At 38.8% G+C, this 115,343-nt stretch carries 116 protein-coding genes, 1 tRNA gene and 1 other RNA gene (2 of these 118 cut by a window edge); 59 read left to right on the top strand and 59 right to left on the bottom strand.

Features of this window, described 5'->3' with window-relative positions:
• The 4 genes from QRD02_RS05750 to QRD02_RS05735 all read left to right on the top strand — a co-directional run.
• Window positions 1-233 carry the end of a CdaR family protein gene (locus QRD02_RS05750; protein WP_290253963.1) on the top strand. The gene continues 718 nt to the left of window position 1, outside the view, so 233 of the gene's 951 nt are visible here — the last part of the coding sequence; its start codon lies beyond the left edge, outside the window; the stop codon is at window positions 231-233.
• Between the two features lie 17 nt (window positions 234-250).
• Window positions 251-844: a dephospho-CoA kinase gene (gene coaE, locus QRD02_RS05745; protein WP_290253962.1), complete on the top strand. Its 594-nt coding sequence runs from the start codon at window positions 251-253 to the stop codon at window positions 842-844.
• Between the two features lie 68 nt (window positions 845-912).
• A complete protein-coding gene (locus tag QRD02_RS05740) occupies window positions 913-2,469 on the top strand; it encodes a sensor histidine kinase (RefSeq protein ID WP_290253961.1) in 1,557 nt (518 codons plus the stop codon).
• Between the two features lie 4 nt (window positions 2,470-2,473).
• Window positions 2,474-3,190, top strand: coding sequence for a response regulator transcription factor (locus QRD02_RS05735; protein WP_272855326.1), 717 nt, complete (start codon window positions 2,474-2,476; stop codon window positions 3,188-3,190).
• A gap of 35 nt (window positions 3,191-3,225) precedes the next feature.
• On the opposite strand, the gene miaA is transcribed toward QRD02_RS05735, so the two are convergent.
• The 7 genes from miaA to QRD02_RS05700 form a co-directional block, all read right to left on the bottom strand.
• Window positions 3,226-4,143, bottom strand: coding sequence for a tRNA (adenosine(37)-N6)-dimethylallyltransferase MiaA (gene miaA, locus QRD02_RS05730; RefSeq protein WP_290253960.1), 918 nt, complete (start codon window positions 4,141-4,143; stop codon window positions 3,226-3,228).
• The gene (locus QRD02_RS05725; RefSeq protein WP_290253959.1) at window positions 4,143-5,009 is read right to left on the bottom strand and encodes an ion transporter; all 867 of its coding nucleotides are present in this window, start codon (window positions 5,007-5,009) and stop codon (window positions 4,143-4,145) included. Before QRD02_RS05725 ends, miaA begins: the two co-directional genes overlap by 1 nt.
• Before the next feature lie 39 nt (window positions 5,010-5,048).
• Window positions 5,049-6,428 (bottom strand): exonuclease domain-containing protein, encoded by a 1,380-nt coding sequence (locus QRD02_RS05720; RefSeq protein ID WP_290253958.1) that lies wholly within the window; start codon window positions 6,426-6,428, stop codon window positions 5,049-5,051.
• 93 nt (window positions 6,429-6,521) lie between these two features.
• A complete protein-coding gene (locus tag QRD02_RS05715) occupies window positions 6,522-7,199 on the bottom strand; it encodes a YggS family pyridoxal phosphate-dependent enzyme (RefSeq protein ID WP_290253979.1) in 678 nt (225 codons plus the stop codon).
• A 38-nt stretch (window positions 7,200-7,237) separates the two neighbouring features.
• The gene (locus QRD02_RS05710; RefSeq protein WP_290253957.1) at window positions 7,238-8,476 is read right to left on the bottom strand and encodes a DUF1015 domain-containing protein; all 1,239 of its coding nucleotides are present in this window, start codon (window positions 8,474-8,476) and stop codon (window positions 7,238-7,240) included.
• Between the two features lie 42 nt (window positions 8,477-8,518).
• Window positions 8,519-9,409, bottom strand: a complete 891-nt coding sequence (locus tag QRD02_RS05705; RefSeq protein ID WP_290253956.1) for a 3-hydroxybutyryl-CoA dehydrogenase — start codon at window positions 9,407-9,409, stop codon at window positions 8,519-8,521.
• Window positions 9,410-9,452: 43 nt separating this feature from the next.
• The gene (locus tag QRD02_RS05700; protein ID WP_290253955.1) at window positions 9,453-10,421 is read right to left on the bottom strand and encodes a Gfo/Idh/MocA family protein; all 969 of its coding nucleotides are present in this window, start codon (window positions 10,419-10,421) and stop codon (window positions 9,453-9,455) included.
• A gap of 293 nt (window positions 10,422-10,714) precedes the next feature.
• Here QRD02_RS05700 and QRD02_RS05695 point away from each other — a divergent pair, with 293 nt between their 5' ends.
• Window positions 10,715-11,356: a protein-L-isoaspartate(D-aspartate) O-methyltransferase gene (locus tag QRD02_RS05695; RefSeq protein WP_290253954.1), complete on the top strand. Its 642-nt coding sequence runs from the start codon at window positions 10,715-10,717 to the stop codon at window positions 11,354-11,356.
• Here QRD02_RS05695 and QRD02_RS05690 read toward each other — a convergent pair.
• From QRD02_RS05690 to QRD02_RS05670, 5 genes are all read right to left on the bottom strand, one after another.
• A complete protein-coding gene (locus QRD02_RS05690) occupies window positions 11,353-11,868 on the bottom strand; it encodes a GNAT family N-acetyltransferase (protein WP_290253953.1) in 516 nt (171 codons plus the stop codon). The two genes, QRD02_RS05695 and QRD02_RS05690, sit on opposite strands and share 4 nt — an antisense overlap.
• A gap of 11 nt (window positions 11,869-11,879) precedes the next feature.
• A complete protein-coding gene (locus QRD02_RS05685; RefSeq protein WP_290253952.1) occupies window positions 11,880-12,653 on the bottom strand; it encodes a dienelactone hydrolase family protein in 774 nt (257 codons plus the stop codon).
• 11 nt (window positions 12,654-12,664) lie between these two features.
• Window positions 12,665-15,145, bottom strand: coding sequence for a DUF5686 and carboxypeptidase regulatory-like domain-containing protein (locus QRD02_RS05680; RefSeq protein ID WP_290253951.1), 2,481 nt, complete (start codon window positions 15,143-15,145; stop codon window positions 12,665-12,667).
• A 192-nt stretch (window positions 15,146-15,337) separates the two neighbouring features.
• Window positions 15,338-15,802 (bottom strand): SsrA-binding protein SmpB, encoded by a 465-nt coding sequence (gene smpB / locus QRD02_RS05675; RefSeq protein WP_290253950.1) that lies wholly within the window; start codon window positions 15,800-15,802, stop codon window positions 15,338-15,340.
• Window positions 15,803-15,874: 72 nt separating this feature from the next.
• A complete protein-coding gene (locus QRD02_RS05670) occupies window positions 15,875-16,432 on the bottom strand; it encodes a SixA phosphatase family protein (RefSeq protein WP_290253949.1) in 558 nt (185 codons plus the stop codon).
• A gap of 150 nt (window positions 16,433-16,582) precedes the next feature.
• Here QRD02_RS05670 and QRD02_RS05665 point away from each other — a divergent pair, with 150 nt between their 5' ends.
• Both QRD02_RS05665 and QRD02_RS05660 read left to right on the top strand, forming a co-directional pair.
• A complete protein-coding gene (locus QRD02_RS05665; RefSeq protein ID WP_290253948.1) occupies window positions 16,583-16,768 on the top strand; it encodes a CsbD family protein in 186 nt (61 codons plus the stop codon).
• Between the two features lie 163 nt (window positions 16,769-16,931).
• Window positions 16,932-17,720 carry a T9SS type A sorting domain-containing protein gene (locus QRD02_RS05660; protein WP_290253947.1) on the top strand — a complete coding sequence of 263 codons (789 nt, stop codon included), beginning with the start codon at window positions 16,932-16,934 and terminating at the stop codon, window positions 17,718-17,720.
• A 160-nt stretch (window positions 17,721-17,880) separates the two neighbouring features.
• Here the strand turns inward: QRD02_RS05660 and clpB are convergent, their stop codons facing one another.
• The gene (gene clpB, locus QRD02_RS05655) at window positions 17,881-20,478 is read right to left on the bottom strand and encodes an ATP-dependent chaperone ClpB (RefSeq protein ID WP_290253946.1); all 2,598 of its coding nucleotides are present in this window, start codon (window positions 20,476-20,478) and stop codon (window positions 17,881-17,883) included.
• A gap of 203 nt (window positions 20,479-20,681) precedes the next feature.
• On the opposite strand from clpB, the gene ytxJ reads away from it, so the two are divergent.
• The gene (gene ytxJ / locus QRD02_RS05650; protein ID WP_290253945.1) at window positions 20,682-21,074 is read left to right on the top strand and encodes a bacillithiol system redox-active protein YtxJ; all 393 of its coding nucleotides are present in this window, start codon (window positions 20,682-20,684) and stop codon (window positions 21,072-21,074) included.
• A 4-nt stretch (window positions 21,075-21,078) separates the two neighbouring features.
• Here ytxJ and QRD02_RS05645 read toward each other — a convergent pair whose 3' ends face one another.
• A complete protein-coding gene (locus tag QRD02_RS05645; protein ID WP_290253944.1) occupies window positions 21,079-22,260 on the bottom strand; it encodes a hypothetical protein in 1,182 nt (393 codons plus the stop codon).
• A 171-nt stretch (window positions 22,261-22,431) separates the two neighbouring features.
• The gene (gene fahA, locus QRD02_RS05640; protein ID WP_290253943.1) at window positions 22,432-23,712 is read right to left on the bottom strand and encodes a fumarylacetoacetase; all 1,281 of its coding nucleotides are present in this window, start codon (window positions 23,710-23,712) and stop codon (window positions 22,432-22,434) included.
• A gap of 270 nt (window positions 23,713-23,982) precedes the next feature.
• Here fahA and glyA point away from each other — a divergent pair, with 270 nt between their 5' ends.
• The 5 genes from glyA to QRD02_RS05615 are packed head-to-tail and all read left to right on the top strand — an operon-like array spanning window position 23,983 to window position 27,472.
• On the top strand, window positions 23,983-25,257 hold the full coding sequence (gene glyA / locus QRD02_RS05635) for a serine hydroxymethyltransferase (protein WP_290253942.1): 1,275 nt from the start codon (window positions 23,983-23,985) through the stop codon (window positions 25,255-25,257).
• Window position 25,258: 1 nt separating this feature from the next.
• Window positions 25,259-25,753, top strand: a complete 495-nt coding sequence (locus tag QRD02_RS05630; protein WP_290253941.1) for a GNAT family N-acetyltransferase — start codon at window positions 25,259-25,261, stop codon at window positions 25,751-25,753.
• A gap of 21 nt (window positions 25,754-25,774) precedes the next feature.
• Window positions 25,775-26,470, top strand: coding sequence for an alpha/beta fold hydrolase (locus QRD02_RS05625; protein ID WP_290253940.1), 696 nt, complete (start codon window positions 25,775-25,777; stop codon window positions 26,468-26,470).
• A 5-nt stretch (window positions 26,471-26,475) separates the two neighbouring features.
• The gene (locus QRD02_RS05620) at window positions 26,476-26,955 is read left to right on the top strand and encodes a nucleoside deaminase (RefSeq protein WP_290253939.1); all 480 of its coding nucleotides are present in this window, start codon (window positions 26,476-26,478) and stop codon (window positions 26,953-26,955) included.
• Window positions 26,956-26,992: 37 nt separating this feature from the next.
• Entirely contained in the window at window positions 26,993-27,472 is a 480-nt protein-coding gene (locus QRD02_RS05615) for a lipocalin-like domain-containing protein (RefSeq protein ID WP_290253938.1), read from the top strand.
• Window positions 27,473-27,540: 68 nt separating this feature from the next.
• Here the strand turns inward: QRD02_RS05615 and QRD02_RS05610 are convergent, their stop codons facing one another.
• Window positions 27,541-29,055, bottom strand: coding sequence for a right-handed parallel beta-helix repeat-containing protein (locus tag QRD02_RS05610; RefSeq protein WP_290253937.1), 1,515 nt, complete (start codon window positions 29,053-29,055; stop codon window positions 27,541-27,543).
• Window positions 29,056-29,162: 107 nt separating this feature from the next.
• On the bottom strand, window positions 29,163-30,209 hold the full coding sequence (locus QRD02_RS05605) for a glutaminyl-peptide cyclotransferase (protein WP_290253936.1): 1,047 nt from the start codon (window positions 30,207-30,209) through the stop codon (window positions 29,163-29,165).
• Window positions 30,210-30,295: 86 nt separating this feature from the next.
• On the opposite strand from QRD02_RS05605, the gene ffs reads away from it, so the two are divergent.
• The 5 genes from ffs to fsa all read left to right on the top strand — a co-directional run bounded on the left by ffs (window position 30,296) and on the right by fsa (window position 34,286).
• Window positions 30,296-30,394: signal recognition particle sRNA small type (ffs, locus tag QRD02_RS05600), an RNA gene on the top strand.
• A 172-nt stretch (window positions 30,395-30,566) separates the two neighbouring features.
• Entirely contained in the window at window positions 30,567-31,373 is an 807-nt protein-coding gene (locus QRD02_RS05595; protein ID WP_290253935.1) for an SDR family oxidoreductase, read from the top strand.
• Between the two features lie 98 nt (window positions 31,374-31,471).
• On the top strand, window positions 31,472-32,233 hold the full coding sequence (locus tag QRD02_RS05590; RefSeq protein WP_290253934.1) for a hypothetical protein: 762 nt from the start codon (window positions 31,472-31,474) through the stop codon (window positions 32,231-32,233).
• A gap of 11 nt (window positions 32,234-32,244) precedes the next feature.
• The gene (locus QRD02_RS05585; protein ID WP_290253933.1) at window positions 32,245-33,528 is read left to right on the top strand and encodes a CHAT domain-containing protein; all 1,284 of its coding nucleotides are present in this window, start codon (window positions 32,245-32,247) and stop codon (window positions 33,526-33,528) included.
• 104 nt (window positions 33,529-33,632) lie between these two features.
• The gene (fsa, locus tag QRD02_RS05580; protein WP_290253932.1) at window positions 33,633-34,286 is read left to right on the top strand and encodes a fructose-6-phosphate aldolase; all 654 of its coding nucleotides are present in this window, start codon (window positions 33,633-33,635) and stop codon (window positions 34,284-34,286) included.
• A gap of 83 nt (window positions 34,287-34,369) precedes the next feature.
• On the opposite strand, the gene QRD02_RS05575 is transcribed toward fsa, so the two are convergent.
• Entirely contained in the window at window positions 34,370-35,686 is a 1,317-nt protein-coding gene (locus tag QRD02_RS05575; RefSeq protein WP_290253931.1) for a TlpA family protein disulfide reductase, read from the bottom strand.
• A 216-nt stretch (window positions 35,687-35,902) separates the two neighbouring features.
• Between QRD02_RS05575 and QRD02_RS05570 the strand changes: the two genes are divergently transcribed.
• The gene (locus QRD02_RS05570; RefSeq protein ID WP_290253930.1) at window positions 35,903-37,528 is read left to right on the top strand and encodes an ABC-F family ATP-binding cassette domain-containing protein; all 1,626 of its coding nucleotides are present in this window, start codon (window positions 35,903-35,905) and stop codon (window positions 37,526-37,528) included.
• Window positions 37,529-37,544: 16 nt separating this feature from the next.
• Here QRD02_RS05570 and QRD02_RS05565 read toward each other — a convergent pair whose 3' ends face one another.
• The 3 genes from QRD02_RS05565 to QRD02_RS05555 all read right to left on the bottom strand — a co-directional run bounded on the left by QRD02_RS05565 (window position 37,545) and on the right by QRD02_RS05555 (window position 38,907).
• Window positions 37,545-37,778 carry a DUF2007 domain-containing protein gene (locus tag QRD02_RS05565; protein ID WP_290253929.1) on the bottom strand — a complete coding sequence of 78 codons (234 nt, stop codon included), beginning with the start codon at window positions 37,776-37,778 and terminating at the stop codon, window positions 37,545-37,547.
• A gap of 4 nt (window positions 37,779-37,782) precedes the next feature.
• Entirely contained in the window at window positions 37,783-38,025 is a 243-nt protein-coding gene (locus tag QRD02_RS05560; protein WP_290253928.1) for a putative signal transducing protein, read from the bottom strand.
• A gap of 165 nt (window positions 38,026-38,190) precedes the next feature.
• Window positions 38,191-38,907, bottom strand: a complete 717-nt coding sequence (locus tag QRD02_RS05555; protein ID WP_290253927.1) for a hypothetical protein — start codon at window positions 38,905-38,907, stop codon at window positions 38,191-38,193.
• Between the two features lie 156 nt (window positions 38,908-39,063).
• On the opposite strand from QRD02_RS05555, the gene QRD02_RS05550 reads away from it, so the two are divergent.
• Together QRD02_RS05550 and QRD02_RS05545 are read left to right on the top strand one after the other, a co-directional pair.
• A complete protein-coding gene (locus tag QRD02_RS05550) occupies window positions 39,064-39,642 on the top strand; it encodes a fasciclin domain-containing protein (RefSeq protein WP_290253926.1) in 579 nt (192 codons plus the stop codon).
• A 102-nt stretch (window positions 39,643-39,744) separates the two neighbouring features.
• The gene (locus tag QRD02_RS05545) at window positions 39,745-40,323 is read left to right on the top strand and encodes a fasciclin domain-containing protein (protein ID WP_290253925.1); all 579 of its coding nucleotides are present in this window, start codon (window positions 39,745-39,747) and stop codon (window positions 40,321-40,323) included.
• A 64-nt stretch (window positions 40,324-40,387) separates the two neighbouring features.
• Here QRD02_RS05545 and pheT read toward each other — a convergent pair whose 3' ends face one another.
• From pheT to QRD02_RS05505, 8 genes are all read right to left on the bottom strand, one after another.
• The gene (pheT, locus tag QRD02_RS05540) at window positions 40,388-42,814 is read right to left on the bottom strand and encodes a phenylalanine--tRNA ligase subunit beta (RefSeq protein ID WP_290253924.1); all 2,427 of its coding nucleotides are present in this window, start codon (window positions 42,812-42,814) and stop codon (window positions 40,388-40,390) included.
• A 95-nt stretch (window positions 42,815-42,909) separates the two neighbouring features.
• The gene (locus tag QRD02_RS05535; RefSeq protein ID WP_290253923.1) at window positions 42,910-44,091 is read right to left on the bottom strand and encodes an MFS transporter; all 1,182 of its coding nucleotides are present in this window, start codon (window positions 44,089-44,091) and stop codon (window positions 42,910-42,912) included.
• Window positions 44,092-44,126: 35 nt separating this feature from the next.
• Window positions 44,127-45,500, bottom strand: a complete 1,374-nt coding sequence (locus tag QRD02_RS05530) for a T9SS type A sorting domain-containing protein (protein WP_290253922.1) — start codon at window positions 45,498-45,500, stop codon at window positions 44,127-44,129.
• 9 nt (window positions 45,501-45,509) lie between these two features.
• Window positions 45,510-47,945: a T9SS type A sorting domain-containing protein gene (locus QRD02_RS05525; RefSeq protein ID WP_290253921.1), complete on the bottom strand. Its 2,436-nt coding sequence runs from the start codon at window positions 47,943-47,945 to the stop codon at window positions 45,510-45,512.
• Window positions 47,946-48,005: 60 nt separating this feature from the next.
• Window positions 48,006-49,238 (bottom strand): M48 family metallopeptidase, encoded by a 1,233-nt coding sequence (locus tag QRD02_RS05520; RefSeq protein ID WP_290253920.1) that lies wholly within the window; start codon window positions 49,236-49,238, stop codon window positions 48,006-48,008.
• A 50-nt stretch (window positions 49,239-49,288) separates the two neighbouring features.
• Complete coding sequence (locus tag QRD02_RS05515; protein WP_290253919.1) at window positions 49,289-50,098, bottom strand: TrmH family RNA methyltransferase; 810 nt, start codon at window positions 50,096-50,098, stop codon at window positions 49,289-49,291.
• A gap of 14 nt (window positions 50,099-50,112) precedes the next feature.
• A complete protein-coding gene (locus QRD02_RS05510; protein WP_290253918.1) occupies window positions 50,113-50,763 on the bottom strand; it encodes a hypothetical protein in 651 nt (216 codons plus the stop codon).
• Window positions 50,747-51,427 (bottom strand): carboxypeptidase-like regulatory domain-containing protein, encoded by a 681-nt coding sequence (locus tag QRD02_RS05505; protein ID WP_290253917.1) that lies wholly within the window; start codon window positions 51,425-51,427, stop codon window positions 50,747-50,749. The genes QRD02_RS05510 and QRD02_RS05505 overlap by 17 nt, the downstream gene beginning before the upstream one ends.
• Before the next feature lie 123 nt (window positions 51,428-51,550).
• On the opposite strand from QRD02_RS05505, the gene QRD02_RS05500 reads away from it, so the two are divergent.
• From QRD02_RS05500 to QRD02_RS05490, 3 genes are all read left to right on the top strand, one after another.
• Window positions 51,551-53,479, top strand: a complete 1,929-nt coding sequence (locus tag QRD02_RS05500) for a T9SS type A sorting domain-containing protein (RefSeq protein WP_290253916.1) — start codon at window positions 51,551-51,553, stop codon at window positions 53,477-53,479.
• 4 nt (window positions 53,480-53,483) lie between these two features.
• Complete coding sequence (locus QRD02_RS05495) at window positions 53,484-56,393, top strand: T9SS type A sorting domain-containing protein (protein ID WP_290253915.1); 2,910 nt, start codon at window positions 53,484-53,486, stop codon at window positions 56,391-56,393.
• Window positions 56,394-56,533: 140 nt separating this feature from the next.
• Entirely contained in the window at window positions 56,534-57,382 is an 849-nt protein-coding gene (locus QRD02_RS05490) for a DUF6503 family protein (protein ID WP_290253914.1), read from the top strand.
• Window positions 57,383-57,467: 85 nt separating this feature from the next.
• Here the strand turns inward: QRD02_RS05490 and QRD02_RS05485 are convergent, their stop codons facing one another.
• Window positions 57,468-58,538, bottom strand: coding sequence for a DUF3810 domain-containing protein (locus tag QRD02_RS05485; protein WP_290253913.1), 1,071 nt, complete (start codon window positions 58,536-58,538; stop codon window positions 57,468-57,470).
• 221 nt (window positions 58,539-58,759) lie between these two features.
• Between QRD02_RS05485 and QRD02_RS05480 the strand changes: the two genes are divergently transcribed.
• Window positions 58,760-60,211: an aminoacyl-histidine dipeptidase gene (locus QRD02_RS05480; protein ID WP_290253912.1), complete on the top strand. Its 1,452-nt coding sequence runs from the start codon at window positions 58,760-58,762 to the stop codon at window positions 60,209-60,211.
• A gap of 171 nt (window positions 60,212-60,382) precedes the next feature.
• Here the strand turns inward: QRD02_RS05480 and QRD02_RS05475 are convergent, their stop codons facing one another.
• The 3 genes from QRD02_RS05475 to QRD02_RS05465 are packed head-to-tail and all read right to left on the bottom strand — an operon-like array spanning window position 60,383 to window position 63,067.
• Window positions 60,383-61,489: a peptidylprolyl isomerase gene (locus tag QRD02_RS05475; RefSeq protein ID WP_290253911.1), complete on the bottom strand. Its 1,107-nt coding sequence runs from the start codon at window positions 61,487-61,489 to the stop codon at window positions 60,383-60,385.
• A 17-nt stretch (window positions 61,490-61,506) separates the two neighbouring features.
• Window positions 61,507-62,067, bottom strand: coding sequence for a gliding motility-associated peptidyl-prolyl isomerase GldI (gene gldI / locus QRD02_RS05470; RefSeq protein ID WP_290253910.1), 561 nt, complete (start codon window positions 62,065-62,067; stop codon window positions 61,507-61,509).
• Window positions 62,045-63,067, bottom strand: coding sequence for a DHH family phosphoesterase (locus QRD02_RS05465; RefSeq protein ID WP_290253909.1), 1,023 nt, complete (start codon window positions 63,065-63,067; stop codon window positions 62,045-62,047). The genes gldI and QRD02_RS05465 overlap by 23 nt, the downstream gene beginning before the upstream one ends.
• Before the next feature lie 201 nt (window positions 63,068-63,268).
• Here QRD02_RS05465 and QRD02_RS05460 point away from each other — a divergent pair, with 201 nt between their 5' ends.
• On the top strand, window positions 63,269-63,688 hold the full coding sequence (locus QRD02_RS05460; RefSeq protein WP_290253908.1) for a nucleoside-diphosphate kinase: 420 nt from the start codon (window positions 63,269-63,271) through the stop codon (window positions 63,686-63,688).
• Between the two features lie 70 nt (window positions 63,689-63,758).
• On the opposite strand, the gene QRD02_RS05455 is transcribed toward QRD02_RS05460, so the two are convergent.
• From QRD02_RS05455 to recF, 3 genes are read right to left on the bottom strand one after another with little or no spacing between them, the layout of a single operon-like run.
• The gene (locus QRD02_RS05455) at window positions 63,759-64,055 is read right to left on the bottom strand and encodes a DciA family protein (protein WP_290253907.1); all 297 of its coding nucleotides are present in this window, start codon (window positions 64,053-64,055) and stop codon (window positions 63,759-63,761) included.
• Between the two features lie 16 nt (window positions 64,056-64,071).
• On the bottom strand, window positions 64,072-64,491 hold the full coding sequence (locus QRD02_RS05450) for a lipocalin-like domain-containing protein (protein ID WP_290253906.1): 420 nt from the start codon (window positions 64,489-64,491) through the stop codon (window positions 64,072-64,074).
• A 39-nt stretch (window positions 64,492-64,530) separates the two neighbouring features.
• On the bottom strand, window positions 64,531-65,616 hold the full coding sequence (gene recF / locus QRD02_RS05445) for a DNA replication/repair protein RecF (RefSeq protein ID WP_290253905.1): 1,086 nt from the start codon (window positions 65,614-65,616) through the stop codon (window positions 64,531-64,533).
• Window positions 65,617-65,780: 164 nt separating this feature from the next.
• Here recF and QRD02_RS05440 point away from each other — a divergent pair, with 164 nt between their 5' ends.
• The 7 genes from QRD02_RS05440 (at window position 65,781) to QRD02_RS05410 (ending at window position 72,062) form a co-directional block, all read left to right on the top strand.
• Window positions 65,781-66,548, top strand: a complete 768-nt coding sequence (locus QRD02_RS05440) for a tetratricopeptide repeat protein (RefSeq protein WP_290253904.1) — start codon at window positions 65,781-65,783, stop codon at window positions 66,546-66,548.
• Window positions 66,549-67,046, top strand: a complete 498-nt coding sequence (ribH, locus tag QRD02_RS05435; protein ID WP_290253903.1) for a 6,7-dimethyl-8-ribityllumazine synthase — start codon at window positions 66,549-66,551, stop codon at window positions 67,044-67,046.
• A gap of 243 nt (window positions 67,047-67,289) precedes the next feature.
• Complete coding sequence (locus QRD02_RS05430; protein ID WP_290253902.1) at window positions 67,290-67,571, top strand: riboflavin synthase subunit beta; 282 nt, start codon at window positions 67,290-67,292, stop codon at window positions 67,569-67,571.
• Window positions 67,572-67,576: 5 nt separating this feature from the next.
• A complete protein-coding gene (gene mutL, locus QRD02_RS05425) occupies window positions 67,577-69,421 on the top strand; it encodes a DNA mismatch repair endonuclease MutL (RefSeq protein ID WP_290253901.1) in 1,845 nt (614 codons plus the stop codon).
• A complete protein-coding gene (locus tag QRD02_RS05420) occupies window positions 69,422-70,165 on the top strand; it encodes a rhomboid family intramembrane serine protease (RefSeq protein ID WP_290253900.1) in 744 nt (247 codons plus the stop codon).
• Entirely contained in the window at window positions 70,165-71,040 is an 876-nt protein-coding gene (locus QRD02_RS05415; RefSeq protein WP_290253899.1) for a rhomboid family intramembrane serine protease, read from the top strand. Before QRD02_RS05420 ends, QRD02_RS05415 begins: the two co-directional genes overlap by 1 nt.
• Window positions 71,040-72,062 (top strand): endonuclease/exonuclease/phosphatase family protein, encoded by a 1,023-nt coding sequence (locus QRD02_RS05410; RefSeq protein ID WP_290253898.1) that lies wholly within the window; start codon window positions 71,040-71,042, stop codon window positions 72,060-72,062. Before QRD02_RS05415 ends, QRD02_RS05410 begins: the two co-directional genes overlap by 1 nt.
• A 58-nt stretch (window positions 72,063-72,120) precedes the next feature.
• Here the strand turns inward: QRD02_RS05410 and QRD02_RS05405 are convergent, their stop codons facing one another.
• Window positions 72,121-72,735, bottom strand: coding sequence for a WbqC family protein (locus QRD02_RS05405; protein WP_290253897.1), 615 nt, complete (start codon window positions 72,733-72,735; stop codon window positions 72,121-72,123).
• Between the two features lie 180 nt (window positions 72,736-72,915).
• Between QRD02_RS05405 and udk the strand changes: the two genes are divergently transcribed.
• The 7 genes from udk (at window position 72,916) to QRD02_RS05370 (ending at window position 79,717) form a co-directional block, all read left to right on the top strand.
• On the top strand, window positions 72,916-73,536 hold the full coding sequence (gene udk, locus QRD02_RS05400) for a uridine kinase (RefSeq protein WP_290253896.1): 621 nt from the start codon (window positions 72,916-72,918) through the stop codon (window positions 73,534-73,536).
• Window positions 73,533-73,865 (top strand): FtsB family cell division protein, encoded by a 333-nt coding sequence (locus tag QRD02_RS05395; RefSeq protein WP_290253895.1) that lies wholly within the window; start codon window positions 73,533-73,535, stop codon window positions 73,863-73,865. The genes udk and QRD02_RS05395 overlap by 4 nt, the downstream gene beginning before the upstream one ends.
• Complete coding sequence (locus QRD02_RS05390) at window positions 73,862-75,280, top strand: methylmalonyl-CoA mutase subunit beta (protein ID WP_290253894.1); 1,419 nt, start codon at window positions 73,862-73,864, stop codon at window positions 75,278-75,280. Before QRD02_RS05395 ends, QRD02_RS05390 begins: the two co-directional genes overlap by 4 nt.
• On the top strand, window positions 75,273-77,492 hold the full coding sequence (scpA, locus tag QRD02_RS05385; protein ID WP_290253893.1) for a methylmalonyl-CoA mutase: 2,220 nt from the start codon (window positions 75,273-75,275) through the stop codon (window positions 77,490-77,492). Before QRD02_RS05390 ends, scpA begins: the two co-directional genes overlap by 8 nt.
• A 329-nt stretch (window positions 77,493-77,821) precedes the next feature.
• Window positions 77,822-78,634: a hypothetical protein gene (locus QRD02_RS05380; RefSeq protein WP_290253892.1), complete on the top strand. Its 813-nt coding sequence runs from the start codon at window positions 77,822-77,824 to the stop codon at window positions 78,632-78,634.
• 307 nt (window positions 78,635-78,941) lie between these two features.
• Window positions 78,942-79,400, top strand: a complete 459-nt coding sequence (locus QRD02_RS05375) for a DinB family protein (RefSeq protein WP_290253891.1) — start codon at window positions 78,942-78,944, stop codon at window positions 79,398-79,400.
• A gap of 11 nt (window positions 79,401-79,411) precedes the next feature.
• Entirely contained in the window at window positions 79,412-79,717 is a 306-nt protein-coding gene (locus QRD02_RS05370) for a DUF6122 family protein (protein ID WP_290253890.1), read from the top strand.
• Between the two features lie 45 nt (window positions 79,718-79,762).
• Here QRD02_RS05370 and rlmH read toward each other — a convergent pair whose 3' ends face one another.
• Entirely contained in the window at window positions 79,763-80,236 is a 474-nt protein-coding gene (gene rlmH, locus QRD02_RS05365) for a 23S rRNA (pseudouridine(1915)-N(3))-methyltransferase RlmH (RefSeq protein WP_290253889.1), read from the bottom strand.
• A gap of 105 nt (window positions 80,237-80,341) precedes the next feature.
• Between rlmH and nadC the strand changes: the two genes are divergently transcribed.
• The 4 genes from nadC (at window position 80,342) to priA (ending at window position 85,130) form a co-directional block, all read left to right on the top strand.
• Window positions 80,342-81,202 carry a carboxylating nicotinate-nucleotide diphosphorylase gene (gene nadC, locus QRD02_RS05360; RefSeq protein WP_290253888.1) on the top strand — a complete coding sequence of 287 codons (861 nt, stop codon included), beginning with the start codon at window positions 80,342-80,344 and terminating at the stop codon, window positions 81,200-81,202.
• A complete protein-coding gene (locus QRD02_RS05355) occupies window positions 81,199-82,113 on the top strand; it encodes a YihY/virulence factor BrkB family protein (RefSeq protein WP_290253887.1) in 915 nt (304 codons plus the stop codon). The genes nadC and QRD02_RS05355 overlap by 4 nt, the downstream gene beginning before the upstream one ends.
• A gap of 25 nt (window positions 82,114-82,138) precedes the next feature.
• Window positions 82,139-82,567: a DUF2147 domain-containing protein gene (locus QRD02_RS05350; protein ID WP_290253886.1), complete on the top strand. Its 429-nt coding sequence runs from the start codon at window positions 82,139-82,141 to the stop codon at window positions 82,565-82,567.
• Between the two features lie 112 nt (window positions 82,568-82,679).
• Entirely contained in the window at window positions 82,680-85,130 is a 2,451-nt protein-coding gene (gene priA, locus QRD02_RS05345; RefSeq protein WP_290253978.1) for a replication restart helicase PriA, read from the top strand.
• Here the strand turns inward: priA and QRD02_RS05340 are convergent.
• Window positions 85,127-85,840 (bottom strand): LytR/AlgR family response regulator transcription factor, encoded by a 714-nt coding sequence (locus QRD02_RS05340; protein ID WP_290253885.1) that lies wholly within the window; start codon window positions 85,838-85,840, stop codon window positions 85,127-85,129. The genes priA and QRD02_RS05340 overlap by 4 nt on opposite strands.
• A gap of 212 nt (window positions 85,841-86,052) precedes the next feature.
• Here QRD02_RS05340 and rpsF point away from each other — a divergent pair, with 212 nt between their 5' ends.
• The 4 genes from rpsF to QRD02_RS05320 all read left to right on the top strand — a co-directional run bounded on the left by rpsF (window position 86,053) and on the right by QRD02_RS05320 (window position 87,802).
• Entirely contained in the window at window positions 86,053-86,391 is a 339-nt protein-coding gene (gene rpsF / locus QRD02_RS05335) for a 30S ribosomal protein S6 (RefSeq protein ID WP_290253977.1), read from the top strand.
• A 2-nt stretch (window positions 86,392-86,393) separates the two neighbouring features.
• Window positions 86,394-86,690, top strand: coding sequence for a 30S ribosomal protein S18 (gene rpsR, locus QRD02_RS05330; RefSeq protein ID WP_290253884.1), 297 nt, complete (start codon window positions 86,394-86,396; stop codon window positions 86,688-86,690).
• A gap of 15 nt (window positions 86,691-86,705) precedes the next feature.
• Window positions 86,706-87,239, top strand: a complete 534-nt coding sequence (gene rplI, locus QRD02_RS05325) for a 50S ribosomal protein L9 (RefSeq protein ID WP_290253883.1) — start codon at window positions 86,706-86,708, stop codon at window positions 87,237-87,239.
• A gap of 89 nt (window positions 87,240-87,328) precedes the next feature.
• Window positions 87,329-87,802, top strand: a complete 474-nt coding sequence (locus QRD02_RS05320) for a DUF6495 family protein (RefSeq protein WP_290253882.1) — start codon at window positions 87,329-87,331, stop codon at window positions 87,800-87,802.
• Window positions 87,803-87,878: 76 nt separating this feature from the next.
• Here the strand turns inward: QRD02_RS05320 and QRD02_RS05315 are convergent, their stop codons facing one another.
• Window positions 87,879-89,120: an ABC transporter permease gene (locus tag QRD02_RS05315; RefSeq protein WP_290253881.1), complete on the bottom strand. Its 1,242-nt coding sequence runs from the start codon at window positions 89,118-89,120 to the stop codon at window positions 87,879-87,881.
• A gap of 166 nt (window positions 89,121-89,286) precedes the next feature.
• Here QRD02_RS05315 and hisS point away from each other — a divergent pair, with 166 nt between their 5' ends.
• Window positions 89,287-90,654 carry a histidine--tRNA ligase gene (hisS, locus tag QRD02_RS05310; protein ID WP_290253976.1) on the top strand — a complete coding sequence of 456 codons (1,368 nt, stop codon included), beginning with the start codon at window positions 89,287-89,289 and terminating at the stop codon, window positions 90,652-90,654.
• Between the two features lie 18 nt (window positions 90,655-90,672).
• On the opposite strand, the gene QRD02_RS05305 is transcribed toward hisS, so the two are convergent.
• From QRD02_RS05305 to QRD02_RS05295, 3 genes are all read right to left on the bottom strand, one after another.
• Complete coding sequence (locus tag QRD02_RS05305; RefSeq protein ID WP_290253880.1) at window positions 90,673-90,816, bottom strand: hypothetical protein; 144 nt, start codon at window positions 90,814-90,816, stop codon at window positions 90,673-90,675.
• The gene (locus QRD02_RS05300) at window positions 90,813-91,418 is read right to left on the bottom strand and encodes a hypothetical protein (RefSeq protein ID WP_290253879.1); all 606 of its coding nucleotides are present in this window, start codon (window positions 91,416-91,418) and stop codon (window positions 90,813-90,815) included. Before QRD02_RS05300 ends, QRD02_RS05305 begins: the two co-directional genes overlap by 4 nt.
• Before the next feature lie 251 nt (window positions 91,419-91,669).
• Window positions 91,670-91,743 (bottom strand) — tRNA-Met (locus QRD02_RS05295).
• A 193-nt stretch (window positions 91,744-91,936) separates the two neighbouring features.
• Here QRD02_RS05295 and QRD02_RS05290 point away from each other — a divergent pair.
• A complete protein-coding gene (locus QRD02_RS05290; RefSeq protein ID WP_290253878.1) occupies window positions 91,937-92,323 on the top strand; it encodes an START-like domain-containing protein in 387 nt (128 codons plus the stop codon).
• Between the two features lie 55 nt (window positions 92,324-92,378).
• Window positions 92,379-93,224 carry an aminotransferase class IV gene (locus QRD02_RS05285; protein WP_290253877.1) on the top strand — a complete coding sequence of 282 codons (846 nt, stop codon included), beginning with the start codon at window positions 92,379-92,381 and terminating at the stop codon, window positions 93,222-93,224.
• On the opposite strand, the gene QRD02_RS05280 is transcribed toward QRD02_RS05285, so the two are convergent.
• The 5 genes from QRD02_RS05280 to QRD02_RS05260 all read right to left on the bottom strand — a co-directional run bounded on the left by QRD02_RS05280 (window position 93,221) and on the right by QRD02_RS05260 (window position 97,838).
• Entirely contained in the window at window positions 93,221-93,781 is a 561-nt protein-coding gene (locus QRD02_RS05280) for a YqgE/AlgH family protein (RefSeq protein WP_290253876.1), read from the bottom strand. The two genes, QRD02_RS05285 and QRD02_RS05280, sit on opposite strands and share 4 nt — an antisense overlap.
• A 207-nt stretch (window positions 93,782-93,988) precedes the next feature.
• Window positions 93,989-94,261, bottom strand: coding sequence for an HU family DNA-binding protein (locus tag QRD02_RS05275; RefSeq protein WP_290253875.1), 273 nt, complete (start codon window positions 94,259-94,261; stop codon window positions 93,989-93,991).
• A gap of 181 nt (window positions 94,262-94,442) precedes the next feature.
• A complete protein-coding gene (gene fmt / locus QRD02_RS05270) occupies window positions 94,443-95,393 on the bottom strand; it encodes a methionyl-tRNA formyltransferase (RefSeq protein ID WP_290253874.1) in 951 nt (316 codons plus the stop codon).
• 1 nt (window position 95,394) lies between these two features.
• Window positions 95,395-97,293 carry a RecQ family ATP-dependent DNA helicase gene (locus QRD02_RS05265; RefSeq protein ID WP_290253873.1) on the bottom strand — a complete coding sequence of 633 codons (1,899 nt, stop codon included), beginning with the start codon at window positions 97,291-97,293 and terminating at the stop codon, window positions 95,395-95,397.
• Window positions 97,290-97,838, bottom strand: coding sequence for an AAA family ATPase (locus QRD02_RS05260; protein WP_290253872.1), 549 nt, complete (start codon window positions 97,836-97,838; stop codon window positions 97,290-97,292). The genes QRD02_RS05265 and QRD02_RS05260 overlap by 4 nt, the downstream gene beginning before the upstream one ends.
• A gap of 78 nt (window positions 97,839-97,916) precedes the next feature.
• On the opposite strand from QRD02_RS05260, the gene QRD02_RS05255 reads away from it, so the two are divergent.
• The 3 genes from QRD02_RS05255 to murA all read left to right on the top strand — a co-directional run bounded on the left by QRD02_RS05255 (window position 97,917) and on the right by murA (window position 100,272).
• A complete protein-coding gene (locus tag QRD02_RS05255; protein ID WP_290253871.1) occupies window positions 97,917-98,207 on the top strand; it encodes a DUF493 family protein in 291 nt (96 codons plus the stop codon).
• Between the two features lie 76 nt (window positions 98,208-98,283).
• Complete coding sequence (locus tag QRD02_RS05250; RefSeq protein WP_290253870.1) at window positions 98,284-98,940, top strand: DUF4290 domain-containing protein; 657 nt, start codon at window positions 98,284-98,286, stop codon at window positions 98,938-98,940.
• 18 nt (window positions 98,941-98,958) lie between these two features.
• Entirely contained in the window at window positions 98,959-100,272 is a 1,314-nt protein-coding gene (gene murA, locus QRD02_RS05245) for a UDP-N-acetylglucosamine 1-carboxyvinyltransferase (RefSeq protein WP_290253869.1), read from the top strand.
• A 6-nt stretch (window positions 100,273-100,278) separates the two neighbouring features.
• On the opposite strand, the gene QRD02_RS05240 is transcribed toward murA, so the two are convergent.
• The 3 genes from QRD02_RS05240 to QRD02_RS05230 form a co-directional block, all read right to left on the bottom strand.
• Complete coding sequence (locus tag QRD02_RS05240) at window positions 100,279-100,866, bottom strand: tRNA (guanine-N1)-methyltransferase (protein WP_290253868.1); 588 nt, start codon at window positions 100,864-100,866, stop codon at window positions 100,279-100,281.
• Window positions 100,867-100,997: 131 nt separating this feature from the next.
• Complete coding sequence (locus tag QRD02_RS05235; protein ID WP_290253867.1) at window positions 100,998-102,302, bottom strand: cryptochrome/photolyase family protein; 1,305 nt, start codon at window positions 102,300-102,302, stop codon at window positions 100,998-101,000.
• 3 nt (window positions 102,303-102,305) lie between these two features.
• A complete protein-coding gene (locus QRD02_RS05230; protein WP_290253866.1) occupies window positions 102,306-102,767 on the bottom strand; it encodes an SRPBCC family protein in 462 nt (153 codons plus the stop codon).
• A 327-nt stretch (window positions 102,768-103,094) separates the two neighbouring features.
• Here QRD02_RS05230 and QRD02_RS05225 point away from each other — a divergent pair, with 327 nt between their 5' ends.
• Window positions 103,095-103,940 (top strand): DUF2911 domain-containing protein, encoded by an 846-nt coding sequence (locus tag QRD02_RS05225; protein ID WP_290253865.1) that lies wholly within the window; start codon window positions 103,095-103,097, stop codon window positions 103,938-103,940.
• Between the two features lie 47 nt (window positions 103,941-103,987).
• On the opposite strand, the gene QRD02_RS05220 is transcribed toward QRD02_RS05225, so the two are convergent.
• Genes QRD02_RS05220 through QRD02_RS05190 form a run of 7 tightly spaced genes read right to left on the bottom strand, consistent with a single transcriptional unit; the run spans window position 103,988 to window position 110,643 of the window.
• Complete coding sequence (locus QRD02_RS05220) at window positions 103,988-104,440, bottom strand: hypothetical protein (protein ID WP_290253863.1); 453 nt, start codon at window positions 104,438-104,440, stop codon at window positions 103,988-103,990.
• Window positions 104,437-104,937 (bottom strand): hypothetical protein, encoded by a 501-nt coding sequence (locus QRD02_RS05215; protein ID WP_290253861.1) that lies wholly within the window; start codon window positions 104,935-104,937, stop codon window positions 104,437-104,439. Before QRD02_RS05215 ends, QRD02_RS05220 begins: the two co-directional genes overlap by 4 nt.
• 24 nt (window positions 104,938-104,961) lie before the next feature.
• A complete protein-coding gene (locus QRD02_RS05210) occupies window positions 104,962-105,516 on the bottom strand; it encodes an RNA polymerase sigma factor (RefSeq protein WP_290253860.1) in 555 nt (184 codons plus the stop codon).
• Window positions 105,517-105,569: 53 nt separating this feature from the next.
• Window positions 105,570-107,396, bottom strand: a complete 1,827-nt coding sequence (locus tag QRD02_RS05205) for an ABC transporter ATP-binding protein (protein WP_290253859.1) — start codon at window positions 107,394-107,396, stop codon at window positions 105,570-105,572.
• Window positions 107,396-109,111, bottom strand: coding sequence for a phospho-sugar mutase (locus tag QRD02_RS05200; RefSeq protein WP_290253858.1), 1,716 nt, complete (start codon window positions 109,109-109,111; stop codon window positions 107,396-107,398). The genes QRD02_RS05205 and QRD02_RS05200 overlap by 1 nt, the downstream gene beginning before the upstream one ends.
• Window positions 109,112-109,150: 39 nt before the next feature.
• Window positions 109,151-110,104, bottom strand: a complete 954-nt coding sequence (locus tag QRD02_RS05195) for a glycosyltransferase family 2 protein (RefSeq protein WP_290253856.1) — start codon at window positions 110,102-110,104, stop codon at window positions 109,151-109,153.
• A gap of 8 nt (window positions 110,105-110,112) precedes the next feature.
• A complete protein-coding gene (locus QRD02_RS05190; protein ID WP_290253855.1) occupies window positions 110,113-110,643 on the bottom strand; it encodes a DUF4199 domain-containing protein in 531 nt (176 codons plus the stop codon).
• 208 nt (window positions 110,644-110,851) lie between these two features.
• On the opposite strand from QRD02_RS05190, the gene QRD02_RS05185 reads away from it, so the two are divergent.
• The 3 genes from QRD02_RS05185 to QRD02_RS05175 all read left to right on the top strand — a co-directional run bounded on the left by QRD02_RS05185 (window position 110,852) and on the right by QRD02_RS05175 (window position 112,767).
• Window positions 110,852-111,124, top strand: a complete 273-nt coding sequence (locus tag QRD02_RS05185; RefSeq protein ID WP_290253854.1) for a type B 50S ribosomal protein L31 — start codon at window positions 110,852-110,854, stop codon at window positions 111,122-111,124.
• Window positions 111,125-111,231: 107 nt separating this feature from the next.
• Window positions 111,232-111,549, top strand: a complete 318-nt coding sequence (locus QRD02_RS05180; protein ID WP_290253853.1) for a hypothetical protein — start codon at window positions 111,232-111,234, stop codon at window positions 111,547-111,549.
• A gap of 42 nt (window positions 111,550-111,591) precedes the next feature.
• Window positions 111,592-112,767 carry a GlmU family protein gene (locus tag QRD02_RS05175; protein WP_290253852.1) on the top strand — a complete coding sequence of 392 codons (1,176 nt, stop codon included), beginning with the start codon at window positions 111,592-111,594 and terminating at the stop codon, window positions 112,765-112,767.
• Between the two features lie 118 nt (window positions 112,768-112,885).
• Here QRD02_RS05175 and QRD02_RS05170 read toward each other — a convergent pair whose 3' ends face one another.
• Window positions 112,886-114,529 carry an ABC transporter substrate-binding protein gene (locus QRD02_RS05170; RefSeq protein WP_290253851.1) on the bottom strand — a complete coding sequence of 548 codons (1,644 nt, stop codon included), beginning with the start codon at window positions 114,527-114,529 and terminating at the stop codon, window positions 112,886-112,888.
• A 60-nt stretch (window positions 114,530-114,589) separates the two neighbouring features.
• On the opposite strand from QRD02_RS05170, the gene mtaB reads away from it, so the two are divergent.
• Window positions 114,590-115,343: the 5' portion of a tRNA (N(6)-L-threonylcarbamoyladenosine(37)-C(2))-methylthiotransferase MtaB gene (gene mtaB, locus QRD02_RS05165; RefSeq protein WP_290253850.1), read on the top strand. It continues 578 nt past the right edge of the window; 754 of the gene's 1,332 nt are visible here — the first part of the coding sequence; it begins with the start codon at window positions 114,590-114,592; its stop codon lies beyond the right edge, outside the window.

Below are 115,343 nucleotides of genomic sequence, written 5' to 3'. Positions count from 1 at the left end.
ACCTTCCGCCGGATATGAACGTTAAAATGGTGCCGAACGCTGTGAGTGTTACCTTTGACGTTTCTGTAAATGATTTTGCTTCAATTTCAAAAGACTCCTTCCGCGTGGTCTGCGATTATTCCCAAAGAAATAAAGAGGAAAACTTTATGTTGCCCTATCTTGAGAAAAAGCCTCAGAATGTTTATAACGTCGTTTTTGAACCAAAAAAAATAGATTTTTTTATCTTAAAATAAGGCCTAAATCTTAAGAAATGAAAATAATTGGATTAACAGGTGGCATCGGCAGCGGGAAAACCACTGTGGCTAAATTTTTTTCAGATTTAGGCGTACCTGTTTACATTGCAGATATTGAAGCAAAAAAATTAACCGATTCTTCCCCGGAAATCCGCTATGAGTTAACTGCCTTACTGGGTGAAGAAACTTATGTTGGTCAAATTTTAAACAGAAAATTTGTTGCGGATAAAATCTTTAAGGATAAACTATTATTGGAGGCTGTAAATGGGATTATCCATCCCAGGGTTGCAGTGCATTTTCAAGATTGGGTGTCAAAACAAAACGCCTTATATGTAATAAAGGAAGCCGCCATTCTTTTTGAAAATGGTGGTTATAAAAATTGTGACTTGACAATTCTGGTTACAGCTCCAAAAAACACACGTTTGGCACGGGTTATGGCAAGGGACGCAGTTTCCGAAACAGAAATTGAACAACGCATGAACAGCCAATGGAGCGACGAAAAAAAAGCGACATTGGCGGATATCATCATTAAAAATATCGATTTACATGAAACCCAAAAACAGGTAATTTCAATCCATAATAAGTTTCTTCAAACCTTCAAATTTCAGTAATTCCCGACTTTTGTTAACATTTGGTTAAAGGGTAGAATCACTAAATGTTAAAATCTTATTTTTGGGGAATGAACAAAAAATTATTCGTACTGCTCATAGCACTAATGAGCCTCTCATTATTGGGGATAGTATTTGTTCAAGGATATTGGATATCAAATGCATACCGAACTAAAGCAGATCAATTTACGATTAACGCAAAACAAGTTCTTTTATCCGTGGCAAAGGATATAAAATTACGTGAGACTGAGGCTTATTATCAACTCTATATACCCTATGTAGACAGCATAAAAGTTCCCGATAATGTAAGTTTTACCGAATTGGCCTATAAATATCAGAATAAAGCCACTAATGAAACCTACATTTTTACCGATGGAATTTTAGAGCAGGACTATAAACTTTCCGCGGGATTGGTTGACACGGATGTTGATAGCATACAGTTCAAAAAACTTACGAATAGAAAAACCAAAACCCGTATTTCTAACGGACTTGACGGGATTACTATGGAAACGGGAGCAGTGTCCTTTTCCAGAATGAAGGATTATGAGCAGAAGCAGTTTGAAAGTTTTGTAAGTAATATTACAGCGCTCACGCCTATTTATAAAAGGGTGAGCCCCGAAGTTATTTCCAATTTAATCGACAGCGAATTAAAAGGAAGAGGATTGAATTCAAAGTTTGAATTTGCGGTATACAGCAACAATCTTGAAACTAAGGTGCGGTCAAAGAATTTTAAATACAATGAAGGAAGTACGTACGTAGTGCCACTTTTTGATACTGAAAATGATACAACCTACAAGCTATATGTAAATTTTTCGGAAAAAGAGAAATTGGTGCTAAACAGCATTTTGGGAATGGCAATACTATCGCTCGTTTTTACGGCAGTAATCATCCTGGCATATTCCAGCGCTATTTCACAAATCTATAAACAAAGACAGATTTCCCAAATTAAAAGTGATTTTATAAACAATATGACCCACGAGTTCAAAACCCCGATTGCAACCATAAACCTTGCGTTGGATTCCCTTAAAAATCCGAAGGTGAAGGACAATAAAGAATTTTTGGACCGATATCTGGCAATGATAAGGGAAGAGAACAAGCGCATGCATGCACAGGTGGAAAACGTATTGCAAATTTCTAAGCTCGAAAAGAATGAATTGGATTTACCCAAGGAAGGGGTAAGCCTACAAGAAGTAGTGGAGGAGGCAATATCGCACGTAAGTTTAATTGTGGAAAATAGGGGAGGATATATCAAAACACATTACGGCGCGCTGCAATCGGCAGTATTAGCGAACAAATCGCACCTTAGCAATGTAGTGGTTAATTTATTGGATAACGCAATAAAATATTCTGAAGATGCTCCTAAAATTGATATTTATTCAGAAAATGTAAAGAACAGCGTTATACTTAAAATACGCGACCAAGGAATGGGTATGAGCAAACCCGTCCAAAAAAGAATATTTGAAAAATTTTATCGCGAACATACCGGTGATATTCACAATGTAAAAGGCCACGGTCTGGGCCTTGCTTATGTCAAGCGAATCTTGGATGACCACGATGCCGAAATCTTCGTAGAGAGCGAAAAGGGAAAGGGCAGCACATTTATAATAAAACTACACTTAATATCTTAAAATTATGGAAACAGAAAACAAAAAAATCCTTCTTGTAGAAGATGATCCCAACTTTGGCACGGTGTTGAAAGACTACCTGGCCATGAACGATTACAACGTGACGCACGCAAAAAACGGAATGGAAGGTTTTGAAAAATTTAAAAAAGATGATTTCGATCTTTGTATTCTTGATGTAATGATGCCTTACAAAGATGGTTTTACCCTTGCCAAGGAAATTCGAGAAAAAAATGAAGATGTGCCAATCATTTTCCTTACAGCGAAAGCAATGAAAGAAGATGTAATGAAAGGCTACAAGGTTGGGGCGGATGATTACCTTAATAAGCCCTTTGACAGCGAAGTGCTGTTAATGAAAATTAAAGCCATCATTCAACGTAAGGCAACTGATTCCATTGCAGATAGCAAGCAATTCGAATTTCAAATTGGCAATTTCCATCTCAATTCCAAACTGAGATTTTTAACCTATAACAAAGAAACCCCAATAAAACTTTCCCCTAAGGAAAATGAATTGCTCCGTCTATTGGCACTTCATAAAAATGATTTGATGCCGAGGGAACTTGCCCTAACGAAAATTTGGCGCGATGATAACTATTTTACCTCGCGCAGTATGGACGTTTACATTGCAAAACTAAGAAAATACCTAAGTAAGGATGATGGCGTTGAAATTGTAAACATTCATGGAGAAGGTTTCCGTTTGGTTGTGAAGAACGAAGTGGAAAATTAGAGCTCCCAAGTTAAGATAAGTGTAAAAAAACGCCTTCAAAGGGCGTTTTTTTCTTTTATGAAATTTACAATGGTAGATTCATCCGTTTGGAAATTGAACCAATGTATAGCTTCGTTTTTTTTAAACCACGTTATCTGGCGTTTGGCATATCTTCTCGTGTTTTTTTTAATTTCTGAAATGGCTTCTTCTTTTGAAATTTTACCTTCAAAATAATCAAATGCTTCACGATACCCCACGGTTTGCAGCGCATTTGATTCCTTCTGTGGAAGCAGGCTTTCGGCTTCCTCAAATAATCCGGCCTCGACCATTTGATCCACCCTTTGGTTAATACGGGAATAAACTGCATCTCTTTCCGCTGTTAAACCTATGAAAAGGGTTTCGAATTCTCTCTTTGTCCCTTCTTTATTTAAAAAAGAGGAATACGGTTTACCGGTGGCACGGAAAACCTCCAGTGCCCTTATTAATCGGTGTGGATTTTGTTGGTCTACTTTCTCAAAATACACTGGATCTGCCAGTTGCAACTCAGTTTGTAGTACTTTGATCCCGTTTTGATTTAGCTCCTTGTTCAGTTTTTTTCTAGTTTCTGAAGCTATTTCTGGGAAATTGTCCAATCCTTTTATCACGGCATCAATGTAGAGGCCTGAGCCACCCACCATAATTGCGACGTTTCTTTTCTTAAAAAACTGGTTTAAAAATTGAATGCATTCTCTTTCAAAATCCCCAACGGAATAGGGTTGCGAAATACTTATATTGTGAATAAAATGATGCGGTATGGCTGCCAATTCCGATGGCGAAGGAACGGCGGTACCAATTGACATTTCTTTATAAAATTGGCGTGAATCAGCCGAAATTATTTCTGTGGAAAATTCTTGCGCAAGTTTTATGGCCAATGAGGTTTTGCCAATGGCCGTTGGGCCAACAACGCAAATTAGCAATGGTTTTTTAGAGGCCATTAGGTTTCAACATGATTATGCGGGTTTAATCTTTCCCCACATTTATGACAATACTTTGCATCATCCCGATGGCGTTGGGCGCCGCAATTGGGGCAGGCTTGCGTGTTAACGTGAACATAATCTTGGCCCAGCACGTCTTTTTTTTCCATTCTTCGCGAATATTCTGCACTAACTATTCCAGTCGGAACGGCTATAATGCCATAACCCAAAATCATTATTAGGGTTGCCAATAACTGACCCAACGGTGTTGTGGGTGCGATATCACCAAAACCCACTGTAGTTAACGTTACTATACACCAATAAACACTCACGGGAATACTGGTAAAACCATTTTCGGGACCTTCAATTATATACATTAATGTTCCGGCGATTACTGAAATTATCAATACGGCGAATAGGAAAACGAAAATTTTCGCCTTGCTGTTCATTAGTGCTTTTCGCAGTTTAGATGCTTCGCCAATGTAGCGCGTTATTTTCAAAATCCTGAACACTCGTAATAAACGAAGGGCTCTGACTGAAAGTAAAAAACTGCTTCCCGCAAAAATAAAAGATAGATAAAGAGGTATTGTGGATAGAAAATCTATAATTCCATAAAAACTAAAAATATACGCTCGCGGTTTTTTAACGGTAATTATTCTCGCAATATATTCAATAGTGAAGAAAATGGTTATAATCCATTCTCCTATATACAACAGTTTATGGTATTTTAGGTCGAATTCATGAACGCTTTCCAACATTACGAAGACGATGCTTAATAAAATTAGGATTAGCAGCGTTACGTCAAACAATTTTCCCATTGGCGTGTCCGCCTCATAAATAATTTCATGAAGGCGGTAGCGCCAGGATTTTTTATTGGATGGTTTCAAAGTATGGTTTTTGAATTACTAAAAATAAACAACTTCCTGCTATTTAACCGAATTTGCAGATAGGTTTACGATTTTAAGTCCTTTTTTCCGTTGCATATAATTCTGAATAATATGCTGGGCATTGCGACTGTCGCACATTGGGATGATAATGGATTTCAATATTTCCGGATTATTGATTTGATAGTTCAAATTATAAAAGCCAAAGCCCATAAATATTCCATTTTCGATATATATTGCTGAGCGTTCATCAATTACTCTGCCTCGATCTATGATTAGCAAATTTTGATTCTCAAAACTATTTTTTTCTAAAAATGCATTTACCCTATTGTTATATTCTGCCACAGATTCCTTCCCACAGCACGCGCCATAGCAGTCATTTAATTTAAGTCCAAAACATTCTTTGTCTGGCTCGGAAAGTCCGGTGAGCGTCTGGCATAGCTGGTTTTCCCCAGTAATGTTGAACAGCGCCGTTTTCGCCTGTTGATAATTGTTAAAGGTCATAATTGCCTTTTTGCGACCGTCTGCTTTTTCTAGTTTTAGATTAATGTAACCATAATTATCAACAAAGGTGGACAGTTGATGGGTATAAGGTATTTGGCGAAAACCTTTATTAAATAGTGGTTTGTTGTGTTTAATTTCCTCAGCTTCCTTAAGCAGCGCTATCAACTCGCTTCCCGTTTTTTCATAACTAACCGAAGTTACTTGGGATTGCAATCTTTTCGACCGCCGGTTATCATTTGTGAAATGTTGCATCAACCTTTTTCGAATATTTTTGCTCTTGCCAATATAGATTACGGTTCCCGCTTCATTATACATATAATAAACACCGGTTTCGGAAGGGGCGTTTTCAATAATATCGAAAAGTTTTGGTTCCAATTGTCGTTTTGGATCTTTTCGAAGAGTTTCTTTAATGATTTCCTTTGAAGTGTCCTTTGCCAACAATACTTTAAAAAGGGCCAAAGTTGCCTTGGCATCACCTTGCGCACGATGCCGATCGCTGAGTGGAATTCCAAGGGAACGAACCAACTTGCCAAGACTGTAGGATGGCATATCCGGGATTAATTTTTTGGCAAGCTCCACGGTACATAGAGATTCCATTTCGTAATTATAACCCAAGCGGTCAAATTCCGTAGAGAGAATTCTATTATCGAAAAGCGCATTGTGGGCCACTATAATGCAACCTTCAGTAATTTCAATTATTCGCTTGGCAACTTCGTAAAATTTAGGAGCGTGCCGAAGCATATCGTTATTAATTCCCGTTAGGTTAACAACAAAGGGTTGTATGGGTTTTTCAGGATTTATGAGGCTTGAAAATTGGTCCACAATATCGTGGCCATCAAATTTATAGATTGCAATTTCAGTTATGCCTTCTTCATTATATTTCCCTCCCGTAGTTTCTATGTCTAAAATTGCGTACACTTAATAGTTTTAATATTTATTATTCTTGTGGGTTCGTTTTACTTCTGTTTAAAAAATTTAAAATGGAAATTACATCTAAACTATAGCGAAAAATTATTGATAATTTCGTTCCCCAAAAATGGCGCTTCCCACGCGCACCATATTGCTGCCGTTTTTGATGGCTATTTCATAATCTCCGCTCATCCCCATACTCAATATTTTAAATAGATTCGATTCCCCGTTAATGATTGGATGGTTTCTAAATTCTTCAAAAATTTTCTTGAGTTTTTGAAATTCCTCGGAAAGTTGCTCTTCATTCTCCGTAAAGGATGCCATGCCCATTAAACCTACAATCTTAACGTTTGTAAGCTTTTTTACTTCTTCCGAAATGAGAAGATTATATGCCTCCATTTTTTCCATTCCAAATTTGCTTTCCTCTTCAGCAATTTTAATTTGAAGCAGACATTCAATGGTTCGTGCATTTTTTTTGGCCTCTTTATCTATTTCCTTCAAAAGTTTGAAGCTGTCCACTGCATGGATTAAACTCACGAAGGGCGCCATGAATTTCACTTTATTTCGTTGCACGTGGCCAATCATATGCCACTGGATGTCTTTCGGCATTTGCTGCCACTTGGCTTCCATTTCCTGGATTTTATTTTCGCCAAAAATTCTTTGTCCTGCATTATAGGCTTGCATCAATTCGTCCACCGGTTTGGTTTTGGAAACCGCAACTAACGTTACGTGTTTGGGCAATTTATTTTTGAAGCGCTGTATATTTTCGGCAATCATCATTTCATTTTCCATTGTACGGCATTTTGTTTTACGGCCTTTTAAAACTCATAAACAGTAACACCACATCTAAGTTTTGGTTCAATATATGTGCTTTTTGGGGGCATTTTCAAACCTTCATCAGCAATTTTTTTAATTTCATCTGTGGTTACTGGCAGTAAGCCGAAACCTACCGCAAAGGTTCCCGAATCTACAGCGGTCTTCACATAAGCCAGATCTCTTTTTCCGTGGGAATATTCTATTCGTTGATCATTTCGAAGATCTTCGATACCCAAAAGCGGTTTTAGAACAGTAACATATAAAATATGTGTGTCCAAGGCGTCCAATGCGTTATTTATTTTATATTTTGTTTTACGAAGCGATAATGAATAGAATTCGCCATCCAGATACATGCTGAAATCATGCAATTTTGAAGGTTTGAAATATTCCATTCCTCTGTTCTCGATTCGGAAATGTTCATCCAATTTAATGAGAAATTCTTGTTTTCCCATTCCATTGAGATCAGTGACCAATCGGTTAAATTCATAAATTTTCAAATCACTTTCCGGAATCAAGAAGCTCATAAAATAGTTATAGGCTTCCTTCCCAGTATGATTTGGATTTTCTTGCCTTAGGTCCTTTGCCAACAAATATGAAGATGCCGAACGGTGGTGCCCATCGGCAATATAAAGCGCCGGCATTTGAGAATATATATTTTGAATTTTCTCCAAAATTACCTCATCGTCCACATTCCAAACGTAGTGGGTGTCGCGATAGGTTGTGGTAAATTCATATTCTGGGCGGCTCTGCATTATCGCGATAATAATTTTTTCCAGTTCTAGATTGTCGGGATAGGTTAGTAGCACCGATTCCGCATTGAAACCCACTGTTTTCAGATATTCCTTGAAAAGCAATTCCCGAAACTCCAATGTATCCTCGTGTTTTTTGATAACGTCATCCTCATAATCCTGCACACTCGCGGCACCAACTATGCCTACAAATTCCAGTCCATCACGGTTAACAATTTTATAGACGAAGAAGGATGGTTTTCGTTCTTCAATAAATATACCATCCTCTTTAAATTCCTGATATCGATTTTTCACCAGTCCGTAGCGTTCCTGTCCCGAAATTTCTTTTTGATATTTGTAGCCTGGATTCACAATGTGCAAAAACGAAAATGGATTGTCTCGTAAGCGTGACTCTACTTGGGCGGCAGTGTAGCTGTCATATGAGCGCGCTGCAAGCAGGCTCACTTTGTCGCGGGTGGGTCTTACAGCTTTAAAGGGGATTATTTGGGCCATTTGTTTCGAGTTCAGTAGCAGTTTCTTTGATGATCAAATTTTTTATTTCGAAAACATTTTGGCTACATCTTCCGCTTTTCGATTTTGGCTGTAATCGTAAAAACCTTCGCCGCTCTTTGAGCCTAATTTTCCCGCCATCACCATATTTACTAAAAGAGGGCAAGGGGCATATTTTGGATTTTTGAAACCGTCATACATCACGTTTAAAATGGAGAGGCAAACATCCAATCCAATAAAATCTGCCAAAGCCAATGGGCCCATCGGGTGGGCCATACCCAACATCATTACGGTGTCAATTTCCTTTACACCTGCCACCCCGTTATAAAGGGTTTCTATTGCTTCGTTTATCATAGGCATTAAAATTCTATTTGCCACGAAGCCGGGATAATCGTTCACTTCAACAGGAACTTTATTCAGTTTTTTCGAAATTTCTTCAACGTTTTTAAAGGTTGCCTGGCTAGTGCTGTAACCTCTTATGATTTCAACCAATTTCATAATGGGCACAGGATTCATAAAATGCATTCCTATAACCATTTCTGGCCTTGAGGTAACGGCGGCTATTTGGGTGATGGAAATTGAGGACGTATTGCTCGCAAGTATGGTTTGCTCTGGGCAAAATTTATCTAAATCACGAAAAATCTTCAGCTTTAAATCTACGTTTTCGGTTGCGGCCTCCACAACCAAATTTGCTTTTTTTACGCCTTCTTCTAAATTTGTGAATGTTTCAATATTTGAAAGGGTCCGGTTTTTCTCTTCTTCTGAAATACTTTCTTTTGCAACCATTCTCTCCAAATTTTTGTTGATGGTAGCAATCCCGTTGTCCAAAGATGTTTGTGAAACGTCTATCAGTTGTACGTTATACCCAAATTGTGCAAAAGTGTGTGCTATTCCGTTGCCCATTGTTCCTGCGCCTATTACTGCAATATTCTTCATCTATAATTATTTTTTTCGATATTATTTTTTTTTGGTTGCGGCTTTAAATTTTTTTGAAATTTTCGATAATCAACATTGCCACCCGGAGTGCTTCCGTTCCTTGCCGTAAAGAAACTTCTGGAGTTCTATCTGCTTTAATGGCTTCGTAAAAACTTTCGAGCTCGTCAAGAATTGCGTTGTTGGCTTCTATTTTTGGATTTTCAAAATAAATCTGTTTTTTAATGCCCTCTGCATTTGTCAAAACCATTGCAAAATCATCCGTTTCCTTCGGTGCGTCCTTCATTTTTACTACCTCGCAATTCTTCTCAAGAAAATCCACTGAAATATATGCATCACGCTGAAAGAATCGCGCCTTTCGCATCTTTTTTAGGGAAATACGGCTGGCCGTTAAATTGGCCACACATCCATTTTCAAATTCAATTCGGGCGTTTGCAATATCGGGGGTTTCGCTTATAACCGAGACGCCGCTGGCGCTAACATTCTTTACTGTACTGTCTACCACACTCAGTATAGCATCAATATCATGGATCATTAAATCCAAAACCACTGAAACGTCGGTTCCCCGCGGATTGAATTCCGCTAACCTGTGTGTCTCAATAAACATTGGGTTGTGAATTTTGTTCTTAATTGCTTGAAACGCAGGATTAAAACGTTCCACTTGGCCAACTTGTCCACGAACTCTCATCTGTTTTGCCAAATCGCGAATCCGTTCAGCTTGGGCAACGGTTTGGGCAATAGGTTTTTCAATAAAAAGATGTTTGCCGGCATTTATAACTTTCTCCGCACATTCATAATGAGTGCTGGTGGGAGTAACCACAACCACCATATCACTAGCATCAATAAGGCTTTCCATTGACGAAAAACTTTTATAGCCGAACTCATTTTCTAGTTTTTGCGAAACATCCGTATTGGCATCATAGAACCCCACGAGATCATATTTTGTGGATTGTTGCAATAATTTTAAATGTATTTTTCCTAAGTGGCCAGCACCCAGAACTCCCGCTTTCAGCATTGACGTGTGTTTTTCACAAATGTAAGGCTTTTGAGGGAATTTTCGATTTTAGCGGGACAGATTGCAATACACCAATCTGCCCAACAACTGCGAAATTTATTATGTTTTGTGGTCATAATAGAAGTGTATAAATTTAAGGCTTTTCCATTTTTAAAACATTGGCATTTATTTTTATCACCTGTTTTGATGCCAATAACTTTGGAATTTGCTCCGCCAAATTTGGTGCGTTCTATTGTAAAATGGTTACTTTGTAGTATTATATATCAATGCTCATCAATTAATTTTATAAAGAAGTGAAAGATACATTTACCCATCAAGGAATGCGAAAGAAATTGGTTGAAACCCTAAAAAAGAAAGGGATTGCAGATAAAATAGTTTTGCAGGCCATTGGAAGAATTCCGCGTCATCTTTTTATGGATTCCGGTTTTGTGGAACATGCTTACGTGGATAAGGCTTTCCCGATTGCCGCAGACCAAACAATTTCCCAGCCCTATACAGTGGCACGTCAAACGGAACTTTTGCAGGTTAATAAAGGCGATAAAATATTGGAGATAGGCACGGGCAGTGGGTATCAGGCTGCAGTACTCTTAGAAATTGGAGCCACCCTGTTTACAATAGAAAGACAGAATGAGCTTTTTAAAAAAGCAAAACTATTTCTTCCAAAATTGGGATATAAACCGAAACGGATGATTTTTGGTGATGGTTATTTAGGTCTTGAAGAAGAAGCGCCCTTTGATGGAATAATTGTTACTGCCGGAGCACCTTTTGTTCCAAACCCATTATTGGCCCAATTAAAAGTTGGCGGAAGATTGGTAATTCCGGTAGGCGAAAATGTTCAAATTATGACCGTTTATTTACGGCAATCGGACACAGAATTTGAGAAAGAAGAATATGGCGAATTCCGATTTGTGCCATTATTAGAAGACAAAAATTAAATGTTTAGATAATACACTACATTGTTTTGGTTATCAACGTCTTTAATACCTTCTCTTGGAATAAATCCATGTCGCTTCAAGAGATTTTTTGAAGGAAGATTCCTATAATCAGTATAAGCTTCAATGGTTTCAAATTTTTTATTTTGGAAGCCAAAATTTAGAACTGCCGCCAGCGCCTCGCTCATAATTCCTTTGCCCTGAAATTCTGGATCGAGATCATAACCTACTTCTGTTTTTTTCCTATCCTCTGAGTAATTCCATAGACAAATGGAACCTATCAATATATTTGACGCCTTGGTTGTTATTCCCCAAGTTATTCCTTGATCGGCTGATATATTATCGGTAATCAATTTAATATGTGCCAATGCCGTTGCAGGTGTCTGCGAAACCCTTTTTATATAGGTATTGACTAGTTTATCGGAACGGAGAAAAAACACTCGGTCCACATCGGTCGGTAATATTTGGCGAAGAATTAACCGCTCAGTTTTTAATATTGGAAATGACGTTGTCATTTTATAGTGTTTTAGTTATTTTTTAAAAAATCAATCAATTGTTCAATGGATTCGTTCGCGGCCTTTTCATCGTATTTTAGCAGGTAGTTTTTTTTGCTAATAAATGGGATATAGCGAAAATATTTTCCCTTTTTCAAGCTTTCCACATCGTAGCCATGATAGGCATCGTCATAAACGTGAATGGTCGCATTTTCTGCCACTAAATATTTAAGGATGTCATCTAATTTTACAATTTTATCTTTTCCTCCAGTCATTATAAGTGTTGGAACTTTTGGTTCAAATTGTATTTCGTAACCATTTGCAGGATAGAATAGTGCGATGGATTTTATTCTTAAGAATTCAATTTGCGAAGCATTATTTGCAAGGGGGATTAATCCCAACCCTGCCCGTGACCAACCAACGATACTTCCTTTTGCAGAATCGTCAATTTTCCCGGTTTTTTTCGCCCATTTCAATGCCTGCTCCAGCGTCCACAGAATTTGTGCAGGTTCTTCTTCGTCTATATTTCTTTTGGAAGCTTTATAGGCGGCTACATTGTCAACCAGCAATACGGAAATACCTTCGGCGTTCAATTTTTCCGCCATATCAAAATAATGGGTGGTGTCCTTAAAAATCCTTAAACCTCCAGTGCCCGGTAGAAAAACTGCCCATTTTTCGGGATCATATTCCTTTGCTTTTTTGAAGTGGAAAAAATCCGTCATAGAAGCATCCTTTGGCACTTTTTGCATCGGGATGCAACTCGTTATGAGCGAAAGGACGAGCAGTGATTTTAAAATATTTTTCATGGTAATATTAATTACAGACCCAAAAGATCTAAAAACTTTAGCCCAAAAATAAAAGCTCCATAACCGCCGCCATTATAAAAGGAACGAACATAATCAACCCGCAGCAATCTAAATTTTCCGAAGCCCAGATTATCGATACCTACTGAAAATTCGGAATATGGTTTTCTTGCTTCTGTCCCCAAAAAGTGCGCGCCAGCAACTAAGTTGAGATTTAATTGGTTAATCCCGGGGATTTTCCCTAAAATCCATCCGCGGAAATCATGCTCCACGTGCCCTTCAAAATAACTTTTGTGGGTGCTGAAATCGTAATACGGCATCAAATTAAAAACATTGGTATAGTTGGGAGAAGTACCCACACGTGTTTGGTTTCCGTTGAAATGTTTGTAATCTACAAATGAAATTCCATCGCCATTCAGGAATGTACCGCCTTTTAAGTTATAATTGAATTGGCCTTTATTTCCGAGGGAAAGCGATTGATTCACGCTGGCTTCAAATTGAGTATAATCATAATGACTTTCCGTTACCGCGGCCCCATTTTCGGCTGAAATAATAAGCTCTGGATATTTATTATTGCCAATATTGAATTTCATGTCGGGGTTTGAAAAATATTTTTGCGCGAAATTTATCCGTGCGATAATCTTGCTTTTCAGAATATTATGTTCCGCTATTGCCGCATTTTCAAAATCGTTTGGAGCCAAAGGATTATTGCTTGTATAGCTCACGTCATCAAATGGAATGGTAACGTAATCGGTAGTGTTGAAAAGGGGACTTCGGTTTTCATAGGCAACCGTGGCGTAGAGATGAAACCCATTCAAAATTTCCTGACTGAAACCGATTCGCGCAAAATTTAGCTCATATAACTTCATATAATTTCGTTCAAAGAAAAGGGTGGCAACAGTATTTATAATTGGCGAAATGGGTTCAACATCATTGAATTGGGCAACAATGCTTCCTCCGGAAAGTGAGAGCCGTAATTTGTCAGTCCAGTTAAAATTCCGAAGAATGTTGGCCGTAAATCGAAGCCTGTCTTCCGCAATACCGTATTCTGCCCGAACGGCTGCCGAAAGCGTATTGGTCTGGTTATCGTCATACCACCTATTAAAAGTAAGTCCGGCCATGCTGTTCCAGCCTTGAACAGTGTTAAAATTTATTTTCGGCAAAGGGCCTTCATAGCCAATGGACCATTTTTCAAAGGAATTTTTATAAGTGTAACCTGCCAACAAACTCAAAATTCCTGGCTTATTTGATTTTGAATCAATAGAATCCAAATAGGGTTTGGAGCGCCTTAACGTTTGAATGCTATCCTTTTTTATATAATCTCTCAACTCCTCATCCGTCAATGGAACCGGACGACTGCCTTTCCAAAATATGCTATCCTTTTTGTTGGCTTCGGGCTTAAAGGAAAGCACTTCATTGGTGAAAGATTTTTTGGTGAATTGCGGCTTGAAATTATAATTGCTATAAACGGCGATAAACCGGCCGTCGCCCTTCATTCCCAATAGCCCGAAACCGAAATCTACCGTTTGTGAAATTTTCACCCAAAAATTATGCGTGCTATCGTATTTATAATTTTGTTTCACCATCAAATTGCTTACAAATGGCACCTGAATGGCGGCCCCGGTAGTTGAAAGTTCTACGCCGTAAAGCTGCCAATCGTCCTCAACAATATATACATAACCCTGCCAAATTCTATCGTTGGGTCGTTTCGGAATAACCTTAATTTTGTTGATGAGTTTGCTCCCCTCGTAAAATACGCCGTCCAATTTATATTTATAATAACTAAAGGCATTATTGGCAATGGGGGAAACCAAGGCTGCGTTCAGTTCAATGGTATTTTCATAAAATGAAATATTGGCGCTCTGCGCACTGTTAAAACTGAAGCCGTTATCATTCCCGCTCACTTTGCTGGCTATAATTTTTTCGGTAAACTTATCGGGTTTTTGAAATGCTATTTCTGAAATGGTTTCTGAAAGGTAAATGATGCCAGTCCGTGTGGAATCTAGCATCCCGTCAAAATCTCCAACTTCTTGGCCCATAATTTTTTCGGGAACGTCCTTCACTTGCCAGAGTCCGCGGGAATAAAAATCTGCTGTATATTCGCTCAGTTTTTCAAGATTTTCCTTTCGCTGTGCAATGGTATTTCGGATTATGCGATAGGCGGGATCTTCCGTGGTGTTCAACACTACTTCTTCCAAACTAGTGGTTTCTTCTTCAAGGGAAATATTCAAAATATAGGGCAAGGCGGAAGGAGTAACAGTTTTGTTCATGGTTTTGTAACCCAAAAACTGAAACGTAATCTTGTATTCTTTTTTCTCTGAAATATTCAAGGAATAATTGCCATCATCATTGGTTGTGGTGCCAATATAGCTGTTTTGAAGATAGATGTTTACGTAGGGAAGGGGCTGGCCTTTGGTATCGGTTACCTTTCCGATGATTTGCGCGGAAAGGGTTGCTGAAAAAAGTATTGAATAGAGAAAAATGATTATTCGCATGGAGTATTTGTCCGGGGTCGAGCGCAGTCGAAACCTTTATTTTTTGCTATAGAAAAAATCCGCTCGACTGCGCTCGAGGGAACAATAGACTTACGCAAATTACTAATAAAAGGATTTCGGGTTTGTTAAAAAAGCGTTATTGCTTTAAGTGCTTTTACTTCTGCCATTGAAACTTACGCACGGAAGCGTAAATTAATTATTGAACGCTTTTTTGATTCGGCTCAGCTGCTTTTTAGAATCCCGCTCTTTTATCACTTGGCGCTTATCATATTCTTTCTTGCCTCGGCTCAGCGCAATTTCTAACTTGGCCAAACCTTTATCATTGGTGAAAAGCAGTAAGGGAATAATGGTGAAACCACTATTCTTAACCTCCTTTTCCAGTTTTTTTAATTCGCTACGGTTCAAGAGCAGTTTTCGCTCGCTTTTTGGGGCGTGGCTAAAGTTGGATGCGTGGCTGTATTCCTGCACGGTCATATTGATAACGAAAAGTTCTCCATTGCTAAACTCGCAGAAACTTTCGGCAATGGAGGCCTTTCCCTCACGAATAGCTTTAATTTCGGTACCCCGCAGGACAATGCCAGCCGTGAATGTGTCAAGTATTTCATATTCAAACCGAGCTTTACGGTTTTTTATTTTTACGTTTTTCTGAATTGCCATAAGTGCAAAGGTAATAAGTATTCAGTATTCAGTACCCAGTTTCTTGTTGTTCATCTTTACAAATTGAGTGCGCTAAGGGGCTTCTACTTTTGTGGTTGTAACCTGTTTGTTGTTTCCGTTAATGGTAACCTTAAATAGGGTGGAGTTGTCGGCATCATCCATATCTGTGAATTTTTCCTCTCCAATAAGTTGGTTCACCAATTTTGGAGTTGTATTACTGTGACCCGCAATGATTACTGTTTTGCCATTGGTTTGCTTCAGAAAATCTTCTGAATAAATTGTATTTGGGTTATACCTTCTGGGGGATATCTGCTTTTGCTGTGCGATGAGCGATATCGTTTGTTTGGTACGGACATATTGGGTTATGTATATTTCGTCAATATTTAAAGGTTCAAAGTAGGCAGCCCAACGTTTCGCACGTAGCATTCCCTCTATGTTCAATGATGGGTCAGGATCGGCTGGGTTTGTGCGCACTTTTTCCGCATGGCGCAATAAATAGAAGGTGGCACTATATTCCTTGGGATAATGCGGCAGTTGCTCAACGACAGGGTTTTTTTCTTCTTTTTCTTGGTGCTTACCACAAAACGTGAGTAGTGGAAACAAGGTCAATACTAATAGTAAATTTTTCATAAGGATTTAAGATAACAGTATTTAGGACTTATTGGCAAATTTATAACTTAAGTGGGGTATTCTTTAATATTTCGTTATTATAAATATGAAGGTGTGTGTTGTAATTTTATAAAACGAAAAAGAACATTAATTAACTTAAAACAAAAAGCTATGAACGAAGATCAATTTAAAGGTAAATGGAACCAAGTAAAAGGTAAATTTAAGCAGAAGTATGCAGATCTTACCGATGATGATTTAACATATGCCGAGGGAAAATCGGATGAACTGCTTGGTCGCCTTCAGGAAAAAACAGGTGAATCAAAAGAAAGATTAAAAGATCAGATTGACAAGTGGTAGTTTTTGCTAAACTTTAATTACCGCTTTATTTGAAGCCGGACCCATCAAAATTTCAATATTGAAATTTTGATGGGTCTTTTTTTTATTAAAAAGCCAATGAATTTTGAAAATTTTTGTGATAAAGGCATAACTTAGCGCTATACGAACCTTAAATGATAATCTTATGAAAAAAATTACTTTATTTCTTTTGCTATGTACCTTCATTGGAAAGGCACAAGTTACAACATACAATGTGGGCGATGTTGTGGATGATTTCACCGTAACCGATACGGATGGCAACGTGTATAACCTTTATACACTCACTGCTCAGGGAAAATACGTATGGCTGGATTTCTTTTTTGTAGATTGTGTGCCGTGTCAAGGCTCTGCACCTATATTCAATGAGTTTCATGATAAATACGGCTGTAATGCGGGGGATGTTTTCGCCCTTTCCATAAATAATGGAAATGATAATAACGCACGCGTTAGGCAATATCATATAGACCACGGCGGTCCCTTTAACCACGCACCCGCAATAAGCAATGAAGGCGGTGGTCCTGCAGTTGATGCAAATTTCGGGGTAAATGCCTATCCAACATTCTGCTTAATTGGCCCTGGGAATGTATTGCTAAATAAGGACATTTGGCCTTTAAGTGGAGTAGAAACGTTCGAAAACTCATTTCCACAAGGATTTGAACCAGAAGTTATGGAATGTATAACTGTAGGTATAGATGAGGCCCATGCTTTTAATTTTAGCATCTATCCAACGGTATCAAAAGGAAACGTGAGCATAAAACTACCAGGCATTTTAAAGTCCTCCGTAGTGATTTTCAACACGCTTGGCCAACAAGTTTTTACAAATAATTATTCTGAAGAGAATATTAGTTTAAAACTTCATCTTTCACCCGGTATTTATATGGTGAAAGTTGTGGCTGACAATAACTCTTTGACTAAAAGAATAATTATAGAATAAACTTTCCAATTGTAATAAAAACCAAAACCTCAGTCAATTTATAAATGCTGAGGTTTTTTATTAATTCATGTCTCTATTTAGAAGTGAAATAGCGTAATGCTTCCGATAATTTTATCATTTAGAGAAATATTATAAAAGTAATTTATTACTTTCAGACTTATTAAACAAAATTTTCTTGGTTCCTAAACACCAATGAATCATTAAAACTGTCGAGCAGAATAATGCTCTCAGTGGTTACCTTTCCGGCCAAAATTTCCTTGCTCAATTCATTTAGAACTTCACGTTGAACCACTCTTTTTACAGGTCGCGCACCGTATTGTGGGTCATAGCCTTTTTGGGCTAGGTAAGCAATGGCCTCGGGTGTTGCATCCAAAACGATGTTCTGTTTCAATAACATTTTGGATACGCCCTTCAGTTGCAGTTCCACTATTCTATTAATGTCCTGTTTTGAAAGTGGGGTGAACATGATAATGTCATCAATACGATTTAAAAATTCTGGGCGTACGGTTTGTTTAAGCAATGCAAGAACCTCTATTTTGGCACCTTCCATTGCCGTTTCGGGGTCCTTAACAGTTTCAAATCGCTCCTGAATTATATCACTACCCATATTACTGGTCATAATAATTATGGTGTTTTTAAAATCGGCAAGACGCCCTTTGTTGTCCGTTAAACGCCCCTCATCCAGCACTTGCAAAAGAATGTTGAAGGTATCCGGGTGCGCTTTTTCAATTTCATCCAACAGAACCACACTATATGGTTTTCTGCGAACCGCTTCCGTTAATTGTCCGCCCTCCTCATAACCCACATATCCTGGAGGCGCGCCCACTAAACGACTCACACTGTGCCGTTCCTGATATTCACTCATATCTATTCGCGTCATTGCATTTTCATCATCAAAAAGATATTCGGCAAGGGCTTTAGCAAGCTCTGTTTTACCTACGCCCGTGGTTCCAAGGAATAGAAAGCTTCCTATCGGTTTCTTCTCGTCCTGCAGTCCCGCCCGGCTTCGGCGAATGGCATCACTAACCGCTTGTATTGCCTCAAATTGGCCCACCACACGTTTGTGAAGTTGATCCTCCAGCGTCAAAAGTTTTTCCCGGTCGCTTTGAAGCATTTTAGTTAGGGGAATTCCTGTCCATTTTGCAACTACTTCGGCAATGTCCTCTCGGGTAACTTCTTCTTTAATCATGGAGGAGCCTTCTTGATTTTCCGCCAGGTGGGTTTCCAGTTTGCTTAGGGCCGCCTGGGCGTCTTTAATTTTGCCATAACGCAGCTCAGCCACGCGACCAAAGTCGCCTTCGCGCTCAGCGCGTTCGGCTTCCAGTTTAAACTCCTCTATCTGGGTTTTTAGGTTTTGAACATTGTCCACCACTTCTTTTTCGCTTTGCCATTTTGCGTTAAGCTCGTTTCTTTCTTCTTTCAAATTAGCCAAATCTGCATAAAGGGATTTTAATTTCGTTTCATCCTTTTCACGTTTTATTGCCTCTATTTCAATTTCAAGCTGCATTATTTTTCTGTCCAGAACATCCAATTCCTCAGGTTTGGAATTTATTTCCATACGCAGTTTTGAAGCAGCTTCATCCATTAAATCAATGGCTTTGTCGGGAAGAAATCGGTTGGTAATGTATCTTTCGGAAAGTTCCACGGCTGCAATGATTGCTTCATCTTTAATTCGGACTTTGTGGTGGGTTTCATACTTCTCTTTAATACCCCGAAGGATGGAAATAGCGCTTTCCGTATCCGGCTCATCAACCATTACTTTTTGAAACCGGCGCTCCAAGGCTTTGTCCTTTTCAAAATACTTTTGATATTCATCTAAAGTTGTTGCGCCAATTGCACGAAGTTCACCGCGCGCAAGTGCGGGTTTCAGAATGTTAGCCGCATCCATAGCACCTTGTCCGCCGCCGGCACCAACTAGAGTATGGATTTCATCAATAAAAAGCACAATATCGCCCTCACTGGAAGTTACTTCTTTGATAACCGATTTTAGACGCTCTTCAAATTCGCCTTTGTATTTAGCGCCGGCAATGAGGGCGCCCATATCTAGTGAAAAAATTTCTTTGGTCCTTAAATTTTCAGGTACATCGCCATCAACAATTCTGTGCGCCAAGCCTTCTGCGATCGCCGTTTTTCCGGTCCCGGGTTCGCCTACAAGCATTGGGTTGTTTTTCGTCCTTCGGGAAAGAATTTGGAGTATTCTTCTAATTTCCTCATCACGGCCAATTACAGGGTCCAATTTGCCATCGCGGGCAAGTTGATTTAAATTATTTGCATATTTGTTTAAGGAATTATATGTTTCTTCGGCATTTTGGGAGGTAACTTTTTCGCCTCCACGAAGTTCATCAATAGCCGCCCTCATCCCATTTTCTGTTACGCCTTGGTCTTTGAGACTTTGGGCAATGCTGCTTTTGGAGATTAGAATAGCCAGTAATAAATGTTCGATTGAAACAAATTCATCTCCCATTTTTTTTGCTATGTTACTTGCCTCAATAACGGTTTTATTAGCGTCCCTGGATAGCATTATATCACCACCGGAAACCTTTGGAAAGCTTTCCAATTGCCTGTCCAAAATTTGTTTTAGGGTAACGAGATTAACGTTCAGTTTTTTTAGGATGAAAGGAGTTACATTTTCATCAACCTCAAAAATAGCTTTGAGGATATGTTCATTTTCAATCTGTTGGTGGCCATGTGCTTGTGCAATTTGTTGCGCTTGCTGTATGGCTTCCTGGCTTTTTATAGTAAAATTATTAAAGTTCATATGCTAAAATTTTCGAGTTTCAGAATTCTTTATTTTCTAGTTAATTAGATTTCAAAATTGAAGCCATTTTAAAAGTAGGACAAAATGTCCGCCGAAACCCTTGCTTTAACAGTCATTGTGACGGGATTAACAAACAAATTTTTATAATTTCATTTAGAAACATCCGCAATTATAAAATGTAGCTTTGTAAAAAAGAAAAAACAATGGGATTACGCGATCTTTTTAAAACACAACGGGACATTGCAAATGAAGAAATAATTGAAGTTCCGTGGCATGTGCTCAGTCAATTGGAGCAATTGGATGAAATTGTGGAACAGTCCAAAACGAAACCGGTTGCTATCTTTAAACATTCAACACGCTGCGGGACAAGTAGAGGAGTGATGAAACTTTTCGAAAAGAATTATTCTTTAACGGACGAGCAAATGAAACTTTATTATTTGGATCTTCTGGAAAATCGAGCCATTTCAAACGAAATTGCCTCTCGTTTCAAAGTGCAGCACGAGAGTCCGCAAATGATTGTGATAAGAAATGGGGTAGTGGTGCATCACGATTCACACCATGCTATTGAGGCTTCACATTTAAAAAAATTCCTCTAAAATTTTAAAGGGAATTGTTTCGCAGAATTTCCTTAAATCTTTCCTTCAATAAGTTCCCCGCATCGAATATAATTTGTTCATTGTTAGGAAAGGGAATAAAATAATTGTTCAGCAACCTCAAATCTTCACCATTTAGGGCGCGTTCATCGCCTCTATATCGAGCAAAGACATTTTCAAAAATAAATTCCGAAGAAATTGGAAAACTGTTCAATTGCCTATGGGTGTTTACGTCTTTATACACAACTGTGCCCGCGATATGGGCACTTTTTTGTTGGGTAGTAACAGTAATGATCGCTGAAACATCTATAAATTTTTCAACTTTAATTGGATTTCCCAAAGTATCGCGCACAATGTTTCCATTACGGTCTCTCCTATAATCATAGCCGTCCTTAAGCCGCTGCTTTCTGGAATACTGTGAATCTGAAATGCGTTCGGGAGAAATCTGTATGCGCTGAAAATTTAGATCGATTCCCAAATCATATTGGATTCCAGCCTCATGTTTTGCGTGATATTCCGTCCAAAATTCGTCCAATCCATAGGTGTTGAAGTTTAGCAAATCCTGCTCCAGGCGAAAGGGAATAAACTGTCCGGTATGATTGTTTATATTTACAAAAACGAAATTGGTACCGTAAAAACGGGCGTCATCCCTCATTTGGTTAACATCACGGTAATTTGGCTGCACTTCATCTAGTTCACATAAAATATTAAAAGCGCTTCTATAATCCTGTTTTGTATTGCGCTGCATATAAATAGAGGCCTCTTGATAAAGTGACTTCACATAAGCATCCTTCGCGCCAATTAAATCTTGGGAATAGTCAGAAAAAACAAAATTGGCGTTTCTGCCCATTTCATTGCTGTAAAGAGGAAGTAAAGGGCGGATTAAATCTTGGCGCGCCTGCAAATCCAAATAAGTATAATAAATTTCTTTGGCCCCGGCCATATTATTTTCTTTTTCAAGAAAACCAATTCTGCGAATGTCTTCGTCCTTGGCTTTTAAATAAGCTTCTTCCAATAGTTTGATATGGGCATCATATTCCTTTGCGCCTTTATCCTTCTGCAATTTTTTGGCGGCAAGTTCAATTGCTTCGTCATAATTGCCTTGCAGGACAAACTTTTGGGTGCGTTTTACGCTATTGCAGGATAGGCTAAAAAGAATTGCTATGAGGTACAGATAAATATTTTTCATACCGAAATTGATTTGGTTATTGGAACCTAAAATACAATTGTAGTGCCAATGTGTTTTCTTCACCCAATTGTAAAATTAAACTCCAAAAATATTGATAAGATTGGCACTTAAAAAAAAATCCTGCAAGGTTTTTGAAACCGAGCAGGAATTAATATTTGAAGATTAAAATTTTCACATATTTATCGCGGGAAGCAGTTTGGTTCTACATTCGCCAAAACCTATTCGCACATTTTCATTTTTGCAGAATCCTTTTAAAATAACTGTGTCATTGTCATTAATGAATTTTCGCTCGGTTCCGTCCGAAAGCTTTATTGGTTTTTCGCCACGCCATGTTAGTTCCAACATGGAACCATAGGAATCTTGCGATGGGCCGGAAATTGTGCCACTGCCCATCATATCGCCACTATTTACGTTGCAACCATTAATGGTATGATGCGCCAATTGCTGGGCCATATTCCAGTACATATATTTAAAGTTTGAATTGGAAATTTTATTTTCCTCGCCATTTTCCGGACAAATGTAAACTTCTAAATTGATGTCATAACTTTTCTTTCCTTTATACTGAAGGTAGGGCAATTGTTCCATTATGGGTTTGGGACCTTCCACTTTAAAAGGTTGAAGCGCATCCAAAGTTACGATCCAAGGTGAAATTGATGAGGCAAAGTTTTTAGCCAGAAAGGGACCGAGCGGCACATATTCCCACTTTTGAATATCGCGTGCACTCCAATCATTGAACAGCACCAGGCCGAAAATATATTCTTCGGCTTCATTAACGGGAATTGGCTCTCCCAAAACATTTGCATCAGTGGTAATGAAAGCCATCTCAAGTTCAAAATCAACTAATTTTGATGGACCAAAAATCGGTTCCGTGGCCCCCTCCGGAAGGGTCTGCCCCCAAGGGCGGCGAGCATTTATGCCGCTGGGAATTATTGAGGAACTGCGCCCATGATAGCCTACGGGAATGTGAAGCCAGTTTGGCATTAAAGCATTATCCTTCCCGCGAAACATGGTGCCCACATTTGTTGCGTGCTCTTTGCTTGAGTAAAAATCGGTATAATCGCCCACCTGCACCGGAAGCTGCATTTCTACTTCATCCAGCGTAAATAGAATATGTTTTCGGTGTTCATTATTGTCGCGAAGTTTTGGATTTTCATTGTCAAAAATATCTGCGATCCTGTTTCTAACCAGTCGCCAAGTTTTTCTGCCATCGCTTATAAAATCGTTTAAAGTGTCTTGAAGAAAAATATCATCGGTCAACTCAATTCCTGAGAAATAGCCTAACTGATGCAGGGCGCCAAGGTCGATGGCGTAATCGCCAATTCGGGTTCCAATTGTTATAATATCATCTCGTGTCAAAAACACGCCAAAAGGAATGTTCTGTATAGGAAAATCAGTATCTGGCGGAGTTTCGAGCCATGTTTTTCGTTTGGGATCGTTGGCAGTTATTGGCATGTCAAAAAATTATTTTGTAGTTGTAAATAAAACTAAGTAAAAAAAATTCAAAATATTAGAAATCAAAGAATTAATTCTAGCTTACATTGTGTCGGTAACACCTACTGTGTTAGTAAAATTCTCTGCCAAATATATATATTTCATGATAGTTCCCGAATGGAATTACTATTTTTGGATTTAATTAACTTTCGTAAGAGTTTATGCCTTTCGATTTAAGGTTTGGAAGCTATAACTCTTATAGATTTTAAACATTAAAAACAAAAACATTATATGCAACGCGACGAACAAATTTTTGAATTAATAGAAGCCGAAAAACAACGCCAACTAAACGGACTGGAGCTAATTGCGTCAGAGAATTTTGTAAGCGAACAGGTTATGGAAGCAGCAGGTTCTGTTTTAACCAATAAATATGCGGAAGGTTATCCAGGCAAGCGCTATTACGGCGGCTGCGAAGTGGTGGACGAAGTGGAACAAATTGCCATTGACCGCGCAAAAGCGCTTTTTGGGGCGGAATATGCAAACGTGCAACCCCACAGTGGTTCGCAGGCAAATACGGCTGTGTTTGCTGCCTGTTTAAATCCCGGTGACAAATATTTGGGATTCGATCTTTCCCACGGTGGGCATTTAACCCACGGGTCGCCGGTGAATTTTTCTGGGCGACTCTATAATCCGGTTTTTTACGGCGTGGATAGGGAAACCGGAAGAATTGATTACGATGAAGTAGAAAAGATTGCATTAAAGGAAAAGCCCAAAATGATCATTGCTGGCGCTTCCGCATATTCTAGGGAAATAGATTACAAACGTTTCCGCGCAATAGCCGATAAAATTGGCGCGCTTCTCTTCGCAGATATTGCACACCCAGCCGGATTGATAGCAAAGGGAATTATTGGCGATCCGCTTCCGCATTGCCATGTTGTTACCACAACTACCCATAAAACCCTTCGCGGGCCGCGTGGCGGAATGATTTTGATGGGTAAGGATTTTGATAATCCCTTTGGCCATAAACTGAAAAATGGAAACTTAAAGAAAATGAGCAGCCTATTGGACAGCGCCATTTTTCCCGGAAATCAAGGCGGACCGTTGGAGCATATCATCGCCGCAAAAGCAATTTCCTTCGGGGAGGCGCTGACGGACGAATTTCTTCATTATATGGTGCAGGTGAAAAAAAACGCTGCAGTAATGGCGCAGAAATTTGTGGAAAAAGGTTACGATATAATTTCCGGCGGTACCGATAACCATATGATGCTGATTGACCTTCGCAACAAAAATATTTCCGGAAAGGAAGCAGAGGAAGCTTTGGGCAAAGCAGATATTACTGTGAATAAAAATATGGTTCCGTTTGATGATAAGTCGCCTTTCGTTACCAGCGGTATCCGAATTGGCACGGCAGCAGTAACCACGCGAGGTTTGGTGGAAAATGATATGGAAAAAATTGTTGATTTGATTGATGAGGTTATAACAAATTTTCAAGATGAAACAAAACTTGAAAGCGTTGCCGAAACCGTGAACCAAATGATGTCCGGCCTGCCTTTATTCAAAAATTGAGATGATTGAAACCGAACGACTTATATTAAGGGAGTACACGCTTAGCGATGCTCCCTTTATTTATAAATTGATGAACAGCGATGGCTGGCTCAAAAATATTGGTGATAGAAATATTAATACCATCGGGGATGCGGAAGCATATATGCAGAAAAATTATTTGAGCAGTTATGAAAAATATGGTTTCGGACCTTTTCTGGTTTCATTGAAAAAAACCGGCGAACCTCTTGGTTCCTCCGGACTTTATAAACGGGCCAATCTTGATCATCCCGATGTTGGATTTGCTTTTTTACCGGAAGCCGCCAACAAAGGATATGCGTTTGAATCGGCGCAGGCTGTGATGAATTATGCTGCCGAAACGCTAAAAATCGAAAAGATTGTGGGCATTACCCTGCCGGAGAATATTCCATCAATAAAATTGCTGAAAAAACTCGGGCTTGCTGAAGTGGGAAAATATCAATATGAAGATGGCGAAGAGTTACTACTTTTTTCAAACTAATTCCTGTTAAATTTTTTTGTGATGAAAAATCCAATTTTATTGTTGCACGGGGCTTTGGGAAGCAGGGAACAGTTTCTGCCATTGCAAGAAATTCTTTCTTCCCATAGAAAAGTATTTACAATGGATTTTGAAGGCCATGGAAAATTGGAAAGTGAAAATATTTTCTCCATTGAACTATTTACCCAAAACATTTCAGATTTTTTAACCGAAAACGGGATTTCAAAAATTGATATTTTCGGTTATAGTATGGGTGGTTATGTGGCTTTAAATTTCGCGCGGAAGCAACCAAATCTGGTCGATAAAATTATAACCTTGGGAACAAAATTTGAATGGACACCTGCTTTTGCGGAAAAAGAAATGCAGATGCTTAATCCAGCAAAAATAGAAGAAAAAGTTCCGTCCTTCGCGGCCAGATTAAAACAACTTCACGGCGAACAAAATTGGAAAAGGTTAGTCGCAAATACTGCCGAAATGATGCAACATTTGGGAAGGGATACAACCTTAAAATTGGATGATTTAGCCGAAATAAAAAATCGGGTCTTAATCTGTCTCGGAGAACTGGATGTAATGTCTACCGAAATCGAATCGATAACTGTTGCGAACGCTTTGCCCAACGGAAAATTTCATAAAATTGAAAACTTGAAGCATCCCATTGAAAGTGCTCCGGTTGACAAAATAGCTTCCATTATCAACAATTTTTTAATCGAAAAAAACTAAAATAAATGATTACCGAACAGGACAAACATTTTATAAGTCGAGCCATTGAACTTTCAGCAAAAGGAATGGACGCAAACGCCGGTGGGCCTTTTGGAGCAGTAATTGTAAAAAATGGCGAAATAGTGGCGGAAGGTTTTAATGAAGTAACTTCAAGTAATGACCCAACGGCGCACGCTGAGGTTGTCGCCATCCGAAAGGCTTGCGAAAAACTGAACACTTTTCAACTTGCTGATTGTATAATTTACACTTCCTGCGAGCCTTGCCCAATGTGTTTGGGCGCAATTTACTGGGCGCGCCCGAAGGCGGTGTACTATGCCTGCACAAAGGAAGATGCAGCGGAAATTGGTTTTGATGACCATTTTATTTATGATGAAATTGAAAAAAATATTGAAAACCGAAATATTAAATTTATAAATCTGAATAGGGAGGAAGGTAAAGGCGTTTTCCATAAATGGGAAGCAAAGGAGGGAAGAGTTGATTACTAATTTTGGAAATTTGAGAATTCAGAAAACATTGGTTGTTATGGCATCAGTGGGAATCTTCTCCATATTGTTTGCTTGTCAAAACAAAAGGTCCGAATTGCCAAAACTGAATGGTTTTTGGAAGCTTGAGAGTATGAAAGTTCGCGACACTACTACAAATACGTGGCGTGACTATAAAGGCGGAATGGATGGCTATTTGCTTTATGAAGAAACTGGTCACGTCGCACTTCACCTTTATGAAAAAGGGTTTGAAACAGCGGGAATTCAGTTCCTGAATTTCAACGATTCCATTCCTTTAGATGCCTTGAAACATATTACGAAATCTTATTACTATATAGGTACATACAAAGTTTCGGAAGCAGATAGTATAGTTTCGCATTTCAAAATTTCCCACTCAAACCCATCAGAATTTGGACTAACTGCCGATAGAAGATTTTATATCAATGGCGATACTTTGATTATGCAACCTGTGGAACGAAAAAACGCCAACTTTAAACTGAAATGGTTAAAAACAAAGTGATTCTTTTAAAAATTCAAAATAAAAAACCCGTCATATGGGACGGGTTGTCTATGAATGTTTTTGGAAACTTAAAATTCTATACTCTCGTATACCCCGGCATCTCTAGGATTGCTTCTATCCACGCCGTTCAAATCTTTTAAGGGAAGTACGCCCGGTTTTCCTATGCCGTCGGCACCAGAGGCTCCCGTTTCAATATTAAAATTATTCATTTCAGTGGCTTTAAAAACCGGATCCAAATTAAACTTGGTTGCAGGATATAATGCCGGATTTGAAAAATCATACAATGGATTGTTGCTAAATTCACCCGTTGGGTCTTCAAAATGGATTAAAGAGTTTTCAAACTTGAAGTTGAAGGCACTACGAGTATCTTGGTAAAGCGAAAGCTCTCGGCGTTCATTGCCGTAAATAATACAGTTTATAAAATCAGCCTTAATTAAATCTGCAATAAAAAGATCAGTTTCAGTTTTAAAGGTATTGTCAACTGAAACAGAAGGGAAAGAGCGAAAACTTCCGGTCCAATAATTGGCAAAAGTACAGTGCCTAAATTCATAATTACCACCCAATTGTATGGCTAATGACGATTGACCACTATTATTGATAACCATATTTTCTCCGATAATTAAGCTATTTCGCGCCAACAAACCAATGTTTGCATTGTTGTAAATCTGAACGTTTGAAAGAATCACAGGGCTATTATCAACCAAAAGACCGACTGTGCTGTTTTTTATTGTTGTATGCTTAAATTCATTGTTGACACTTCCTTCCGTTAGCCAAATAGTAAGCCATTGGCCAGGCACTTTGGCGAAACCGGGTTCCAATCTATCGCCTTCAAAAATAATTTCGTTTTCCAGGGCCTCTGGGTCCGAACTAGGGGCGCCAATAGATTGAATTGACCCGCCCTGGGCCACAATAATTCCAGCACCATTATGAAAATGCACGCGGGCACCCGCCTCCACGGAAAGTGTTTTATTGCCGGGAACAGCCGCATAACCATAAATAACATAAGGTTTTTCGTTTGTAAAAGTCAGTTCTGAATCTTCCAGAAAGAAGCCTCTAACCTCCACTGTGTCAACACCTGTTCCCAATGTGAGGGTTTCATAGGTTCCATCAGCATATTTTTCCGGGAAAAGGAATACAGCATCTTTTATCAGCGTTACCAATTCTACTTTTTGTTGGTTGCCACCGGTGTCAAACAATAATTGGTCAGTATAAAGAAATTCCTTTGGATTTTCGGGAAGATTATTAACGTTAAAGGTGGTTTCAATAAAAATGAAAATACTGTCCTTGGCAAGAATCTGGACGTTTTCGAAAATTTTGCCCGGCATCCCATCCACGTTCAGCCGATAGTTGGAAGCTTCACCCTCTGCCAAGCGAACCATGGGAATGTTTATATCCTCATCACTTCTGTTGTAAACTTTCAAATTATAGGTGCTGGAGCCGATGTTTGAAAAAACGGTGTCTAAATAAACAGTGTCCTTTGAAAATTCTAAACTTCCAGTGCTGGGCACCGTTTCAAAGTCATTGCGGCACGAACTCCACATTACAAGGCAACACACAATGCCCAATCCGTATAAATACCTCATTCAAGTATAATTTTGGTAAAAATATAACTTTTTGTGAAGGTTATTATTGTGAACTGGGAAATAAAGTGTCGAAGTTTTGAAAGGTAGATTGAAGATTTGAAAAGGAATTATTTTAAAACTATCTCAATTTTAAAAAGTTTGTCCCAATTTTTTCCGGTAATATAAAGAATGTTCGGTTCGCCATTATAGGCAATCCCATTCAGAACGTCCAGTCCCGGGTGTTGGGTAACCTTATCTTTAAGGTCCGTTAAGTCTATCACACCTTCAACCGCACCATTTGAGGGATCAATAATGGCAATGGAGCCTTGTTGATATACGTTGGCATATATTTTTCCTTCCACCCATTCCAGCTCATTCACACTGTTAATTTTGCTGGTATTTGTGAAAATTTCAATGTAATCCTTTTCGGCAAGGGTGTTGGAGCTCAAAGTCCAAATTCTATCTGTGCCGTCACTTTTATAAATATTGTTTTCGGCGTCGTGGCACAAACCCCACCCTTCCTTACTTTTTCCGTAAACGAAGGTTCCGGTCTGCTCCATGGTGTTCAGATTGTATATAAATCCAGTGTTCTCACGCCAAGTAAGTTGATAGATTTTGTTGTTTAAAATAGTGAGTCCTTCTCCAAAATACTGATCTGCAAGTTTCAGCATTTTTAGTACTTCGCCCGTTTTGTAGTCGGTTTTTCGAAGGGTGGATTCTTTATATTGGCCCGTGCTTTCATATAAAGTATCATTTTCGAATTCCAGCCCTTGTGTATAAGCTTTTATATCGTGCGGATAGGTTTCCAGAATTTTATATGTGTACAATTTTGGTTTTATGGAGGATAAAATAGTAATTTTCTGTGTGGCTTCATATGTTTCGCCTTCACTGTAAATTGTGGCTTTTAAAATTTTTTCACCCAGTTTTTTCCCGGCAAGGGAAACGGTATTGTTTGACACGTCAATTCTTTCTTCATTTAAAAAATAAACAATGGAATCTGTTTCAATATTCTTTTTATTATTTAGAACGATGTTAAGCACATCCTCGGTTGTGTAAGTTTTATTTGTGTTCTTTATTTCAAGCGAAAAAGCGTCTTTTTTTTCTTCAGATTTATTTCCGCAACTGCCCATCAAAAGCAGTAAAAGGGTAGGTGCTAAAAGATTATAAAATTTCATACCTCAAATTATTTTTTCGCAAGATATTTATTAAAATTGAATTGTGAAAACCCTTGCAAAAACTTCAAAAAGCCCTATATTTGCAACGGCAAGTCCTACACAACCAGCTCCTGTTGAATCCCCCAGGGCGGGAACGCAGCAAGGGTATACGGTCGTAGCGGTGTGATGTAGGTAGCTTGCCATTTTTTGTGGAATAAACTTTCCTTTTTTTGTATCAAGAGTTACCACAGTCACGCTCCTGAAACCACAAAAATCTTTAATTGTCTTCTTTTTTAGATCTTGCATCTCACGTCTTTTTCGAAAAACTATTTGGAAAACACGCCACAGTAACGCACCTTTGCCATTCAACAATCCTCTATGCCAAAAACTGTACTCATTACGGGCGGTTCCTCCGGAATTGGAAAAGCCATGGGCGAATATCTTTCCAAAAAAGGTTATCAAGTTTTTGGAACCAGCCGAAATCCTGAAAAAATAACCGGCTCCTTTTTTCCGCTTTTAAAAATGGACGTGAACCAAACTGAATCCATTCAAGCCGTTGTTGCTGAAGTTATCGGTAAAGCAAAAAAGATTGATGTAGTTATCAACAACGCAGGGGTTGGTATTACTGGACCTATTGAAGAAACTCCCGAAAGCGAAATCATGAATGCCTTTCAAACCAATTTTTACGGACCCATTAATGTTATAAAAGCCGTTTTGCCACAAATGCGCGAGCAGGGATTTGGACATATTTTAAACATTACCTCCATTGCCGGATATATGGGCCTTCCATATCGCGGTATTTATTCGGCCAGCAAGGCCGCCCTTGAAATAACCATTGAGGCCCTGCGAATGGAAACCATGCAATTTGGAATAAAAATGACCAATATTGCCCCTGGCGATTTTGCCACAAATATAGCAGCAGGTCGTTACCATGCTCCAATTTTAAATAACTCACCCTATAAAAAGGATTATGGCAACACCCTAAAAATGATGAACGAACATGTGGAAAAAGGTGGCAATCCTTTAGAAATGGCTAAAGCAGTGCACCGAATTATTGAAACCGAGAATCCCAGAATACATTATAAAGTTGGATCGCCGTTGCAAAAGTTCTCCATTGTGCTAAAACGCGTATTGCCGGATAAAGTATATGAACGTATGCTTTTGAATCATTATGGGTTGAAATAGCAGCTGCTAATTATACAAAAAACTGTCACCTTCGGGGGAAACTATTGATACTTAGTTGTATAAATTCTATATATTTATACATACCAAATTAAATTTGTATGAGTATCAAATTCAATCCAGACGACACCCAAGTCAATGTTTTTTCCTTGAAAAGTGATTCGCTTACCCGATCGGGTGGAGATATTAAAAGCTCCGACGAACTTTCGGGCGTAGAAATCAGATTATCTCGAGTATTGATAATCAACAATGGCACTCCCAAAATTTTTCCTTTTCCCGGACTCGCCCAGTTTTATTTATTAATAATTGTGGTAAGTGATGTTGACGAAGGACATCAAACCATTGACTTAAAGGGTTTTCCAAAAGTTGATGATGGAGAGGAATTGCCCGTGGACAGAACTCTTTTCTATTTCAAAAAAACCAAGAAATCCCAAAAAACGCCCGGACAAATTCATGTTTGGATTTCAGTGATTAAAAGCAAGGAAAATTTAAGGGATGTGGGCAATATTCTTGCTGAAGTTAGGAAAGACGGAGAATATAATTCTTGGATGTCCAAAATAAAAGATGCCCTTTCCATTACAAATCCAGCAATGCAGGTTGTAGACGGTATCACTAAGCTTGCGGACATTGCCGGAAAATACATGGGAAAGGTGGAAGATAAAGCCATGATATCCTGGCAGCAAAGCTTTACGGATATAAGTGGAGATTTGGATGCCCTCGGCAAACATCCAAAAGATATGAAAAACGATAAAGTCTCCTTAGGTCTTACGCTAATTGTGCGGGACAAGGCGCGAGAGGAGCAGGTGCTGAAAAGCCAGCAAAACATTGAGGTTATCGAAAATCTAAATTTGGATATTGAATAAATGGCGCGTTTATGAAAGTACTTAAACTTGATATCTCTCCGTTCGAAAATCGAAATTTCTATGAACATAACTACATTTTTCGCGATTGGGTTGAAAACGCCTGTTACAATTCTGAAATATATATAGATGCCGGTACGGAAATGAATTTGGTAGCGGGCGATTTTCTTAGCACTGTATATAAAACTCCATTGATGGATGTTAACGGGAATATTTTTGGTGAAAAAACCGAGGATGACGATAATCTGCTATATGTTGTGGAGGTTTTTCCGAATTACTGTATCACAAAATTTAGAAGTTTTGCTTTTCAAAAATATTTTGATAAATATCTTCCTGTGAAACTTAATCGATTGGGTCGCAATGCTGAATTTATGCAGCTTTTTCCCATTGAAATTAACCAAGAAGTAATATTGGTGCCAAGGGAAGAAAAAGATGATTGGTTAGCTGTGGATGAATTATACGGAAGTATTTCAAACAACGAAAAACCTTCGCGTGCAGATCTTGACTTATACAAAAGAATTTTAATGGGAACAGAAAATTATATCGCCAAATACAAAAACCAAAAATGTTTTTTTCTGTCTTCGGCTTATTTCCAGCGTGGTTTTACTCTTAATAAACTGGGGAAATTTGAAGATTCGAGTAACGCTTTTCGAGAATACATCAAACTATTCCCAAACGGGGTTTCTGTGGAAGGTGCCTATTCATGGATAAACCGCAACAATTATGAAATCAGTAATTATTTGGAAACCAAGAAAACTAAAATTCTATTTCTTTCCGCAAACCCGATGGATTCCAACCGCTTAAGGCTGGATAAGGAAATAAGCCAAATTGACAAACAATTGCAATTGGCCCAATTACGAAATACTTTCGAACTTGTTCAAAAATGGGCATTGTCGCCTGCGGAATTACAACAGGTTTTATTGGACCACAATCCGGATTTTGTTCATTTTTCCGGCCACGGCCTTATTGATGGAATTGTGCTGGAGGGGGAAGATGGCAAACCGAAAAATGTAGCTACCAGTGCTTTGGCCAATATCTTCAAAATTCTGGCTGGCAATATTGCTTGCGTGGTTTTAAACGCGTGCTATTCCAGTAATCAGGCAATAGCCATCAAAAACCATGTTCCATATGTTGTTGGAATGACAAAAGCAATGCCGGATGATGCTGCTATTGCTTTCAGCGTAGGGTTTTATAAAGGAATAGGCGCAGGAAGAACAATTGAAACAGCCTTTGCTTTAGGTGTGAACGCAATAGAACTTGAAGGGTGTTCCGGTAGCAGTTTGCCGATACTTTTATAAAAGAGCCTATCTTTTTTTACTTATCAATCTTTTTCAACAACCTTATTTCGTAGTAAGTTTCTTCCCTATTTTTGCAGGGAATAGGAAATAAAAAAATCTTTACTATGAAATTCTTTATAGATACTGCAAACCTTGAACAAATTCGCGAAGCCCAAGATTTGGGCGTACTTGACGGCGTAACTACCAATCCTTCGTTAATGGCGAAGGAAGGAATAAAAGGCAAGAACAACATTTTGAAGCATTACGTGGATATCTGCAATATTGTAGATGGCGATGTTTCCGCAGAAGTAATTGCAACGGACTTTGAAGGTATGATAAAAGAAGGTGAGGAGTTGGCTGAACTTCATCCACAAATTGTTGTAAAGGTGCCTATGACGAAAGAAGGCGTTAAAGCAATAAAATATTTTACGGATCACGGCATCCGAACCAATTGCACTTTGGTATTTTCCGCCGGACAGGCCTTACTGGCGGCAAAGGCAGGTGCCACATATGTTTCGCCCTTCATTGGAAGACTGGATGATATCTCTACCGATGGATTGGAGCTAATTTCAGATATTCGATTGATTTATGATAACTATGGTTTCGAAACCAAAATTCTCGCCGCATCGGTTCGCCACACGATGCATGTTATAAATTGTGCCAAAATAGGCGCTGATGTTATGACTGGCCCACTGTCTTCAATTGAAGGTTTGTTAAAACATCCCTTGACGGATATTGGCTTAAAACAATTTTTGGATGATTATAAAAAGGGAAATTAAATAGCCGGAAAAAAAGTAAAGCATCAGAGGGAATTCCGTTAATTCTCCATTTAGGAAATTTCGGAATGCCAAATTTCCAGAAACTATCTATTCAAAAAACCTAGCAGTAATTCTTCAAAATTTGAATTGAACATGTTAGTCTTTCCTTCTAATATGATTCCGTTTTTATCAACAATAATAACTTTGCTCATCGCATTCAGAACCAATTTCTTTTCAGCATCGGCCAAATTTTCTAGCTGATATTCGGTTTCTTTGTTATAATTCAATTTTCTAACGGTTTCACGCCAATTTTTAAAGTGGGTATCGGTATTAATGGCAATGAAATCATATTCGGGATATTTAGATTTTAACTCTGCCGCACGGCTGTGGATATTTTTATAAAGTGCCGCCGAATGACCCGTCCAAAAATAAATAACAGTGGGCGCGTTGATAATTTCCTGTAATTCCTTCACCACATTATCGGTATTTACCAATGCCAAACTCGGAATTTGATTGCCGGCGGTCAATTTTATGGATGCCTCATATAGCTTACGAATTTCTTCCAGATTTTTTTTGTCGGTATTTATTTTCGAATAAATTTCGAAGTACTTCGTTTCCTCTTCGGCATTTTTTGCATTCAATAAATACACCATTGCATTCTGGCGCAGCAAACTGTTTTTAAGAGAATCTGAGGTAACCACACTATCAATCATCTTGATTTTTTGGTAGTTGTATTCAAATGAATTTCGATCTATGGGCTTTTGGTTGACTAGCTTGGAACATACCAAATTTTCAAAAAACCGGTTCATAAAACGATAGTATGGGTAATAATACTTCAGTTCATTTTGATCAAAATCAATCTGCTTCCGATAGTCAAAATAACTATCGTCAAAATTTTCAATATTCCTTCGGTTTGCTGCGGCATACATTTCTTTCTTAGAATAATAATCATAATCTATGCTGGAACGCGCCACTTTTTTGAAGCCTTCGGCAACTTCATTTGTGTTAATATATTCTTCGTATAAATTGATTTTCCGTTTTTTTAACGAATCAATTTTATGCTCAAATTCAGAGGAGGATAGGGTGTACCATTTTTGCAAATTCAAATTCTCATTCTCGTTGCGCAGATATAGATCGATCAACAAATTATTTTGTTCCCCGCCTCGACCGGAGTAGGCAAGGGATTCGTCAAAATCAATCGTGTTTAGGTGAATCAATAAACTATCGCCCGGTTCAATAAAGAAAATTTGGGATTCGCCGTGCTTTAGGAAATAGAGGCCAGCTTTAATTTTGTCAGTTTGGTAGTGGAAAAAGTTATTCCTATCCAATTTTACCGTGTCCAAAGTTTGATTTCCCTTGGAAAAAACAATATAATCAACCCTCGGATTTATTATTTGGCCAGCAATGTAGGTTGTTTTCATATCCTCCACAGTCTTGTCCTTACAAGAAAATAGCGCGGAAATAAAAAATAGAAGAAGTATATTTTTAATCAAATCGACCTACCATTTAAATTAACAGACAAATGTAGCCGAGGCCTGAGCCCTATTTTGTTAAATGATGGTTAAAAGGATTTTTCAAACGTTAATGTTTTCGGGGTCTCACATAAATAGCTACTTTTGCGCAAAATTTAAAAATATATGCTTTCAGTTTCAAATCTTTCGGTACAATTCGGGAAAAGAATATTGTTCGATGAGGTGAGCACGCAGTTCACAACAGGAAATATTTACGGAATTATAGGCGCAAATGGCGCTGGCAAATCCACTTTTTTGAAAATCATTTCCGGCAAGCAGGACCCAACCTCTGGGCACGTGCATTTGGAAAAGGGAAAACGAATGTCGGTTCTCGAGCAAAACCACAACGCATACGATGAATTTACGGTGTTGGAAACTGTGGTGCGTGGAAATAAGGAACTTTTTTCCATCAAGAGCCAAATAGATAAACTTTACGAAAATTACACAGATGATAATGCCGAAAAAATCGGGGAACTCCAAGTGGCGTTTGAGGAAATGAACGGTTGGAATGCCGATAGTGATGCCGCGGCGATGCTTTCAAACCTAGGTATTGATGAAAGTCTCCATTACACATTGATGAAAGATCTGGACGGGAAACAAAAAGTTCGTGTGCTATTGGCCCAAGCGCTTTTCGGAAATCCCGATGTGCTGATTATGGATGAGCCCACCAACGATTTGGATTATGAAACCATCAATTGGCTCGAAAACTTTTTGGCGAATTACGATAACTGCGTAATCGTAGTATCGCACGACCGCCACTTTTTGGATTCAGTTTGTACGCACATTAGCGATATCGATTTCGGAAAAATAAACCACTACAGCGGCAACTATACTTTTTGGTATGAAAGTAGCCAGTTAGCAGCGCGCCAAAGGGCACAACAAAATAAAAAGGCGGACGAGAAACGTAAGGAATTACAGGAATTTATTATGCGTTTCAGCGCCAACGTAGCAAAAAGTAAGCAGGCAACCTCTAGAAAAAAAATGCTTGAAAAACTGAATGTGGAAGAAATTAAACCCTCAAGCCGACGCTATCCCGCAATTATTTTTGAGCGCGAACGCGAAGCGGGCGACCAAATTTTGAATGTTGAAAATCTATCCGCATCCATTGATGGCGATGTGCTTTTCAAAAATGTAGATATAAATTTGGCAAAGGGTGATAAAGTTGTAGTTTATTCAAAAGATTCGAGAGCGGCAACTGCTTTTTATGAAATTTTAAATGGCCATATAAAGCCCGATACCGGTTCATTCCAATGGGGAATTACCACGAACCAAAGTTATTTGCCTTTGGATAATGAGGAATTTTTTAAAAATAATTTATCGTTAGTAGATTGGTTGCGCCAATATGCCAAAACAGAGGAAGAGCGCGAGGAAGTTTTTCTACGTGGTTTTCTTGGGAAAATGCTTTTCAGCGGCGAGGAAGCTTTGAAGAAAAGCAATGTACTTTCCGGAGGTGAAAAAGTAAGATGTATGCTCAGTCGAATGATGATGCTTCGTGCGAACGTTCTTATGCTGGACGAACCTACTAACCACTTAGATCTTGAATCTATTACAGCATTCAACAACTCTTTGAAAAATTTCAAGGGAACAGTTTTATTTACAACTCATGACCACGAATTTGCCCAAACCGTCGGAAATCGGGTTATTGAACTTACGCCCAACGGAGCCATTGACAGATATATGACGTTTGATGAATATATGGGCGATAAAAAACTGAAAGAACTGCGCGATAAAATGTATGCAGTTGAAGCATAAAAAAAGGCGATCAAATTTATTGGTCGCCTATTTCTTCTAAAAATTCATCAATAATTGGTTGTGCTTTTTGCAATTCATCATTTCTGATGAAAATCATGGTTTGATTTGCAATACTCATCGCAAACCCGGCGCGCAGACTGCTGTCGTGATCGTTCCTTTCAATTGGGCTTATGCCTATTTCATTCAAACGCGCAACCAAACCTTTTGCAATTAATGTTGGGCCCGTGTATATCCGTGAAGTTTCAGACATTTTATTATTCTCCTATTTCAATTAGATACGCATCAACTATGGGCTGCGCAATTGCCAATTCGTCTTCGCGAACAAATACACGCACCTGATCGTCAAATTTACTACCAGCGCCAAACATAACACCACTCTGCTCGTCGTCGCGAAGTATTGGGGTAATGCCCGCTTCCTCCAATCTAACTACTAATCCAGTGGCAATCATATCGGAGCCGGTATATATTCGAACTGTTTCTTCTGTGTTATCTGACATGGTTTTAGTTTTAAATGATTGAATCACTAAAATACTAACTTATTTCCGACTTCAACCTTAAGGCGGTTGTGAAAGATTTCATAAAAATGAGTTATTGTATAAATAAAAAACCATCCCCGAAATGAGGATGGTTTTCTGAAAGTGGATGTTTATTTAAAAATGCTATTAGGCATTATAAAACTTACTATTCCAAATGGCTCCATTAAAATTCTTACCCTTCGCAAAGCCATAAAAAAGTACCAATCCCGCTATGGCCTTAAATATGAAAATTCCTAAAAACAAATATTCCGCAATACCCGGATTGTCAGAAAACCAATACATCGGTGCAAGGGCAGTTAAAAGAATGCTTATAATAAAAACCGTAAAAACTAAATTATCAAAACTTTTGTAGGGCCACATAAGTAACTTGCGGAAAGGGTGGAGGTCATTTCCCCATTTATGTATTAAATAGAAATAACCATTGCCCATTGGAGCAAAAAGCAAGGGATCATCGGCGTTTTCAAGTTTCAGTAATTTGGCCGGGGCAATTATCTTAAAATTTCTTAGGGTTAATTTGTGGTTGTTTTCCAAATTTCGAATTGCGGTTATGGCCTCCTCGGGAAAGGTTCCCTTAAAATAATGCGAATCGAGAAAACGGAGGCGATAATCTATGCAAAGCCTCTCGATATCACTAATGTGAAAAATATGGGAGCTTTGCAACAAATCAAAATTAAAATGGTTTTCAATTTCTGGGGAAGGCGATTCCAACGTGGAAAGTATTTCTTTCCGTTGCTTTTCATTTTCGGAAAATATGTGCCGCACTTCCTGCATTATGGACGCTTCCCCTATGCGTCTTTGGCGATATTTGAGCAGGCTATTTTCCAGATTAGTGGGTGAAAACATAGCGTGTACTTTTTTTGAATTCTAAATTTACAGACAACAATCCAACATTCCAATTATTTAACACGGTTCGCAGCAATAAAAAAGAATGCGATAGCTGTAATGGGCAAACTCATTTTATAACGGTATTTGTTATATTTACAATCCTAAAAATAAAATATGTATTTCAAGAATTTGATTACCCTGCTTTTGTTGGCCTGTTTCTCAATAAATGCATCTGCCCAAAAATATCTCTCAAAAAACAATGCGGAAGTTTCCAGAAAATTGGGGGAAAGTACTTTCACTTCAAACAAATCATTTTATCAAAATATTGAAGAGGCGCCGGATTTCACCGTGCTGGCGAGTGTTCTGAAAAATGCCCCTTCTCGCCAAAAGCTGGAAGGGATGGAGGCTGTTACAATTTTTGCAATTGCGGATGAAGGGTTTTTAAACCTGCCCAAAAAAAGCCGGGATTCCATTTTAGGCAATCCCAAAATAATGAATTCGATAATCACAATGCTCGCGGTACCGGGAAGAATTGATAGTAACACCTTAAAAAATGAGATTGCAAAACAGGGCAGCAATACTTATTTGAAAACCATTGAAGGCAATAGTCTGCGAATTCGGGAAGTAAACGGAACGCTTCAACTAGTGGATTCGGAAAACAGGACTGCAAACATCATTGCTTCAGATTTCTACCATAAAAATGGTTTCTTTCATATAATCGATAGTGTGATCTTTCCGAATTCGGAAGAATAAGTTTTATAAGTTAAATAAACCCTAAAGTCCGGAAATCGCAAAACCGCAGTTTCCGGACTTTCGTTTATATGCACATAAACATAAAACTAAAAACACATTATTATGAAATCAAAAATTTTTACAGCAGCATTATTTTCAGTGGCTATTTTAGCCGGAACATCTTCCATTTTCGCCCAAGGTACCATGATGAGCGATGAAAAAACCGTAATGGTTGGCGGTGCAGAAATGTACCCGAGCAAAAACATTGTTGAAAACGCAGTTAATTCAAAGGATCACACAACCTTGGTTGCAGCAGTAAAGGCGGCAGATTTGGTGGAAACGCTTCAGGGCGTGGGGCCTTTTACCGTTTTTGCACCGACAAACGAAGCATTCGAAAAGCTTCCAAAGGGAACTGTGGAAACATTGCTAAAACCGGAGAACAAAAAAACGCTTCAAACTATTTTAACCTATCACGTGGTTGCAGGAAAACATAGCGCAGCCTCAATTATGAAGGATATTATAAAGGGTAACGGTAAAGCAACTTACCAAACAGTGAGCGGTGGCGCATTGACGGCAATGATGAAAGGAAAAAAAGTGGTGTTGATGGATGAAAAAGGAGGTATGGCTACAGTAACGATTGCCGACGTAAACCAATCAAACGGAGTTATTCACGTTATTGATAGCGTAGTTTTGCCCAAATAATTATTTTTTTAATTCCCAATTCTATAAATTGAAAACAGCGACTTTAATTGGTCGCTGTTTTTTTTTACCGAAGCGTTGCTCCAAATTCGGTTTCGAATTTTTGTTGAAGTTTGCCCATAATTTTATCAATCTGTTTGTCTGTCAACGTTTTTTCTTCATCTTGAATTGTGAAGCTCAAGGCGTAGCTTTTTTTACCCTCGGGAAGGTTTTGACCTTTATAAACATCAAAAAGAGTTATGGCTTTTATGAATTTTCTTTCGGCATTGTATGCGGCCTCTTGTAAATCTGCGAAACATACGGAATCATCCAGCAACAGAGCAAAATCGCGTTGTGCTGCCTGAAATTTTGCAATTGGAACCAATTTAAAGTTTTTGGTTGAAAGTTGTTTCAGCACGGTATCCCAATGGAAATCTGCATAAAATACTTCGGCGTCAATATCTAATTCCTTTGTGATTTTTTTGGAGACGATTCCAAATTCTGCCAATATGGTTTTGTTCCTTTTCAGGGTAATTCCTTCAGAGAATATATCGTTTTCCGATATTTCTTCCGTATAACCATTTAGACCCAAACGTTGCAAAAGAGCTATTACAATTCCTTTTCCGAAGAAAAAATTGCTTTTGCTTTCTGGATTGGTCCAATTGCCTTCTGCCTTTAAACCTGTAATAAATATAGATAGATGTTTGAATTCTGAACTTCCACCCGGAAATTTGTGGTAGGTTTTGCCGAATTCGAACAACTTTAAATCCGCGTTCTTCCTATTGCTGTTGTATTCTATCGCTTCCAAACCTGAAAAAAGCATAGACTGTCGCAATACGGAGAGGTCTTGGCTAAGCGGATTGAGCATAGATACGTTGTGGGCAGAATTTATGGTTTGGCTTAAATCACTGTAGGTAGGCGTGGTTAACGAGTTGTTCAACATTTCGCTGAAACCCAAACCAGTTAATTGCATCGCAATTTTATTCTGAACTTGGTAATCCTCCCCGGGCAAAACTGGGGAAATGGAGGCATTGAGTTTTTGGGTGAATTTTATATTGTTGTAGCCATACACCCGCAAAATCTCCTCAATCACATCTACGTCGCGGGTAACATCGTTTCGATAGGCGGGAATGGTCATTCCTAAGCCGGTTTCGGTAATATTGGTTATTTTTATTTCTAACGAAGTGAGTATGTCTTTAATCGTTTCCTTTGAAATCTCTTCCCCAATCAAATTATTTGCTTTTTCGAAATTCAACAACACTTGGTGACCTTCAATCTTTTTTGGATATATGTCAATCAAATCGCTCGTTATTTGACCTCCGGCAACTTTAAGAATTAAAATTGCGGCGTAGCGGAGCGCATAATCCGTGATGTTTGGGTCTATTCCTCTCTCAAAACGAAAGGAGGCGTCCGTACTTAAACTGTGGCGCTTTGCTGTTTTGCGAACACTTACGGGATTAAAATATGCGCTTTCTAAAAAGATACTTGTTGTAGCTGCCGTAACGCCACTATTTATTCCTCCGAATACACCTGCAATACACATTGGTTTTTCGTCATCGCAGATCATCAAATCCTCAGGGTGCAGCTCCCGTTCTATACCATCCAAGGTCGTGAACTTTGTTCCCGCTGGTAGGGTTTTCACGTTAACGGTATTCCCTGCAATCCTTGCTGCGTCGAAAGCGTGCAAGGGTTGACCAAGTTCATGCAATACATAATTGGTAACATCTACAATATTATTGATTGGCGAAAGACCAATGGACTTGAGTCTATTTTGAAGCCAGGCAGGGGATGGCTCTACCTTTACGTTGCTTATTGTTATGCCACAATAGCGTGGTGCCAGCGCACTATCTTTAACTTTTATATCAATTTTTAGGGTGCGGTTATCTATTCTAAAACTGCTGGTTGATGGGGTATTGAGTTTTGTGGAAATTCCTTTGTGAAGCAGGCCCGCCTTTAGGTCTCGCGCTACACCCCAATGGCTCATGGCATCGGCACGGTTTGGGGTTAGACCAATTTCAAAAACTTTGTCGTTTTCAATTTCTAGTACTTTGGCTAATGGGGTTCCAGGTTTTAATTTCGCATCCAAAACCATTATTCCCTCGTGGGATTTTCCGAGACCGAGTTCATCCTCGGCGCAGATCATTCCTTCACTAACTTCCCCGCGAATCTTACCTTTATTTATCTGCCAAGGTTTTCCTTCGGCATCATAAAGTGTAGTGCCTACGGTTGCAACCGCGACTTTTTGGCCAATAGCCACATTGGGCGCTCCACACACTATTTGAAGAGTTTCCCCGGTTCCAATATCAATCTTAGTAACCTTTAATCTATCGGCATTGCTATGTTGTACACATTCCAAAACATGGCCAATTACTACCCCTTCCAATCCGCCTTTTACGGAAGAAAAATCTTCTATTCCCTCTATTTCAAGACCGAGGTCGGTCAATAATTCGCCGGTTTTTTCGGCGTCCCAGGGCAAGTTGATGAATTGTTTTAGCCAGTTGTATGAAATTTTCATAAGTGTAAATTCTTAACAGGGGGCAAAGATACTATTTAGTTGAAAGTTTGAAGTTGAAAGTTGAAAGTTTTAGTGACAAGTTAAAAGCTAAAAGTTCAAAATTTCGAATCTTCGGAGGAAAAATTTAAGGCTAGAAAATATACAATTACCCCAATGGTTGCAAGAGCAGTAACCAAAAACGCAACATTCGCCCCGAAGTAAAGCCATAAAAGTCCTGCCATTATGCTCGCAATCATCGCTGCAATACTTTGGAAGGCGGCATACGTGCCCACGGCGGTTGCAGTATTTTTCGCTTTGGAAATGTTGGTAATCCAAGCTTTGGAAATTCCTTCGGTTGCTGCGGCATAAATCCCATAGCCGAAAAAAAGCACGAACATTAAATAAAGATTTGTTGTTAAACCCATTCCGAAGTAAACCAAACAGAAAATAATCAAACCAAAGACAAACATTTTTTTGAGACCAATTTTATCTGCGAAAATTCCCAGTGGGTATGCGGTGAGGGCATAAATTAAATTGTAGAAAATATAAATGCCGATTACCCAAGTATCGTCAAGTCCGGCTTCTTTCGCTTTCAGTAATAAAAATACGTCACTGCTGTTGAAGAGGGCGAAGAGGAGCAGGCCAATGATGACTTTTCGGTATTCCGAAGAACTTTGTTTCCAATATTTTATGAAGGAGAAGAAATTTATATTTTCAATTTCGGAAGAACTTTCGTTTTTCTTGTCCTTTAAAAGAAAGGAAGCTACAATTGCCAAAACCCCCGGAATGAAGGCAATGTAAAAGAGATTAATATAATCTTCGGGATAAAAATATAGATAAAGTAGCGCCAGGGCAGGACCGAGAACCGCGCCAAAAGTATCCAACGAACGGTGGAAGCCGAAAACTTTCCCCTTATTTTCCTTTGTAGTTTCAGCGGAAAGCATCGCATCTCTGGCTCCGGTTCGGATTCCTTTTCCGAGTCTATCCGTGGTTCTCACAAAAAATATCCAAAGTGGAAAAACAAAAAAAGCCATCATCGGTTTTGAAAGGGCGCTGAGGGAATAACCCAACTGTACAAAAGGAGCTCGTTTGGCTTTACTATCGGAAAGTTGCCCGAAATATCCTTTGCTCAATCCGGCTACGGCTTCCACCACCCCTTCCAAGACGCCGATCAGTAAAATTGAAAAGCCAATACTTTTTAAATAAATAGGCATTATTGGGTAGAGCATTTCGCTGGCCATATCTGTAAACAGGCTGATGAGCGAAAGTATCCAAACGGTGCGGGTTATGGTTTTCAATGTAATGTTTGATTTACATTGAAAGGTACTTCAATTTAATTTTTTATTACTTTTTTAGTTTCGGTTTGTCCGTTTTCATCTTTAATTTTTACGAAATAGATTCCTTGGCTTAAAGTTGAAATATCTACCTGATTGTTCTTTTCTGAAGCAAAGAGCAATTGGCCATGATTGTTATAAACGGTTATTTCGGAAAGCGGTGTAGCGGATTTTATGTTTAGCACTCCATTTGTTGGGTTTGGATAGATGCTGAAATAGTTTGTTGTGTTTTCTTCGATGCTTAATGGGCCTTTGTTTTCGAACCAGATTATTTGATCATCTTCAAAAACGATATTTAAATAAATACCAGTCGCTATATCCATTTTGTTGTCTCCATTAAAATCATCAGCAATTATGGCTATCGGAGAAAATTCATCTGAATAAAAAAATTGCGGTTCACTAAAATTTCCGCTTCCGTCATTTTCCAACCATATAAGGTCACCATCAAAATACAAAGATGCTAGAATATCTTTGTCGCGATCGCCATCAAGATCAGCAGCGTGCATTTTGTATGCGAGCTCTATATTTTCAGCAATTATGATTGGTGTACTAAAATTGCCCAATCCATCTGTGTTTTTAAACCAGGCTATTTGCCCACCTTCATTTGTTGATACAACATCTAAATCGCCATCATTATCAATATCTGTTAAAACAACCGTATTAGGATTATCTGCTGCTAGGGATATTATTTGCTCTGGACCAAAATTACCCAGTCCATCTAGGTTTTCATACCAAGCCACAATGTCTCTAGGCCAGTCCGCCATAATTACATCCATATCTCCATCTCCATCAATATCGTCAACTTCTACGCTCTCAGTGGATAGAATGTCGGTATTAATTATTTTCTCTGGACCAAATGTGCCTAATCCATTTAAGTTCTCAAACCAACTGATTTTATCATTTCCCCCAGCAATTAAGTCTAAATCACCATCGGCATCTATATCCTTTGCTTCTATTGTCTGCACATATGTAAATGTGGCTACTAATGTTAGTGGACCAAAGTTTCCTAAACCATCTGTATTTTCAAACCAAGCAATTTTATGATCGCCATTTGATATGGCAACTAGGTCTAAGTCACCATCGTTATCTATATCTGCAATAGCGAGATCCATAGGGTAATCCATTGTAGAGGTGATAACAATTGGTTCAGAAAAATTTCCTTGGCCGTCCACATTTTTAAACCATACTACTTTATCACCTTTTGTAGAGGTAGCGAAAAGATCTTTGTCACCATCTCCATCAATATCTCCAGAAGCTAATGCAAATGGACCATCTACCACGGGATTTGAATCTACAATTATATGCGCTTCAAAATCTATTTGGGCGTAGGTGTTAAATGAAATAAGACTGAGGAGAAATAATATTTTTTTCATACAAAAAATTTATTTTTTTACAACTTTCTTGGTTTCGATCTGTCCTGTTTCGCTTTTGATTTTCACAAAATAGATTCCTCTATGAAGAGTTGAAATATCTATTTGGTTTTTTTCTTCCAAAGTGAAAAGCAGTTGCCCAAGATTATTGTAAACGGTAATTTCAGAAATAGGCAATACGGATTGTATATTTACCAATCCGGTTGTTGGGTTTGGGTAGATGCTGAAGAGGTTTGTTGTGTTTTCTTCGATGCTTAATGGGCCTTTGTTTTCGAACCAGATTATTTCGTCCAACAAATATGACGTTGCTAGCACATCCATTTTTCCATCGTTGTTATAGTCATCGGCAAATACACAGGTAGTGCTTTTAGCTTCAGAAGAGATTGCTTGTTCGGCTCCAAAATTACCATTACCTAAATTTTCATGCCAATAGACCGTATTGGCTTGGAAGGAAGCAGTTAATACATCCGTATCGCCATCCGCGTCTAAATCTTTAGCATATACCTCGTAGGCTCCTTCTGCATTATTGTTTATACCTCTTATAGAACTAAAAGTACCTTGACCATCCATATTTTCGAACCAAACTGCGGAAGAATCTCCGAATGAAGAAGCCAAAACATCCTGATCGCCGTCATTATCCAAATCTGCAAGGATTACAGAATAGGTACTACTTATTTCTGTCGAAATTATTTGTTGTGGTCCAAAGTTACCTCCGCCGTTGTTTTTATGCCAAAAAAGAACATCATTACACCAGTCTGCAGAAACCAGATCTAAAAGTCCATCGTTATCCAGATCTGCGGCTCTAACAGATTCAATACATTGGGGTGCGCTATTGATAACTCGGCTTGAACCAAATACTCCTTGGCCATTCGTGTTTTCATACCATATTAAGCCGAAATTACCGCCAGAAACTATATCCATATCGCCATCATTATCAACATCCATCGAATAGGTTACGTAAGGGATTGAGTTAAGTGGGCTAAAAATATGTGGCGTAAAAGAGGTGCCTTGCCCGTCTATATTTTCAAACCAGGCAACTGTCTTATCATAGAAAGATTCTGAAACCACATCCATATCACCATCGCCATCAATGTCTGCCGCATCAATAGAGCTTGGATAGTCTAATAGTAATGAGATGGTTTTGGGTTCTGAAAAGTTTCCTAAGCCGTCAAGATTTTCGAGCCAAGCAATTTTGTCATCCCCATTTGATGCGGATAGCACGTCCTTATCGCCGTCACCATCTAAATCTATTGACATTACTGTATAGGGTCTATTGGTGCCGTTAATTTCCACAACTATTTGTTGGGATCCGAAATTGCCTTGCCCGTCTGTATTTAGGTAATATGCAATTTTATCGTCTGTAGCAGAGGCCGACATTAAATCCATGTCGCCGTCGTTGTCCAAATCTGCCAAGTTTAGGTCACTTAAATATTCTATTTGATCAGTTATTTGTTGCTTTGGTCCAAAATTACCAAGTCCGTCAACATTTTTATACCAATAAATTATTCCCTGGGCACTTCCACCAGAAATCACGTCCAAATCTCCATCATTATCCAAATCTGCCGTTGTAACCAAAAATTGACCATACACATCAGGATTCACGAAACGCTGTGGTCCAAAATTGCCCTGCCCGTTTAAATTTTCGAACCAAACCAATTTGTGGTCGAACAATTGGGAAGTAGAAATTACGTCCAAATCGCCATCGCCATCGAGATCTGCGGCGGAAATACCTTGAGGGCGCTGAACATCTGAAGTAATAACCTGCTTGGGCCCAAAATCTCCTTGGCCATTAATATTCTTGAACCATCCCACATCGTCGTTTGTATAATCTGAGGCCAAAATATCCATATCACCATCGCCATCAAGATCTGCTACGTCTATTTTTTGGTATAATGCTGTATCAGTTGTGATAAAATGTTCTTCGGCAAACGTTCCTTGCCCATCCATATTTTCAAACCAGGATATGGAATTGGTGGAACCTGAACTTGAAATTATATCCAAATCCCCATCGCCGTCCATATCTTTTGCGTCTATGTCCCTAGCTTTAACAACTGCTGGACTAACGGGTTGGGCGGTTGCAAAATTTCCTTGACCATCTGTATTTTCGTACCAAAAAATACCATAATACGTGGCGTTCACTAAATCTTCATCGCCATCGTTGTCTATATCCAAGGCTATTACTTGATAGGCTCGATTGGCATTTTCCGTTATTATTTGCTGTGTTCCAAAACTGCCATTAGTATTTTTATACCAAGCTATTTTAGAATCGCCCAGGGATGAAGATATCATATCCAAATCTCCATCATTGTCAAGATCTGCGGCAATAACGGATTGTGGGTTGTTTGTCCCGCCCGTATCGTCAACAATAATGTGCGGCCCAAAATCTATTTGAGCATTGATTGAAAAAGAAAAAAGTATGGTTGAAAGTAATAGTAGTCTTGTTTTCATTTGAAATTTTTAGGAGGTCACAAAGTAGCTTTTTACAATAATATATTCAAATGATAAAAATCATTTTTTCAGATTGCGAAAACGCTGTAAAAGCGTGGGATGCGAATAATGCGCAAAAACATAAAGTGGGTGCGGCGTAAGGTTGCTCAAACTGTTTTTTGAAAGTTTTTTCAACCCCGAAATAAGTGGCGGTGCGGCGAAAGTATTCTTTGCATAATCGTCTGCCTGGTATTCAAATTTTCTGCTTAAATAATTCATCAGTAAACTTGTGATTCCTGAAATTGGACTGTAAAGCACGCCAAAAGCTATCAACCCAATATGAAATGAGGGTTTTGAAACATTCAATGCTTCCGATAGCAATGGATTCCCTATAAACAATGACAACAACCAAAGCGTAAACCCAGTGGTTATGATTGCAACAAACAGGTTTATAATAATATGGTTGCGTTTATAATGCCCAACCTCGTGGGCGAGGACGGCCACGATTTCCTCTTCATTTAAATCTTTTATCAAAGTATCAAAAAGGGTTACCCGTTTTTCACTTCCGAAACCAGAGAAATAGGCATTTGCTTTTGTGCTTCGTTTGCTGCCGTCAATTACAAAAATTTTATCGAGCGTAAACCCCACTTTTGAGGCGTAATTTTCAATTTCTGAACGGAGCGCACCTTCTTCCAGTGGGGTCTGTTTGTTGAATAGTGGAACGATAAAACGTGCATAGAACAGATTCATTAAAACAGTGAAAACGGTAATAATTCCCCACGCATACAGCCAAAAATTATTGCCGGTGCTTTGATAAAACCAAATTATAGCGCCCAAAAGGATGCCGCCGATAATTGCGCCCATTAGCCAACCTTTTAGTTTATCGAGGAAAAAAGTTTTACGCGTAGTTTTATTGAAACCGTATTTTTCCTCGATTACGAAAGTGCTGTAATAGCTAAAAGGTGTGGAAAGAATATCACTTGCCATCATAATAATTCCGAAGAAAATTAAGGCGATGATTATTTCATTGTTTGAAACGGCACGAGCCAAAGAATCTACATAAGCAAAGCCATCCAAAAAGAAGAATAGGAGAGTGGCGATAAGGGAAATGGTAGATGTTAGGATGCCGAATTTGTAGCGCTCTTTTTTGTAGCGCTGCGATTTTTTGTATTCTTCTGCATCAAAAACATCCTGTAATTCTGCCGGAAGCGGATCGTTGAAGTGTTTTGCGTTGAGAAAATCAAGGATTTGATCAATTAGGAAGCTTAAAACTAAAACTCCTATTATAACGTAAAAGAGAATTTGTGGATTCAAGAGTTTGAGGTTTAATGTTGTAAGTAATATTTTTGCCTAAAGCCTAAAGCCTAAAGCCTAAAGCCCCGTTGTCGCTTCGCCTCAAATATAAGGATTCCCGCGGCCACGGAAACATTCATACTATCTATTTCGCCCTGCATTGGGATGATAATATTTTGAGTGCTGTTTTTAAGCCATTCCTCCGAAAGACCCGTGGCTTCCGTTCCCACAACTATAGCGGTTGGTTTTTTGAAATTCATTGTATCGTATTGAACTGAAGCTCGCAATTCAGCGCAGTAAATGTTGATGTTATTTTCCTTTAGAAACGCAATGATTTCCGAAGTACTTCCCGTTGCAATCTGGTTTGTAAACAAACATCCCACGCTACTGCGAATGATGTTTGGGTTAAACATATCTGTCTTTGGGGTGGCGATTATCACGGCATCTACCTTCGCAGCATCAGCGGTGCGGAGCAGGGCGCCTATATTTCCGGGTTTTTCGGGAGCTTCAGCGATGAGGATTAAAGGGTTTTTGGATGCCAGTTGTAGGTGGGTAAGTTCCAAAGTCTTGGAATGTGCAATTGCTAATACGCCTTCCGTTGAACTTCTGTAAGCAAGTTTTTCATAAATTTCTGAAGTGATTTCAATGAATTCTGCATCATTGTTTGCGGATTCTTTCAGCGCAAAAATATCTTCTTTGGAAATAATATCGGAACAGACAAGCACGGTTTTCAAAAGATAACTTCCTTTCAATGCCAATGAAATTTCACGCAGACCTTCAATTACAAAAAGGTTTGTCTTTCGGCGTTCGCGCGATTTTTCCTGAAGTAAAACAAGCTGCTTAATCAGCGGATTTTGAAGGCTGGTGATGGTTTTCTGCATTGCGCAAAGATACACTACTGAAATTTATATCCGGTACCGAAATTGATGCGAAGACCAAAACCAAAATTGAAGTAGTTCACCCCTCCAAAAGTGTCCTTTAATTCTGAAGGCACATCAATATTCATAAAATCGTGGCGAAATTCTGGAGCGACATAAAGTGAAACATAATTTGCCAATTTGTAACTAACCTCGGGCCGAAGCCAAAGCGCTGTGGCATTGTCTTCAAAACTATCGCCAAGGCCTTCGTTGAAATAACCTGAATAACCCACACCCAAACCGATTGAAAGATCAAAACGTTCCACTTCTTTTTCATAACCTACCATGCCCCCGAGGACCAAATTGGACATTTCATCATAACTGCCAACCAAGTCACGATTGGTAACATCGGCAAAAAAGAAACTCAAAGCTGGGCCTATATAAAAGTCGCCTAAAACATTCAGTTTTAATTGTACTTGTGCCCCCATTTTTAGATCCATTCCTTCGTTCACAAAGTTATCTCCGAAAGCTATAGGCAAATAAGCGCCAACCGTAATGCTACCCACTTTAGTACCAGCATTGGGTGGAAATTGAGTTGTTTCGGTTTGAGTTTCTGTTTCCGGTTGTTGCGCGAATGAAGCTGCAGATATGAGCAGGGAAATAAAAAGTAATCTAATATTCAAAAACATAATTGACTGGTGGGTTTGTTACTGGAATTTCAATAGTTTGTGTGGGCTCGTTATTGAGTCTGTACTCAAAAATGGCAACTGTGCCAATGACACTTTCCTCACCCAACGTTCGGTTTTGTGAAGTAGCATCCAAAAATCCCTCTGTAGATTGGTCAAATTCGCAAGCATCGTTATTATTGAATTCTAAGGGAAGGCGACAAACTTTTGAAGTGTATGAAAGTGTATATTCCACAGTATTATTATCACCGTGAAGGTTTTTTAATAACATTGAAAATGACCCTAAATTACTAAGAGTTATTGTTCCCAAATCCAGCAATAATTGTTCATTGCCACCTTCGGAAGAAAATACTTTGCTAGCGTAATCGGGGTTTTCGTTTTCGAGTTCGAAGTTGGCCGCAATATTCACCAAAACGTGCAATGGGTCGGTGTTTGCGTTAAGGGAGGTGAATGCAAAATTTCCATTCGTATCCGTTGTAGTTTTGGCCAAAATGCGGTTAACGGCTTCGGTTTTAATGGGAATATTGGCTAAGGCATTTCCGTTTTGGTCTACAATTTTTCCCTTAACTAAGAGCCTTTCGTTGTTTGTTATTTCCAGTTTTTCGCAACTTTGAAATAATAGTAATGCAAGAGAAATTAAAAGAACGGAGGAAAATTTAAACTTCATTTATACAAATTTTTGAAAACAAGAATACTGAAAAAACTTATGGCAGTCAAATTTGAGAGCGGAAAGTTAAAATTTTCTTAACGGTCTATATTGTTTTTATATCTTGCGGGAAAATTTTTATTGATGAAAAAATTAGTTTTCATATTAGTCATTGTGTTTTCTATTAACGCAAATGCACAGATTATTGTTAACCCACCTGTTGCTAATTTAGTGGCGTGTGATGATAATAACGACGGTTTTTTTCCCTTTGATCTTACGTTACAAAACGAAGTTATTACACAATGCGATCCAATCTTAACAGTAACGTACCACGGAACCCTTGTAAATGCAGAGAACGCGACATTGTCATTACCTAATTTATATATTAACGATATGGCATATTATGATTCTCCAATTATTAATCCTATCGATCCACAATATGGCACAGGTGGAGTATGGGCAAGAGTAGAAAGCGGCACCAGTAATGAAATAAACATATACCCTTTTGCATTAGAGGTACGCTTTTCTCCCTTTGGGAATGTGCCAGAACCATTGCAGATTTGTGATGACAACAATGATGGCTTTGCATTTTTTGACCTTACAACTGTAGCTGCAGAAGTTCTTGGAAGTTTAGATCCTTTGGGTTTTGATCTTTATTATTATGAGACTTTCGAAGATGCAATCTTTGCTGGAGATTTGGCAGCTACGAACCCTGATTTTTCGCAGGCAATCTCTAATCCATCTAACTTTCTTAATTCAACTAATCCGCAGACTATTTATATTTTACTGGTAAGCAATACCAATGGAACTATACCGCCAAACCCAAATAGTGCTGAAGGGTGTTATGATATTGTCGCCCTTACATTAAGTGTTTTGCCAAATCCAAGCCCAAACGCCAATCCAACTCCACTTATAGTTTGTGATGACGACAATGATGGGTCCGCCGCTTTCGATCTAACATTAAAGGATACCGAAATTGGCAATGGTCAGCAAAATATTAGTATTACCTATTATGAAACTGAAATTGATGCACAAAATGGAACATTCCCACTTTCTAGTCCTTATGAAAATATTGTTCCATATTCACAAACTGTTTATGTGCGGGTTGAAAATTCCTCAACAGAATGTTACACAATAGTTGAACTCGAATTAATAGTAAACGAAATCCCTCCAATAACCCAACCCAATAACCTTTTTATAAACGAAGGTGATGGCGATGGCCTTGCAGTTTTTGATCTTACGGTGAATATTCCCGTTATGTTGGCAGGTTTGAATCCATCAGATTATGAAGTGAACTTTTATATGACTGAAAATGATGCGGAAATCGATGCTAATAGACTTATAAATACGGCAACATTTATAAACACTTCGAACCCTCAAACTATTTACGTTCGAATTGAAACTTGGAATACTGGCTGCTCTGTAGTCACTTCCTTTGAAATTGCTACAGATGAACTTGCCCCCGATGCAGATGGCGATGGCATTGCAAACGAAGACGAAGACATAAACGGGAATGGCAACCTAAACGACGATGACACCGACGGCGATGGCATTCCAAATTATTTAGACACCGATGACGACGGCGACACAGTTGAAACAATTGACGAAATCACGGGAATAGGCGCTGGGATTGCACCTGGTTATATTTATATCGATACTGATGGTGACAACATTGAAAACTATTTGGATAATGATGATGATGGCGACGGCACATTGACAATCGATGAAGATTATAACAACAACGGAACGTCCATAGATGATGACACAAACGCCAACGGAATTCCAGACTTTTTGGATGACGAGGTTTCCCTTGCGGTAAATTTCTTAATTTTTGAAGATTTGCACATTTTCCCTAACCCAACCTCTGGAAGCTTTACCATTCAAGCAACGAAATTGATTTCGGAAGCAACTATTTCACTGTATGACATTCAAGGGAAATTATTACGTACCGAAAAAATGCTTCCCCAAAACGGAAGGATAACGATGGAAATATCTTTTTTGGAAAAGGGTGTATATCTCGTAAAAATTTCTTCTGAAGGAAATTCAGTAATCAAAAAACTAATTAAAGAATAACAATATGGTTCGAATTTTTATCGTCATAGTAGTGTTTTGCTACAGTCTAAATAGTACTGCCCAATTCGATTATAGCCAAAGAGAGACTATCAATGATTATAATGCTGTGGAATTTTACGAACATGGAGATATAGATGGGAACGGAACTATAGACCAAGTTGTAGGTCAATCTCCATTTTGTGATTACACTACATATGAAATCTATTGGGCCTCAAATCTGGGGGAAGGTATTTTTGGAAAGAAACAAAGTATATATCAGTTTCAATCTGGATTTTACGATACTGCCCAGTTAAAAGCGCTTCAAATACATGATTTTGATAATGACGGGGACCAAGATTTTATTACGGTCAATTCCTATCATAAAGAAAATGTCCCCCCAAATTTTGATGCAGATTATTATGTGATTAATTTTTTTAGAAGCAACGGAAACGGAACTTTTGAAAGTCCCGTAGAAATTTTTAGTTATGATTATTATTTTGAATCAAGATCATATAATGACATGGTTGTCTTTGATATTGATCAGGATTCTGATCTTGATATTTTAATTTCTGTTTATAATAGAATTTACCGAATCAATAATATTGGAAATGGCAATTTTTCTGTTGTAAATCCTTCGCAATTCACCGGTATGGAATCTGTGAATCTCGAAATAGCAGATTTCAATAATGATGGTTATACAGATGTAGTGATGAACTCTGATCAGCAAAGTGGTGGAGAATGGATTTTACGCCTTTTAAAAAATGTTAATGGATCTTTGGAGGGAGGAAGTCCGATGTATAAACATCCCATTGTTTCACGCGGTTATATGCAAATCATGGATGTGGATGGAGATGGCTTTATGGATGTATTGGTAAATAATAGTCCGAATAATTTGAGAAGACCCTTTGTATACCTTAATAATGGAAGTTCTGATTTTTACAATCTTTTTGGTTCAAGGACCGATTTGATTTTCACCAATGCAATTCCGGATCTAAACAATCAATATTTTATTTCAGATTTGGATGGAGATGGAGACGACGATATTCTCTGTAGCGCAACTGATAACTTTTTTCCGGAATCAACTAGAAAGCTTATTAATAACGGAAATTTAAATTTTACACAAGTTCCTTTAATTGAAGGTTACACCCAATCGATTCCGTTTTCCGGTAATAATATTTTTCAGGATTTTGACAATGACGGTTTTGCTGATATATTTCACGTGGCCTCTGCTAAATTATGGCTTAAAAATGAGGGCAGCAGTAATTATTCTATTGGTAATATTATAAATCCATCGGGGTTTTATGGTGTAAACCCTAATAATTTTTCCAAACAAAACTTTAGGGATGTTGATGGAGATGGAGACAAAGATATTATTGCAAATTCGGGCGGAAGGATGTTTTATAACGAAAATGATGGCAGCGGTAATTTTGTTTCAACATCATTATTTTCAAAAACATTTATCTCTTACCAACATAAAATTGCTGACCTAAATAATGATGGTATTTTAGATATTGTACATAATGCCAACAATCATTTACTGGTTACAATGAGATATGCGAACGGTTCCGAAGTTACTTCTGAAATTAGTGAATACGTTGAAGATGTCCTCACCTTTGATTATGATAACGATGGCGATATTGATATAGCCACTACAAGTAATGATGTTATATGGATCAATGACGGAAATGGAGTTTTTGTAGAAAATGAATTTCAATCCTACATGGTATTTTCTAATTATGAATATGAGGATATAAACAATGACAATTTTGTTGATTTCCTATCAATACAGTCCGGTAATCTTTACTTAAACTTAAGTACAGGTCCCTATCAATATAGCCCGTATTTAATTCTTGAAAATGTCAACCAATCACCAATATGCCAAAAATTCACTGACTATAATCTGGACGGGAAGAAGGATATTATCTATACGAACTATAATGGTACCACAAATGAGGCAGATATTTATATTCAATATTATTTGGGAGGGGTTGATTTTTCCAATCCCGAAATTATTACTTCTTTCACTTCTATATATGGCGAAAATATATTTTTTGAAGATTTAAATCAGGATTCATTAATGGATCTTTTAGTTACCTCTGAAAATTATGGAAATCTTGAATTTGTAAAATATATGATTCAAGACGAATCTGGAAATTTTTCTCCTCTGGAAACAATATTCCTAATTAACGAAACTTGCGCTACGGGAATTGAACCTATTCCAGTATTTGAAGATTTAAATAATGACATGATTAAAGAACTTGTAGTCGTAAATTTTCAAGGAATGTTCTTATTGCAAAATAATTTTGATATAAACCCATTAACTCAGGATTATGATGAGGATGGAGTTTTTAATGTAGACGAAGATTTAAATAATAACGGAAACCCCGATGACGACGACACCGACGGCGATGGCATTCCGAATTATTTAGACACCGATGACGACGGCGACACAGTTGAAACAATTGACGAAATCACGGGAATAGGCGCTGGGGTTGCACCTGGTTATATTTATATCGATACTGATGGTGACAACATTGAAAACTATTTAGATAATGATGATGATGGCGACGGCACATTGACAATCGATGAAGATTACAACAACAACGGATCGCCCATAGATGATGATACAAACGCCAACGGAATTCCAGACTTTTTGGATGATGAGGTTTCCCTTGCGGTAAATTTCTTAACTTTTGAAGATTTGCACATTTTCCCAAACCCAACCTCGGAAAGCTTTACCATTCAAGCGACGAAATTGAATTCGGAAGTAACAATTTCTCTGTATGACATTCAAGGGAAATTATTACGTACCGAAAAAATGCTTCCTCAAAACGGAAGGATAACAATGGAAATTTCTTCGTTTGAACAAGGTATATATCTCATAAAAATTTCTTCGGAAGGAAATTCAGTAGTAAAAAAGCTCATAAAAAATTAACCTGCAGCCTAAGAGCAAAAAGCAAAAGCTTAATGCCTACAGCCTACAGCCTATAGCCTACAGCCTAAATCATAAACCTTTCTAAAAAGCTTCCCGCAACCGGGGAGCTTTTTTAATTTTAAATAACTAAAACAACCACCATGAAAAAACTAATTATGGCAATCAGTTTTCTAATTGCCCTTTCCGCCTGTAAAAACGATAAAAAAGAAAATCCAGAAAACCTGAACGTCGCGCCCAGCGTTAAGGTTGAGGAAGCAGATTCTTCAGAAATCTCCAACATTAATATTACAAAAGATGAAGAGAAAACGAAGGAATTTCCCGCGCCACTGCAATCAGTTTTCGCTACCCATGGTGGCTTGGCACATTGGAAAGCAATGAATAACCTCTGTTTTGAAATGAAAGGAAGAAATGGTAGGGAAACACACACCATCTCATTGCCTGATAGAAAAACAAAAATTGAATCCAAGGATTGGTCGATAGGTTATGACGGCAAAGGCGTGTGGCTTTTGAAACACGAATTGGGTTATCAGGGTGATCCAAAGTTTTACCATAATCTCATATTTTATTTTTATGCGATGCCTTTTATCATTTCCGACCCCGGAACAAATTATGAAGCCTTGGGACCCACGGAATTGGATGGGAAAATGTATAATGGCTATAAAGTTTCATACAATCAAGGGGTGGGTACTTCGCCGGATGATGAATACAAGCTTTATTTCGATCCGAACACCAACAAAATGGCTTGGTTGTCATACACCGTTACATTTAGTGACCAAAAGAAAAATGAGGACTGGCATTATATAAAATATGATAAGTGGCAAGAGGTAAATGGCCTTTTGCTTCCGGAGAAATTAGTTTGGTACAATGTTGAAAAAGGCAAACCGAAGGGAAAGGAGATGGATATTAAGTTTGAAAAAGTAACTACGACTGAAACAATGTTGGATGGTTCAGTTTTCAAAAAACCCGCGGAAGCGGAATATGTGCAATAGTACTAAGTAAGGAGTATTGAATATAAAATATTAAATAATTAGTATTCAAACTTCTATAGACTCACAAATTCACAGATTCACTATTTCAAAGCGGTCTGTCTTCAAAATAGTTTACAACTAGGGCCACCATATAATCATAACTCATGATTCCCCGGCTTTGGTTGTTTGCTTTTAGGAAATTATCCCAAAACACTTTTGAAAAATTCTCAAAAGGATTTTGATACTCATCCCAGAAATCGCGCATTTCCTTATAACTTTCCAAAATTCCAGGATTTATCTGCGTTAATAGCGCCTCATATGTCCCCTCATCGCGACGAGCCACTTCATTAATCAAATACCGAAGCGTGAAAATATATCCCGCATATTGCATATACAGGTCGTCATTGTGCAGCGTGGATAGCGTGGCTATAAAATTAGCCTCATTTTCGGCCGCATATCCAATTTGATGCGCCTCTTCATGACATGCCACAACTGGAAATTTGTACGTTTTCATTAAATCATTTACCTGTGCCTCTCCTGAAAATGGATTCAGATAACCGCTATATCCCATATAAGTCAACCCAAGACTCCATCCACTTTTTTTGATGCTCCGTGGTGAATATGCCAACTGTGGAAATTCTCTTTCCAAATTTTCATATCCGTTTAAGGTTTTTTGGAACATTTCTTTTTGGCTATATGGCAGTTCCACTTTTATACTATCTGCAAAACCCAATTCACGGTGTAGGGCATTACTTTTTTCTATAAACCTATTTGTGGTTTCCAATAGTTGCTCGGTAGTATAATCACTCTCCAACTGAAGGGATTGGTGCAATGGCAGTCGGTAATAGTTAAAGCCCCAAAGCACATGAAACATAAAATAAACAACTGAAACCGCTGCAAAAATTTCAACAACAAAGCCTACTTGATCATTTTGCCACAACCTGGGCACATTTTTATAGAGCCATCGAATGGCTACAATAGTTATAAGCAAATAAAAAAGATCGCCCACGGAAAATGGAACCCATCCAAACACATAACGGAATATTTTTGAAATCCACGGATAGATGCCGAGACTGTAATATTTCTCTACAAACGCCGGAAAAAATTTTAAAACTTGAAGTGCTATTATCTGCACAATTAGAAACAATGCGAGGAAGGCCGAGGTTCGTTTTAGCATAATCCAAACTTACGAAGGAAATCTTTTGCAACATAATTTTTATAGCGAATGAAAAAAGGTAATTTTGTGAAAATGTGGCCGCGAATACACCAATGATTTTACGTTTTCAAAGTATGCGGAAGAAATATTAAAAACAGATTAGTGGTGAATTCGTAGCAGAGAAATTTAGACAAAAATTTGTGTAACCCTAAATATATTCCTGCAATTGCGGGAAAGAAATTATGAATGAAGAAATAAGAAACCTAGAGCCCAAAGTACTTTGGAATAAATTCGCAGATTTAAATGCCGTGCCCCGACCTTCAAAAAAAGAAGAGCGTGTAATTAACTTTATGAAGGATTTCGGAAAAAATCTTGGTCTCGAAACCCTTGAAGACGAAGTGGGCAACGTGATAATTCGAAAGCCAGCCACGAATGGTTTTGAAGATCGAAAAATGGTTGTATTGCAAAGCCATCTGGATATGGTTCACCAAAAAAACAATGACACCAATTTTAACTTTGATACCCAAGGCATCGAAATGTATGTAGAGGGTGATTGGGTGCGCGCAAAGGGCACGACCCTTGGAGCAGACAATGGTTTGGGTGTTGCAACAATTATGGCAATTCTTGAAAGCAATGAAATTGAACATCCGGCTATTGAAGCGCTTTTCACCATTGATGAGGAAACGGGAATGACGGGCGCCAAAGGTTTGAAGGGCGGTTTGCTGAAAGGCGACATCCTGTTAAATCTCGATACCGAAGAAGATGACGAAATAGGCGTAGGCTGCGCTGGCGGAGTAGATGTTACCGCATCCGGAACGTATAACGAAATAGAGGCTCCCGCAAGTTCAACTGGTTATGTCATTAAACTGAAAGGTTTGAACGGCGGCCACAGCGGAATGGATATCATTAAAGGTCTTGGCAATGCCAACAAATTGATGAACCGTTTGCTTTTCGCCACAAAAGATTTTATGCAACTGGCACAGCTGGAGGGTGGAAGTCTTCGCAATGCCATTCCTCGCGAAAGTGTGGCGGATGTGGTGGTTTCTTCCGAAGAAAAATTTCTTTCTGAATTTGAAAGTATGAAAAAAGCTATCATTTCAGAATACAAAACGTTGGAATCCAACCTGTCCATCACTGCGGAAAAAAGCAGTGAAAAATTTTTGAAAGTAATGGGCAAGGAAGCGCAAATAAATTTTTTGAACGCCATGAATGCTGCACACAATGGCGTTTACCGTATGAGTCCGGATATTGATGATTTGGTGGAAACTTCGAACAATATTGCCAAGGTTTCGGTTGCAGATGGAAAAATAAAAATTGAATGCTTAACCCGTAGCTCTGTGGAATCATCAAAAGATGTTTTGGCCAATGCACTTACATCGGTTTTTGAGCTTGCCGGATATGAAGTGAAACTTGCGGGCGATTATCCGGGTTGGGCACCAAATATGGACAGCCCCATTTTGAAGGTATTAGATGGTCTGTACCAAAAAATGAACGGTGAAAAAGCAAACGTAGCCGCGTGTCACGCTGGACTTGAGTGTGGAATTTTAGGGCAGAATTACCCGGAAATGGATATGATTTCGTTCGGACCTACTATTAAAGGAGCTCACTCTCCGGATGAACGCGCAAGTATCTCTTCCGCCCAAAAATACTGGGATTTTGTACTTGAAATTTTGAAGAACATTCCGAAAAAATAGATTCAAGAATCACCTTCGATTCACCATCTGAACCAAGCCTGATTCTTGAAGAACGGGAAGTTTATTTCTTTAAAAACCTGTCGTGTTTCGCAGTAGTGGCGTTTCGTGATTCCAAAAAAAAAGAGGAGCCAATTTAAAATCTGGCTCCTCTTTTTGTATTTCAATAATTTATTATTTTACGATATCAACAATTTCCAAATTAAAAATCAGTTCAGAATCTGGAGGGATTACCCCTGGAATTCCTCTTTTTCCATATGCTAAATGTGCTGGAATAAAGATAGTAGCCTTGTCGCCAACCTTCATCTTCAATAAACCTTCGCGGAAACCGGGTATTAGCTGCGCCTCGGTGCTATAGTCTGTAGGTACCGGCGTATATTGTCCGGCGGCTTTTCGCATTTCGTCAACCATTTCGAATCTTTCAGCATTTGATAAGATATTTGAGTCAAACATATGTCCATCGGTTAAATATCCTGCGTAGTTCATTAAAATTTTATCGCCCTGTTTTGGTTGCGCGCCGGTTCCTTTTTCTGTAAAGAATATTTTCACGCCTGAGGGTAATGAATCTGCCTTAGTACGAATGGCATTTAGCTCTTCCAATTGTTGGGAGGCTACTTTATTTATGCGCTCTTCTTTTTCTTTCTTTTCCTTTTCAAGTTTCGCCATTTCCTCAGTGAAATAAGGAACTTTTACTTTTCCTTTATTTATGATATTTACACTTTGGATTGTAACGGGTTCTTTTGGCTTGTCGCCAGGTTTCTCGGTTTCCACGTTTCCGATGGAGTCAACAACCTCTTGGCCAATTACTATTTCTCCAAAAACTGTATGCCTTCCATCCAACCAAGGCGTTTCTTTTAAAGTAATGAAGAATTGACTGCCATTTGTGCCGGGGCCTGAATTTGCCATTGCCAACAGACCTTTTTTGTTGAAACGGATAGTGTCTGTAATCTCATCGGGGAATGCATAGCCGGGACTTCCGGTGCCATCACCTTTTGGATCGCCACCTTGGATCATAAAATCTTTGATCACGCGGTGAAAGCTTAAGCCATCATAAAAACGTTTTCCTTTATAAAGGGAATCAACCATTCCGTTAGTACCTTCAGCGAGTGCTACAAAATTTGAAACGGTAAGCGGGGCGCTTTCGTTTTTAAGTTTTGCAACGAAGGTTCCTTTATTGGTAATGAATTCGGCATAAACGCCATCCTTCAAATCGGGATATTTTTCCTGACAGGACGCAAATGCAAGGGTTAGGGATAAAAATAAAAAAGTTAGTTTCTTCATGGGTGTAAATTTAATTTTTAGTTTGATTGTTCAATTGAATGCAGCGTTACAGTGCTCTGCACCGGTATGTTGGAGCCAAGTTTGTCTTCAATCCCATAATAGCCAAACGCTTTATAGGATGGAAAAAGAAAGGTTACTGTTTCGCCTTCCTTCATAAGTTTTATGCCCTCGCGCACGCCCGATATTAAATCTTGGTTGCTTTGGTCAACTTTATAATGTTGAAGTCCATTTTCTTTTTCGGAAAGAATTAAACTGCCGTTTAGGTCCTTTATATCATAGGTAAATTTTACTACATCACCCAAGTCTGGCATTTCGGAGTTTGCCGTGTCGCGTTTGTTATAGAAATACCAAAATCCATTTTCGGAAGAAATATAGTTGTGGGAGGAATCTTGTGCTATAATTTTACTAATGACCTTTTTTTCCTCATCATATATTTTCTTGTTGCGAACTGCAGATTCCTTAATAAAAGTGCCTGACCGGGTCTGCACGGGCGACCGGGCCTCCGGGCCTTTACAGGAAGTAATAATGAATGAAAAAAGTAAAAAATAAATCAGCTTACGAAGCATCAGTGAGTTCATTTTTATAACGGGGCAAGATACTAATAAATTCGTTTACGGTTTTGGAAAGATCTTGAGAACTTTTTCCGCCTGCTGCGTTAATGTGGCCACCGCCACTGTAATGGTTTCGGGCAAAATCGTTCACCGAAAAATATCCCTTGCTCCTCAACGAAATTTTCACAATATTTTCTTGCTTATTTTCTATAAAAATTGCGGCAAAAATTATTCCTTTTACCGACAGGGCATAATTCACAAAGCCTTCGGTATCTCCTTTTTTAAAATTGTGCTCGTCCAGTTCCTTTTGGGTAAGGGTAATATAGGCCGTGCAGAATTCTGCCAGGATTACCAAATTATTTAAGGCCACACCAAGCAGTTTCATTCGCTCTGGACTGTTTGTGTCATAAACATTTTGGTTAATGATGGCACTTTCTGCTCCCGCTTCAATCAATCTTGCCGCAACCCTATGTGTGGTAGGGCTGGTTGAGGAAAAACGGAATGATCCAGTATCCGTCATTATACCGGTGTAAAGATTAATGGCAATTTCCTTCGAAAGATTTTCACCTTGTCCTAATGCCTCAATAAAATGAAAAACCATTTCAGAAGTAGAGCTCATTTTCACGTCACTATAAGTGGCCAAGGCGTACGTGGCAGGTTGTTGATGATGGTCAATCATAACGAATTTTGCAGTACAGTTTTCTAGGATTCCTTGCATTTCCCCAACTCTGTCCAAACAATTGAAATCTAAAGTAAAAACCAAATCCGCATCCTGAATTAGGCCCGTGCTCTTTTCTCTTTCTCTTTCATGGATCACGATGCCTTCAACTCCGGGAAGCCATTTCAAAAAATCGGGAAATTCATTCGGCATAATCACAGTTATGGTATGGCCCATGTCTTTCAGAAAAAAAGAAAGTCCCAAACACGAACCAATTGCGTCGCCATCAGGATTTTTGTGGCCTACGATCACTATTTTCTGCGGGGAAGCTAGCAGCTTTTTAACAATCTCGGTAGTCTCTAAATTCATAAGCGGCGAAGATACGAAAAGCCCCGTACCCCCAAAAGGGGAATTTTGATATTGAATCCGGGAGCTGGAAGCTAGAATTTTCTTAAAATAATAAACATTCAACTTTTATTTCACCCTGAGCGCAGGCTAAGCGGTGAATATAAAAGATTCCTTGCAATTGAATATTTAAATAGTATTTTTGCCGAAATTTTAAAAAACACAATGAGAACAGACAGAACATTCACAATGTTAAAGCCAGATGCGGTTGAAAAAGGACACATAGGCGCCATTCTTGAAAAAATAAACGCTTCCGGTTTTAGAATCGTAGCGATGAAACTTACCCACATGACCACGCAGGATGCGCAGGCATTTTATGCAGTGCACAGTGAGCGCCCATTTTACGGCGAATTGGTGGAATATATGACCCGCGGCCCAATAGTTGCGGCAATTCTTGAAAAGGAAAATGCTGTGGAAGACTTCCGTACTTTGATTGGTGCTACCAATCCAGCAGACGCTGCCGAGGGTACCATTCGCAAATTATATGCAGCTTCCATTGGCGAAAACGCCGTGCACGGAAGTGATAGCGATGAGAACGCAGCCATTGAAGGTGCTTTTCATTTTGCGGGACGCGATATGTTTTAAGCATTCACAAAATATTTTTTACTGAAAACGCCTTCCCATTTGGAAGGCGTTTTTTTATATAGTGTAGTTATTAGCGAAGAATCAATTTATTGATCAATTCCTTCCCTAATTCCTCGTTCAACAATTTTATTATTTTTTCCTTTCCATAACTCAATTCCTCGCGCAAGACAGAAGATGAAAGCTGTACATATAAAGTATCGCGGTCCAATTTTATATCGGTAGTGTATTTTGAAATGGCAACGCCCATAACTGTATTCCACGCTTCCTTTGCATTCACTATGTCCAGACCTTTTTCTAATCTATTCGCACCAATAAATTCCTTTAAAGCATCGCCAATTGATATGTTTTCTGCGTTTCTTTTTGCCATTGTTGTTTGATCTTTACTATTTAAACTCTAATTTTTTGAATTTTGAATAGGTGTAAATTTTGTTGTCCCGATTAATCACGGTTAAGGTACTGTCCTTTGCTTCAATCACGGTTTCTTTCCATTCGTCAAATTGGGTTTTGTAATAGATGCGTAAACTATCATTCTCAATTTTCAATGTGAAATAATCTGAAATGCCATTTGTTATAAAAGTACCGTCAAATTTCGGAGTGACTTTGGTTCGCGTACCGCTGTCGCCTTTTGTTTCAATAAAATCCACGATCGTATTTATATTGAATTGCTTTTTTTCGCCATTTGGCATTTTCACACTTTTTATTTCCCAATAGCCGTTGAGGTTTTGTTTTTGTGCCTCGGGGTTAGGTTTTTCGCAACTTGTGAAAAATAGGATAATGATTGATAATACAAATGTAAACCTCATAATTTTAGATTTATTTTAGCGGCTTTTCCCCTTTGGGGGTTAGGGGGCCAACGGAAACATTTTATAGGTCTGATGCACTTTTTTAATCACTTCCTCAGTACGCTCTGCGTGCGTATCGCTTATAAATAGTTGCCCAAAATTTTCATTGTCAACCAACGAAATTAAATGCTCCACTCGCGTTTCGTCCAATTTATCAAAAATATCATCCAATAGCAAAATCGGGTTTGTTTTAGAATGGTTTTTAATGAAATCAAACTGCGCCAATTTTAACGCAATGAGATATGATTTCTGCTGTCCCTGCGATCCAAATTTTTTGATGGGATGTCCATCAATCCCAAAAACCAAATCGTCTTTATGGATCCCGAAATTGGTGTATTGCGTAATTTTATCTTTCGTAAAATTCTGTTGAAGCAGCGTCAGCAAATCATTTTCCTGCAATTGGCTTTCGTAAACTAAATTGATGCTTTCATTTCCACTGCTGATGGATTTGTATCGATTCAAAAAAATAGGCAGAAATTCTTCCAAAAATGCAGTTCGCTTCCCAAAGATTGAAGTGCCAAAATTGTGAAGTTGTTCGTTGTAAATATCAATCGTATCCTGGCTAAAAGTGTTGTTCGCCGCAAAATATTTCAGCAAACTATTGCGCTGCGCCAGCACTTTATTGTATTTAATGAGCGTGTTCAAATAATTGGGGTCGCCCTGCGAAATCACGCCGTCAATAAATTTTCTGCGGGTTTCGCTGCCTTCAATAATCAAATCCCGATCTGCGGGCGAAATGATTACGAGTGGTAAAAACCCAATGTGTTCACTGAATTTTTCGTAAGTCTTACCATTTCGTTTTATGATTTTTTTCTGTCCTTTTTTCGCACTCACCACAATTTTTTCGGGCGTCTCCTTTCTTTCGTAAAAACCTTCCACCACAAAAAATTCCTCGTCGTGTTTAATATTCTGTGTAGTGATGGGATTGAAATAACTTTTCCCAAAGGAAAGGTGATAAATAGCATCAAGTATATTTGTCTTCCCCACACCGTTGTTTCCCACAAAACAATTTATTTTTGGGTCGAACTCAAAGGTTTCGGCTTCAAAATTTTTATAGTTGAGTAACGACAGTTTTTGTAATATCATAAAAATGAATAAGTTGTGCTTCGGTATTTTTTCCGAAAAGGAAGAATAACTGCTTTGCAAATTATTAAAAAATAAGAAATATTAATCCTTTTAAATTCCATTAAAAATTTTATTTTTGCGCCATTCCCGCGAAGGCGGGAATCTTAATAATTAGAAGTAACAATATGGCAACGTACAACAAACGCGGAGGCAAACCAAAAACAAAAGCTGAAAAGGAAACGCAGCTTGAAGAAAACAGTACAACGGCAGAAGTATTCAACACGCTGGATCAGGGCGCATCGCGCACCGAGGCTTGGGTAGAGAAAAACCAAAAGGCAATCTTAGGCTTTATTGGGGTTGTGGCTGTGCTTGTTTTGGGATATTTTGCTTACGACCAATATGTAAAAGCTCCAAAAGAAGCGGAGGCAATGAACGAAATGTTCCAGGCCCAGAATTATTGGGAACAGGCGTTAACAGCCCCTGCAAAGGATTCGCTTTACAATCTTTCCCTGCAAGGCGGTGAAGGTAAATATGGGTTTATCGATATTATCGAAAATTACGGCGGTACCAATGCTGCCAATCTTGCGCATTACTATGCGGGAATGGCCTATTTGAACACGGGCAAATATCAGCAAGCTATTGAACAGTTGGATAAATTCAGCAGCGATGACGATGTGTTGGCACCGTTAACGAAAGGCGCTATTGGCGATGCTTTTGCACAATTGGGCCAAAATGAGGATGCGTTGAAATATTATGAGGAAGCTGCAAAGATGCGAACTAACGATTTCACAACGCCACGTTTTCTTTTGAAGGCCGGTATTGCCGCAATGTCATTGAACCAAAACGACAAGGCATTGTCGCATTTCAAAAAAATAGCTGACGATTATCCCAAATCACAAGAAGCCACGAAAGCCGAAATTTATACCGGCCGGGCGGAAGCAATGAACCAATAAATGGCTACAGCAAATACAAATTTATCGGCTTACGATAAAAACACAATCCCAAACGCGAAGGACTTTCGGTTTGGGATTGTTGTTTCAGAGTGGAATCACGAAATTACTGAAGGTATGTTCCAAGGCGCTTTTGATGCATTGAAAGATTGTGGCGCCATCAATGAAAATATCGTCCGTTGGAACGTTCCCGGCAGTTTTGAACTTATTTACGGCTGCAAAAGGATGGTCGAAAGTTACGATATGCTTGATGCCGTAATTGCAATAGGTAGCGTAATTCAAGGCGAAACAAAACACTTCGACTACGTTTGCGAAGCCGTCGCGCAGGGCATAAAGGATTTAAATGTAACAGGTAATATTCCCATAATTTTCTGCGTACTTACCGACAATAATATGCAACAAGCCATCGACCGTAGTGGTGGAAAGCACGGCAACAAAGGAACGGAAGCCGCAATTGCCGCGATTAAAATGGCGCAGCTGAGGAAAGACTCACGATTTTAGATTTACGATTTACAATTTACAATTGTAGATTTATTTAAATCACTGACCACTGACCACTGATCACTGACCACTGACCACTGACCACTGACCACTGACCACTGACCACTGACCACTCGAGATCACCACTGCCATCGGCAACTGAATACTAATACTTCAGAAACACGGCATCATAATTGTTCAAAACCTCTTCGGAATTACTTTTAGAAAACATACTATTTTCAGTAACTTTGAGGCACGACAGTTATGGGATTAATTAGCAAAAGAAAAAACAAAAAATACAGTTACAAACCCCGCCATTATGAATTTGATGGAGACGGAAGCCCTTTTGCGATGGGGCATAAATTCGATCAATTCCGAACCACGGTTGGCGAAAACAAAGGGTTAAAGGGAAAGTTTAAAACCGCTATGGCAGATTTAAAGAAATCTGATAAAAATGCAAATCTGCGGTTGCTTGTGATTATTGCTTTGTTGGTTCTCGTTTTTCTTTTTATCATCGGATTCGATTTATCTATTTTCTACGCATAATTTTAATGGCAGACATTATTCAGTTATTACCGGATCACGTTGCGAACCAAATTGCGGCTGGTGAAGTCGTGCAGCGACCGGCTTCGGTAGTGAAGGAATTACTTGAAAACGCCATCGATGCCAAGGCAACTTCCGTTACACTTGTTATAAAAGACGCCGGAAAAACCCTCGTCCAGGTTACAGACAATGGAATAGGAATGAGCGTCACCGATGCGCGGATCAGTTTTGAACGCCACGCAACCTCCAAAATTAAATCGGCTGAAGATCTTTTTAATCTGCACACGAAAGGTTTCCGTGGAGAAGCTTTGGCATCGATTGCTGCCATTGCACACGTTGAGCTAAAAACCAAAAACGAAGATTCTGAAATTGGTACGCACCTTACCATTGAAGGCAGCAAGGTAATTTCCCAAGAGCCCGCTGTTGTTCCAAAAGGGACAACTATTTCAGTAAAAAACCTTTTTTATAATATTCCCGCGCGGCGAAATTTCCTAAAAAGCAATCCCGTGGAAACCCGCCATATTATTGACGAATTCCACCGTGTGGCTTTGGCGCATCCCAATGTTGCGTTTCAAATGCTTCACAATGGCAGCGATGTTTTTAATCTTCCGTCTTCAAATTCCCGGCAACGTATTGTAAACATCTTCGGAAGCAAAACCAATGAAAAGTTGGTGCCCGTAAGCGAGGAGACCGAAATTTTAAAAATCAACGGTTTTGTTTTAAAACCGGAATTCGGCAAAAAGAGCAGGGGAGAACAGTTCTTCTTTGTGAATGACCGCTTTATAAAAAGTGCATATTTGCACCACGCCGTTGCTTCAGCTTTTGAGGGCTTGGTTAAAAACGATATTCATCCGGGCTATTTTCTCTTTTTGGAAGTGGATCCGCATTCCATTGACATCAATATCCATCCCACAAAAACAGAGATAAAGTTCGACGATGAGCATTCCATTTATGCAATGCTTCGAGCAACCGTGAAGCATAGTTTGGGACAGTTCAATATTGCGCCCATACTTGATTTTGAAAGGGACAAAGGTTTTGATACGCCGTACGATTACAGTAAAAAACAGCCCACCGCACCATCCATTGAAGTGGACCGCGATTTCAATCCTTTTCGTGAAAAAGCGAAACAGGGAAATATCAATTTTCCATTTAAAAGAGAGCAATCCCAGTCGTGGGAATCGCTTTATGTTGGTTTAAAGGATGATGCTCCAGCAATTTCAAGTTTAGGCGATATTGAGTTTGAAAGCGAGGAGGTAACTGGAAATCTTTTTGAAAATCCCGAAACCGAAACCGGGCAAATTTCCTTTCAAATTCAGAATAAATATATTGTGAGTCCGCTGAAAAACGGGATGATGGTAATCCATCAAAACCTTGCACACCAAAGGGTTCTTTACGAAGAATTGTTGAAAAACATTACCGTAAAGGAAGCTGTAAGCCAGCAATTGTTGTTTCCGCTGCAACTTCATTTTTCAAAACCTGATGTGGAAATTATTGAAAAGATACGCGAGCAATTGGAACATACGGGTTTCATTTTTTCACAACTAAAAGACGAAACCATCGAGATTAGCGGAATTCCTGTACTGATATTGGAAAGTCATGTTGTAAATTTGCTCAGCCAGTTGGTGCACGACATAAAAGAGGAAGTGCCCGAGAGCGGTTTCAGCCAAAATGATATGCTGGCAAAATCCATGGCGGCAAGTATGGCAATAAAAACGGGAATTTCATTGGGCAAAGAGGAAAGGGAACATTTAATAAACCAACTTTTTGCTTGCAAAGAGCCATCCGTTAGCCCGACCAACAAACCAGTTTTCACAATTCTTGAGGTGAATGATTTGGATAAAAAATTTATGTAAATGGGAAGAATAACCGACACTGTAAAATTTCTATTAATACTGAATGTGATCTTTTATATCGGATCCTTCGTTATCGGGGATCTTTCGATAAAATTGTTTGCGCTTTATTATTTTGAGAATCCTAATTTTCAATATTGGCAGCCGGTCACGCATATGTTTATGCACGATCCTTCGTCCATATTCCATATTCTGTTTAATATGTATGCGCTGTGGGCCTTTGGCTCGCCATTGGAAATGCGGTGGGGACAAAAGAAATTTCTGTTCTTCTACTTTTCCGCCGGTTTGGGTGCAGCTATAATCCATACTTTGGTCAACTATTGGCAAATCCACAGCGTGATGGACTCATTGATTGCGGGTGGCTGGAGCCCGAGCGAGGTTATGAGCTATCTTTCGGGGGGCAATGGCGGCAGTACGGCAGTGTTGGAAAGTGTTTCAATGGAACGAATCCAAAACATGGCCCAATCCTATAATGGGGTTGCTCTTGGCGCTTCGGGCGCGGTTTACGGTATTTTGGTTGCCTTCGGAATAATGTTCCCGAATATTGAATTGATGCTAATTTTTCTGCCAATTCCTATAAAGGCGAAATATTTTATCCCCGGCATTATTTTGTTGGATTTAATTTTTGGAATTACCGGAACGGCCACGGGCATAGCCCATTTCGCCCACATTGGCGGCGCCCTCTTTGGTTTTATTATGGCGTGGTACTGGAAAAAGAACAGTTTTGACAATCATCGCTGGAATTGATGGCAGCCAATAATCTTACATATCAATACAAAACGGCAAACGTAATGGTGAAGCTCATCGTCATTAACGCTGTGTTGTTTTTATTGGTGAGCTTAGGCTCGTTTTTCTTCAGCGTTAGCAATGTTTATTTAACGCGATGGTTTGTGCTGACAGATGATTTTTACACAATTTTAATCCATCCGTGGTCGCTGATTACGTATAGTTTTCTACATTTTGGCTTCTTTCATATTTTGTTCAATATGCTTTGGCTTTATTGGTTTGGGCAGTTTGTATTGAACCTTTTTACCGAAAAACGATTGCTCACCGTTTATTTACTCGGAGCTCTTTTTGGCGGATTGCTCTTTGTACTTTCCTATAGTTTTTTTCCTGTTTTCGCTGAAAGTCGGGGCTATTTAATCGGTGCTTCCGGTGCAGTAACGGCGTTGATGGTTTTTATCGCGACGTACACCCCAAATACCGAAGTCCGTATTTTCACTTTCACCATAAAACTTTGGCACATTGCCCTGTTTCTTTTTCTTTTGGATTTGGTTAGAATTCCCTCCTCCGGAAATGCAGGCGGCTTGATGGCGCATGTGGGCGGGGCTGTTTTCGGTTTTATTTACGCCACCCAACTCGCAAAGGGAAACGACATTGGCAAATGGTTTGAAAATTTTATGGATTGGGTTGCCAATCTTTTTAAGCCCAGCAAAAAAAAGCCATTCAAAAAAGTACATCGCACAACACAACCCACGGCCCAACGTTCTAAACCCAAGGAAGCAAAATCTGACCACCAAAAAAAAGTGGACGGTATTTTGGACAAAATAGGAAAGAGCGGCTACGAAAGCCTTACCAAAGAAGAAAAGGATTTTCTGTTTAAGGCCGGCAAAGACGACTAATGCGAAAAAGGCGAGTATTCAATAATTTTATTTATTGGTGCAATTTAGTTGCAGCCTTCCTTTTATTGCTTTCTTTCATCCTGCCTTATTTGCCGCCAAAAACCTTCCCAACCCTCTCGTTGTTGAGTTTAGTGGTTTCGTTACTGATAATCGTTAACATCATTTTCGCCATTTACTGGGCGGTACAGTTGCGCCGCAGGTTCTTTATTTCGTTCACGGTACTTTTTATTTCCTATTTCTATTTCAACGTTTTTTATGAAATGTCTTCCGAAGCAGATGCATCACCCTATAAAAATACCTTGAGCGTCCTTTCCTATAATGTCCGTCTTTTCAATGCTTACGAAGAAAATCCCAAAACCGATGCGGCCCAAACAATCGCGGAAATATTGGTTGAAGAAAATCCCGATGTAGTTTGCGTTCAGGAATATTATAAACCTAACAATATCGATTTTTCAACTTATCCTTATCAATACATTCATTTCAAATCGGAAAAAGCAAAATTGGGACACGCCATTTTTTCAAAATATCCAATAATCAATAAAGGCGGTTTCGATTTTGAGGATACTTACAACAACACACTGTATGCCGATGTTTTAAAGGGAAAGGATACCCTGCGCGTTTACAGCGTCCATTTGCAGTCGTTGGGAATTTTGCCGCGGGTAAGCTATCTGCAGGAAAGCGATAACGATAAACTCAGGAAACGGATCTCCACCGCTTTTGAAAAGCAACAGCGCCAAGTGGAGGCAATTTTGGCACACAAACATAAAATTAAATATCGCGTGATTATCTGCGGCGATTTCAACAATACGCCATTTTCATACAGCTACAGAAGGTTGAAGGACGGAATGAAAGATGCTTTCCGCGAGCGCGGCAACGGTTTGGGCACTACTTTTAAATTTGATAAATACCCTATGCGGATAGATTATATTTTTGCATCGGAAGGACTAGACGTACTTTCATTTGACACAATGAAGAAAACCTTTTCAGACCATTACGCCGTCCGCGCTACTGTGGGCTGGTAGGGGCCGCTAACCCCCGAAGGGGGAACTGAAATGGTATCGTGTTTTCCCCCTTCGGGGGCTAGGGGGCTTTTTCCAAATAATTCAAAGTGTTCGGTCCCTCATTAAAAAGCAAATCCAACACTGAAAGATTCGGTAAAAACGCATGGTTGGCTTCGTGAACCTGCGTATAAGCTTCCGGCTCAAAAGTTGATTTTCGTTTCGCATCAACCAAATACCGCAAATCGGTAACCTCCGGATTTGCTTCGAAAGAAGTAGTTTTTGAAATTTCCCCTTCAATCCCAATCAGTTCGCACAGCAAATCAAATATTTTCAGATTGTGTTCCAATAAACCTTTTACGGGTTCCGTAAACAATGGTTCCAAATCGTCTTCGTAATATTCAAAAAATGGTGAGGTTCTATAAGCACTTTGCAAACTGCGCCAATGTTGTTCCTGCCATGGAAAATCATTTTCAACAATCACCTCTTTCGTTTTTTGCCGCTTTCCTGTCTTATTGTGTTTTATGGGAATATTTAAAAGCAGTTTTCCATTGCTGTGGGCAATAAAGGTGCGGTTGCGGTAGGTTTGTTTTTGGTAATTATCCTGAATTTCGAAAACAACTTTTTCTGCCTGCACCACCGCGGCCATTTGCTCTATGGAAGGAAAATAGGAAGGATGTAATAGTATAGCTTTCATTCAAAAATTAAAGACTTCAAAATTATAAATGATTTACGATTTAAGATTGCCGATTTACGATTATTATACTTAAACCTGAATAATTCCCTTTCGAAGGGGGCAAGGGGGATGTTTTAATCTTTGAATTTGAAACTTGAAACCTGCAACCCTTTTCCCTACATTTGTAGCAAACCAATAACTATGCTCATAATTGGCATCGCCGGCGGCACTGGCAGCGGAAAAACAACGGTAGTGGACCAAATTGTGGCGGAACTTCCGCCCGAGGAAGTGTGCATTATTTCACAGGATTCGTATTATCACGACACCAGTAATTTAACGTACGAGGAGCGAGTGAAAATAAATTTCGACCATCCAAATTCCATTGATTTCCCATTGCTGGTAAGTCATTTAAAAGAACTTCGGAATGGAAATTCCTTTGAACAACCCGTGTATTCATTTGTGGAGCACAACAGAACTGGTGAAACCGTAACCACGCACCCTAAAAAAGTGATTATCGTTGAAGGAATCCTTATTCTTGCGCATCCGGATATTCGCGAAATGTTCGACATAAAAATCTTCGTGCACGCCGATAGTGATGAGCGATTGATACGCAGACTGAAACGCGACATTGCCACCCGCGGCCGCGATTTGGAGGAAGTTTTGAGCCGCTATCAAACCACACTCAAGCCCATGCACCAACAGTTTATTGAACCAACCAAGGAATTTGCAGACATAATTATACCTACCAATCGGTATAATACTGTAGCGGTAGATGTGATCCGCAGTATTATCCATCAAAAATTAAGCTATTCGGAATTATGAGTTTTGCAAAATTCAGAAATAAAAAATGGGTACGGTTTTTAAGCAATAAATACGTGCTTATTCTGCTGCTTTTCCTAACCTGGATGGTTTTTTTTGACACCAATTCCGTGCTAATCCATTCGGAACTCGAAAGTGAAATAGATGCCTTGGAAGACAATGCCGAATTCTATAAAAAGGAAATAGAGCAGGATAAAAGCTTCATTCAAAAAATGGAGGATAGCAACCAAATGGAAAAATTTGCACGCGAAAAGTATTATCTCAAAAAGGAAAATGAGGATATATACATTATTGAACACGAGGACAGCATCAAAAAGGAAGAAAAGCGATGAGTAAATTTCTATTTGAGGATTTTGATGAAGTTTCCGCAAAGCAGTGGCGGCAACAAATACAGTACGACCTAAAGGGCGCCGACTACAACGAAACCTTGGTGTGGCAAAGTCCCGAGGGCATAAACGTTAAACCGTTTTATCACCAAGATGATTTTAAGGAAGATTGTCAACCCATTCCTGGCCAGCCACAATCCTGGAAAATTGCCCAATCCATTTTTATTGATGACGAAAAAATAGCCAATCATATTGCCATAGATGCATTAAAAAGAGGGGCGGAGGCAATAGTTTTTTCGGCAGACGAAGAATTTGACGTAAAAGAAGTATTTACAGATTTTCCCCTTGAAAGTGCTACAATTTATTTCCAACTAAACTTTCTTTCGGAACGATTTTATAAAAAACTAATTAAATTCTTTTCCGAAAAACAAGCTACTGTTTTTTATAATATTGATATAATAGGAAACCTAGCCCGGACGGGCAACTGGTTTCAAAATTTAAAGCAGGACCACGAAATTCTCGATGCTATCCTGCAACAAAAACCCGAAAATATCCTTTCCGTTGATGCCGCAATATACCAAAACGCAGGCGCCAACATTGTCCAGCAATTAGCATATGCTCTGGCTCATGCGAATGAATATTTAAACCACCTCTATCATCCTGAGCTTGTTGAAAGGCTTCGGCAAAAGGAGCAATCCTTGTTCTCCTCGAGCGCGGTAGAGGGCTCATCGTTAACTTTTACGCTATCCACCGGCCCAAACTACTTCTTCGAAATAGCAAAAATCCGCGCCCTCCGAAAACTCTACGCAACATTGGCAAAGGAATACGGCGCAAACGAAACCTGCCACATTCTGGCAATGCCGTCAAAAAGAAACAAAACTCTCTACGATTACAACGTAAACATGCTCCGCAGCACTACCGAATGCATGAGTGCCATTTTAGGCGGGGCAGATATCGTTTGCAATCTTCCATATGATGCATTGTACCATAAAAGCAACGAATTCGGCGAGCGCATCGCCCGCAACCAATTACTTATCTTAAAACACGAAAGCTATTTTGACACGGTAAGCAATCCCGCGGATGGTACATATTATATCGAAGGTTTGACCAATGAACTTGCGGAAAAAGCGCTCGAAATTTTCAAGGAAATAGAAAAAGGCGGCGGCTTTCTTCAGCAATTAAAAGAAGGCACCATTCAAAAGAAAATAAAGGAAAGCGCCGAAAAGGAGCAGCAGCTTTTTGACAGCGGACAGTTGAAATTGTTGGGCACCAATTACCACCCCAACAAAAACGACCGGATGAAAGACGATTTGGAGCTTTTTCCATTCGTAAAACAAAATCCGATAAAAACCCTAATCGCGCCAATTATTGAAAAGCGCTTGGCAGAAATAGTTGAACAAGATAGACTGGGCAATGAGTAGAAAAGATTTGCAACATATTAGTTTAAAAAGGTTGGAAGAAGGAAGACCGAAGACGGAAGACCAAAATGTTACACCGAGCGTAGTCGAGGGGCAGTCATCAGCTATCAGCAATCAACCGTCAACTTTCCAAACTGCCGAAGAAATCGAAATTAAAAAGCTATATACTTCGGAGGATATCGAGCACCTTCATCATTTAAATTTCGTAGCAGGAATCGCGCCCCATCTTCGCGGCCCGTATTCCACAATGTACGTCCGCCGGCCGTGGACCATTCGCCAATACGCAGGATTTTCCACGGCAGAGGACAGTAACGCTTTCTACAGAAGAAATCTCGCCGCGGGGCAAAAAGGACTTTCAGTAGCTTTCGATTTAGCGACCCATCGCGGATATGACAGTGATCACGAAAGAGTAGAGGGCGATGTTGGGAAGGCCGGTGTAGCGATTGACAGCGTGGAGGATATGAAAATTCTTTTCGATCAAATTCCGTTGAATGAAATGAGCGTTTCCATGACGATGAATGGCGCCGTGCTTCCCATTATGGCATTTTATATTGTAGCAGCGGAAGAGCAGGGCGTGGCCTTAAAAGATTTATCGGGAACCATTCAAAATGATATCCTAAAGGAATTTATGGTGCGGAATACTTATATCTATCCGCCCAAGGAATCGATGAAAATTGTGAGTGATATTTTTGAATATACTTCCAAAAATATGCCCAAATTTAACAGCATTTCTATCTCCGGTTACCATATGCAGGAAGCGGGAGGCACGGCCGATATTGAACTGGCCTACACTTTGGCTGACGGTTTGGAATACATTCGCACCGGAATAAAAGCGGGAATGGATATTGACACTTTCGCGCCTCGATTGTCATTTTTCTGGGCAATCGGGATGAACCATTTTATGGAAATCGCCAAAATGCGTGCCGCCCGAATGCTGTGGGCAAAAATTGTAAAACAATTCAACCCAAAAGATGAAAAATCATTGGCGTTGCGCACCCATTGCCAAACCAGCGGTTGGAGCCTTACCGAGCAGGACCCGTTTAACAATGTGGCGCGAACCGCCATTGAAGCCGCTGCGGCAGTTTTCGGGGGAACACAATCCTTGCACACGAATGCTTTGGATGAAGCCATTGCGTTGCCAACAGATTTCTCCGCACGTATTGCACGGAACACACAGATATTTCTACAGACCGAAACCCAAATCACTCGAACGGTAGATCCTTGGGCGGGCAGTTATTATGTGGAAAACCTTACAAACGAAATCGCCAATAAGGCCTGGGCGCTAATCGAGGAAGTGGAAGAACTCGGCGGAATGACCAAAGCCATTGAAGCAGGTATTCCGAAACTGCGCATTGAAGAAGCCTCCGCGCGCAAGCAGGCGCGTATCGATAGCGGACAGGATATTATTGTGGGCGTAAACAAATACCGCCTCGCGAAGGAAGATCCGCTGCAAATTCTGGATGTGGACAACCAAAAAGTACGCACCTCCCAAATTGAAAGATTAAACCGAATAAAAGCAGAACGCGACAATGAAAAAGTAGCGAAAGCGCTAGAAGATATTACAAAATGTGCGCATAGCTACGTAAATTCAACAGATTCCCCTTTTCAGGGGAATAAGAATTTGTTAGCTTTAGCCGTAGAAGCCGCCCGACACAGGGCAACCCTTGGCGAAATTTCTTCCGCGATGGAAAAGGAATTCGGCAGATATAAAGCACAAATACGCTCCTTTAGCGGCGTGTACAGTAAAGAGATGAAAAAAGACCCAAGTTTTGATAAGGCACGCCAAATGGCGGACCAGTTTGCCGATCTGGAAGGCCGCCGCCCCCGTATTATGATTGCCAAAATGGGGCAGGACGGGCACGACCGCGGCGCCAAGGTAGTAGCCACCGGCTATGCCGACGTAGGTTTTGATGTGGACATTGGCCCCCTCTTCCAAACTCCCGCCGAAGCCGCCAAACAAGCGGTGGAAAACGATGTACACATCCTCGGCGTTTCCTCCCTTGCCGCAGGCCACAAAACCCTAGTACCACAAGTTATAGATGCCCTAAAAAAGTATGGTCGCGAAGATATAATGGTTATCGTGGGCGGTGTAATACCCGCGCAGGATTACCAATATCTTTTTGATGCCGGCGCTGTGGCGGTTTATGGCCCAGGCACCCGAATTAGTGATGCCGCTATTGAAATGTTGGGGGTTTTGATTGGGGGAGTGGAGTGAAGTATAAATAAAGATGTCGTAAAATAATATTACATAATGTATTATAAATTTAGAGATCTAAGAAATTATAAATATCTGCTGGATATTTTTTTAAATCAAAGATTATATTCTGCAAGTTTTCAACACTTAAATGATAATCTTGAAGGTCAATTTTTTTTATGACGTCAATTATGAAATAAGAATAATTAACACTAAAATCAAAATTGAGACTTTTTACGGTAAATCAAATCCCACGCTAGCGCGAGCGTCCCGCTCGTGCCTCCAACTCATAAATTGATCGAAACTTTAATCCGTAAATATTTAAAACATTAATATCCAACCATAACTTCATGAACTCCACATACAAACTACTTATCCTATTATTTTTAATAGCCAATACAAGTTATGCCCAGGAGTGGGTTAAAACAGATATAACCGATTTCGCAAGTATAGATTTTCCCGTGGCAAGCGAGCTAATTGAAACCGGGCAGGAAACGGTCTATAATGCAAGAGATGAAGTTGCGTTCTATTTGGTGAGCATTCGAAAATTAACGGACCAACAAACTTCCCAAATAACCCAAAAAGATATTCCCACGATATACCAAGGTGTGGTCAGGGGAGCTTTAGAATCCGCGAATGCGGAACTTGTCTCATTAAATGAAATTGCTATTCAAGAATTTCTCGCTGTAGAATTGGAATATCTTGCCCAATCTAGCCCAGAATTACCGAGCCAAAGATTTAAACGGGTAATTTATTTAAATCAAAACATAATTAACATTGATTTTTGGCCTTTAACCGATGCGACGACTTTAAGTAACGAAAGGAAGGCGACGTTTTTCAATTCATTTACCATTACCTCAAATCAAATTGCCCAAACTTCAACAAATGAAAATCATAACAGTGCTATTTATGACGCGGGTTACAAAACTGGACTTCTTCTTGGTCAAATTGTTTTCTATGCCATTCTGCTAGGGTTTATACTTGGTATTGTGTTGTTGATTCGTTATCTGGCCAGAAAAAACAGAAAAAAGAAAACGCCTCCTCAAGCTGAACAACCACCCCAGGGAAAAATGTCCAACGCAATTTGTAAAAATTGTTGCGCTGAAAATGGAGGTAGCACTAAGTATTGTTCAAGTTGTGGTTATGAATTGACAAAAATTTAGGAATTCCCCGCAGACGCATCTTTGCAATGTGTGCCCATACAGTTTTTCAAAGCCAAATAAACTTCTAATAATTTCGTAGTTCTCACATTTTCCTACATATATCCTTCCTATTTCCCCCGTATTTCCCCCCGATATGTCCCCGATGTCCTCGGGTGCTTCCATTAAAATTTAACAAAAACTAAAAAAGCACTTCTTACAAATATCCTGCTTTCTAAAAAGCGCACCATAAATCCAACTTTTCCGAAGGCTATAATGCAAACAGAACTAATTCAAATCTTCCTATCTTTATAAAAAAATAACCAACCCAATGAACGAAACAGAAAGAATTCAAACGCTCTTCACAGACCTGTATCACGGCCACCCTTGGCTGGACGTAACCTTGCAAGACACCCTCAGCCGAATCACCGCCACACAGGCCAATCAACGCCCCATTAGCGACGGCAACACCATTTGGGAAATAGTAAACCACCTAATCGCCTGGCGCCAAAACGTACTAAAAAGAGTACAAGGCGAGGTGCTCCAAACCCCTTCAAACAATTACATAAAAAGGATAGAAGACGACTCAAAGGAGGCTTGGCAACAAACCCTCGAAGCCTTGGAAACCACCCAAAAGGAATGGCTCTATTTCCTAAATACTTTTAATGAAGCAGATTTTGTTAAGGAATATTCGGTCAATAAATTAACCTACTATCAGCATATTCATGGCATTATCCAGCATGACGCCTATCACTTAGGGCAGATTGTGCTACTGGCGAAGATGGTTTAAAACATTTCCCAATGCTCCAAACGCTGGTACATTACACGCTTCACCTACTGGTTCCGGGCCTAATAGCCTATATTTTCTTTAGAAGGGAATGGAAAAAGGCGTGGTTAATTATGCTAGCCACAATGCTGGTAGATGTGGACCATCTTCTCGCTACCCCAATCTTTGATCCCGGCCGTTGTAGCATAAACTTCCACCCGCTGCACACCTATTGGGCAATGGCGGTTTACATAGTAATGCTATTTTTCAGAAAAACGCGAATAATTGCCGTAGGCCTACTATTCCACATGCTAACAGATTACATAGATTGTCAATGGTAAATTCGCCATCTAAAAATCCCACAATCCAACAATCCAATAATCTAACTATCGATGATGGTATGGTTCATTCCGAAGAATAGTAAACCCCCGATAAAGTTGCTCAATAAAAAACAACCGAACCATTTGATGCGAAAAGGTCATTGATGAAAGCGAAACCTTCCCATTTGCCCGCGAATAAACGGCGTCACTAAACCCATAAGGCCCACCAATCACGAAGATGAGGTTCTTTAGCCCGCTATTCATCTTCTTCTGAAGGAACTGCGAAAATCCTTCTGAAGTAAAAGTCTTTCCCTTTTCATCTAGCAATACTAAAACATCGGCCATTGTGGTTCGCTTTAATATTTCTTCACCTTCGGCTTGTTTTTGAAGTGCTTCCGATAGGTTTTTTGCATTCTTCACATCGGGAATAACTTCCATTTCAAAGGAAATATAATACCCCAACCGCTTCGTATAATCGTCCATCAAGCTTTGCAGTTCGGTGTTATCGGTCTTGCCAATGGTGAGCAGTGTTATTTTCATTTCTACTTTTTCAGCATTAAAAATACAAAGATAAAATGTTCCACTTCCGTCTTCTGTCTTCGTGCTTCAAACTTTTTAAAGTATTTTAGCTGAAATTTGGTTGCTATGATTTCAGAGAAACAATTCAACAAAGAAATAGATATCATCATTGCCAACGCAATCCGTGAAGATGTGGGGGAGGGCGACCACAGTTCCCTGGCCTGCATTTCGGAGGATGCATTGGGTTCCGCAAAATTGTTGGTAAAGGACGAAGGCATAATCGCGGGAGTAGATTTCGCAAGGCAGGTATTTGAATTTGTGGATCCGGGATTGGAACTAGAAATAAAAATAGAAGATGGAAGCCCGGTGAAATACGGCGATGTATGTTTTTATGTGTCAGGCCTTTCCCAATCTATTCTAAAATCGGAACGGCTCGTTTTGAACGCGATGCAGCGCATGAGCGCAATCGCCACCAAGACCAATGAATACGTAAAACTGCTTGAGGGCACAAATACCAAAATCCTCGACACCCGAAAGACCACTCCGGGAATCCGCGCGTTGGAAAAATGGGCCGTAAAAATTGGAGGCGGCGAAAACCATCGCTTTGCACTCTACGATATGATAATGCTAAAGGACAACCACATAGATTTCTGTGGTGGAATAACTAAGGCTATAGAAAAAACGAAACGCTATTTAAAAAATAATCACCTCGATCTGAAAATAATTGTTGAAGCCCGAAACCTGCAGGAAATTGAAGAAATATTACAGACGGAAGGCGTGTACCGAATTTTGATAGACAATTTCAACTATCAGGACACTGCGGAAGCCGTAAAACTCATAAATGGAAAATGTCTCACGGAATCAAGCGGAGGCATTACATTAGAAACCGCAAGCAAATATGCAGCCTGCGGTGTGGATTATATTTCAAGTGGCGCACTGACGCATTCCGTTCACAATATGGACTTAAGCCTAAAAGCCGTTAAATGAACGAAAAGGAGGAAAAGGAAATCAATTTTCCGGTTATTCGTAATTTGGTGCGGCTCAGTAAAAAGATCAAACTTCCTGGGCTGGGCGCATTTTCCCTTTACCATTTGCTGGATATTTATGGAACGGGAATTTTAAAGGGATCCTTTTCGCCTCGCGCTAGTTCCATTGCTTATAGTTTTTTTCTGGCATTGTTTCCATTTTTATTATTTCTATTGAACTTGATTCCCTACATTCCGGTGGAAGGGTTCCAAACAAGATTTCTGATTTTTATTGAAGCGTTATTGCCCGCACAAACCACGCAGTTTTTTTATCCCATTATTGCAGACATTGCAGTGAATCCACGTTCCGGACTGCTATCATTTGTGTTTTTTCTATCCATATTTTTATCGGCCAATGGCGTGAACGCAATTTTCAGCGCATTTGAGTTTTCATTCCACGTCACCATAAACAGAAGTTTTTTTCGGCAGTATTTTGTGGCGCTGGCCGTTTCAATTTTCGTGGCACTGTTGTTGTTAACCTCGGTGGGGGTCATTTTATATGGCGAATACATAATAAACGACCTGCAGTCCAGAGCATATATTGATAATGACGTTTCCTGGATACAGTTCTTTCAATTTCTCGTATTTGTAGTTATGATTTATGTGGTAATTGCCACACTTTATTATTTCGGCACCAAAGAAGGACGAACTTCCAGTTTTTTTTCAACTGGGGCGGTAACAACCACTATCTTGTTTTTGCTTACTACTTATTTTTTCGGGGTGTATATAAATAATTTTTCGAATTATAACGAGTTGTATGGCTCCATCGGCGCACTTTTAATTCTGATGTTATATATTTGGATAAACGCGAACCTACTTCTGCTCGGTTTTGAACTGAACATTTCAATAAGAAGATTAAAAGATAAAATGTAAACCTAATGCTAAATTTTTTGAAACTATGAAAAAAATGTTATTGACTCTATCCCTTACAATTCTTACTGTTATGGCCGCCGTGGCACAGGATGTTACGGGAAAATGGAAAACCATTGACGACGAAACAGGCGAAGCAAAATCCATTGTTGAAATCTACAAACAAGATGGGAAAGTCTACGGAAAAGTGGTAGAAATTCTCGATCCCAAAAAACGTGATTTAACCTGTGTTGAATGCAGCGGCAGCGACAAAAACAAACCCATTTTGGGCCTTGTTATTATCAAAGGTCTCCAAAAGGATGGTGAAGAATATAACGATGGCACCATTACCGATCCTAACAATGGAAAGGTGTACAAATGCTATATAGAACTTGATGGCCCCAACAAGCTGAACGTCCGGGGATATATTGGCTTTTCTTTATTGGGAAGAACACAAACATGGCAGCGCGTTAAGTAGAAATCTTTTAAAATATTATCTTTAGGCCACCAATTTGGGTGGCTTTTTTTATTGAAAGAAACGCTGCACAAACAAAAAATTGAAACCAAACGCACAACCCTTAACCCATACTGTGTACTTTCTAGACGTCATTCTGCCCATTCCGTTGAAACAGAGTTTTACCTACAGCGTGAATAATGATGAGGCCGCATTTTTAAAGCCCGGCATGCGTGTGGCCGTACCCTTTGGAAAAGCTAAAGTGTACACAGGAATTGTTTTTCAGGTGCACGCACAGCAGCCAATGGGTTATGAAACAAAATCCATTGACCATATTTTAGATGAAGAGCCAGTCATCACCCCACTTCAACTGAAACATTGGGAGTGGATGGCAGCATATTATATGTGCTCTTTGGGTGAGGTGATCAAAGCTGCCCTTCCCAGCGCCTTTTTGCTTGAGAGCGAAACCATCATCAAACTTACCGCCCGGAACAATATGGAAGAGGCAACTTTAAGCGATGACGAATTTGTTTTATTTGAAGCGCTACAGCATCAATCTTCCCTACATATCAATGATGCCCGCTCCATCTTGGATCGAAAAAATATCGTATCGGTTATCCAAAAATTATTGGACAAAAATATTATAGAAATTGAGGAAACCGTATATGAGCAATACACGCCAAAGCTGAAACGGTATATAAAACTTGCGCCACAATTCACTTCAGAGGAAAGCCTTCGCGAATTGTTGGATACATTAACTCGGGCTCCCAAACAACGAGATGTTCTGATGCATCTTTTTATGCTTAATAGCCAGACCCGCAAGCCAATCAGTTCGGCATCGCTTCAAAAGAAAAGTAAGGTCACGGCTTCCGTAATAAAATCGTTGACAGATAAAGGCATTCTGGAGGAATATTTTATTCAGCACGATCGTGTTGAATTTTCCGGAGAAACCTCAATAGAAGTTAAAAGCCTAAACCAAGCACAGGCCACAGCGCTTAGTGAAATAGAAGCATCATTTCAAACCAATGACGTGGTGCTGCTGCACGGCGTTACGTCCAGCGGAAAAACTGAAATATATGTCCGGCTCATTGAAAAGATGATAGCGTCCGGAAAACAGGTACTTTATATGCTTCCCGAAATTGCACTAACCACTCAGCTTATAAATAGGTTGCAAAAATATTTTGGAGAAAAAATTTCCGTCTATCATTCCAGATTTTCCGTAAATGAAAGAGTGGAGGTATGGAAAAATGTTTTGAACAATAAAGCTAAGGCACAAGTGGTTATTGGAGCTCGGTCATCATTATTTCTTCCGTTTCGAAACCTAGGTTTTATAATAATTGATGAAGAGCACGAACCTTCGTTCAAACAGTACAGTCCCGCACCACGTTACAACGCCCGTGACAGTGCCATTGTACTCGCTAACTTGCATAAAGCCAAACTTTTGATGGGAAGCGCCACGCCTTCCCTGGAGAGTTACCACAACGCCAAATCGGGAAAGTTCGGATTGGTTACGTTGATGAAACGTTTCGGAAATGTGATGATGCCGGATATTGAATTGGTGGATATTAAAGAGAAAACGCGAAAAAAACAGATGACGGGCCATTTCAGCGATAGGCTTTTGGAGGAAATGCGCGAGGTTTTAAAAAATGGCGAGCAGGTAATCCTCTTTCAAAATAGAAGAGGCTTTTCGCCAGTTGTGGAATGTACCACATGTGGCATTTCACCACAATGCCCCAACTGTGATGTTAGCTTGACTTATCACCAGCACAAAAACCAATTACGATGCCATTACTGCGGCTATCATATGGCAATGATGCAGAGTTGCATTGCCTGCGGTAGCGAAACTTTGGACACCAAAGGCTTTGGCACCGAACAAATTGAAACGGAGTTGAAAACACTATTTCCCGATTATAAAGTGGCCCGAATGGATCAAGATACCACCAAAGGCAAACATTCCTATGCAAAATTGATTGAAGCTCTTGAAAATGAAGAAATCAATATTTTGGTTGGTACCCAAATGCTTGCGAAGGGTTTGGATTTTAGAAATATAAGTTTGGTGGGTGTGATGAATGCGGACAATCTTTTGAATTTTCCGGATTTCAGGGCGCACGAACGTAGTTTTCAATTGCTTCAGCAAGTTTCCGGTAGGGCAGGGCGCACCCAAAAACGCGGTAAGGTTTTGATACAAACTTACAATCCATACCACCAAATCCTGAAGCAGGTAAGCGTGAATGATTACAATGCGATGTATAAAGAGCAACTGGAGGAACGATATAATTATAAGTATCCGCCGTTTTTCAGAACAATAAAAATTGTTTTTAAGGATAAAAATTTGGCGCGAGTACAGAATGCTTCCATCTGGTTTGGACAGGCTTTAGAAATTCAATTCAAGGAAAATATATTAGGGCCGGAACCGCCGCCAATTGGAAGGATAAAGAATAAATTTATTATGAACCTTCTTGTAAAGATCCCTAAGAGCCAATCATTGGAAAAGACCAAAAAATATATAGAAAACGTGCAGCGAAGTTTTAATTCCGTGAAAGAATTTTCAAGCGTCCGCATCAATATAGATGTGGATAATTATTAAACGTTGTGTGTCGCAGCCAATGCTTCTACCAAGTCTGATTTTCTATTTCGGCTTAAGGGTAGTTTATCCTTCTCCAACTCAATGGTTTTGCTATTGTAACGTTGCACTTTGTCCAGATTGACAATGTATGACTTGTGTATCCGTAAAAAACGATCACTCGGCAACAAGGACTGAAACGCCTTCATAGTAGAAAGAACTACAAGGGAATCAAACTCAGTAACTAATTTCACATAATCGCCCAAAGCCTCAATATAGCGAAGTTCATTTAGAAAGACTTTCCTTTTTTTCAGGTTGCTTTTCACGAAAATAAAATCTTCGTCGTCAAAGCCTTCTTCATTTTTTAGCTTATAATTGTTGATGGCCTTATGTACGGCATTTAGAAATCGATCTTTAGCAATAGGTTTTCGCAGATAGTCCACTGCGTCATAATCAAACGCCTTAAAAGCATATTTGGTTTTGCCCGTTACAAAAATTACCTGAGGTTTTTTCTGGATATCGTCCAAGAGGTCAAACCCGGAAAGAATGGGCATTTCTATGTCCAAAAAAATAAGGTCGATTTCGGTGGAAATCAGTCCCATTTTTGCTTCTACAGCATTTTTATATTCACCCACAAGTTTGAGGGATGGGTGCATTTGGATAAGCTTTACTATTGAAAGCCTTTGCAGTGTGGAATCATCCACGATTGCACATTTCAAAATTGTTTTTTCCACAATAGTAGGATTTGCGTAAGACAATAGTATGCAAATAATCGATGAAATACAACTTTTTTTGGTTTTAGTCGAAAAAAATAAACCTTTTATCTGTATTCAAAAAAATTAAAGACACTTTAAAATTTGGTTTGAATATATTAAATAAAATAGTATTTTTGCACCCTCTTTGGCAGAAGGCCAAGGAATTAATCATTAATTTTAAACGATTTTTTATGAATCATTACGAAACTGTTTTCATCTTAAATCCCGTTTTATCTGAAGATCAGATAAAGGAAACAGTAAAGAAATACGAAGATCTTCTTGTTTCTAAAGGTGCTAAGATGATATCCAAAGAAAATTGGGGCTTGAAAAAACTGGCTTACCCAATTCAAAACAAAAAAAGTGGTTTTTATCATCTTTTTGAGTACACCGTAGAGGGTGATGTAGTACACGAATTAGAAACTGAATTCAAAAGGGACGAGCGTTTTATGCGTTACCTTTCAGTGAGCCTCGACAAGCACGCAATTGCTTGGGCAGAAAAAAGAAGAAATCGCGATAAAAAATCAGCATAATTATGGCCACATTACAACAGCAAGCAAAAGGAAAAAAAGACGGGGAGATCAGATATCTTACTCCGCTTAACATAGATACCAATAAGACCAAGAAATATTGCATGTTCAAAAGGTCGGGTATTAAATATGTTGATTATAAAGACCCAGATTTCTTATTGAAATTTGTGAACGAGCAAGGTAAAATTCTTCCAAGAAGACTAACAGGAACATCACTGAAGTATCAACGAAAAGTGGCAGTTGCCGTTAAAAGAGCTCGCCATTTGGCACTTATGCCTTATGTAGCCGATTTATTAAAATAAAAACCAGAGAACAATATGGAACTTATATTAAAGAAAGACGTAGAAAATCTGGGATTTGCAGATGATCTTGTAAGCGTGAAGAACGGTTACGGAAGAAACTTTTTAATTCCTCAAGGGCACGCGGTGCTTGCAACCCCTTCAGCCAAGAAAATTTTGGCTGAAACTTTGAAACAACGTTCATTTAAAGAGAAGAAAGTTGTTGACGAAGCTAAAAAGCAAGCTGAAAAACTGAATGGACTTGAAATTAAAATCACGGCCAAAACTGGCGAAGGTGATAAACTTTTCGGTTCTGTAACCAATACAGATCTGGCTGAAGCCCTTGAAAAAGCAGGTGTTTCCGTTGAAAAGAAGTACATCTCCGTTGCAGGTGGCGCCGTAAAGCGTACCGGTCAATATGAAGCTTCAATTCGTTTCCACAGAGATGTTGTGAGCACATTTACTTTTGATGTAGTTGCCGAACCTAAGCCAGAGGTTAAAAAACCAAAGACTGAAGCGAAACCAGAGGTACAGCCAGAAGCAAAGCAAGACGAAAGCGGTGAAGATAACTAAGAATATTTCTCTATTTACAATAAACCTTTCCAGAATACGGAAAGGTTTTTTATTTTCCCAATTTTCACCTTTTACGTAAAAAGTACGACATGAAATATGCAAGGCTAACAAAGGAACAATTTGAAGAACTAAACCAAGAATTTATAAATTTTCTTGCCACACAGTCAATCACAGCGGATGAATGGCAACTTTTGAAGGTTGAAGAACCACAGATTGTTGAACAGGAATTGGATGTTTTCAGTGACTTAATTTGGGAAGGTGTGTTGGGCAAAGTGAAATATTTGGAACACATTTCGCCGAATCATTTAATGCTTTTTCATATTACTGAGGCATTTATGGAACTTATTGCAATAAAAGTGGAAGATGTAAATATTGATATAACTACTGATTATGGATATAAATGGCTTCAACAAAATTTGCATGATGATGTTGTAACTCTTTATACATCAACCAAGGCAATAAAAGATGACCGGAACAAGGACATATTTGTCTTGATTCAGCAGGGTTCCGTTATAACTAAGGGTGATTTGTACAATTATTTTAGTAACCTACTTAAGGAATAAATTTGAAATCTGAATAATTAATTTATAGAAGCTCTTAATAATCATAGCTTTTAATGATTTTTATTTGAAGTAATCCTCATTCATATCGCAAACTTTCAATGGGATCCAAGCCTGCTGCCTTTGAAGCAGGATAGGAACCTGCAATAACCGCAACAATAAAGGTTATAATGGTTGCCCAAATTATTGCTGCCCAGGGAAGGGTGAAATCGAATTCAAATATTTTTGCAAAAGCAAATCCTGTCAATACCCCAAGAATAATTCCCAAAAAGCTTCCAAACTGGCCAATTACGATAGTTTCCATAAAAAATTGAGTGGAAATTGTGGAACGTTTTGCGCCCAAAGCTTTCCGAACACCTATTTCACGGGTACGTTCGCTCACTGAAACCAGCATAATATTCATCAACGCAATTGAAGAACCAAGAATAGTAATAATGCTTATAATCCACGCAGCTATTTCCAAATATTGGGTAATGGAAGCAATTCGGTTTATAAGATCTTCACTGCGCTCGATTCCGAAGTTATTCTGCTCCACGGGATTTAATCTGCGAATGTTTCGAAAGGTAATGATTGCTTCATCCTGGGCAGCTTCCATTAGTTGTTTATCGTCCACCTTCACACTAATATTATAATTTATGTTGGGCTGCGTATATATGCCCCGGGCAACTTGTACGGGTATTAAAACCTTCAAATCCTGATTGTTTCCAAAAGTGGATCCTTTGGATTCCAGAATGCCGATAACCTTAAATTTCACTCCGCGAATGCTGATGGTTTTATTAATGGGATCCTCATTTTTAAAAAGGTTTTTTTCAAAATCAGAACCTAAAAGGCAGACTTTATTGTTGTTTTGGATATCGAATATTGTGAAATTTCTGCCTTTTTCAATTTCGCTGCCAGTGTTTTCAAGATAATTTTCGTTTACACCGTAAACCTGAACTTCGGGGTCCGTTTTTTCTGAACCATATTTTACTTCGGCAACCGCGGTACCTTGAAAGGATAATGAGGTCTTGGTGGAGGGAAATTCATATTTATCCAAGAATTCCCGCACATTGTCATAACTTATTATAGGATTTATTTTTTCCCGTTCGCCACTTCTGTTCGACTGGACGGTAAATTCATATTGTTGAAGATTAAAAGTATTGGCCCCCATGGAAGCAAAATTTCCGGAAATAGTTGTTTCGAGTGCTTTCACGGCACTCAAAATACCAACCAGCGCCCAAATGCCAATGCCAATAATAACAATGGTAAGTATGGTACGCAACAATTGACTTTTGATGGAATCCAGTGCAATCCGGACATTTTCCCAGAAAAGTGAAAACATATTATAAATTAGTATTTCTCGTTAGACTTTAAAAGTTGCATAAAGTTACTATTATTTAAGATATTTGCTTTCTCGTTTTTCGAGTTCTCAGTTTTGACTTATGAATAGAAAAATATCTAATAATGCAATAATCCAATAATCCAATAATCCAATAATCCAATAATCCATTTTGAAACCATCCATACCCAAAGGTACCCGCGATTTTAACCCAGAAGAAGTTTCTCGGCGCAATTATATTTTCAATGTTATAAAAGAAGCATTCTCGCTATATGGATTCCAGCCGATAGAAACACCCTCTTTTGAAAACAGTGAAACATTAATGGGGAAATATGGCGAAGAAGGCGATAGATTGATCTTCAAGATTTTAAATAGTGGCGATTTCCTTTCCAAAGTGGATGATGCTATTTATTCTCAAAAAAATAGCGGCAAAGTCACTTCGTTAATTTCAGAAAAAGCTTTAAGATACGATCTCACCGTTCCCTTTGCGCGTTACGTTGTGCAGCACCAAAACGATATTACATTTCCATTTAAACGCTACCAAATCCAACCCGTTTGGCGGGCGGACCGTCCCCAAAAGGGGCGGTTTCGCGAGTTTTTTCAATGTGATGCCGATGTGGTCGGCTCTACCTCCCTTTGGCAGGAAGTAGAATTCATTCAGCTCTATGATGCCGTTTTTACAAAATTGGCTCTTCCTGGCGTGACCATAAAAATCAACAATCGGAAAATCTTGAGCGGGATTGCCGAAACCATTGGCGCGGAAGACAAGCTAACGGATTTTACCGTAGCACTGGACAAACTTGATAAAATAGGAGAGGAGGGTGTTAAAAATGAAATGCTGGCCAAAGGAATTTCCGAAGAAGCACTTTTGAAATTGCAACCATTATTTTCATTAAAGGGCAGCAACGATGAAAAATTACATTCATTAAAAACCTTGTTAGAATCTTCCGAAATAGGTTTGAAAGGGGTAGAGGAACTGAGGTTTATACAGAGTAATATCAACAGTCTTGAATTGGGAAGTTGTGAATTGAAAATTGATGTAACCCTTGCCCGTGGATTAAATTATTACACGGGTGCTATCTTGGAAGTGGCAGCACCCGAGGAGGTAAATATGGGAAGCATTGGTGGAGGTGGCCGTTATGATGACCTTACGGGAATTTTTGGCTTGAAGGATATGAGCGGTGTAGGTATTTCTTTTGGACTGGACCGAATCTATCTAGTTTTGGATGAGCTTCATCTTTTTCCCCAAAGCGTTGCAGAAAATAGCAAGGCACTTTTCATAAATTTTGGAGAAAAGGAAGCATTATACGCAATGAACGCTATTAAAAAACTTCGCCAAGCAGGAATTACGGTGGAATTATATCCCGAGGATTCCAAAATGGGAAAGCAAATGGGCTATGCCGATAAACGAAATATTCCATTTGCAATTTTGGCAGGAGAAAAAGAAATGGAAGCGAAAGAATTCACTGTGAAAAATATGAAGACGGGAGAGCAAAAGTCCCTCGGATATTCAGATTTGGAACAAACGTTAAGGTAGCAATTCCCAAAAAGAAATTTATGCCAAACTAAAATTATCCTTTGGTTCTGAAGTGTCAGGTTCTAATATTTCCTTTATTTTCTGTTCAACTTCCAATTTTGCCGCTTCAGAAAGCATACCGGCAATTCGTAATTTGGTCAGGTTTTTAAGAGTGGTGCTCATTCTTCCCCAATTTCGTTTATAATCTTTTCATAGGAAATAACATATTCAATCTGCTTTTCCTCGGAAACATGCTTGCGGGGAGTTTCAATTATGATAAAATCAAATAGTTTTGAGATAATATTTTTTAGGCGCTCTTCTGTGGTGATTATTGCTTTATGTAAATAATGTGATGCTATTGTTAAGGATAGGGCCAATATTAAAATACCAATAAAGTATACAGTTGTAGAGAAATCATTAATAGGAACGAAGGTATAAATCAAGAAAAATATTCCTACGAACAAAAAAGAATATCCTATATATTTGAAAAATAGTCGATATTCTGTTATTTGAACAGAAGCATGTTTTAAAAGCAATCCAGAGCATATAGCCATTAGAGGTAGGCTTAGCGAATACATAAAAGAGGACATATATAGAAAACCAAATATGCCCTCTTTTTCATTTATTAAATAAAAAACATGTAGAAAAGGTGATAATACTGCGACAATAGCTAAAAATAATATATAAAAATTTATATTGCTACTATTCTTTATTGTCAAGAATCCCGTTACAGTTTCTGTCTCCTGGCGGGCATATTTTAACTTTGTCGATTTGTTGTTCATCACTAATTTGGTTTTCTGGGGTACAGCTAGTAACTACGGCGGAAAGCATTAAAAATGCAAAAAAATACTTTTTCATAATATAGATTTTAAGGGTTCAATGGTAAATTTAACTCTTAATATGACCTATATTGAGCTGGACGCCAATAATTTATTAACTTGTTTTTAACAAATTTAATAATAATCAGCAAATTTGCAAGAATTTTTTTAGTAATGAAGAAATAAAAAATCCCTCGTCTAGGAGGGATTTTTTTAAGTAGCGAGAGCGAGACTTGAACTCGCGACCTCCGGGTTATGAATCCGACGCTCTAACCAGCTGAGCTACCTCGCCATATTATATTGCAGAACGAAAAGTTAAGCGGGTGCAAAGATAAAAACAAATTAATCTGTCGCAAATATTAGGTTCTGTTTTATTGCAATTATTTTGTTATGGATAAACTGTTTTTCGCGCCATAAAAATTTTCGAACTTTCATTTGAGGTTAAATTTAATATCTATATATTGGGCAACAACTAACAGAAAGTTATGGAAGATAAAGTTAAGTATGAAATGGAATTTCCCATTCAGGTTTCCCCTTCACTTTTATATCAATATATATCAACTCCATCCGGTCTTTCCGAATGGTATGCGGACAACGTAAATTCAAGAGGTGAATACTACACCTTTATTTGGTCGCAAAGTGAGGAACGAGCCAAATTATTAAGTAAAAAAAGCCCCGAACGAATTAAGTTTAGGTGGGTTGAGGATGAGGGTCGGGAATTTTATTTTGAGTTGCGCATACAAGTCGACGAAATCACCAAGGACGTATCCCTAATGATTACCGATTTTGCCGAAGAGGACGAGATTGAAGAAGGAAAGATGCTATGGGAAAACATGATTTCCAATTTAAAATCCATCCTAGGTTCCTCTTAAAAACTTCTAATATAATACCTTTGTACCGTCCAATCAAAAGGGGCGGTTTTTTTATATGGTAAATTTAAACGGAGTGCTATCCACAAATGATATTCCAGCGACTGCAATTGATAATAGAGGCCTTAATTTTGGCGATGCACTATTTGAAACGTTGCGATTTTCAGGAGGGAAAATATTTTTTTGGGAAGATCATTATTTTAGATTGATGGCCTCAATGCGAATTTTACGTATGGTAATTCCAATGAATTTTACCATGGAGTTTTTAGAATCGGAAATATTGCGCACAATCTCTAGCGTTGAAAATAAAGAAATTCCTTTACGCATTAAGCTACTTGTTTGGCGAAAACCAGGAGGAAAATATTTGCCACTAAGCAACAATATTGAATATGCCATTTCCTTTGAAAAAATAAGAGATAATTTTTACGTTCTCAATGAAAAACCTTTAGAGGTGGAACTTTTTAAAGATCATTACATTGCCTCGGGGCTGCTTTCCACCCTAAAAACCAATAATCGATTGATCAATATTTTGGGAAGTATTTTTGCGAAGGAAAATGAATTGGACAATTGTTTATTATTGAACCAAAACAAACAGGTGGTGGAAGCATTGAACGGCAATATTTTTTTGGTTACCGGAAATTATATAAAAACGCCACCATTGGTTGATGGATGTTTAAATGGAATCCTCCGCAAACAGCTAATTTCAACTGTAATATTGGAACTAGATCTAATCTTTGAGGAAGTTTCAATATCTCCTTTTGAACTTCAAAAGGCTGATGAGATGTTTATTACCAATTCAATTCAAGGCATTGTTCCCATAACAAAATATCGCAAAAAAGAATATGGTAACGCTATTGCAAAACGCTTGTTGCCGAAGCTCAACAAAAAGGCAATAACAGACTAGTTGAAACTCGGATTTTCAGGTGCATTAGACCACAACACGTAATTACCGCCGAACTCGATCATTTTTTCTTTCCAAAAGTTGATATTGCTTTTGCCAATTATGGAGTTGTTATAATCGTTTGGAACCACAACCCAACTGTTCACTTCCAGTTCCTGCTCCAATTGTTCACTCTCCCAACCGGAATAGCCAAGGAAAAACCGAATCTGTTCCTTTTTTAGCTTATCTTCCTTAAGTAAATCTATTATGGCGCTAAAATCTCCACCCCAATAAATTCCGCTCGAAATTTCGATACTGTCGGGAATAATTTCGGGAATACAATGTATAAAGTAAAGATTGTCCTGTTCAACCGGCCCACCATTATAAACAGGAAGTTTTGAGTTAACCTCCGGCACGAAATCCCGTAGTTTGTAATCAAGGGGTTTGTTTAGAATAAAACCCACCGAGCCAAATTCATTGTATTCCGCCAAAAGAACCACGGAACGATTGAAAGAAACGTCTCCTATGATGGATGGCTCGGCAACCAACAGTAATCCTTTAGCTGGTTTTAAGATTGTCATAATGGTTTTTTGGTAAAATAAATCTAAGTATTAAATTTTTAATTACCAAAAATTTATCAAATCGATGTATAAATTATGTTTTATGGATTAAAAACGATAAATAATTACGGTTTCTTAAATATCTAATTGTCAATAAAGTAAAAAAAAACCTTCTTTTCCATTTAAGGAGAAGAAGGCTCTGAAAAAATATGTAAAATATTTTTACAATTAGTTTACGCTGCTCTGAAGTTCTGATCCAGCTTTAAACTTTACTACTTTTTTTGCACCAATTTTAATGGTTTTACCAGTTTGAGGATTTCTTCCTTCTCTGGCAGCTCTATTTGATACTGACCAAGATCCAAAGCCTACAAGAGATACTCTGTTTCCTTTTTTAAGGGAAGTTTGAACATTGCCTAAGAATGACTCTAAAGATTTCTTAGCGGCAGCTTTTGTAATTCCGGCATCTGCTGCCATTGCATCGATTAAATCTGATTTGTTCATAATTTTGTTAAATTAAATTGTTGGTTAAACTTCGATTAATTGCTTTACAAATTTAACAGGAATATCCGTTCAGGCAAGTAACCACGCACTAAATCCCTATTTTTGTTGATAACTTCGACTGTTTGTTAATAAACCCATCGCCAAATTTGCCCTTTTTAAGAAAATCAACAATGGCAAGGGTTTACAATAGTTTAGAATCAGCATCAAATGAATACCCATTCAAAAGTGAAGGCGAATCCATTTTTCTTTTTCCCGGAAATTGTATTTCATCAATAATAATGTAGCCATCTGAACAAGCTACTTTTATAGATTTTTTTGATGTTTCAATAGTTCCCGGCTCCAAACTATGGTCTTTATTCTCGAAAGATGCGCTATAAATTTTTATTTTCAATGCCTCACCTTCATTTTTGAGTGTTGTCCAAGCTGTTGGATAGGGTGAAAGCCCGCGAATGAGTGCTATTATTTCCGCCCCTGACTTTGTCCAATCTATTCGTGTGTTTTCTGCGGTCAGTTTTGGCGCCTCTTTTATTCTTGAATTCTCCGTTTGCGGTTTTGCTTCCGCCTTTCCTTCTTCTATAAGTTGTAGCGTTTTTATAACTAGCTCACCACCTAATGTGTTTAGTTTATCGTGTAGTGTTCCCGCGGTTTCATTTTTTTCTATCCGAATTTTTTCATTTGCAATTATAGTTCCTGTATCAATTTTTTCGTCAATAAAAAAGGTGGTGACTCCAGTTGTTTCTTCATTATTAATAATTGCCCAGTTTATAGGTGCAGCTCCTCTATATTGTGGCAGCAAGGAAGCATGAAGGTTGAAGGTGCCTAGTTGTGGCATTTGCCACACCACCTTGGGCAGCATTCTAAATGCCACCACGACTTGAAGATTTGCATCCAAACTCTTCAATTCATTCAAAAAATTTTCATCCTTTAGATTTTGGGGTTGAAGAATTGTCAAGTTTTGTGAAAGAGAATATTCCTTTACCGCCGAACCAATTAATTTACGGCCGCGGCCCGCGGGTTTATCGGGGGCAGTAACAACTCCCACAACATTCTTTCCTGCCTCGATCATCTTTTTTAAAATTCCCACCGCAAAATCCGGTGTTCCCATAAAAACTATTCTTAAATCGTTTTGCATTTTAGTTTAGATAATATTGATTTTTCGGATTTATCCTTACTTTACCCACATCCAATAGCAGACGGAGCACCTTTAAAGTGTCTGTTTCTGCAAAAGTAAGTCTTTCTGAAATTTCCCGTGAACTTAAATCGCTGCCTTCTAGCAATGCCAATATTTGCCCTGCAAGGTTTTTCATTTCAACCTTTGACATTTGCGGATTCCTTGCATTACATACCGAGCAAATTCCGCATTTGTTAGCGGTGGTTTCATCAAAATAAGAAACCAATTGTATGCTTCGGCATGTATTGGTATTAGCGATATAGTTCAACACGGAATTTACCTGGGCCGTTTTTTTTCTATTCAACGCTTCTACTTCCCGCGAAATAACATTAATGGTTTTATCATCTTCCCGCGGAACAAGAAAAGTAAGGGTCGCATCGGTTATATGCAGTATAAGCTCAATCACCCTGTCACGTTCCATTTTTTTTAGGATGGTGATAATGGTTTCCAAAGTTTGCCCTGTTTTTGTTGAAACCAGTTCGAGATTAATTGCAGTTGGCATTTCAAAAATACCACCGTAAATTCGAAGAATCGTTTTTCCGATAACGGAGGTGGTTGCATCCTTTTCAAAATAACGAAGCACCGCTTCCGAAGAAACCAAAAACTGAACGATGGATTTCCGTCCAAATTCCTGTGACAGTTGAATAATGCCCAACCGGTCCAGATTGTTCAAAGCATTATAGGCCATTAGGGTATTTAGATTGTAGCTCTTGCAGAATTCGGAAAACCCAAAATTATGCTTGGTAAATTCGCCTTCGCCGTATGGAATTTGGAAGTAATTGTTCAGCGTTCGGTAAATATTTTTTAAGTCCAAAGTTGTGGGCAACGAATCTACAAACTGTTGCTTTACAGTAATTTTGTCATGTTCATTATAAATAAGAACGGCAGTGGCAAAAGCCCCGTCACGACCCGCGCGGCCAGCTTCTTGAAAATAAGTTTCCAGACTTTCCGGAATTTGCAGGTGAATTACAAAGCGTACGTTCGGATGGTCAATGCCCATTCCAAAAGCGTTTGTGGCAACCATTGTTGAAACAGTTGCGCTGCGCCACATTTGCAGTTTTTCTGCCTTTTCCTTCGCGGAAATTCCGCCGTGAAAAAATGTGGCCGTTATGCCAAGACTGTTGAGCTGTTCGCTGATTTCTATCGTACTTTTTCTATTTCTCACATAAACTATGGCCGAACCATTATTATTTTTGAGAAGTTGTGTTGCCCGATAAATTTTATCATCTGCTTTATAAACTTGATAGGATAAATTGTCGCGAACAAATGAATTTTTAAAAACGGTCGGAAGTTCCATTTTCAATTCCGCAATAGTATCTTCCAAAACTTCAGGGGTTGCCGTTGCCGTAAGTGCAATAATGGGCACTAAAGGATGTATTTCCCGGAGCAACGTGATATTTTTATATGCCGGACGAAAATCGTTTCCCCATTGGGAAATGCAATGTGCCTCATCAACCGCAATTAAATTTACGGCCATTTGCTTGATGTAATTTTGAACTATTTCCTGCTGAAGCCGCTCTGGTGATAGATATAAAAATTTATAATTGCCATAAAGCGCATTGTCAAGCAAGGAATTCAACTCCTCAAATGGAATGCCGCCAGTAAGTTTCAACGCCTTTATTCCCCGTTCCTTCAATGTGTTTACTTGATCGCCCATAAGGGCTACCAATGGCGAAACAACAATACAGATACCTTCCATGGCCAAGGCAGGAACCTGAAAACAAATAGATTTTCCGCCGCCTGTGGGCAAAAGTGCCACGGTATCCTTTCCATCGAGAACCGCATTTATTATTTCCTCCTGCATCGGTTTGAAAGAGGAAAAACCCCAATATTTGGTCAGGATGTTGCGAACATTTGTCAAGTGGTCATTTCCTTAATTGTGGCTATTATAAATTGTGCGCGGTCTTGGATGCTGCCTACCGGCACTTCGTGAATTTGATAACCATAGCGTTGATACCCGTTTTTGAGAAATTGAAAAATTTTTTCAGCCTGCTCAAAAGATTCGTACCGCTCATTGTCTTGCTCGTAAATCTCTTCCCATGGGGGGAGAACGAAAATTTCATCGTAGGAATGGGCAATACATGTGTCCGCAAAATTTTTTGGATAATGGGAATCAACGTAATCCATATATGCCGTTACATCAGGCATTCCGCGATCATAGAATAAAATAGGAGCAGCGCAGTTTTTTCCTTCGTGAAATTGCCTTAGTCTTCCTTCCAGTAATTTTTGGCTGAAAAGAATTGGATTTTCCAAAAATAACTGTTCAATACCCTGCCTTTGTGCTTCAAGGGTAACATCCCTTGATATTTCGTGCATTACGGCATATCCCTCTTTTTCCAAATAATTGATTAAAGCTGTTTTTCCGGACCCCGGGCCTCCGGTAATGACTATTCTTTTCGTTTTCAAAAGTTTCAATTTTATACAAAGTAAGTAAATATAAATTTGTGATGAAAGTGTATCTTTGTGGCTCACACAGCAATTTAAATGGATCAGGACAAAAACACCACCGAATTTTACGCACGCCTAAAAAAGCAACTTGAGGAAGACACCACTTGGCCTTCGCCTTATCTTTTTAAATTTATAGTGCCAGCAAATCTGGAGCAGATTGCCGAAATCCGAGCTGTTTTTGACGGCACCGATGCCGAAATTGCAACGCGCGATTCTTCCAAGGGAACCTATTCAAGTGTTTCGGTTAAGGTCACTATGGATTCCCCCGATGAAGTAGTGAAAAAATATCTCGAAGTTTCTAAAGTTGATGGTGTTATTTCACTTTAATTTTTAGTATTTTGCGGGTGAAATGATTTAAAATCTTTCTTCACTCACAAATTTCTTTCCCTAAAATAAATACATTTTGACACAAGAAGTAGCACAAATAGAATACAATACAGAACGTCCAAAATTAGTGATTCCCGAATATGGGCGCCACATTCAAAAAATGGTAGAACAGGCGATCGCTACCGAAGATAAGGAAGAACGGAACAAAATTGCCAAAAGCATAATTGCGGTTATGGGAAATCTAAACCCGCACCTTCGCGATGTTCCAGATTTTCAACCAATGCTTTGGGATCAGCTTTTTATTATTTCAGACTTTAAATTGGATGTTGACTCTCCTTTTCCCATTCCTTCCAGGGAGGAATTGATGGAGCGTCCCGAACCACTGAACTACCCTCAAAACTATCCGAAATATCGTTTTTACGGCAACAATATTAAACGAATGATCGACGTGGCCAACAGCTGGGAGGAAGGTGATAAAAAGGAAGGACTTATCCTTACCATTGCGAACCATATGAAAAAATGCTTCTTAAACTGGAACAAGGATACGGTGGAAGATGATGTAATTTTTTCACACCTTTTCGAGCTTTCGGACGGTAAAATAAATCTCAAGAACAGTGATGAGGATTTAAGCGATGCCTCCAATTTGCTGAAGAACAAAAAACGTTTCAACACCAATACACAGGGGAAGAAAAACTTCAAATCAAATAACAACCGCAACCGCAAACGTTATTAAAACTTTCAAACGCTATTTATGGGAACTTTCCAAATAGAAGGCGGGCATAAACTGAAGGGCGAAATAACGCCGCAGGGAGCCAAAAACGAAGCCTTACAGATTCTTTGCGCAGTATTGTTAACACGGGAAAAAGTTATTATAGAAAATATTCCGGACATACTGGACGTAAATAAACTCATAAAAATTTTAGAAAACCTCGGGGTAAAAATCCAAAAATTGGCAAAGGGCAAATATGCCTTTACGGCCGATAGTATAAATTTGGAATATTTGGAGTCCGAACTTTTCAAACAGGAAGGAAGTTCATTGCGAGGCTCCATAATGATCGTAGGTCCTTTATTGGCGAGATTTGGCAAAGGGTATATTCCAAGACCGGGCGGTGATAAAATAGGAAGAAGGAGGCTGGATACCCATTTTGAAGGTTTCATAAATTTGGGCGCAAAATTCCGCTACAATAAGGAAGAGCGCTTTTATGGTGTTGAAGCACCACAAGGTTTAAGGGGAGCTTACATGCTATTGGACCAAGCTTCAGTTACAGGAACGGCAAACATAGTAATGGCGGCCGTTTTAGCAAAAGGTAAAACAACAATCTATAACGCCGCTTGTGAACCGTACATTCAGCAACTTTGCAAAATGCTGAACGCAATGGGGGCGAAGATTACAGGAATTGGTTCCAACTTGTTAACGATTGAAGGAGTTGAAATATTAGGCGGTTGCACCCATAAAATACTGCCGGATATGATTGAAATTGGCAGCTGGATCGGCCTTGCTGCAATGACTCAAAGTGAGATAACCATTAAAGATGTTAGTTGGGAAAATCTAGGCTTAATACCCGAAACTTTTAGAAAATTGGGTATCCAAATCAATAAAAAAGGAGATGACATTTACATTCCTTCCCAAAATGAATATGAAATCCAAGGCTATATTGATGGCTCCATTCTTACCGTTGCAGATGCCCCGTGGCCCGGTTTTACACCGGATTTGTTGAGTATTGTTCTTGTGGTCTGTACGCAAGCAAAAGGTAGCGTTCTAATTCATCAAAAAATGTTTGAAAGCCGATTGTTTTTCGTTGATAAGCTGATTGATATGGGTGCCAAAATAATTCTTTGTGATCCGCACCGAGCTACCGTTATTGGCCATAATTTTCAGTCGAATCTTAAAGCAACTACAATGGTTTCCCCGGATATTCGGGCAGGAATTTCATTGTTGATTGCCGCACTCTCAGCTCAAGGGACAAGCACTATTCACAACATAGAGCAAATAGACAGGGGATACGAAAACATTGATGAAAGACTGAGGGCAATTGGCGCAAAAATAACACGGATTGAACCCTAAAACATATTAACCCTTGCGGTTTTTATTGACTTCGTCCTGTAGCTTTCTCCGAAGTTTTTGTTCACGCTCCAAACTGTTTCTTCGGTAATCCTCCAACTCTATTTCCAGCTCAGCCATTTTCAGCTGCGCGGCATTTGTAATTTTATGGCTGTTTAAAAATCTGTAAAACAAAAATCCGCTAACCAATAGTAACACTAAAATTATTCCCCACATAATGGAATTATAGGTTGCCTTTGAGGTAAGAATTCCGAAAACGGCAATGCCGTCCTCTTTTTCTTTTGAGTTAGCAAGATTTTGTTTCGTATTTTCTAAATTTTCACGAAGAGAATCTATTTGATTTTTTTGTTGGACCAGTTCGCTATCCTGGGAAATTATTTTTTTTTCCAAAGTAGAAACCGAATCTAAAATATTTCTTTTTAAAGTGGCCAACTGTGTTTTTTTTACAACTTTATATTCTTGGTAACTATTGCTTTTGTCAAATGCTTCAATCATTTGATCGTTTAATGTGTTTTTCCTTATTTGAATGGAATCCTGGGCTACGGAAGTAAGGCAAAACAACAATAGGGGAAGGATTAAAAATAATATCTTTTTCATGGTTTCAGGTTTGTTTGCAATGCATTAATTAACAGAGCAAGAGTATAAAAATTGTGCAAAACCACCCAAATTTTACTGCCAATTACAAAATTTTTAACATCGTACGAAAAAGGTGGGAACTTCTGCAATTTCTATGCTATGGCTGACTTATAAACCTTCAAACAGCGTTCCCTGGCTTCTTTATGATCTACAATTTTTTCGGGATAATTTTCAGTCCCGAATTCTGGAATGTATTTTTTGACATATTCATGATTTTTGTCAAATTTTTCTAATTGCGTATTTGGATTGAAAATCCGGAAATAAGGCGCCGCATCCACACCGCTACCGGCCGCCCATTGCCAATTGCCAATGTTGCTCGACATTTCGTAATCCAAAAGTTTTTCGGCAAAATAGGCTTCTCCCCATCGCCAATCAATCAAAAGATGTTTGCACAAAAAACCTGCAACTACCATGCGAACCCGGTTGTGCATGTAACCTGTTTCGTTTAACTGGCGCATTCCCGCATCCACAATTGGATATCCAGTTTTTCCTTCTTTCCATTTTTGAAATTCAGTTTCATTGTTGCGCCATTCAATTCTGTCATATTTTTGCTTAAAAGCACGATTTACAGTTTCAGGAAAGTGCCAGAGAATCTGCATAAAAAACTCGCGCCAAATAAGTTCTTGCAGAAAGACTTCGTTCTTTTCCAAAGCTGCTTCCTCTATGATATTTCGGATGCTGACCGTTCCAAAACGAAGATGTGGCCCCAAATGTGAAGTAGCATCTTTAGCGGGAAAATTTCTTTGATTCTCATATTGCTGGAGGGTTAGAGACGAAATATCATATTCCGGAATTTCTATTTTCGATTTTGTAAAACCAATATCCCTCAGGGAAAGATTTGGAAGTCGCGTGTTTTGGTAGAGGTTCGTAGCAGAATTATCTGTAAAAGTTTTTTTGTTTTTATCGTCCTTCTTAAAGCGCTCTTTCCATTTTTTCATATAAGGGGTATATACAATATATGGAGTTCCGTCATCTTTGACTATATCATCCTTTTCATATATTACTTGATCCTTAAAGGTGAAAAAACCGATTCCATTTTCATGGAGCAAATTTTTTATGGATGAGTCCCTTTCCATCGAGTAGGGTTCATAATCGTGATTGGCAATTACGTTTTGAACATGAAATCTGGAAATTATGGTTTGAAAAACATCTTTAGGTGTACCATTAAATAGTGCAACGCCTCCACCATACTGCCTTAATTTGTTATTCAATTTGTGGAGCGTTTCATAAATAAAAGTAACTCGGGCATCGTCCTTTGGAAGCTCTTGAAGTATTTCACTATCAAAAATAAAGATTGGAAGCACGGGAAATTTTCCGCGTAGGGCATTATAAAAACCGACATTGTCATCCATGCGCAAATCGCGCCGAAACCAAAAAATGTTTACTTTTTCCTTCAAAATTTAAAGAGTTCCAAAAAGCGCAATTAGCTTGTTCTTTCGGTATGCGAAAATTTCTTCCAGTTTAGGCTTTATTAAAAATGGATGGGCAAGTTCGCCTATCACACCAAAGGGTAATTTATAATGCAGTAAATCTTCCATTTCAACTCCGCCTTCAATTTCTTTTATAAAATGTTTGTGGTGCCACATGGCGTATGGCCCGAATCGCTGTTCATCCACGAAATATTGTTTGTGGGAAACATGGGTAATTTCCGTGATCCATTTCATTTTTAATCCGAAAATAGGAGTAACAATATATTCGATAATTTGGCCTGCAAACATTGGTTTTTCTTCACCGGATAGAATGTGAAAACCCATATAATCTGGGGTGATTGTCCTTAGATTTTTGGGATTGGACAAAAAAGCCCAAGCTTCATCCACAGAAATGGGAAGTTTTTGCTTTGTCTGCAATATGAAAATTTTCACTCTTTATTTCGATTGATAGATAATTTTCTATTCATTCTCAATAAACGATAAGTATCTTCCTTCACACTTCCTTTGTAAAAGATTGGCCGTAGTAGTTTTTTAAATATTCTCAACATTTTGCTATTTTTTCTTAAAAATAAATCGTTTCATCATATATAAAAAAGATTAAACAATTAATTAACATTATTGATTTGGGCCAACTGTTTCACGCCGCATTGAAGGGTATTAAGTAATGGATTAGCCACTTTTTTTAAGGTTTTCTTAACTGTTTAAAATTTTCCAAACAGTAACTTCGTAAAAAATTATAAACACCTTAAAACCATAACAATGAAGAAAATTATTTTCATTTTTTCAGCTTTAATGCTAAGCATTGGCATTAATGCCCAAATTGAAACTCCGCAACCAAGTACTTTACAAAAAATTGAGCAAACGGTTGGGTTGACTCCCATTACCTTGGAATATTCAAGACCATCAATGAAGGGCCGAACCATCTATGGCGATTTGGTGCCTTATGACAAAATGTGGCGTACGGGTGCTAATGCCAATTCAAAAATCACTTTTGGTGATGATGTAGAAATAGGCGGTAAGACTGTACCTGCCGGCACGTATGCAATTTTTACCAAACCTGGCAATTCCAATTGGGAGGTGTTTTTTTATATTGAATCATCAAATTGGGGAACACCCGAGAAGTGGGAGGAAAGCAAAGTGGCAGCAAAGGTTTCTGTATCAGTTTACCCAATGCCAATGAAAATTGAAACCTTCACTATGTCCTTTGACGAGGTAAAAAATGATTCTGTCATTCTGGGAATTCTTTGGGAAAACACTTACGTTGGAGTGCCAATTAAAATGTTCACCGACAAAATGGTTGCTGCAAACATTGACAGGGTTATGAACGGACCTTCAGCGAATGATTATTATTCATCCGCGGTTTATTATCTTGAGGCCGGAAAGGATATAAATCAGGCAAAAACCTGGATAGACAAATCCATTGAAATGAACAAGGATCCAAAATTCTGGCAACTGCGCCAAAAATCATTGATATATGCAAAAGCAGGAGATAAAAATGGGGCTATTGAAGCTGCCAAAAAATCTATGGAGCTTGCAAAAGCCGCGGGAAACAATGATTATGTAGCCTTGAATGAAAAATCTTTAAGAGAATGGGGCGCAATGTAGGGGTCGCAAAATAATATAAAAAAACCCGAAAATTTTTCGGGTTTTTTTTATTTGGGACCCTTTGGGCCTTTATCGCCTTTACTGTTTCGGTATCTGTCCAGCAGTTCCTTTTTAAAATTATATTCAGCCTTTTTAAGCGCAATTATTTTTTTTGCCGAAATCACGGTGCGCAATTCCGTGGTGCGCTGTTGTAGCAGTTCCACTTCTTGGTTTTCGATAATTAGGCTTTTGTTAATTAATTCGTTGGCCTCTTCTTCTGTCAACATTTCCAAGTTTTCGTTTAATTTTTTGAAAATTTCAGATTTTTCTATTTTCCGCAGCTCGTGGAATTTTTCATCGTATTTATTGTAGATAGGCCAAAACTTTTGTGCTTCCGCGGAAGTGAGTGCCAATTGCTCTGTAATATACGCAGTTTTTAGTGCCTTTATTTTTTCATGTTTTCCGTCTTGGGCCTGCACTGCGGTTGTTAAAATTATTAAGAAAATAATTAGGTGTTTCATTGTTCGTCTATTAAAGTTTTTTCATCAACATTTTCCAAAAGATAATTCTTCAATACTGCTTCGGAAAATTGCTGTTCTTCCAAATTTGTGTTTATAATATTGTCGTCGTCAATAAAAGTTGTTATATCGTATAAATCAAAATTCAGATTACCTTCGTCAATGTATTTATCAATTGTCGCCAATTGCAAGGCGTCGAGTGTTTCTTGCTCATTTGCGGTATTAAAAATGCTAAATCCGATAACCAAACAAGCTGCAAATGCGGCCGCATAACCAAGATATTTCGTGGGAAAAAGTGAAATTACTTTGTGTTGTTTCTCAGAAGCGGTTATCTTATTGAAAACGCTATCGTCCAACCGCTCAAAATAGTTTTCGGGAACCTTAAAACCGGTCCTGGGTGGAAAATTAATTTCATCGATTTTGCTGTACAGTTGCGCCTCAAAATCTGCGAAATAATTATCGGGAATTTTAAAACCAGTTTTGTTTCTATTTTTTTTCATTTCCTAACTATGACTCGAAAAACGTTATAGGGTTTCATTGTTGGTTTTTATGAACTGAGTAATTTTCTTCACGGCTATATGATAACTACTTTTCAGCCCGCCCACGGAAGTGTCCAAAATTTGTGAAAGTTGCTCAAAAGTATGGTCTTCAAAATATTTCATGGTAAAGATCAATCGTTGGCGTTCCGGGAGTAAGGCTATGGCTTTTTGAAATTGAAGCTGTATGGCATCTCCTTCAAAATATACATCACTTTCTAAATTGCGCAGTGCGTTGTCTTTCACGGCTTCAATGGAGGTGTTGTTTCGTTTTGCTTTGTTATTCAGAAAAGTGATGGATTCATTGGCTGCAATTCGGTACATCCAAGTATGGAGCTTGCTTTCGCCCTTAAAGGAATTGATGTTCCTGAAAATCTTTATAAATGTATTCTGTAGCACATCATCCGCGTCATCGTGGTCCAGCACCATATTGCGAATTTGCCAGTAAAGCCGTTCCTTATATTGCGAAACGAGCTCCCTAAAGGCAGCTTCTTTATCTGCCTCGGTTTGTAATGCCGTTACCAGTACCTTTTCTTCAACCATATCACGCAATTGGGTATAAGACTAAAGATAAACGGAAAAGTTTAAATAAAATTTTAACTAAGCGATTGCATTTCAACCAAACTATAGTAAACGCCTTTGTTCTCCAAAAGTTCTTGATGCTTGCCCTGTTCCACAATTTTTCCTTTTGAAAGTACTACTATTTGATCAGCATTTTGAATGGTAGAAAGCCTGTGGGCAATGACGATTGAAGTTCTGTTTTTCATCATTTTTTCCAGAGCATCCTGCACCAACCGTTCGCTTTCGGTATCGAGCGCTGAGGTTGCTTCATCCAAAATCATTATCGGTGGATTTTTCAATACTGCGCGGGCAATGCTCAAACGTTGTTTTTGGCCGCCGCTCAATTTGTTGCCGCTGTCGCCAATATTGGTTTCAAATCCTTCGGGAAGCTCTTTAATGAATTCATATGAATTGCTTATTTCCGCAGCTTCCATCAATTCTGAATCCGACGCAAGTGGCTTTCCTAGTTTCAAATTATTTCCTACAGAATCATTAAAAAGAATGGAATCCTGTGAAACTATACCCATTAATCCTCTCAAGGATTGCTTGGAGATATTTTTGATATCCACCCCATCAATTTCGATACTGCCTTCGTTCACATCATAAAACCGGGTTAGCAAATTCGCTATCGTACTTTTTCCGCTGCCGGATTGTCCAACGAGCGCAATGGTTTTCCCTTTTGGAATTTCCAAGGAGAAATCCTTCAAAACATATTGATCCTCATACTTAAAGGAAATGTTTTTAAGAGAAATTACTTCGTCGAAACCTTCTTTTTGAATGGGGTTTGCAATATCCGTTATTGTGTTTTCGGCTTCTAGCAGTTCCAAAATTCGCATGGCCGAGCCATTGGCGCGCTTTACGGAATAGCTTGCTTTTGCAATGGCCTTCGCGGGCGTCAAAATATTATAAGCCAACATAATATAGCCGAGAAAAAAACTGGCGTCCAAAGTTTGATCCACAAAAACTAAATATCCGCCATAAACCAACAAAATTCCAATAGTGATTATACCCAATAATTCACTAAGAGGTGAGGCCAAGTTTTGGCGATTCAAAACAGAATTCGAATATTTATAAAAACGCTGATTGCTGTCCTCAAATTTCTTCTGAAATAGAGGTTCTGCATGAAAGGCTTTGATAATGCGCAAACCGCCCATTGTTTCTTCTAAAATTGAAAGAAATACGCCTTGCTCTTCCTGAACTTTTAAGGAGCCCTTTTTTAATGATTTTCCAATTCGGGAAATCAGAAACCCAGAGACAGGTAAAAATAGAAACACAAAAAGTGTGAGTTTTGGACTGATGAAAAGCATGGTTGCCAACGAAAAAATGATGGTCAAAGGTTCCCGGATTATCATTTCCAAGACTGACAGGACAGAGTTTTTTACTTCGTCAACATCTCCGCTTAAACGTGAAATGGTATCTCCTTTTCTTTTTTCGGAATAAAATGCCAACGGAAATTGGATTACTTTACTATAAAGGTCGTTCCTCAAATCCTTCAACACGCCATTACGAAGAAAAGTGGAGTAGAACATCGCCATATAATTGCATAAATTTTTAAGTAAAAAAATTGCAATTATAACTCCAATCATAAACATTAAGACTTTAAAGTCCCCGTATTCATTGATGAACTTCACTAGATGGTAATTAAGGGAATCCTGTATATAGCTGGTCAAATTGGTAATTCCTTCATATACAGGTTGCCTTCCAACCTCGCGTTGGTCACTAAAAATAACCTGCAAAACAGGTATCAATGCAAGAAACGAAAGGGTGCTAAAGAGCGCATAGAGTATATTAAAAAATATGTTTAGGTAGGCAAAGCGCTTATAAGGAATTACGTAGCGCAGTATTTTTCTGAAATAGTTCATTAACTGAAATTAAGTTGCGCCGCAATGGCTTCTATTTTTTGTTGAAGTATTTCCTCAAAATTTTCCTTTTCCGAAGAGTTCACGCTAATGTAAAACTTTATTTTGGGTTCGGTGCCGCTCGGTCGTGCGGCAATTTTACTGCCGTCCTCGGTATAAAATAGTAACACGTTGGATTTTGGAAGGTTTAGTGTATGTATTTTATTATTTAAAAAGTCTGTAGTTTGGCTTTTGGAAATATCGTCCATACGCACCACTTTGCTTCCCGCAATTTCCTTAAATGGATTCTCGCGAAGTTTTTTCATTATTGCTGAAATTTCCTCGGAACCGCTTTTTCCTTTTTTCGTAAGTGAAATCAAGTGCTCGCGGTAATTGCCATATTGGTTGTAAATTTCATTCAAATATTGAAACATGCTACTATCTTCGGCTTTTTTCTGTGCAGCAATCTCGCAGGCAAGTAGGGTAGCGGTTACGGCGTCTTTATCGCGCACAAAATCGCCCACCAAATAACCAAAACTTTCCTCGCCACCGCCCACAAATTCAAGATCTGGAAAGTCTTTTATCATTTTCGCAATCCACTTAAAGCCGGTTAATCCCTCAAAATATTTTATGTTGAAATGTTCAGCTATTTGCGCAACCATGGGGGTTGAAACAATTGTGGAGGCAATGAACTGCTTCCCATTCAATTTTCCAGCTTTTTGCCATTGCTCTAATAGGAAATGCGTCATCAAAACCATTGCTTGGTTTCCGTTTAGCAAAACCATTTTGTTGTCCTTGTTCCGCACGGCAATTCCCAAACGATCACAGTCTGGATCTGTGCCTATTACTATATCTGCATTTTCCTCATCGGCCAGTTCCAATGCCATTTTTAAGGCTGCGGGTTCTTCGGGATTCGGCGATTTTACCGTTGGAAAATCCCCATTCGGATCGGCCTGCGCTTCCACAATAGAAACATTTTCATAGCCAGCTTTTTCCAAAACTTTTGGAATCATTGTAATTGAAGTGCCATGCAGCGATGTGAAAACAATTTTTAAATTTTTTTTCGCCGCTTTTGAAGTATTAAAAGTTCCGTTTTCCACAGAAGCATCTGCGAAAGCTTCGTCAACTTCGGCATCAATTAGTTCAATCAATTTCTCGTTTGCTTCAAATTTTATGTCTTCGTATTGAAGGGCGTTTATTTCTGAAATTATTTCGCCATCCTGTGGCGGGACCAATTGTCCGCCATCTTTCCAATAAACTTTATAACCGTTATATTCGGGCGGATTGTGGGAAGCTGTCAAAACAATTCCTGCCTGACAATTTAAATATTTTACGGCGAAGGAAAGCTCCGGAGTGGGTCGCAATTCTGAAAAGAGAAAAACTTTTATACCGTTTGCGGAAAAAACACCAGCCACAACTTTTGCAAAGTCCTTGCTGTTGTGGCGGCAATCATAAGCAATTGCAACCTTAATTTCTTTATTTGGAAATTGCTTATTTAAATAATTTGAGAGTCCCTGGGTGTTTTTCCCCAAAGTGTATTTATTGATTCGGTTGTCGCCAAGACCCATAATGCCTCGCATTCCGCCAGTACCGAACTCGAGGTTTTTGTAAAAACTGTCCTCCAATCCTTCGGGATCGTAGGCTATCATTTCTTTAATATCGTGCTGTGTTTTTTCGTCGAAAAAAGGGGTGAGCCATTGGTTAACGCGGGCTAAAATCTTCGGATCTACGTAAATCATTTCCTTTATTTAAAGTGCAAAAATAACGAATCCCACGGTTTAATCTGGGAAGTTTCGCTGTTCTTTGATGATGTAGTTTCGGGAATCCTTTTTATTTCGAAGTATCAATTCGCCCAAAAACCCGGCGAGGAAAAGTTGTGTTCCCAAAACCATTGCGGTCAGGGCTATATAAAACTCGGTTCGGTCCGCAATTAGCCTTCCGTAAGGATTTATGAAAAGTTTGTCTATGCCTAAAAATATTGCAAAGCAAAAACTGACGAAAAACATAAAGGCGCCCCAAGCTCCAAAAAGATGCATCGGTCTTTTCCCGAAACGCGACAAAAACCAAATAGTGATCAAATCCAAAAATCCACGAACGAAGCGTTCTGCGCCAAACTTTGTGGTGCCATATTTTCGGGCTTGGTGTAAAACCGGCTTTTCCGAAATTTTGGTAAAACCTGCATTTTTCGCCAAGACAGGAATGTAACGGTGCATCTCGCCAGTTACTTCAATGGTTTTTACCACATCTTTTTTATAAGCTTTCAACCCGCAATTGAAATCGTGCAATTTAACGCCAGAGGTTTTCCGCGCGGCGTAATTGAACAATTTTGAAGGCATATTTTTACTGAGCAATGAATCGTATCGTTTCTTTTTCCAACCGGAAACAAGGTCATAATTTTCCTCCGTAATCATTTTATAAAGCGCCGGTATTTCTTCTGGATTGTCCTGTAAATCGGCATCCATTGTTATAATAACGTCGCCTTTCGCCATTGCGAAACCGGCGTGAAGAGCTTGCGATTTACCGTAATTTTTCTGAAAACGGATGCCTTTTACTTCGGAGTTTTCCGCCGAAAGTTTTTCAATGATATCCCACGATTTATCGGTGCTGCCATCATCAATAAAAATGACCTCATATAAAAAACCATTGGAATGCATTACGGACGCAATCCAACGGTAAAGTTCATTTAAGGATTCTTCTTCGTTAAGAAGTGGAATGACGACGGAGAGATTCATTCAGAAAATTAAATTTGTTGCGGTGGGTTTTTCTTCATTACCAATCCCGCAAATAAGGAAATAATAAATCCAAAAAACAGAGTTGCAATTATTGCAAAGGCAGACATAATCCACGGTGTCATAAATTTGGCGGAAATTTCCAAACTATTTTCTATTTGTTCCTGCGACATGTTAGGATAGTCCTCAATCATTTTTTCTCGGGAGAAATCGAGCGTTTTCTGAACAAAATCGGGTTCAATATAATTCATGAAAATAAAATTGAAAACTACCGCAATAATTCCTGCAATAAGACTAATTGCCAAACCAACCTTTAGAGCTTGACTAAGTGTAAGATATCCCGCATTGGCTATTTTATATGCTTTTATTCCATATACAATGACGCTTATGGAAATTAGCAATTGTACCACACTTAACCACCATGGACGGTCAATGTGGACGTCTAACACATAAGAAATTACCTGTAAAACAATCGAAAGCATTGCCAATAGCACGCCATAATTGAGCGCTATTTTTTTTATTGAAGTAGTTTGGTTTTCCATTTTTTGTTTGGTTTTTTGACCTTCTCAAGAGGGAAGGCAGGTTCGTTTTGTTAGTAAACAAAGATAACAAAACGTTACATTTGCTGCGTATTTGGGATAGAATTAAAAAAGTGTAATAATTTGTTGCTAAATTCCAATTAATACTTAAATTTGCAAACTCAATTTCGAAAGGTCGTAAAAGAGATTTTTAAATTATAATATTAGAGAGATGAAAAAAGGTATCCACCCAGAAAATTATAGAATAGTTGCTTTTAAGGATATGAGCAATGAAGATGTATTCCTTACAAAGTCAACTGCCGATACTAAAGAAACTATCGAGGTAGATGGTGTTGAGTATCCTTTGGTGAAGATGGAAATTTCACGTTCCTCACATCCTTTTTATACCGGGAAGGCAAAACTTATTGACACTGCCGGACGTATTGACAAGTTCAAAAACAAGTACGACAAGTTTAAAAAACCTGCCGCAAAAACTGAGGAATAATTTTCGGTTTTATAAAACATTTAAAAGCCTTCGAGAAATCGGGGGCTTTTTATTTGGGGTTGAATCCACCTTTGCTATCTTTATTACTTCATAAATAAAAGACAAAAATGATACCCTGGGCACAATTAATACCTCACGCATTCTCTGTGGCTGAGATGGCTGGAAGAATTCTTTCATCCAACAAAAAGGAAAAGGCAAAAACAGAAAACAACCACAGTTTTGATCCCGAAAGTTTGTTGGCACGCATTGAAATTTTGGAGAATAACGAGATCAAACAGGCAGAATTGATCCAACAAATGGCGCAGCAAAATTTGACGCTAATAAAAAAAGCGGAAAGCAATTATCGATTGGCAATTGTCGGCACCTGCATCGGTGCATTTTCGATTGTTTTATCTTTATTGTTTATTTTACTGAATTTGAAATAAAATTCCAAATTCATTACTTTCAATTTTCAACCAGCAATAATTATGAACTATATTCTCTTTGACGGCAACGTGCGCAACCAACTTCTGCCTTTCACTTTTACCCGTCCCGTGGCCGATATTCGTGTAGGTATTTTAACCATTCGCGAAAAATGGGAGCATCTTCTTGGTTTTACAACCACCACCGTCACGGAAGATTATCTTTCTGAAAAATATCCTTTTGTGGAGCTGGAAAGAAATATATTTATTAATGCGTCTTTCTTGCCTTCCGTTAATCTGGCCAATATTGTCAAGGGTTTAGAGGAGAACCAGGCTTTATTTTTTAATGATGAACCCATCGCATTTTTTACCACGGAAGGTCAGGAAGTAGATTTTGAAAATTTTGATATTGTTCAATATTCGCTCAATGACGTTTTAAGAATTGAGCACACTTGGGATATTTTTTCAAAAAACGGTGAAGCGATAAAACGCGATTTTGAATTGCTAACTAAAGGCAGAAAATCACAACCGATTCCGAAGGGTATTTGGACAAAAAATCCCGAAAATATTTTTATCGAAGAAGGCGCTACATTGGAATTTTGTTCTTTAAATGCTTCCGAAGGACCCATATATATCGGCAAGGATGCTGAAATCATGGAAGGCTCAATGGTGCGCGGTCCCTTTGCGCTTTGCGAACATTCCACATTGAAAATGGGCGCGAAAATTTATACGAATACTACAATAGGACCGCACAGTAAGGTGGGGGGCGAGGTAAATAATTCGGTTATTTTTGGATATTCAAACAAAGGCCACGATGGATTCTTGGGGAATTCAGTGTTGGGGGAGTGGTGCAATTTGGGCGCCGATACCAATAATTCAAACCTGAAAAATAACTACGCCGAAGTTCGTCTTTGGGATTATGAAACTGAGGGTTTTACAAAAACAGGCTTGCAATTCTGCGGATTGATGATGGGCGACCACAGTAAATGTGGGATAAATACTATGTTCAATACTGGCACTGTTGTGGGCGTAAGTGCAAATATTTTCGGTAGCGGTTTTCCGCGCAATTTTGTCCCGAGTTTCAGTTGGGGCGGAAGCGGCGGTTTTACGACCTTTAAAACGGATAAAGCTTTTGAGGTGGCCAAAGTTGTAATGGCACGAAGAAATATTGAATTTTCAGAGATTGATTCAAAAATTTTGGAACACGTTTTTGAGGAAACTGCGAAGTGGCGGAAAGGCTAAAAAGTTTCAAGTTTCAATTTTCAAGTTATTTTCTGTAGAATTACGGTGTTGTAAATTGAATTTTCAAAATTTAAAATTTAGTATTTATGTAGTTTAATAATTAATAACAAATGACTTATTAATTACTTGATTTTTTTACATTTTTCAAAACCAAAAAATTCTGCGGATTAATGCCCAAACCGGAAACTTTTTTGTTTACAAAACGCACCGCCATATCATAAAACAATGGCACCACGGGAGCTTCTTCAACAATAATTGAATCCATTTTTTCGTAAAGTATTTTTCGCTCATTAATGTTTGAAATGGAAAGTGATTTTACATAAAGACTGTCAAAAGCGTCATTTTTAAAGTGCATATAATTTGGACCGTTGGGCGCAAAATTAGGGCTGTAAAAAAGGGAAAGATAGTTTTCTGCATCGGGATAATCGGCAATCCAACTTGCGCGGAAAATATCAAGCTCGCCGCTACTTTTCATTTGCCTTAGCGTTGATGGCGGCATCACGTCAATAGTTACTACAATTCCAAGTTTTTCAAGTTCACGCTGAATATATTCGCACAAATCCAAATATTGGCTATTTGTGCCAATTGTAATTTTCGGCGTGCTATCGCCCGTTTCGCTTTTGTATTTTTCAATCAGTTGCTTTGCCTTTTCGGGCTCGTATTTATATCCGTCAATTGCAGCGTAGCCGGGCAATCCTTTTGGAATGAAGCCATGAGTTGCGGGAATGCCCATTCCGTTTCGCAAATAGGTCACCATTTTTTCCCGGTCAAATCCATAATTAATGGCTTGCCGCAATGTTTTGCTTTTTATTTCAGATGTATTTGTTCCCAAAAAGAAGCCGAGATATTCTGTATTTAAATATGGTCCCGTAATCATATATGCCAAATCATTATATTTTGATTGAAGTTCTCCGTGATTAGTAAGAAGTTCATCTTTATAACTGCTATCCAATCCCGAAATAAAATCAAGTTTTCCCTGTGCAAATTGTAAAAATTCACTTTGTTTGTCCGGCAAAAATGTTATTGCAACAGACTCCAAATAGGGAAGTTTATCTCCATTTTCGTCCCTTTCGAAATAAAGGGGATTTTTTCTGAAAATAAGTTTCACGTTTTCTTCCCACATTTTAAATTGAAATGGTCCCGTTCCCACAGGGTTTCTTCGGAATTCATTGCCGTAAAACTCCACAGCTTCCTTGGGAACAACCGAGCAATAGCGCATAGAAAGTAATCCCAAAAAGGCTGGAAATGGCTGCTTTAACTGGATTACTAAAGTTGTGTCGTTTTCGGCGCGATAACTTTCAACATAATTCATTACCCAACTTCCGGAGGACGCTACTTTTTCATCCGTCAATCTATTGAAACTGTAAACAAAATCTTCGGCAGTAACTTTTCGCGTATAACGGGCTGGGCTGTGCAATCCTTTTTGTGCGAAGGCTTTATTTTGGTGGAAGAAAACATCATTCCGCAATTGAAAAGTATATGTATATGCAGAATCGTTTATAATCCAACTTTTGGCAATATCAGGTTTAATATTCAACGAATCGTCCAATTGCACCAAACCGTTGTAAAGTTGATTCGCTGGCCAAATAGCTTGGGGATTTCGCGCAAAAGCAGGGTCCAGGGTTGGGATGTTTCCGTGTTCGTTGTAGCGAAAAACGAGGTGGTCGTTTTCATTTTCCGAATTATTTCCGCAAGAGAATAAAACAATAGCCGCACAAATTATAAAACTTCTTTGCACTAGATTTTTTAAACGATTTTGCATGCTTTTTTGAAACGGAATTTAGTTTGTATTTTTGTGCCCTCAATTGCCAAAAATACAATAATGGACGCACCAAAAAAAGTCGCATTTTACACATTAGGCTGTAAGCTTAACTTCAGTGAAACCTCTACTATTGCGAGAAGTTTTGAGGGAGAGGGCTTTGAGCGCGTGGATTTTTCGGAAAATGCTGACATTTATGTGATTAACACTTGTAGCGTCACCGAAAATGCCGATAAGCGTTTTAAAACAATTGTAAAACAGGCACAGAAAGCAAACCCCAAAGCTTTTGTAGCGGCCGTCGGCTGTTATGCACAATTGAAACCGCAGGAATTGGCGGATGTTGATGGTGTGGATTTGGTGCTAGGCGCTACGGAAAAATTTAAAATCACTGATTACTTAAATGACCTTTCAAAAAATGATTTTGGCGAAGTGCATTCTTGTGAAATTGAAGATGCCGATTTTTATGTCGGTTCCTATTCCATTGGCGATAGAACCCGGGCATTTTTGAAGGTGCAGGACGGTTGCGATTATAAATGTACCTATTGCACAATTCCGTTGGCACGCGGCATTTCGCGAAGCGATACTTTGGAAAATGTATTGAAGAATGCCTTTGAAATATCGCAACAGGGAATTAAGGAAATTGTACTGACCGGCGTAAATATTGGCGATTACGGAAAAGGCGAATTCGGGAATAAAAAGCACGAACACACTTTTCTGGAATTGGTTAGGGCGCTTGATGAAGTGGAAGGAATTGAAAGACTTCGTATTTCCTCCATTGAACCGAATCTTTTAAAAAATGAAACCATTGAATTTGTTT

The organism is Aequorivita aurantiaca (genome assembly GCF_030410135.1).
Taxonomy (GTDB): Bacteria; Bacteroidota; Bacteroidia; order Flavobacteriales; family Flavobacteriaceae; genus Aequorivita; species Aequorivita aurantiaca.
Note: the sequence above shows the minus strand (reverse complement) of the source record. Positions and strands in the feature narration are given on the sequence as shown.

What these genes read in the sequence shown, in the direction of transcription:
- coaE (WP_290253962.1), top strand. Translation starts at nt 251, where the DNA reads ATGAAAATAATTGGATTAACAGGTGGCATCGGCAGCGGGAAAACCACT.
- QRD02_RS05740 (WP_290253961.1), top strand. Translation starts at nt 913, where the DNA reads ATGAACAAAAAATTATTCGTACTGCTCATAGCACTAATGAGCCTCTCA.
- QRD02_RS05735 (WP_272855326.1), top strand. Translation starts at nt 2,474, where the DNA reads ATGGAAACAGAAAACAAAAAAATCCTTCTTGTAGAAGATGATCCCAAC.
- miaA (WP_290253960.1), bottom strand. Translation starts at nt 4,143, where the DNA reads ATGGCCTCTAAAAAACCATTGCTAATTTGCGTTGTTGGCCCAACGGCC.
- QRD02_RS05715 (WP_290253979.1), bottom strand. Translation starts at nt 7,199, where the DNA reads ATGATGATTGCCGAAAATATACAGCGCTTCAAAAATAAATTGCCCAAA.
- QRD02_RS05710 (WP_290253957.1), bottom strand. Translation starts at nt 8,476, where the DNA reads ATGGCCCAAATAATCCCCTTTAAAGCTGTAAGACCCACCCGCGACAAA.
- QRD02_RS05705 (WP_290253956.1), bottom strand. Translation starts at nt 9,409, where the DNA reads ATGAAGAATATTGCAGTAATAGGCGCAGGAACAATGGGCAACGGAATA.
- QRD02_RS05700 (WP_290253955.1), bottom strand. Translation starts at nt 10,421, where the DNA reads ATGCTGAAAGCGGGAGTTCTGGGTGCTGGCCACTTAGGAAAAATACAT.
- QRD02_RS05690 (WP_290253953.1), bottom strand. Translation starts at nt 11,868, where the DNA reads ATGACAACGTCATTTCCAATATTAAAAACTGAGCGGTTAATTCTTCGC.
- QRD02_RS05685 (WP_290253952.1), bottom strand. Translation starts at nt 12,653, where the DNA reads ATGAAAAATATTTTAAAATCACTGCTCGTCCTTTCGCTCATAACGAGT.
- QRD02_RS05680 (WP_290253951.1), bottom strand. Translation starts at nt 15,145, where the DNA reads ATGCGAATAATCATTTTTCTCTATTCAATACTTTTTTCAGCAACCCTT.
- smpB (WP_290253950.1), bottom strand. Translation starts at nt 15,802, where the DNA reads ATGGCAATTCAGAAAAACGTAAAAATAAAAAACCGTAAAGCTCGGTTT.
- QRD02_RS05670 (WP_290253949.1), bottom strand. Translation starts at nt 16,432, where the DNA reads ATGAAAAATTTACTATTAGTATTGACCTTGTTTCCACTACTCACGTTT.
- QRD02_RS05665 (WP_290253948.1), top strand. Translation starts at nt 16,583, where the DNA reads ATGAACGAAGATCAATTTAAAGGTAAATGGAACCAAGTAAAAGGTAAA.
- QRD02_RS05660 (WP_290253947.1), top strand. Translation starts at nt 16,932, where the DNA reads ATGAAAAAAATTACTTTATTTCTTTTGCTATGTACCTTCATTGGAAAG.
- clpB (WP_290253946.1), bottom strand. Translation starts at nt 20,478, where the DNA reads ATGAACTTTAATAATTTTACTATAAAAAGCCAGGAAGCCATACAGCAA.
- ytxJ (WP_290253945.1), top strand. Translation starts at nt 20,682, where the DNA reads ATGGGATTACGCGATCTTTTTAAAACACAACGGGACATTGCAAATGAA.
- QRD02_RS05645 (WP_290253944.1), bottom strand. Translation starts at nt 22,260, where the DNA reads ATGAAAAATATTTATCTGTACCTCATAGCAATTCTTTTTAGCCTATCC.
- fahA (WP_290253943.1), bottom strand. Translation starts at nt 23,712, where the DNA reads ATGCCAATAACTGCCAACGATCCCAAACGAAAAACATGGCTCGAAACT.
- glyA (WP_290253942.1), top strand. Translation starts at nt 23,983, where the DNA reads ATGCAACGCGACGAACAAATTTTTGAATTAATAGAAGCCGAAAAACAA.
- QRD02_RS05630 (WP_290253941.1), top strand. Translation starts at nt 25,259, where the DNA reads ATGATTGAAACCGAACGACTTATATTAAGGGAGTACACGCTTAGCGAT.
- QRD02_RS05625 (WP_290253940.1), top strand. Translation starts at nt 25,775, where the DNA reads ATGAAAAATCCAATTTTATTGTTGCACGGGGCTTTGGGAAGCAGGGAA.
- QRD02_RS05620 (WP_290253939.1), top strand. Translation starts at nt 26,476, where the DNA reads ATGATTACCGAACAGGACAAACATTTTATAAGTCGAGCCATTGAACTT.
- QRD02_RS05615 (WP_290253938.1), top strand. Translation starts at nt 26,993, where the DNA reads ATGGCATCAGTGGGAATCTTCTCCATATTGTTTGCTTGTCAAAACAAA.
- QRD02_RS05610 (WP_290253937.1), bottom strand. Translation starts at nt 29,055, where the DNA reads ATGAGGTATTTATACGGATTGGGCATTGTGTGTTGCCTTGTAATGTGG.
- QRD02_RS05605 (WP_290253936.1), bottom strand. Translation starts at nt 30,209, where the DNA reads ATGAAATTTTATAATCTTTTAGCACCTACCCTTTTACTGCTTTTGATG.
- QRD02_RS05595 (WP_290253935.1), top strand. Translation starts at nt 30,567, where the DNA reads ATGCCAAAAACTGTACTCATTACGGGCGGTTCCTCCGGAATTGGAAAA.
- QRD02_RS05590 (WP_290253934.1), top strand. Translation starts at nt 31,472, where the DNA reads ATGAGTATCAAATTCAATCCAGACGACACCCAAGTCAATGTTTTTTCC.
- QRD02_RS05585 (WP_290253933.1), top strand. Translation starts at nt 32,245, where the DNA reads ATGAAAGTACTTAAACTTGATATCTCTCCGTTCGAAAATCGAAATTTC.
- fsa (WP_290253932.1), top strand. Translation starts at nt 33,633, where the DNA reads ATGAAATTCTTTATAGATACTGCAAACCTTGAACAAATTCGCGAAGCC.
- QRD02_RS05575 (WP_290253931.1), bottom strand. Translation starts at nt 35,686, where the DNA reads ATGAAAACAACCTACATTGCTGGCCAAATAATAAATCCGAGGGTTGAT.
- QRD02_RS05570 (WP_290253930.1), top strand. Translation starts at nt 35,903, where the DNA reads ATGCTTTCAGTTTCAAATCTTTCGGTACAATTCGGGAAAAGAATATTG.
- QRD02_RS05565 (WP_290253929.1), bottom strand. Translation starts at nt 37,778, where the DNA reads ATGTCTGAAACTTCACGGATATACACGGGCCCAACATTAATTGCAAAA.
- QRD02_RS05560 (WP_290253928.1), bottom strand. Translation starts at nt 38,025, where the DNA reads ATGTCAGATAACACAGAAGAAACAGTTCGAATATATACCGGCTCCGAT.
- QRD02_RS05555 (WP_290253927.1), bottom strand. Translation starts at nt 38,907, where the DNA reads ATGTTTTCACCCACTAATCTGGAAAATAGCCTGCTCAAATATCGCCAA.
- QRD02_RS05550 (WP_290253926.1), top strand. Translation starts at nt 39,064, where the DNA reads ATGTATTTCAAGAATTTGATTACCCTGCTTTTGTTGGCCTGTTTCTCA.
- QRD02_RS05545 (WP_290253925.1), top strand. Translation starts at nt 39,745, where the DNA reads ATGAAATCAAAAATTTTTACAGCAGCATTATTTTCAGTGGCTATTTTA.
- pheT (WP_290253924.1), bottom strand. Translation starts at nt 42,814, where the DNA reads ATGAAAATTTCATACAACTGGCTAAAACAATTCATCAACTTGCCCTGG.
- QRD02_RS05530 (WP_290253922.1), bottom strand. Translation starts at nt 45,500, where the DNA reads ATGAAAAAAATATTATTTCTCCTCAGTCTTATTTCATTTAACACCTAC.
- QRD02_RS05525 (WP_290253921.1), bottom strand. Translation starts at nt 47,945, where the DNA reads ATGAAAACAAGACTACTATTACTTTCAACCATACTTTTTTCTTTTTCA.
- QRD02_RS05515 (WP_290253919.1), bottom strand. Translation starts at nt 50,098, where the DNA reads ATGCAGAAAACCATCACCAGCCTTCAAAATCCGCTGATTAAGCAGCTT.
- QRD02_RS05510 (WP_290253918.1), bottom strand. Translation starts at nt 50,763, where the DNA reads ATGTTTTTGAATATTAGATTACTTTTTATTTCCCTGCTCATATCTGCA.
- QRD02_RS05505 (WP_290253917.1), bottom strand. Translation starts at nt 51,427, where the DNA reads ATGAAGTTTAAATTTTCCTCCGTTCTTTTAATTTCTCTTGCATTACTA.
- QRD02_RS05500 (WP_290253916.1), top strand. Translation starts at nt 51,551, where the DNA reads ATGAAAAAATTAGTTTTCATATTAGTCATTGTGTTTTCTATTAACGCA.
- QRD02_RS05495 (WP_290253915.1), top strand. Translation starts at nt 53,484, where the DNA reads ATGGTTCGAATTTTTATCGTCATAGTAGTGTTTTGCTACAGTCTAAAT.
- QRD02_RS05490 (WP_290253914.1), top strand. Translation starts at nt 56,534, where the DNA reads ATGAAAAAACTAATTATGGCAATCAGTTTTCTAATTGCCCTTTCCGCC.
- QRD02_RS05485 (WP_290253913.1), bottom strand. Translation starts at nt 58,538, where the DNA reads ATGCTAAAACGAACCTCGGCCTTCCTCGCATTGTTTCTAATTGTGCAG.
- QRD02_RS05480 (WP_290253912.1), top strand. Translation starts at nt 58,760, where the DNA reads ATGAATGAAGAAATAAGAAACCTAGAGCCCAAAGTACTTTGGAATAAA.
- QRD02_RS05475 (WP_290253911.1), bottom strand. Translation starts at nt 61,489, where the DNA reads ATGAAGAAACTAACTTTTTTATTTTTATCCCTAACCCTTGCATTTGCG.
- gldI (WP_290253910.1), bottom strand. Translation starts at nt 62,067, where the DNA reads ATGAACTCACTGATGCTTCGTAAGCTGATTTATTTTTTACTTTTTTCA.
- QRD02_RS05465 (WP_290253909.1), bottom strand. Translation starts at nt 63,067, where the DNA reads ATGAATTTAGAGACTACCGAGATTGTTAAAAAGCTGCTAGCTTCCCCG.
- QRD02_RS05460 (WP_290253908.1), top strand. Translation starts at nt 63,269, where the DNA reads ATGAGAACAGACAGAACATTCACAATGTTAAAGCCAGATGCGGTTGAA.
- QRD02_RS05455 (WP_290253907.1), bottom strand. Translation starts at nt 64,055, where the DNA reads ATGGCAAAAAGAAACGCAGAAAACATATCAATTGGCGATGCTTTAAAG.
- QRD02_RS05450 (WP_290253906.1), bottom strand. Translation starts at nt 64,491, where the DNA reads ATGAGGTTTACATTTGTATTATCAATCATTATCCTATTTTTCACAAGT.
- recF (WP_290253905.1), bottom strand. Translation starts at nt 65,616, where the DNA reads ATGATATTACAAAAACTGTCGTTACTCAACTATAAAAATTTTGAAGCC.
- QRD02_RS05440 (WP_290253904.1), top strand. Translation starts at nt 65,781, where the DNA reads ATGGCAACGTACAACAAACGCGGAGGCAAACCAAAAACAAAAGCTGAA.
- ribH (WP_290253903.1), top strand. Translation starts at nt 66,549, where the DNA reads ATGGCTACAGCAAATACAAATTTATCGGCTTACGATAAAAACACAATC.
- QRD02_RS05430 (WP_290253902.1), top strand. Translation starts at nt 67,290, where the DNA reads ATGGGATTAATTAGCAAAAGAAAAAACAAAAAATACAGTTACAAACCC.
- mutL (WP_290253901.1), top strand. Translation starts at nt 67,577, where the DNA reads ATGGCAGACATTATTCAGTTATTACCGGATCACGTTGCGAACCAAATT.
- QRD02_RS05420 (WP_290253900.1), top strand. Translation starts at nt 69,422, where the DNA reads ATGGGAAGAATAACCGACACTGTAAAATTTCTATTAATACTGAATGTG.
- QRD02_RS05415 (WP_290253899.1), top strand. Translation starts at nt 70,165, where the DNA reads ATGGCAGCCAATAATCTTACATATCAATACAAAACGGCAAACGTAATG.
- QRD02_RS05410 (WP_290253898.1), top strand. Translation starts at nt 71,040, where the DNA reads ATGCGAAAAAGGCGAGTATTCAATAATTTTATTTATTGGTGCAATTTA.
- QRD02_RS05405 (WP_290253897.1), bottom strand. Translation starts at nt 72,735, where the DNA reads ATGAAAGCTATACTATTACATCCTTCCTATTTTCCTTCCATAGAGCAA.
- udk (WP_290253896.1), top strand. Translation starts at nt 72,916, where the DNA reads ATGCTCATAATTGGCATCGCCGGCGGCACTGGCAGCGGAAAAACAACG.
- QRD02_RS05395 (WP_290253895.1), top strand. Translation starts at nt 73,533, where the DNA reads ATGAGTTTTGCAAAATTCAGAAATAAAAAATGGGTACGGTTTTTAAGC.
- QRD02_RS05390 (WP_290253894.1), top strand. Translation starts at nt 73,862, where the DNA reads ATGAGTAAATTTCTATTTGAGGATTTTGATGAAGTTTCCGCAAAGCAG.
- scpA (WP_290253893.1), top strand. Translation starts at nt 75,273, where the DNA reads ATGAGTAGAAAAGATTTGCAACATATTAGTTTAAAAAGGTTGGAAGAA.
- QRD02_RS05380 (WP_290253892.1), top strand. Translation starts at nt 77,822, where the DNA reads ATGAACTCCACATACAAACTACTTATCCTATTATTTTTAATAGCCAAT.
- QRD02_RS05375 (WP_290253891.1), top strand. Translation starts at nt 78,942, where the DNA reads ATGAACGAAACAGAAAGAATTCAAACGCTCTTCACAGACCTGTATCAC.
- QRD02_RS05370 (WP_290253890.1), top strand. Translation starts at nt 79,412, where the DNA reads ATGCTCCAAACGCTGGTACATTACACGCTTCACCTACTGGTTCCGGGC.
- rlmH (WP_290253889.1), bottom strand. Translation starts at nt 80,236, where the DNA reads ATGAAAATAACACTGCTCACCATTGGCAAGACCGATAACACCGAACTG.
- nadC (WP_290253888.1), top strand. Translation starts at nt 80,342, where the DNA reads ATGATTTCAGAGAAACAATTCAACAAAGAAATAGATATCATCATTGCC.
- QRD02_RS05355 (WP_290253887.1), top strand. Translation starts at nt 81,199, where the DNA reads ATGAACGAAAAGGAGGAAAAGGAAATCAATTTTCCGGTTATTCGTAAT.
- QRD02_RS05350 (WP_290253886.1), top strand. Translation starts at nt 82,139, where the DNA reads ATGAAAAAAATGTTATTGACTCTATCCCTTACAATTCTTACTGTTATG.
- rpsF (WP_290253977.1), top strand. Translation starts at nt 86,053, where the DNA reads ATGAATCATTACGAAACTGTTTTCATCTTAAATCCCGTTTTATCTGAA.
- rpsR (WP_290253884.1), top strand. Translation starts at nt 86,394, where the DNA reads ATGGCCACATTACAACAGCAAGCAAAAGGAAAAAAAGACGGGGAGATC.
- rplI (WP_290253883.1), top strand. Translation starts at nt 86,706, where the DNA reads ATGGAACTTATATTAAAGAAAGACGTAGAAAATCTGGGATTTGCAGAT.
- QRD02_RS05320 (WP_290253882.1), top strand. Translation starts at nt 87,329, where the DNA reads ATGAAATATGCAAGGCTAACAAAGGAACAATTTGAAGAACTAAACCAA.
- QRD02_RS05315 (WP_290253881.1), bottom strand. Translation starts at nt 89,120, where the DNA reads ATGTTTTCACTTTTCTGGGAAAATGTCCGGATTGCACTGGATTCCATC.
- QRD02_RS05305 (WP_290253880.1), bottom strand. Translation starts at nt 90,816, where the DNA reads ATGAGCACCACTCTTAAAAACCTGACCAAATTACGAATTGCCGGTATG.
- QRD02_RS05290 (WP_290253878.1), top strand. Translation starts at nt 91,937, where the DNA reads ATGGAAGATAAAGTTAAGTATGAAATGGAATTTCCCATTCAGGTTTCC.
- QRD02_RS05285 (WP_290253877.1), top strand. Translation starts at nt 92,379, where the DNA reads ATGGTAAATTTAAACGGAGTGCTATCCACAAATGATATTCCAGCGACT.
- QRD02_RS05280 (WP_290253876.1), bottom strand. Translation starts at nt 93,781, where the DNA reads ATGACAATCTTAAAACCAGCTAAAGGATTACTGTTGGTTGCCGAGCCA.
- QRD02_RS05275 (WP_290253875.1), bottom strand. Translation starts at nt 94,261, where the DNA reads ATGAACAAATCAGATTTAATCGATGCAATGGCAGCAGATGCCGGAATT.
- fmt (WP_290253874.1), bottom strand. Translation starts at nt 95,393, where the DNA reads ATGCAAAACGATTTAAGAATAGTTTTTATGGGAACACCGGATTTTGCG.
- QRD02_RS05255 (WP_290253871.1), top strand. Translation starts at nt 97,917, where the DNA reads ATGGATCAGGACAAAAACACCACCGAATTTTACGCACGCCTAAAAAAG.
- murA (WP_290253869.1), top strand. Translation starts at nt 98,959, where the DNA reads ATGGGAACTTTCCAAATAGAAGGCGGGCATAAACTGAAGGGCGAAATA.
- QRD02_RS05240 (WP_290253868.1), bottom strand. Translation starts at nt 100,866, where the DNA reads ATGAAAAAGATATTATTTTTAATCCTTCCCCTATTGTTGTTTTGCCTT.
- QRD02_RS05225 (WP_290253865.1), top strand. Translation starts at nt 103,095, where the DNA reads ATGAAGAAAATTATTTTCATTTTTTCAGCTTTAATGCTAAGCATTGGC.
- QRD02_RS05220 (WP_290253863.1), bottom strand. Translation starts at nt 104,440, where the DNA reads ATGAAACACCTAATTATTTTCTTAATAATTTTAACAACCGCAGTGCAG.
- QRD02_RS05215 (WP_290253861.1), bottom strand. Translation starts at nt 104,937, where the DNA reads ATGAAAAAAAATAGAAACAAAACTGGTTTTAAAATTCCCGATAATTAT.
- QRD02_RS05210 (WP_290253860.1), bottom strand. Translation starts at nt 105,516, where the DNA reads ATGGTTGAAGAAAAGGTACTGGTAACGGCATTACAAACCGAGGCAGAT.
- QRD02_RS05205 (WP_290253859.1), bottom strand. Translation starts at nt 107,396, where the DNA reads ATGAACTATTTCAGAAAAATACTGCGCTACGTAATTCCTTATAAGCGC.
- QRD02_RS05200 (WP_290253858.1), bottom strand. Translation starts at nt 109,111, where the DNA reads ATGATTTACGTAGATCCGAAGATTTTAGCCCGCGTTAACCAATGGCTC.
- QRD02_RS05195 (WP_290253856.1), bottom strand. Translation starts at nt 110,104, where the DNA reads ATGAATCTCTCCGTCGTCATTCCACTTCTTAACGAAGAAGAATCCTTA.
- QRD02_RS05190 (WP_290253855.1), bottom strand. Translation starts at nt 110,643, where the DNA reads ATGGAAAACCAAACTACTTCAATAAAAAAAATAGCGCTCAATTATGGC.
- QRD02_RS05185 (WP_290253854.1), top strand. Translation starts at nt 110,852, where the DNA reads ATGAAAAAAGGTATCCACCCAGAAAATTATAGAATAGTTGCTTTTAAG.
- QRD02_RS05180 (WP_290253853.1), top strand. Translation starts at nt 111,232, where the DNA reads ATGATACCCTGGGCACAATTAATACCTCACGCATTCTCTGTGGCTGAG.
- QRD02_RS05175 (WP_290253852.1), top strand. Translation starts at nt 111,592, where the DNA reads ATGAACTATATTCTCTTTGACGGCAACGTGCGCAACCAACTTCTGCCT.
- QRD02_RS05170 (WP_290253851.1), bottom strand. Translation starts at nt 114,529, where the DNA reads ATGCAAAATCGTTTAAAAAATCTAGTGCAAAGAAGTTTTATAATTTGT.